Source organism: Intrasporangium sp. Soil_C_50 (assembly GCF_057656595.1).
Genome location: NZ_JBDGKB010000001.1, coordinates 967837 through 1063049, shown reverse-complemented (window position 1 = coordinate 1063049; position 95213 = coordinate 967837). Strand labels below are relative to the sequence as shown.

At 73.0% G+C, this 95213-nt stretch carries 81 protein-coding genes and 3 tRNA genes (1 of these 84 running past the window's edge); 55 read left to right on the top strand and 29 right to left on the bottom strand.

Translation table 11 applies throughout. The features are described 5' to 3' along the window. Nucleotides 1-112: 112 nt before the first annotated feature. The 13 genes from AC3A5R_RS04910 (at nucleotide 113) to AC3A5R_RS04850 (ending at nucleotide 19215) form a co-directional block, all read left to right on the top strand. Entirely contained in the window at nucleotides 113-1408 is a 1296-nt protein-coding gene (locus AC3A5R_RS04910) for a DegT/DnrJ/EryC1/StrS family aminotransferase (protein ID WP_487619608.1), read from the top strand. Continuing rightward, nucleotides 1405-2913, top strand: coding sequence for a polysaccharide biosynthesis protein (locus AC3A5R_RS04905; protein WP_487619607.1), 1509 nt, complete (start codon nucleotides 1405-1407; stop codon nucleotides 2911-2913). The genes AC3A5R_RS04910 and AC3A5R_RS04905 overlap by 4 nt, the downstream gene beginning before the upstream one ends. Nucleotides 2914-3013: 100 nt before the next feature. After that, nucleotides 3014-4516 carry an RtcB family protein gene (locus AC3A5R_RS04900; protein WP_487619606.1) on the top strand — a complete coding sequence of 501 codons (1503 nt, stop codon included), beginning with the start codon at nucleotides 3014-3016 and terminating at the stop codon, nucleotides 4514-4516. Nucleotides 4517-4584: 68 nt separating this feature from the next. Beyond that, nucleotides 4585-9084: a right-handed parallel beta-helix repeat-containing protein gene (locus tag AC3A5R_RS04895; RefSeq protein ID WP_487619605.1), complete on the top strand. Its 4500-nt coding sequence runs from the start codon at nucleotides 4585-4587 to the stop codon at nucleotides 9082-9084. Between the two features lie 337 nt (nucleotides 9085-9421). After that, nucleotides 9422-11020 carry a GumC domain-containing protein gene (locus AC3A5R_RS04890; protein WP_487619604.1) on the top strand — a complete coding sequence of 533 codons (1599 nt, stop codon included), beginning with the start codon at nucleotides 9422-9424 and terminating at the stop codon, nucleotides 11018-11020. After that, nucleotides 11020-12012, top strand: a complete 993-nt coding sequence (locus tag AC3A5R_RS04885; protein WP_487619603.1) for a hypothetical protein — start codon at nucleotides 11020-11022, stop codon at nucleotides 12010-12012. Before AC3A5R_RS04890 ends, AC3A5R_RS04885 begins: the two co-directional genes overlap by 1 nt. Continuing rightward, nucleotides 12012-13208 carry a glycosyltransferase gene (locus AC3A5R_RS04880; RefSeq protein ID WP_487619602.1) on the top strand — a complete coding sequence of 399 codons (1197 nt, stop codon included), beginning with the start codon at nucleotides 12012-12014 and terminating at the stop codon, nucleotides 13206-13208. The genes AC3A5R_RS04885 and AC3A5R_RS04880 overlap by 1 nt, the downstream gene beginning before the upstream one ends. Next, on the top strand, nucleotides 13205-13675 hold the full coding sequence (locus AC3A5R_RS04875) for a hypothetical protein (protein WP_487619601.1): 471 nt from the start codon (nucleotides 13205-13207) through the stop codon (nucleotides 13673-13675). Before AC3A5R_RS04880 ends, AC3A5R_RS04875 begins: the two co-directional genes overlap by 4 nt. Before the next feature lie 5 nt (nucleotides 13676-13680). Further along, nucleotides 13681-14712 carry a phosphotransferase family protein gene (locus AC3A5R_RS04870; protein ID WP_487620122.1) on the top strand — a complete coding sequence of 344 codons (1032 nt, stop codon included), beginning with the start codon at nucleotides 13681-13683 and terminating at the stop codon, nucleotides 14710-14712. A gap of 5 nt (nucleotides 14713-14717) precedes the next feature. After that, on the top strand, nucleotides 14718-16058 hold the full coding sequence (locus AC3A5R_RS04865) for an O-antigen ligase family protein (protein WP_487619600.1): 1341 nt from the start codon (nucleotides 14718-14720) through the stop codon (nucleotides 16056-16058). Continuing rightward, complete coding sequence (locus AC3A5R_RS04860; protein WP_487619599.1) at nucleotides 16055-17338, top strand: oligosaccharide flippase family protein; 1284 nt, start codon at nucleotides 16055-16057, stop codon at nucleotides 17336-17338. Before AC3A5R_RS04865 ends, AC3A5R_RS04860 begins: the two co-directional genes overlap by 4 nt. Then, nucleotides 17335-18432 carry a hypothetical protein gene (locus AC3A5R_RS04855; RefSeq protein ID WP_487619598.1) on the top strand — a complete coding sequence of 366 codons (1098 nt, stop codon included), beginning with the start codon at nucleotides 17335-17337 and terminating at the stop codon, nucleotides 18430-18432. The genes AC3A5R_RS04860 and AC3A5R_RS04855 overlap by 4 nt, the downstream gene beginning before the upstream one ends. A 3-nt stretch (nucleotides 18433-18435) precedes the next feature. Continuing rightward, entirely contained in the window at nucleotides 18436-19215 is a 780-nt protein-coding gene (locus tag AC3A5R_RS04850; RefSeq protein ID WP_487619597.1) for a sugar transferase, read from the top strand. Here the strand turns inward: AC3A5R_RS04850 and AC3A5R_RS04845 are convergent. Next, entirely contained in the window at nucleotides 19178-20818 is a 1641-nt protein-coding gene (locus AC3A5R_RS04845) for a Rieske 2Fe-2S domain-containing protein (protein ID WP_487619596.1), read from the bottom strand. The genes AC3A5R_RS04850 and AC3A5R_RS04845 overlap by 38 nt on opposite strands. A 161-nt stretch (nucleotides 20819-20979) precedes the next feature. On the opposite strand from AC3A5R_RS04845, the gene AC3A5R_RS04840 reads away from it, so the two are divergent. Beyond that, a complete protein-coding gene (locus tag AC3A5R_RS04840; protein ID WP_487619595.1) occupies nucleotides 20980-21765 on the top strand; it encodes a helix-turn-helix transcriptional regulator in 786 nt (261 codons plus the stop codon). Nucleotides 21766-21801: 36 nt separating this feature from the next. On the opposite strand, the gene AC3A5R_RS04835 is transcribed toward AC3A5R_RS04840, so the two are convergent. After that, nucleotides 21802-22857, bottom strand: coding sequence for an NHL repeat-containing protein (locus AC3A5R_RS04835; protein ID WP_487619594.1), 1056 nt, complete (start codon nucleotides 22855-22857; stop codon nucleotides 21802-21804). A 224-nt stretch (nucleotides 22858-23081) separates the two neighbouring features. On the opposite strand from AC3A5R_RS04835, the gene AC3A5R_RS04830 reads away from it, so the two are divergent. The 8 genes from AC3A5R_RS04830 to AC3A5R_RS04795 all read left to right on the top strand — a co-directional run bounded on the left by AC3A5R_RS04830 (nucleotide 23082) and on the right by AC3A5R_RS04795 (nucleotide 31737). Then, entirely contained in the window at nucleotides 23082-24725 is a 1644-nt protein-coding gene (locus tag AC3A5R_RS04830; RefSeq protein WP_487619593.1) for a DEAD/DEAH box helicase, read from the top strand. Between the two features lie 189 nt (nucleotides 24726-24914). Beyond that, nucleotides 24915-25082, top strand: coding sequence for a hypothetical protein (locus tag AC3A5R_RS04825; protein WP_487619592.1), 168 nt, complete (start codon nucleotides 24915-24917; stop codon nucleotides 25080-25082). Between the two features lie 268 nt (nucleotides 25083-25350). Next, a complete protein-coding gene (locus tag AC3A5R_RS04820; protein ID WP_487619591.1) occupies nucleotides 25351-25899 on the top strand; it encodes a hypothetical protein in 549 nt (182 codons plus the stop codon). Nucleotides 25900-25971: 72 nt separating this feature from the next. Beyond that, nucleotides 25972-27870: a potassium transporter Kup gene (locus tag AC3A5R_RS04815; protein WP_487619590.1), complete on the top strand. Its 1899-nt coding sequence runs from the start codon at nucleotides 25972-25974 to the stop codon at nucleotides 27868-27870. Nucleotides 27871-28316: 446 nt separating this feature from the next. Then, nucleotides 28317-29696, top strand: a complete 1380-nt coding sequence (locus tag AC3A5R_RS04810; protein WP_487619589.1) for a rhodanese-like domain-containing protein — start codon at nucleotides 28317-28319, stop codon at nucleotides 29694-29696. Between the two features lie 27 nt (nucleotides 29697-29723). Further along, nucleotides 29724-30536, top strand: coding sequence for a sulfite exporter TauE/SafE family protein (locus tag AC3A5R_RS04805; protein WP_487619588.1), 813 nt, complete (start codon nucleotides 29724-29726; stop codon nucleotides 30534-30536). 76 nt (nucleotides 30537-30612) lie between these two features. Continuing rightward, complete coding sequence (locus AC3A5R_RS04800; protein WP_487619587.1) at nucleotides 30613-31353, top strand: class I SAM-dependent DNA methyltransferase; 741 nt, start codon at nucleotides 30613-30615, stop codon at nucleotides 31351-31353. A 261-nt stretch (nucleotides 31354-31614) separates the two neighbouring features. Next, a complete protein-coding gene (locus tag AC3A5R_RS04795) occupies nucleotides 31615-31737 on the top strand; it encodes a hypothetical protein (protein WP_487619586.1) in 123 nt (40 codons plus the stop codon). A gap of 118 nt (nucleotides 31738-31855) precedes the next feature. On the opposite strand, the gene AC3A5R_RS04790 is transcribed toward AC3A5R_RS04795, so the two are convergent. The 7 genes from AC3A5R_RS04790 to AC3A5R_RS04760 all read right to left on the bottom strand — a co-directional run bounded on the left by AC3A5R_RS04790 (nucleotide 31856) and on the right by AC3A5R_RS04760 (nucleotide 41222). Further along, complete coding sequence (locus tag AC3A5R_RS04790; RefSeq protein WP_487619585.1) at nucleotides 31856-32509, bottom strand: DedA family protein; 654 nt, start codon at nucleotides 32507-32509, stop codon at nucleotides 31856-31858. Nucleotides 32510-32652: 143 nt separating this feature from the next. Further along, nucleotides 32653-33048 (bottom strand): hypothetical protein, encoded by a 396-nt coding sequence (locus AC3A5R_RS04785; protein WP_487619584.1) that lies wholly within the window; start codon nucleotides 33046-33048, stop codon nucleotides 32653-32655. A gap of 48 nt (nucleotides 33049-33096) precedes the next feature. After that, nucleotides 33097-34320 (bottom strand): MFS transporter, encoded by a 1224-nt coding sequence (locus AC3A5R_RS04780; RefSeq protein WP_487619583.1) that lies wholly within the window; start codon nucleotides 34318-34320, stop codon nucleotides 33097-33099. Between the two features lie 47 nt (nucleotides 34321-34367). Next, on the bottom strand, nucleotides 34368-35117 hold the full coding sequence (narI, locus tag AC3A5R_RS04775; RefSeq protein WP_487619582.1) for a respiratory nitrate reductase subunit gamma: 750 nt from the start codon (nucleotides 35115-35117) through the stop codon (nucleotides 34368-34370). After that, nucleotides 35114-35815 carry a nitrate reductase molybdenum cofactor assembly chaperone gene (gene narJ / locus AC3A5R_RS04770; RefSeq protein WP_487619581.1) on the bottom strand — a complete coding sequence of 234 codons (702 nt, stop codon included), beginning with the start codon at nucleotides 35813-35815 and terminating at the stop codon, nucleotides 35114-35116. The genes narI and narJ overlap by 4 nt, the downstream gene beginning before the upstream one ends. Beyond that, nucleotides 35812-37494 (bottom strand): nitrate reductase subunit beta, encoded by a 1683-nt coding sequence (gene narH, locus AC3A5R_RS04765; RefSeq protein WP_487619580.1) that lies wholly within the window; start codon nucleotides 37492-37494, stop codon nucleotides 35812-35814. The genes narJ and narH overlap by 4 nt, the downstream gene beginning before the upstream one ends. Then, the gene (locus AC3A5R_RS04760) at nucleotides 37494-41222 is read right to left on the bottom strand and encodes a nitrate reductase subunit alpha (protein ID WP_487619579.1); all 3729 of its coding nucleotides are present in this window, start codon (nucleotides 41220-41222) and stop codon (nucleotides 37494-37496) included. Before AC3A5R_RS04760 ends, narH begins: the two co-directional genes overlap by 1 nt. A 299-nt stretch (nucleotides 41223-41521) precedes the next feature. On the opposite strand from AC3A5R_RS04760, the gene AC3A5R_RS04755 reads away from it, so the two are divergent. Both AC3A5R_RS04755 and AC3A5R_RS04750 read left to right on the top strand, forming a co-directional pair. Next, nucleotides 41522-42289, top strand: a complete 768-nt coding sequence (locus AC3A5R_RS04755) for a helix-turn-helix transcriptional regulator (RefSeq protein ID WP_487619578.1) — start codon at nucleotides 41522-41524, stop codon at nucleotides 42287-42289. A gap of 58 nt (nucleotides 42290-42347) precedes the next feature. Then, a complete protein-coding gene (locus AC3A5R_RS04750) occupies nucleotides 42348-43139 on the top strand; it encodes a helix-turn-helix transcriptional regulator (RefSeq protein ID WP_487619577.1) in 792 nt (263 codons plus the stop codon). A 31-nt stretch (nucleotides 43140-43170) separates the two neighbouring features. Here AC3A5R_RS04750 and AC3A5R_RS04745 read toward each other — a convergent pair whose 3' ends face one another. Beyond that, the gene (locus AC3A5R_RS04745) at nucleotides 43171-43692 is read right to left on the bottom strand and encodes a YbhB/YbcL family Raf kinase inhibitor-like protein (protein ID WP_487619576.1); all 522 of its coding nucleotides are present in this window, start codon (nucleotides 43690-43692) and stop codon (nucleotides 43171-43173) included. 233 nt (nucleotides 43693-43925) lie between these two features. Here AC3A5R_RS04745 and AC3A5R_RS04740 point away from each other — a divergent pair, with 233 nt between their 5' ends. Further along, nucleotides 43926-46562, top strand: a complete 2637-nt coding sequence (locus AC3A5R_RS04740; RefSeq protein ID WP_487619575.1) for an alkaline phosphatase family protein — start codon at nucleotides 43926-43928, stop codon at nucleotides 46560-46562. Here AC3A5R_RS04740 and AC3A5R_RS04735 read toward each other — a convergent pair. Genes AC3A5R_RS04735 through lysX form a run of 3 tightly spaced genes read right to left on the bottom strand, consistent with a single transcriptional unit; the run spans nucleotide 46540 to nucleotide 51948 of the window. Next, nucleotides 46540-47514: an SGNH/GDSL hydrolase family protein gene (locus AC3A5R_RS04735; RefSeq protein WP_487619574.1), complete on the bottom strand. Its 975-nt coding sequence runs from the start codon at nucleotides 47512-47514 to the stop codon at nucleotides 46540-46542. The genes AC3A5R_RS04740 and AC3A5R_RS04735 overlap by 23 nt on opposite strands. Further along, the gene (locus tag AC3A5R_RS04730; RefSeq protein ID WP_487619573.1) at nucleotides 47507-48619 is read right to left on the bottom strand and encodes an alpha/beta hydrolase; all 1113 of its coding nucleotides are present in this window, start codon (nucleotides 48617-48619) and stop codon (nucleotides 47507-47509) included. Before AC3A5R_RS04730 ends, AC3A5R_RS04735 begins: the two co-directional genes overlap by 8 nt. Beyond that, a complete protein-coding gene (gene lysX, locus AC3A5R_RS04725) occupies nucleotides 48610-51948 on the bottom strand; it encodes a bifunctional lysylphosphatidylglycerol synthetase/lysine--tRNA ligase LysX (RefSeq protein ID WP_487619572.1) in 3339 nt (1112 codons plus the stop codon). Before lysX ends, AC3A5R_RS04730 begins: the two co-directional genes overlap by 10 nt. Nucleotides 51949-52105: 157 nt before the next feature. Between lysX and AC3A5R_RS04720 the strand changes: the two genes are divergently transcribed. The 3 genes from AC3A5R_RS04720 (at nucleotide 52106) to AC3A5R_RS04710 (ending at nucleotide 56384) form a co-directional block, all read left to right on the top strand. After that, nucleotides 52106-53668 (top strand): FMN-binding glutamate synthase family protein, encoded by a 1563-nt coding sequence (locus AC3A5R_RS04720; protein WP_487619571.1) that lies wholly within the window; start codon nucleotides 52106-52108, stop codon nucleotides 53666-53668. 12 nt (nucleotides 53669-53680) lie between these two features. Continuing rightward, nucleotides 53681-55405, top strand: coding sequence for a thiamine pyrophosphate-dependent enzyme (locus tag AC3A5R_RS04715; RefSeq protein ID WP_487619570.1), 1725 nt, complete (start codon nucleotides 53681-53683; stop codon nucleotides 55403-55405). Nucleotides 55406-55526: 121 nt separating this feature from the next. After that, nucleotides 55527-56384, top strand: a complete 858-nt coding sequence (locus tag AC3A5R_RS04710; RefSeq protein WP_487619569.1) for a class II glutamine amidotransferase — start codon at nucleotides 55527-55529, stop codon at nucleotides 56382-56384. Nucleotides 56385-56418: 34 nt separating this feature from the next. On the opposite strand, the gene AC3A5R_RS04705 is transcribed toward AC3A5R_RS04710, so the two are convergent. Further along, nucleotides 56419-57048, bottom strand: a complete 630-nt coding sequence (locus AC3A5R_RS04705; RefSeq protein WP_487619568.1) for a TetR/AcrR family transcriptional regulator — start codon at nucleotides 57046-57048, stop codon at nucleotides 56419-56421. 106 nt (nucleotides 57049-57154) lie between these two features. Between AC3A5R_RS04705 and AC3A5R_RS04700 the strand changes: the two genes are divergently transcribed. The 3 genes from AC3A5R_RS04700 to AC3A5R_RS04690 all read left to right on the top strand — a co-directional run bounded on the left by AC3A5R_RS04700 (nucleotide 57155) and on the right by AC3A5R_RS04690 (nucleotide 59757). Further along, on the top strand, nucleotides 57155-57715 hold the full coding sequence (locus AC3A5R_RS04700; RefSeq protein WP_487619567.1) for an NADPH-dependent FMN reductase: 561 nt from the start codon (nucleotides 57155-57157) through the stop codon (nucleotides 57713-57715). Between the two features lie 254 nt (nucleotides 57716-57969). Next, nucleotides 57970-58284 (top strand): hypothetical protein, encoded by a 315-nt coding sequence (locus tag AC3A5R_RS04695; protein WP_487619566.1) that lies wholly within the window; start codon nucleotides 57970-57972, stop codon nucleotides 58282-58284. Between the two features lie 231 nt (nucleotides 58285-58515). After that, entirely contained in the window at nucleotides 58516-59757 is a 1242-nt protein-coding gene (locus AC3A5R_RS04690) for a D-arabinono-1,4-lactone oxidase (protein ID WP_487619565.1), read from the top strand. A 13-nt stretch (nucleotides 59758-59770) separates the two neighbouring features. Here the strand turns inward: AC3A5R_RS04690 and AC3A5R_RS04685 are convergent, their stop codons facing one another. After that, on the bottom strand, nucleotides 59771-61048 hold the full coding sequence (locus AC3A5R_RS04685) for an AGE family epimerase/isomerase (protein ID WP_487619564.1): 1278 nt from the start codon (nucleotides 61046-61048) through the stop codon (nucleotides 59771-59773). Between the two features lie 24 nt (nucleotides 61049-61072). After that, nucleotides 61073-61597 carry a MarR family winged helix-turn-helix transcriptional regulator gene (locus AC3A5R_RS04680; RefSeq protein ID WP_487619563.1) on the bottom strand — a complete coding sequence of 175 codons (525 nt, stop codon included), beginning with the start codon at nucleotides 61595-61597 and terminating at the stop codon, nucleotides 61073-61075. A gap of 62 nt (nucleotides 61598-61659) precedes the next feature. On the opposite strand from AC3A5R_RS04680, the gene icmF reads away from it, so the two are divergent. Together icmF and AC3A5R_RS04670 are read left to right on the top strand one after the other, a co-directional pair. After that, nucleotides 61660-64902, top strand: a complete 3243-nt coding sequence (gene icmF, locus AC3A5R_RS04675; RefSeq protein WP_487619562.1) for a fused isobutyryl-CoA mutase/GTPase IcmF — start codon at nucleotides 61660-61662, stop codon at nucleotides 64900-64902. Between the two features lie 20 nt (nucleotides 64903-64922). Continuing rightward, entirely contained in the window at nucleotides 64923-65681 is a 759-nt protein-coding gene (locus tag AC3A5R_RS04670; RefSeq protein WP_487619561.1) for a helical backbone metal receptor, read from the top strand. Nucleotides 65682-66137: 456 nt separating this feature from the next. On the opposite strand, the gene AC3A5R_RS04665 is transcribed toward AC3A5R_RS04670, so the two are convergent. The 3 genes from AC3A5R_RS04665 to AC3A5R_RS04655 all read right to left on the bottom strand — a co-directional run bounded on the left by AC3A5R_RS04665 (nucleotide 66138) and on the right by AC3A5R_RS04655 (nucleotide 68549). Further along, nucleotides 66138-67382: a cupin domain-containing protein gene (locus AC3A5R_RS04665; protein ID WP_487619560.1), complete on the bottom strand. Its 1245-nt coding sequence runs from the start codon at nucleotides 67380-67382 to the stop codon at nucleotides 66138-66140. Between the two features lie 28 nt (nucleotides 67383-67410). After that, the gene (locus AC3A5R_RS04660; RefSeq protein WP_487619559.1) at nucleotides 67411-67644 is read right to left on the bottom strand and encodes a BatC protein; all 234 of its coding nucleotides are present in this window, start codon (nucleotides 67642-67644) and stop codon (nucleotides 67411-67413) included. A gap of 83 nt (nucleotides 67645-67727) precedes the next feature. Next, entirely contained in the window at nucleotides 67728-68549 is an 822-nt protein-coding gene (locus tag AC3A5R_RS04655) for an MBL fold metallo-hydrolase (protein WP_487619558.1), read from the bottom strand. Nucleotides 68550-68608: 59 nt separating this feature from the next. Between AC3A5R_RS04655 and AC3A5R_RS04650 the strand changes: the two genes are divergently transcribed. Further along, entirely contained in the window at nucleotides 68609-69484 is an 876-nt protein-coding gene (locus AC3A5R_RS04650) for a hypothetical protein (protein WP_487619557.1), read from the top strand. A 3-nt stretch (nucleotides 69485-69487) separates the two neighbouring features. On the opposite strand, the gene AC3A5R_RS04645 is transcribed toward AC3A5R_RS04650, so the two are convergent. After that, nucleotides 69488-70771: an AI-2E family transporter gene (locus AC3A5R_RS04645; protein WP_487619556.1), complete on the bottom strand. Its 1284-nt coding sequence runs from the start codon at nucleotides 70769-70771 to the stop codon at nucleotides 69488-69490. Nucleotides 70772-70920: 149 nt separating this feature from the next. Here AC3A5R_RS04645 and AC3A5R_RS04640 point away from each other — a divergent pair. From AC3A5R_RS04640 to AC3A5R_RS04615, 6 genes are all read left to right on the top strand, one after another. After that, nucleotides 70921-70993, top strand: a tRNA-Thr gene (locus AC3A5R_RS04640). Between the two features lie 56 nt (nucleotides 70994-71049). Then, nucleotides 71050-71126, top strand: a tRNA-Met gene (locus AC3A5R_RS04635). Between the two features lie 162 nt (nucleotides 71127-71288). After that, nucleotides 71289-71459, top strand: a complete 171-nt coding sequence (rpmG, locus tag AC3A5R_RS04630) for a 50S ribosomal protein L33 (RefSeq protein ID WP_076262121.1) — start codon at nucleotides 71289-71291, stop codon at nucleotides 71457-71459. A gap of 93 nt (nucleotides 71460-71552) precedes the next feature. Continuing rightward, nucleotides 71553-71999 carry an FAS1-like dehydratase domain-containing protein gene (locus tag AC3A5R_RS04625; RefSeq protein ID WP_487619555.1) on the top strand — a complete coding sequence of 149 codons (447 nt, stop codon included), beginning with the start codon at nucleotides 71553-71555 and terminating at the stop codon, nucleotides 71997-71999. Continuing rightward, on the top strand, nucleotides 71999-72442 hold the full coding sequence (locus AC3A5R_RS04620) for a MaoC/PaaZ C-terminal domain-containing protein (RefSeq protein ID WP_487619554.1): 444 nt from the start codon (nucleotides 71999-72001) through the stop codon (nucleotides 72440-72442). The genes AC3A5R_RS04625 and AC3A5R_RS04620 overlap by 1 nt, the downstream gene beginning before the upstream one ends. An 11-nt stretch (nucleotides 72443-72453) precedes the next feature. Then, nucleotides 72454-73527: a UDP-N-acetylmuramate dehydrogenase gene (locus AC3A5R_RS04615; protein ID WP_487619553.1), complete on the top strand. Its 1074-nt coding sequence runs from the start codon at nucleotides 72454-72456 to the stop codon at nucleotides 73525-73527. A 97-nt stretch (nucleotides 73528-73624) separates the two neighbouring features. Here AC3A5R_RS04615 and AC3A5R_RS04610 read toward each other — a convergent pair whose 3' ends face one another. The 4 genes from AC3A5R_RS04610 to AC3A5R_RS04595 form a co-directional block, all read right to left on the bottom strand. Beyond that, nucleotides 73625-74314 (bottom strand): hypothetical protein, encoded by a 690-nt coding sequence (locus AC3A5R_RS04610; RefSeq protein ID WP_487619552.1) that lies wholly within the window; start codon nucleotides 74312-74314, stop codon nucleotides 73625-73627. Between the two features lie 136 nt (nucleotides 74315-74450). Further along, nucleotides 74451-75479: an adenosine deaminase gene (locus AC3A5R_RS04605; RefSeq protein ID WP_487619551.1), complete on the bottom strand. Its 1029-nt coding sequence runs from the start codon at nucleotides 75477-75479 to the stop codon at nucleotides 74451-74453. A 93-nt stretch (nucleotides 75480-75572) separates the two neighbouring features. Then, on the bottom strand, nucleotides 75573-76094 hold the full coding sequence (locus AC3A5R_RS04600; RefSeq protein WP_487619550.1) for a DUF5709 domain-containing protein: 522 nt from the start codon (nucleotides 76092-76094) through the stop codon (nucleotides 75573-75575). Continuing rightward, nucleotides 76091-77455: an aspartate aminotransferase type Ic gene (locus tag AC3A5R_RS04595; RefSeq protein ID WP_487619549.1), complete on the bottom strand. Its 1365-nt coding sequence runs from the start codon at nucleotides 77453-77455 to the stop codon at nucleotides 76091-76093. Before AC3A5R_RS04595 ends, AC3A5R_RS04600 begins: the two co-directional genes overlap by 4 nt. 245 nt (nucleotides 77456-77700) lie before the next feature. Between AC3A5R_RS04595 and AC3A5R_RS04590 the strand changes: the two genes are divergently transcribed. The 7 genes from AC3A5R_RS04590 (at nucleotide 77701) to AC3A5R_RS04560 (ending at nucleotide 82959) form a co-directional block, all read left to right on the top strand. After that, nucleotides 77701-77773 (top strand) — tRNA-Trp (locus AC3A5R_RS04590). A gap of 103 nt (nucleotides 77774-77876) precedes the next feature. Continuing rightward, a complete protein-coding gene (gene secE / locus AC3A5R_RS04585; RefSeq protein WP_076262130.1) occupies nucleotides 77877-78146 on the top strand; it encodes a preprotein translocase subunit SecE in 270 nt (89 codons plus the stop codon). Between the two features lie 101 nt (nucleotides 78147-78247). Continuing rightward, the gene (nusG, locus tag AC3A5R_RS04580; RefSeq protein WP_487619548.1) at nucleotides 78248-79111 is read left to right on the top strand and encodes a transcription termination/antitermination protein NusG; all 864 of its coding nucleotides are present in this window, start codon (nucleotides 78248-78250) and stop codon (nucleotides 79109-79111) included. 116 nt (nucleotides 79112-79227) lie between these two features. Beyond that, nucleotides 79228-79659, top strand: a complete 432-nt coding sequence (gene rplK / locus AC3A5R_RS04575; protein WP_076262133.1) for a 50S ribosomal protein L11 — start codon at nucleotides 79228-79230, stop codon at nucleotides 79657-79659. Nucleotides 79660-79781: 122 nt separating this feature from the next. Then, complete coding sequence (gene rplA / locus AC3A5R_RS04570) at nucleotides 79782-80498, top strand: 50S ribosomal protein L1 (protein ID WP_487619547.1); 717 nt, start codon at nucleotides 79782-79784, stop codon at nucleotides 80496-80498. 109 nt (nucleotides 80499-80607) lie between these two features. Further along, a complete protein-coding gene (gene ggt / locus AC3A5R_RS04565) occupies nucleotides 80608-82488 on the top strand; it encodes a gamma-glutamyltransferase (RefSeq protein WP_487619546.1) in 1881 nt (626 codons plus the stop codon). A gap of 222 nt (nucleotides 82489-82710) precedes the next feature. Next, on the top strand, nucleotides 82711-82959 hold the full coding sequence (locus tag AC3A5R_RS04560; protein ID WP_487619545.1) for a choice-of-anchor P family protein: 249 nt from the start codon (nucleotides 82711-82713) through the stop codon (nucleotides 82957-82959). 43 nt (nucleotides 82960-83002) lie between these two features. Here AC3A5R_RS04560 and AC3A5R_RS04555 read toward each other — a convergent pair whose 3' ends face one another. Beyond that, the gene (locus AC3A5R_RS04555) at nucleotides 83003-83890 is read right to left on the bottom strand and encodes a DUF3152 domain-containing protein (protein WP_487619544.1); all 888 of its coding nucleotides are present in this window, start codon (nucleotides 83888-83890) and stop codon (nucleotides 83003-83005) included. A gap of 311 nt (nucleotides 83891-84201) precedes the next feature. Between AC3A5R_RS04555 and rplJ the strand changes: the two genes are divergently transcribed. Together rplJ and rplL are read left to right on the top strand one after the other, a co-directional pair. Then, nucleotides 84202-84786, top strand: a complete 585-nt coding sequence (gene rplJ, locus AC3A5R_RS04550; RefSeq protein WP_323096457.1) for a 50S ribosomal protein L10 — start codon at nucleotides 84202-84204, stop codon at nucleotides 84784-84786. 63 nt (nucleotides 84787-84849) lie between these two features. Continuing rightward, entirely contained in the window at nucleotides 84850-85239 is a 390-nt protein-coding gene (gene rplL, locus AC3A5R_RS04545) for a 50S ribosomal protein L7/L12 (RefSeq protein ID WP_076262142.1), read from the top strand. A gap of 90 nt (nucleotides 85240-85329) precedes the next feature. On the opposite strand, the gene AC3A5R_RS04540 is transcribed toward rplL, so the two are convergent. From AC3A5R_RS04540 to AC3A5R_RS04530, 3 genes are all read right to left on the bottom strand, one after another. Then, nucleotides 85330-86448: a pyridoxal-phosphate-dependent aminotransferase family protein gene (locus AC3A5R_RS04540; RefSeq protein WP_487620121.1), complete on the bottom strand. Its 1119-nt coding sequence runs from the start codon at nucleotides 86446-86448 to the stop codon at nucleotides 85330-85332. 50 nt (nucleotides 86449-86498) lie between these two features. Then, the gene (locus tag AC3A5R_RS04535; protein WP_487620120.1) at nucleotides 86499-87881 is read right to left on the bottom strand and encodes an FAD-binding oxidoreductase; all 1383 of its coding nucleotides are present in this window, start codon (nucleotides 87879-87881) and stop codon (nucleotides 86499-86501) included. Nucleotides 87882-88039: 158 nt separating this feature from the next. Then, a complete protein-coding gene (locus tag AC3A5R_RS04530) occupies nucleotides 88040-88435 on the bottom strand; it encodes a sigma factor (RefSeq protein WP_487619543.1) in 396 nt (131 codons plus the stop codon). A gap of 121 nt (nucleotides 88436-88556) precedes the next feature. Here AC3A5R_RS04530 and AC3A5R_RS04525 point away from each other — a divergent pair, with 121 nt between their 5' ends. Then, nucleotides 88557-89651, top strand: coding sequence for a hypothetical protein (locus tag AC3A5R_RS04525; RefSeq protein WP_487619542.1), 1095 nt, complete (start codon nucleotides 88557-88559; stop codon nucleotides 89649-89651). A 34-nt stretch (nucleotides 89652-89685) separates the two neighbouring features. Here AC3A5R_RS04525 and AC3A5R_RS04520 read toward each other — a convergent pair whose 3' ends face one another. After that, nucleotides 89686-90159 carry a DUF4178 domain-containing protein gene (locus tag AC3A5R_RS04520; RefSeq protein WP_487619541.1) on the bottom strand — a complete coding sequence of 158 codons (474 nt, stop codon included), beginning with the start codon at nucleotides 90157-90159 and terminating at the stop codon, nucleotides 89686-89688. Nucleotides 90160-90329: 170 nt separating this feature from the next. On the opposite strand from AC3A5R_RS04520, the gene AC3A5R_RS04515 reads away from it, so the two are divergent. The 5 genes in view from AC3A5R_RS04515 to AC3A5R_RS04495 are tightly spaced (at most 7 nt apart) and all read left to right on the top strand, a layout consistent with a single transcriptional unit that may run on beyond the window. Continuing rightward, nucleotides 90330-91370, top strand: a complete 1041-nt coding sequence (locus tag AC3A5R_RS04515; RefSeq protein WP_487619540.1) for an ABC transporter ATP-binding protein — start codon at nucleotides 90330-90332, stop codon at nucleotides 91368-91370. A 1-nt stretch (nucleotide 91371) separates the two neighbouring features. After that, nucleotides 91372-92142 carry an MlaE family ABC transporter permease gene (locus tag AC3A5R_RS04510; RefSeq protein ID WP_487619539.1) on the top strand — a complete coding sequence of 257 codons (771 nt, stop codon included), beginning with the start codon at nucleotides 91372-91374 and terminating at the stop codon, nucleotides 92140-92142. Between the two features lie 7 nt (nucleotides 92143-92149). Then, nucleotides 92150-93064, top strand: coding sequence for an MlaE family ABC transporter permease (locus tag AC3A5R_RS04505; protein WP_487619538.1), 915 nt, complete (start codon nucleotides 92150-92152; stop codon nucleotides 93062-93064). Next, nucleotides 93061-94428 carry an MCE family protein gene (locus tag AC3A5R_RS04500; RefSeq protein ID WP_487619537.1) on the top strand — a complete coding sequence of 456 codons (1368 nt, stop codon included), beginning with the start codon at nucleotides 93061-93063 and terminating at the stop codon, nucleotides 94426-94428. The genes AC3A5R_RS04505 and AC3A5R_RS04500 overlap by 4 nt, the downstream gene beginning before the upstream one ends. Continuing rightward, nucleotides 94425-95213, top strand: the 5' portion of a protein-coding gene (locus AC3A5R_RS04495; protein WP_487619536.1) for an MCE family protein. 243 nt of this gene lie beyond the right edge of the window; the window shows 789 of its 1032 coding nt (coding positions 1-789); it begins with the start codon at nucleotides 94425-94427; its stop codon lies off the right edge, out of view. Before AC3A5R_RS04500 ends, AC3A5R_RS04495 begins: the two co-directional genes overlap by 4 nt.

Sequence of the window (95213 nt, the reverse complement as noted above, 5' to 3'; positions counted from 1 at the left end):
GAGATGACGGGGGAGATGACGGGGGAGATGACGGGGGAGATGACGGGGGAGATGACGGGGGAGATGACGGGGGAGATGACGGGGGAGATGGCGATGAACGAGGTCCAGGTCCATGGTTGAGATCGTCCGGCATCCCGTCGGGCCGACCCGGCGCCGCGCCCGCCACGCCGACCTGACGGCGACGACCCCGGTGGGGACGCCGCTCGTCCCGGAGCCTGCAGCGCCGACGACCGAGGCGTCACCTGCTCCGCACGTCGTGCCCTTCACCCGGACGCGGATCTGTCCCGAGGCGCGTCAGGCCGTCGCCGACGTCCTCGAGTCGGGGTGGGTCACCTCGGGCCAGCAGGTGGTCGAGTTCGAGGCCGAGCTGGCCGCCTACGTCGGCGCCGAGCACGGCATCGCCGTCAGCTCGTGCACCGCCGCGATCGAGCTGGCCCTCCGGGCCATGGACCTGCCGGAGGGCTCGAAGGTCCTCATGTCGACGGTCACCTTCTGCGGCGCGGCCGCCGCCATCCGGCACGCCGGCCACGTGCCCGTGCTCGCCGACGTCGACCCCGTGACCGCCATGCCCTCACCGGCCACCGCCGCCGCCGCGTCGGCCGGCTGCGGCGGCGTCGACGCGCTCGTCGTCGTCCACCTCGCCGGGCTGCCGACCGACGTCCGGGCCCTGGCCGAGGCGGCCGGCCTCGACCTCGACCACGTCGTCGAGGACGCCGCCCACGCCCTCGGCACCCTCGTCGGCGACGAGCCCGTCGGCACCATCTCGCGGGCCACGTGCTTCAGCTTCTACGCGACGAAGAACCTGGCCATCGGCGAGGGCGGCATGGTCACGACCGACGACGCGGACCTCGCCCACCGCATGCGGCGGGCGCGGCTGCACGGGATGTCCGCGGACGCGTGGAGGCGTTACCTGCCGGGCGGCGGCTGGCGCTACGACGTCGCCACCGAGGGCCTCAAGGCGAACATGACCGACGTCCAGGCCGCGATCGGGCGGGCGCAGCTTCGGCGGTTCGACCTCGACCAGGCCCGCCGCGCCGCAGTGGCCGCGCGGTACGACGAGGGGCTCTCCGGGATCCCGGGGCTGCGGCGCCCGCCACGGCCCGTCACCGGCCGGCACGCCTGGCACCTCTACACGGTGCGCGTCGAGCCGGCCTACGGCATGGGGCGCGACGAGCTCATCGACGTGCTGCGGGCCCGGGGCGTGTGCACGTCGGTGCACTTCATCCCGCTGCACCAGCTGACGTGGTTCCGGGACCACTGCATCGTCCCCGCAGAGGGGCTGCCCGGTGCCGACCGGGTCTTCGACCGCATCCTGTCGCTGCCGATGGACGCGGTCATCACGGATGTGGAGGTCGACCAGGTCTGTTCAGCCCTGGCCGACTGCGCACGGAGGGGAGCCAGAGGATGACCACGACACTGAGCTACGGATGGACACCGGAGGACATCGGCTTCGTGCCGACGCTGCAGAAGGGCCTGCGCACCCTGATCGTCGGTGCGGGGGAGGCCGGCCGTGCCCTGGCCCGTGACCTCGAGAGGGTGCGCGACTTCGGCCTGGCGCCGATCGGCTTCCTCGACGACGACACGAACAAGCGCGTCGTGCGCCGGCTGCCGGTCCTCGGTGCCCTGTCCGACCTGCTCTCGGTCGTCACGGTGCAACGCGTCGACGTCGTGCTCCTCGCGATCCCGGGCCTGCCGGCCGAACAGGTGCGCCTGCTGGCGACGACCGCCGCGCGCGTCGGTGCGAGCGTGCGGCACCTGCCCTCGTTCATCTCGATGCTCCAGCGCGACGTCGTCGGAACCGACCTGCGATCGCTCGAGGTCGGGGCGCTCATCGGCCGGCCCGAGATGCACGTCGTCTCACCCGAGGTCCAGGCCACGATCCGCGGTGCCCGGGTGCTCGTCACCGGTGCCGGCGGCTCGATCGGCAGCGAGCTGTGCCGGCAGGTCAACGGGTTCGGGCCCGAGCGGCTCGTCATGCTCGACCACGACGAGTCGAACCTGCACCGCCTCCAGCTCGAGCTGACCGGCGAGGGGCTGCTCGACTCCGACGACGTCGTCGTCGCCGACATCCGCGACGCCGGGCGGATGCGCCAGATCATCGCCGACGTCCGCCCGCACATCGTCTTCCACGCAGCCGCCCTCAAGCACCTGCCGATGCTCGAGCGCCACCCCTGCGAGGGCGTCAAGTCCAACGTCGGCGGCACGCTCAACGTCGTGCGGGCCGCGGTCGAGAACGGTGTCGACCGGTTCATCCTCATCTCGACCGACAAGGCGGCCGACCCGACCTCGGTGCTCGGCGCGACGAAGCAGCTGGCCGAACGCGTCACCCGGCACGCCTCACGCGACTCCGGGGGGACCATCGTGTCGGCGGTGCGCTTCGGCAACGTCCTCGGCAGCCGGGGCTCCCTGCTGCACGTGCTCGCCGAGCAGGTGCGCAACGACGAGCCGTTCACGGTGACCGACCCGGACGTGACCCGGTTCTTCATGACGATCGAGGAGGCGGTCGGCCTCGTCCTCGAGGCGGCCCACCTGGCGCGGGGGGGCGAGACGTTCGTCCTCGACATGGGCCAGCCGGTGCGCATCGTCGACCTCGTGCAGAACTACTCGCGCCAGCTCGGCCTGCAGGAGGTCGACATCCGGTACACCGGCCTGCGGCCGGGGGAGAAGCTGCACGAGGTGCTCTTCTCCGACGCGGAGGACCGCCAGCAGACGGCCCACCCGCGGATCTTCAGCACGTCGAGCGCGACGACGGACCCCGACTTCGACGGTCAGCTCGACACGCTCTTCGAGGCCGCGTCGCGCAACGCCGTCGACGAGGTCAAGGCGGCCCTCGAGCTGATCCTGGGCAACTACCAGCGCGCCCGTGACGACCGGCGTCTCGTCGTCGCCGCGCCCTACCCGGACGACTACTGAGCCGACCCGCCCGGCACCCCGGAGCGGGACACCTCGCACGCACCGCAGCACACCAACGCCTGACCACATTCACGCACACCACGAGGAAGAGGGGACGATCGTGGACCTCACCGTCATCACGGGCACCGGGGCCGAGCACCCGGGACCCGGAACCACCGGAGCGACCCACCCGACGACCATCGTGCCGGGAACGCCCCGGGCACGGACCGCCACCGTCATCGAGGGACCGGGCCTGCTGGCCGACGAGGCGGTGCTGCAGTCGTTCGAGATGGGGGCGGCCGGCCTCGACCTCGCGGCGCCGCCGGTCGTGCTGCCGGACTTCCACCACAAGCGCAAGATGGAGATGCCCTCGAGCATCGCCGTGGCCACGCGCGGCACGATCCGACCGACGTTCACCAGCTCGTCGGTCAACTGCGGCATGGCCCTCATCGCGCTCGGGACCGACAAGCCCGCCGACCACGCGGTCGACGCGTTCTACCGGGCCGTCAAGGAGAAGTACCCCTACCCGACGCGCGGGGCCCGTGAGCTGACGGCCTCCGAGGTCGTCGCGGCCGCCACCGAGGGCGCCCAGTTCGCGGCCGAGCGGTGGGGTGTCGACGCCGAGGAGCTCGAGCGCATCGAGGAGTCCGGACGCGTCGACCTCGAGCCGTGGGGTGGCGGCGCCCGGCTGCGCAAGGAGATCCCCGCGCTGACCTGGCAGCTGGCGCGGCTGCGCTTCGGAACCGTCGGCCCGACGAACCACTTCGTCGAGCTGCAGCAGGTCGAGGAGATCCTCGACCCCGAGGCGGCCGAGCTGCTCGGCATCCGGCAGGGGCAGGTGACGCTCCAGTACCACGCGGGCGGTGGCGTCCTCACCGGCGAGATCGGTCACCTCTTCCAGCGTCGCAAGGACACCGCGCGCGCGATGAAGGCGGTCATGGCGGTGCAGAAGCCGCTCTACCACCTGGCCACGGCGCGGTCGGCGGCCCAGCTGCGCGAGCGGATGCGCCTCTACTTCGCCAAGGGCTGCGCGCCCGTGGACCTCGACAGCGACGAGGGCCAGCGGCTCATGCTCGCCAACGCGTCGGCGATGAACTACGGCTACGCCTTCCGCGTCGCGACCTACGCCGCGCTGCGGCGCCTCGCGCTCGACGCCTTCGGCGGGGAGCCGGGCCGGCTCGTCGTCGACTCGCCGCACAACTCGATCTACGAGGAGAACGTCGGCGGCCAGCGGGCCGTGGTGCACCGGCACAACTCGTGCCGGGCGTTCCCGGCCGACCGGATGCCCGAGGGGTCGGTCTTCGCAACGACGGGCCAGGCCGTGCTCCTGCCCGGCACGCACCGCACGTCCTCCTACCTCGCCGTGGCCGGCGCGCGCAGCAGCGACAGCCTCCACTCGGCCTGCCACGGCGCCGGCACCGTGATCGAGCAGTTCGAGAAGGACGGGCGCTCGACGCTCGACCCGGGCGGCCGCTCGACGCGTCGCTACCGCTACACCGACGAGGCCCCGTCGTCCGCGCCCCACCTCGACGACCACGGCGTCAACGCCGCCATGTCGGTGCTGACCCGGCACGGGATCGTGCGCCCGGTGGCGCGGATGAGGCCGTTCGCCGTCCTGCACTGACCGCATGGCCCGGATCGCGCCGGGTCCCTCCCACACGTCATCGCGCCCGACCCTTCCAGGAGCCGACCATGAAGCCTCGAGCCGTCATCTCAGCTGTGTCCGTGGGTGCCCTCGCTCTCGGATGGCAGCTCGTCGTGGCCCCCGCCGCGTCAGCCGCGACGTCCTGGTTCGTCGACGGCTCGTCGCCGACGTGCAGCGACGCCGGCTCGGGGACGTCGTCGGCGCCGTTCTGCACCATCAGCGGGGCGGCGGCTCGTGCCGTGACTCCTGGCGACACGGTGCGGGTCGCGCCGGGCACCTACCGGGAGCAGGTCACGGTCGGTGCCTCCGGCGCGGCCGGCGTGCCGATCACGTTCACCACCTCGGGGCCGGGTGTCGTCGTGTCGGGCACGCGTGACCTGTCGGCAGCCCCCTGGACCGCGGTGTCGGGCGGGACGTTCAGCACGCCGTACGCGCCCCCGAGCACCACCAAGCAGGTGTTCCTCGACGGCACCCGCCTCGCCGCCGGTACGAGCGCGACGACGCTGACCGCCGGGTCGTTCTTCCACGACCCGATCGCCAAGGTGCTCTACGTCAACCTCGGTGGCTCGGCGCCGACCGGCCGTGCGCTCGAGGCCGGCGCCCAGACGTACGGGTTCAACCTGGCGGGGCGCAGCGACGTCGTCGTCGACGGCTTCACCACGACCGGGCAGAACGGCGTCGGCCTGCGGGTGAGCGCCGGCAGCGCCGTGACGCTGCGCAACGTGACCAGCACCTTCAGCGCCGGCTCCGGCATCCTGCTCGAGGCCTCGAGCACGAACGTCACCGTGGCGAACGCGACGGTCCGCTCGGCCGCCTCGATCGGGATCAAGCTGGCCGCCACGACCGCGTCGACGATCACGGGCGCGAACGTCGCCGGCTCGGGCAACCACGGCATCTCGCTGCAGGGCTCGGTCGGCAACGTCGTCCAGGGCTCCGAGTCGGCCGACAACGTCGTGAGGTCCGGTACGGCCACCGCGGCCGGCATCGACGTCAGCGCGACCTCGACCGACACCGTGCTGCGCGGCAACGTCGTGCACGGCAACCAGGACACCGGAATCCAGGTCTACGGCGGCTCGGCGCGCGCCCTCGTCGTGCGGAACACGAGCTGGGGCAACGGCAACCACGGGTTCGACACGCTCGCCTCCACCGGCGTCACCTACGTGTCGAACACCTCCTACGGCAACCACGACGACGGGATCTCCGTCGAGGGCAGCAGCACCGGCGCCACCCTGCGCAACAACATCTCGGTCGACAACGGTCTGGCCACGGGCCGGCACGACCTCTACGTCGAGCAGGCCTCGATGACCGGCTTCACCGCCGACAGCGACGTGTTCTGGAACAGCCGGTGGGTGCCGGCCGTGCGGATCGGCCTGACCCGCTACCAGACGATGTCCGACTTCGCGGCGGCCACGGGCCTCGAGCCGGCAGGCCTGGGCAGCGACCCCCAGTTCGTCGACACCGCCGCCCACGACTTCAGGCCGGCGGCACAGTCCGCAGCGGTCGACTCGGCCGACGCCGGCGCGCCCGGCTTCGAAGCGAAGGATGCCGCGGGCAACCCGCCGGCCGACGACCCGACGGTCCCCGACCGGGGAGCCGGCGCGCCGACCTTCGCCGACCGCGGCGCCCTCGAGCGGCTGCCGCAGGCCGGCGACGCGACGACGAACGCACCTCACGCGGCCCTCGTGCTGTCGACGACGACCGGGCAGGCGCCCCCCACGGTCACCGTCACGGCCGACGCCCGAGGATCCAGCGACGTCGACGGACAGGGCATCGCCGGCTACACCTTCGACTTCGGCGACGGCACCGTCGTCGGTCCGCAGACCTCGCCGGTGGCGACCCACCCGTTCACCACGGCGGGCACCCACCTCGTCAGCGTCACGGTCTCCGACACCGGTGGGCTCACGGGGCGCGCCCAGGTGCCCCTGACGCTGACGGACCGGGCCACGGTGACCTACCACGTCGACAGCCGCAACGCGTCGTGCTCCGACGCCGCCGACGGCACGACGACGCCGTTCTGCTCGATCAGCCGCGGGGCCGCGGTGGCGGTCGCCGGTGACACCGTCCTCGTCGAGGCCGGCGACTACCGCGAGCAGGTGACGCCGGCCGCCACCGGCCTGCCGACGGCCCCCCTCACCTTCCGCGCCAACGGCGCCGTGCGCGTCCTCGGCTCGACCGACCTCGGCTCGCCCGCGCAATGGGTCGCCACCGGCACCACCGCCTGGAAGGCCACGGTCAGCGCGGCCGCGCCCGTGACCCAGGTGCTGCGTGGCGGGACGCGCCTCGCGGTCGCCCCGAGCGCCACGACGACGACGCCCGGCACGTTCTTCTACGACGCCGCGACGAGCACCCTCTACGTCGACGCCGGCGGGGCGAACCCGGCGTCCGGCACGACGATCGAGGCCTCGACGCGCTCCTACGGGTTCAAGCTGTGGAACGCCCGGTCGGTCGTCGTCGACGGGTTCACCACCCAGGGCCAGAACGGGGTCGGCGTCAGCATCCAGGACTCCGCCGACGTGGTCGTCTCCTCCGCCACGGCGACGCTCGCCTCCAGCTACGGCATCTCCTCCGACCGGTCGAACCGCACCCGGGTGTCCGGGTCGACGGCGAGCGCCAACGGCTCGATCGGCATCCGCATCGCGACGAGCCCCGCCGCCGTCGTGTCGGGCAGCACGAGCGCCTCGAACGGCTACCACGGCATCAGCATCCAGGGCAGCACCGGGGCGACCGTCGCCGACAACGTCACCCACGACAACGCCCAGCCGGTCCAGCGCCTCGCCACCGGCATCGACGTCAGCCTCGGATCCACCGGCGCGGTGATCGAGCGCAACACCTCCTACGCCAACCAGGACTCCGGCATCCAGGTCTACACCGGCTCGGACGACGCGAAGGTGCGCCGCAACATCGCCTACGACAACGGCGACCACGGCGTCGACTGCCTCAGCTCGCTGCGCGACCACGTCGTCGGCAACACCGTCGTCGGGAACGCCACCGCCGGCGTCAACCTCGAGGGCGGCTGCACGAACGCGCTCGTCGCGAACAACGTCAGCATCGACAACGCGGTCGGCAGCACCCGCACGACCGGCGACATCCGGCTGGACGCCAAGTCCTCGGCCGGCTCGACCGTCGACCGCAACCTCGTGTTCATGAGCGCGGGCGGGCCACTGTACGAGTGGAACTCGCTGCGGTACGCCACCGTGGCGGCCTTCCGGACCGCGAGCGCCCAGGGCGCCACCGACCTCGGCGCCGCGCCGCGGTTCGTCGACCAGGCCGCGCGCAACCTCGCGCTGACGATCACCTCGCCCGCGGTCGACAGCGCCGACCTCGGCGTCGCCGGCGCCTCGGTGACCGACCACGACGGCTTCGCCCCGGTCGACGTGCCGACCGTCGCCGACACGGGCGCCGGCACGCCGCCCTACGGCGACCGCGGTGCGCTCGAGTTCCACGACCTGCCCAAGCCGGTGGGCCCCACCGCGGCGCTCTCCGCCAACCCGGCGTCGGGCGCCCGCGCGCCCGCGACCGTGCAGCTGTCCGCGGCGGCCTCGACCGCGGGCGACCACCCGATCGCCACGTACACCTTCGCCTGCGGCGACGGCGCGACGGTCGGTCCGCAGGCCGCCCCGACCGCATCGTGCACCTATGCCGGCGGCGGGACGTACACGGCCTCGGTCAGCGTCGTCGACGCGTCCGGCCTCGCCTCGAGCGCCACCACGAGCGTCGGGGTCCTCGCCGCCTACGTCGCGCCGAGGGCAGCGCTCACGGCCACCCCGCGCTCCGGCGCCGTGCCCTTCCGGGTGGCGCTCAGCGCGACCGGGTCCTCGGATCCCGAGAAGGGCACGCTGACCTACACCTTCGTGTGCGGCACCGGCACGACCGTCGGCCCGCAGGCCGCGCCGACCGCGACGTGCACGTACTCACGGACCGGGACGTTCACGGCCCAGGTGACGGTGCGCAGCAGCGTCAGCGGCCTCTCCGGGAAGGCCACGACGACCATCACGTCCCTGGCCAACCGGCCGCCCACCGCGTCGCTCAGGCTCGTGAGGGGACCGACGACCGTCGCACCGGCGACCGCCATCTTCGACGCCTCGGCCTCGCGTGACCCGGAGCGACGGCCGCTGAAGTACACCTTCACGTGCGGCAACGGCACGCGCGTCGGCCCGCAGCTCTCCGCCCGGGCGACGTGCAGGTACCGGACCGGCGGGACGTTCCGGGCCACCGTCACCGTCACCGACGACGTCGGCCACCGGGTCACCAGTGCTCCCGTGACGGTTCGCGTCCGGATCAACCGCCCGCCGACCGCCCGGCTCATCGTGACCCTGTCGAGGCCGCACGCCCCGACGGTCGCCACACTCCGCGCGTACCGGTCGACCGACCCGGAGCGGCGCCGGCTCACCTACACCTACGCCTGCGGCAACGGGAAGGTCATCGGGCCGACCACGGCCTCGACGGCGACGTGCTCGTACCGCAAGAGTGGTACGTACTACATCAGGCTCACGGTCCGCGACGACGTCGGCCAGCGGTCCTCGGTCACCGTGCGGATCAGGGTCTAGCCCGGTCGCCGGGACGTGCGCAGCACCCCCGGCCCACGAGCGCGACCGGGACACCCACCCCCGACTCCCCCCGGGGAACGGTGTCCCGGCCGCCCAAGGCGCGGCCCGAGCATTCCCCCCGCTCGGGCCGCGTCCGGTGCACCGGCTCCGTCCGTCGCTCGTCGCGAGCACCGCGGGCCGGCCGTTCCTGCCCGACGACCGGTCGCAGGAGTCATGCGTTTGACGTAGGCGCTCGTCCGTTGCGGGAGCGATGTGGGAGCGCACGGCCGCACCTACCGTCGTCAGAGAGTCGGCGGGGCCGCATGCCCCGGCGCGTACCCACGGTCCTGGGGGGATCATGACGATCGACGAGGCATTCGGCCGGGTCATCCGCGGCCACTGGCTGATCATCCTGCTCTGCGTGCTCCTGCCCTTCGGAGCCGCCTGGTACATCGGCCGCAACCAGCCCAACAGCTACGAGGCCGTGGCCCGCGTCCAGATGGGCAGCGAGCTCGCGAACTCCAACGTGCAGGCCGACGCCACCAGCCAGCGCGTGCTCGGCATCGCGACGAGTCCAGGCGTCGTGCGCCAGGCCCTCGACAAGGGCGGCCTGCAGACGGACGTGGCGACCTTCGCCGCCAACAACATCGACGTGCGGCGCGTCGGCGTCTCGCCCGTCATGGAGATCGCCGTCACCGACACCTCGCCCAAGCGGGCCGCGATCATCGCGACCTCGCTGACGCAGGACGTCATCGAGTTCTCCAACGTCGGTGACCAGCCGGCCGTCGCGCAGCGGCGCACCCAGGTGCAGCGCCAGCTCGACTCGATCGCCAAGCAGCGCCAGCAGCTCGTCAGGAGGATGCCGGGCGCCTCGCCGAACGGCGTCCTCGCACTCCAGGCCCAGCTGACGTCGCTGACGACGACCCAGGGTGAGCTCGAGCGCCAGCTGTCCGACCTCGACCTGTCCACGGCGACGACGTCGCGCGCGGTGCTGCTCGACCCGGTGCGTGAGCCGACGATCCCGCTGCCGGCGGCGGTCTACCAGCGCGCCGTGCTCGTCGCCCTCCTCGGCGCGCTCTTCGGCGTGGGCCTCGCGGCCGTCCTCGAGGCGTTCCGGCCGAAGCTGCCGTCCCCGCGAGTCGTCGCCCGCACGTTGGGCGTGCCGCACGTCGGCTACCTGCCGCACCGCGACCTGGCGCCGAGCACGCTCGGGGCCGCCGGCCCGATCGCCGACCGGCTCGCCCTGCTCGCGCGGCGGTACGACGCGACGCAGCTGCTGCTCGTCCTCGTCGACGCGCGCGAGGAGGCGTGGGCCCGGTCCCTGGCGCCGCTGCTCGGACCACAGGGCCAGGAGAACGGGCACCGCCTCGTCGTGCAGGTGCTCGGCCGCGAGTGGGCCGAGCCGGGGGAGCGTCCCGTCGTCGTCGTGCTCTCGCCCGACCAGGTGTCCTCGGCGGCGATCGAGCGGACCCGGGCGCTCCTCGATGCGCTCGGCTGGCCGGTCGTCGGCGTCGTCAGCTACCCGCACGGGCACCGGCACTGGTGGTCGCGACGACGGGCCCGCCGTGCCGAGCGCGAGGCCCTGCGGCCCGTCGCGGCCCACGACGGCGTCGTCGTCGCGCCGCGTGCCGACGGCGCGGCGTCGGGTCAGGCGCGTGGTGGTTCCGGTGACGCCGGGGGCGCATCGCACGACTTCGACCCCGCGGTCTCGGTGTGGGAGTCGCCCTGGGACCGCGAGCCCGCCGGGAGAACGGCCGCAGCGACACCGAGCGCCGACCGCCCGAACGGACGGGCCGCCACGGCGGTCGCGCCGGCGCGGGAGAGCGCGGTCGACACCGATGGTGACGGCCACGTGACCCCCGAGCCCGCCGCACCCGCGGAGGCCGACGGGGCCACGTCCGCGGACCCCTCGCCCGCCTCCGGGACGGACTCCGCCTCGGAGGGGGTGCTGCGCTGATGAGCGTGTGGCTCCGCACGGCGGGACTCGTCGTGCACGTCGACGGCGACGACGCCTGGACCGAGCTCGTCCGTGAGTCCTGCGCCGGGCAGGAGATGTCGGGGCCGGCCGCGACGGCGGACGTCCACGTCACCGTCTCGGGCGACGCGACCGTGTCGGCCCGCGCCGGCCACCGCCTCGTGACGCGGGGCGCGTGGACCGACGGCCGCGAGGTGGTCCTCACCGACGCGTGCTCGAGCGGCCTCGACGTCGTCGTCCGGCCGGGGCGGGGCACGCTCGAGGTCGTGGCCCGGCCGCTGCGGGGCTGGCGCCAGCGGGCCCTGGGCCTGGCCGCACCGGACCGGCAGGTGCTCCTGCAGCGGGCCGTGCTCGTGCAGTACCCGGCCCTGTGGTGGGCCGGCACGAAGGGTCAGGTGCCGATGCACGTGTCCGCGGCGACGGTCGACGGGTACGCCGTCGTGCTCGCCGGGCCCGGCGGGGTCGGCAAGTCGACGCTCGTGGCCACGCTCACCGGACCCGCCGACGCGCCGGTCAGCGACAACCTCTGCACCACCGACGGTCGTATCGTGCACGGTCTGCTGGAACCCACACGGGCAGAGGGTGGCTCGGGACGACGGATGCCGCACGGCCGGCGTGAGTCCGCCTGGTCGCGGCACGTCGACTCCGTCCTACCGGACGCCGTGCTCGTCCTCTCCCGCGGCGACTCCGACGCCGTCGAGGTGAGCGGCACCGACCCCGACGCCGCCGCGCGCGAGCTCGTCGGCGGCACCTACGCGGCGGGCGAGCTCCGGCGCTACTGGGCGTACGCGGCGACGCTCGCCCTCGGCACGGGGCTCGGGCCCGCCCATCCTCCGGTCGCCGACGTCGCCGGCACGCTGGCCGGCAGCGTCCCCGTGCTCGGGGTGCGCCTGCCGCGTACCCCCGGCACGACGCTGGGCGAGATCGTCGAACGGGTCCGAGCACTGGTGCCGGCCGAGGAGGTGGGGTCCTGATGACGAAGCGAGTCGTGCACGTCGTGACCCGCTGCGTCGCGGGTGCGGGCGGCGTCGCCGTGCGTGGGGCCGTGGCCCTCGACCCGAGCCGCTACCAGAGCGTGCTCGTCACCGGCACCCGTGAGGGGGCCCTGCTCGACCGCGCCCGCGCCGCAGGCGTCGAGGTCGTCGTCGTGCCCGAGCTCGTCTCGCCGATCCAGCCGCGTGAGGACGCCACCGCGTTCGGCCGGCTGCTCGACCTCGTGCACGAGTGGCGTCCCGATGTCGTGCACACGCACAGCGCCAAGGCCGGCGCGCTGGGCCGGATGGCCGCCTCCCGGAGCGGCGTGCCACTCATCGTCCACACCCTGCACGGCTTCCCGTTCCACGAGTTCCAGAACCCGGCGCTGCGGGCGGCCTACATCCGCATCGAGCGCCGCCTCTCGCGGGTCACCGACGCCTACCTCGCGGTCGGCACCGGCGTCGCCGTCGAGGCGCTGCGCCGCGGGCTCGCCCGACCCGACCAGCTGCACACCATCGGCCCGGCCGTCGACGAGCCGAGCGTCCGCCTCGACCCGGCGACGCGGGCCCGGGGACGGGCGCTGCTCGGGCTGCCCGACGACGTGCCCGTGCTCGGCACCGTCGGACGCCTCGACTTCCAGAAGGCGCCCGAGGTCATGCTCGAGGCGCTCCGCCGGATGCGCACCCCCGCCGTGCTCGTCTGGGCCGGCGACGGCGAGCTGGCCGAGCGCACCCGCCGCGACGTGCACCGCCTCGGGCTCGACGCCCGGGTGCACCTGCTCGGCAACCGCTCCGACGTCGCGGCCCTGCTGCCGGCGTTCGACGTCTTCGCGATGGCGAGCCGCTACGAGGGCCTGCCGTGCGTCGTCGTCGAGGCCCAGCAGTGCGGGATCCCGGTCGTCGCCACGGCCGTCAACGCGGTGCCCGACGTCGTCATCCCGGGCGAGACCGGCCTGCTCGTACCGCCCGGCCGCGCCGACCTGCTCGCCGCCGCCGTCGACCACGTCTTCGCCCACCCCGAGGAGGCTCGGCTGTGGGCCGCCCACGCGCAGGCCCACCTCGGCGACCGGTACGACCAGACGACCGCCGGTGAGGTGCTCGACCGGGTCTACTCCCAGGGTCCGGCCCAGCCGCGCCGCCAGCTCGTGGGTCTCGGCGGCACCAGCCCGGTCCGTCTCCAGGCGAGGGCGTCATGACGGCCGCGCCGTCCGTGCTGCGGTCGCGGGCCGCGGTGCCCGCCTCGGCATCCGTGCTCGTGCCGTCGGGCGCGCCCGTCGTGTGGCCGTCGGTGCCCGCCGACGCCGAGCGGGCCCTGGGGCTGCCCGCCGGGTCGCCCGTGGCGCTGGCCGACCGCCGCGCGGGTGGGCGGGGGCGGTTGCGTCGGGCCGCGGTGCGGCTCGGCGTCGAGGTGGAGTCGGAGTACGTCGTGCTGCCGACGTGGTCGTCGGCGACGTTCGTGGCCGCCGACGACCGCGACGCCGTCACGTGGCTGCTCTCCACCTTCCTCACGACGCCGCCGCGCGTCGTGCGTGGTCGCCTGGCCCTCGAGGCGGTCCGCCGCCTCGTCGCGGCCGTGACGCGCACGCGCCTCGGCGCCGCGTCGGTCCGTCTCGTCCTCGGCGCGCTCGTGCCCGGGCGACTCGTCGTCGGGGTCCGCCGGTGACCGACATGGTCGCCCCGGACACCGTGCCTGCCGAGGCCGGTGACCTCCTCCGTGCCGCGCTGCGCGAGCACGCCGGGCCGGCGACGCCGCGGCTCGTCGTCGTCGGGCTGTCCAAGGACGAGAATCCCAAGGCGACGATCCTCGTCTTCGACCCGGGTCGCGCCCGGCCGCGCCTCGTCGCGAAGGTCGCCCTGACCGCGGTGGCCGCCGTGTCCGTCGTCGCCGAGGCCACGTCGCTTCAGGCCCTCGGCTCCCTCGACCCCGGGCTCGTCGGCGGGACCGTGCCCCGGCTCGTCGACATCCGGCGCGACCGCGGTGGAGCGGTACTCGTCACCGAGGCCGTGCCCGGGACCCCGATGTCGGTGGACTACCACCGCTGGCGCGGGACGACGCGCCCCGACGCCGTCCGCGCCGACCTCGCCGGCGCCGCGTCGTGGCTGCGCGACCTGTCCCAGGCGGTCGGTGGGCTGCCCGAGTCGAGCTCGCCCGGCGGCTGGCCCGGCATCGCCAAGCGGCTGCGGGCCCGGTGGCCCGCCGACCCGGTGGCCCGCGACGTGGCGGACGCGGTGGCCACGACGATGCCGAGCCTGCGGCTGCCCGCGGACGGCCCGTGGTCGGTCGTGCACGGCGACTTCTGGGCCGGAAACGTGCTGCGCACCGACGGACGCGTCACCGGCGTCGTCGACTGGGAGCACGCCGTCGTCGGCGGCGACCCGCTGCGCGACCTGACCCGCTTCGCCCTGTCCTACGTGCTCTACCTCGACCGGCACACCCGCAGCGGCCGCGAGGTGCGCGGTCACCCCGGGCTCGTCGCCGGTCCGTGGGGCGAGCCGGTGCGCTACCTCGTGGCGGGCGAGGGCTGGCTGCCCGAGCTCGTCCACGGCGTCCTCGCCGAGCACCTCGAGCGGACTGGGCGTGACCCCGGCCGCTGGCGCGACGTCCTCGCCGTCGGCACGGCGGAGGTGGCGGCGCTGTCGGACGAGGCCATCTTCGCGCGCCAGCACCTGCTCCTCGCGGCGGAGCTGTTCCGATGCTGAAGATCATGACGCCGTACGCCGTCGCCGCGCCGCCCAGGGATGCGAGCGACGCTGCGGCGCAAACGGTTCCGGATCGCAGCACGGAGCTGCCGGGCGCTCGCGGACCGCGCCGGGTGGCCGCGGCCCTGACAGTGGCGATCTGCGCGATGCCGCTCCTCGTGCCGAGCGGTCCCGGCAACACGGCCATCGCCGACATCGGCATCCTCGCGGTCGTCATCACCGTCGCGGCCTGGCTGCGCACCAAGGCCGTCCCGGTCTCGATGCCCTACGTGCTTCCGGTCAGCATCCTCATGCTGGCCGGCTCGGTCGCGGCCTACCACTCCGGCGACGCGACCGCCCTGCTGCCCGTCGTGCAGGACCTCTTCCTGCTCGTCTGGTGCGCGTGCATCGCCAGCGCGGTGCGCCAGTACCGCTGGCTGCTCGCCGTCGTCCTGCGGGCCTGGGTGTGGTCGGGCATCGCGTGGGCGGTCGTCCTCTGCGTCGGGCGCCTCGCCCGCATCAGCTGGATGGCAGGACTCAGCTCCAAGGACGGTGGCCGGGCCTCGCTGACCTTCGCCGACCCGAACCTGTGCGCCAACTACTTCCTCATCGTCCTGGCCCTGCTGCTCGCGACCTCGGTGGTGCGACGGCGCTGGATCCGGTTGGCCGGCGTGGGCGTGATCCTGCTCGCCATGGTCTTCACCGGCTCGAACGGGGGCGCCGTCGGGCTCGGCGTCATGCTCGTCGTGGCTCTCGTCGTCGGCCTGGTCCGACGCCGGGGGGCCGTGGTGGCGGCAGCCGTCGCGTGCATCGCCGCCGCCGCCCTCGGGGCGGTCGCGCCCTCGGTCGACATCAACGCCATCGGGCAGCAGGCGAGCGACAGCTTCCAGGTGCTGCGCGACTCGCTCGGGCGCACCGACGAGTCGAGCGGCTCGCGCACCGAGCTCGCGACCGAGACCTTCGGCCTCTACCTCGAGGGTGACCTTCTCGGCGTCGGGCCCGGTCGGACGAAGGCGACGCTGAGCGGGCAGGCCGCGCCGTACATCAAGGAGGCGCACAACGACTACCTCGCGACGCTCGTGGAGCGCGGGGCGGTCGGTGGCATCGGACTCGTCGTGCTCCTCGTCGTCATCGCCTTCCGGCTCGGCCGGGTGGCGTTGTGGCCGCAGGAGCCGGAGGTACGGGCCCTCGTGCCGCGACCGGAATGGCTGCTGGCCCTGTGCTGCGCACTCGTGGTGGCCGGGCTCTTCTACGAGGTGCTGCACTTCCGCCACGTGTGGGCCCTCTTCGGGCTCATCGCCGGTCTCGACCCGGGCTCCCGCGGCGTGCGCCCGTTCGCCCGGGTGCCCGAGGGGAGGTCGTCATGACGTGGGGGCGCGTGCTCGAGCAGGCCAGGCCGCGGCTGCGCGGCACCACGGCACGGTCGGTCATCGGCAACGTCGGAGCGCGGCTCGTCGCCCTCCTGTCGATCGCGCTCGTGACCGTGCTCGTGGCCCGCACCGGCGGTGCCGACGACGTCGGCGTCCTCGCCCTGATGCGAGTGCTCCCCGGCCTCGTCGGCGTCGTCGCCGCGTGCGGGCTGCCCGGCGCCATGGGCTACTTCGTCGCCGGGCCGGAAGCGAGCCACCGCGGCCTGTGGCCCACGGTCCTTGCGACGATGGCCGCCGGCGGCCTGCTCGGCACCGCGGTCTGGGTCGTGCTGACCCCGATCGTGCACGACCACCTCATGAGCACGACGACGACCGCCGTCGTCCTCGCGACGGGAGCGACCGTCGCGACCCAGCTGCCGGTCGCCGTGGGCAAGTCGTGCCTGCAGGCGCTCGGCGACGCGAAGGGGTCGAACATCGTCACCGCGGCCGAGGAGGCCGTCTTCGTGCCGGCGTTCCTGGGCCTGTGGGTCCTCGGGCTGCGCGGCGGATGGCTGCTCGTGGCCTCGCTGCTGCTCGCCGACGTCGTCGTCGCCGTGCACGCGTGGGTGCGGATCGCCAAGCGGGTCCACGAGCGCGGGGGACGCCTCGTGGGCCGGCCCGACCTCGCCCTCGCGCGCCGCATGGCGGCCTTCGGCGGTCGCAGCCAGGTCGGGGGCATCCTCAACCTGCTCAACCTGCGCCTCGACGTCGTCGTCCTCGGCGCGATGACGGGGCCGGCGCAGGTCGGCGTCTACGTCGTCGCGTCGAAGTACGCCGAGCTGCTGCGCCTGCCGGGGCTGGCCCTGACCTGGGTCACCTACCCGCAGTTCGCCGGTCGCGCGGACGGCGCGCGGCACCCGGAGTGGCTCCGGGTGGGTCGCCTCGTAGCGCTCGGGGCCGTCGCGGCCGTCGTCGTCGCGGCCAGCGCCACCGTGGTCCTGCCGGTCCTCTACGGCGAGGCGTTCCGCGACGCCGTGCTCCCGGCGGTCTGGATCTGCCTCGGCCTCGTCGTCGAACCGGCCGCGGGAGTCGCGTCCGGCTACCTGCTCGGGTCTGGCCGACCGGGGCTCAACTCCCTGATACTCGGTGGGGGGTTCATCGTGACCCTCGTGCTCGACCTGCTGCTCATCCCACGCCACGGATCGCTCGGGGCGGCCTGGGCCAGCGCCGTGGCCTACCTCGTCACCGACGTGCTCCTCGTCCGGTCGTGGCGACGCCTCGTGAGGAGGACACCGTGAACCTGTACCCCCGCCGGCGTTCTCCCCGATGCTCTCCCCGACGTTCCTCCCGAAGCTCTTCCCGACTCTCCGCGCTGCCGGCCGCCGCGCTCGGCGCCGTCCTGCTCACGGGCTGCGCCGCGTGCACCTCCGGTTCCGCGGCGGCGCCGACGACCCCGGCCACGGGGCCGGTCACGCTGCGGCCCCAGTACGTCGCGCTCGCCGAGGCCGTCGCGGCCCACGGCGCGCAGGCCTGGGTCGAGGCCGACCTCATCAAGGCCTGGGTCACCGGGCCGGAGCGGTACGCCTCGGCGCTCGACGCCGTGGTGAGGCTGGCCGACCGGAAGGGCGTGGCGGGCGTCAAGATCGCCGACGAGCTCGGCTACCAGGACGGCACCGATGCCGCGACCGTCATGGCCTTCCTCACCGCGACGACCCGCGCCCTGCACGAGCGGCTGCCCGGCCGCAAGGTCGTCGTCGACTTCATCGTGCCCGAGCTCGGCTGCCTCAGCTGGAGCGGTGTGCCCGAGTCGGTGGCCGGTGCCGCGTCGGCTGCCGGACGACGCATGTGCGGTGCCGCCGAGGTGGCGCGCAACCCGGCCGTGGCGCTCAACGCGGTCGACGGCTACATCGCCAAGGGCGGGCTCGACATCGTCGACCTCAGCGCGGGGCTGCGCACCGGGGCCGAGTACGCAGGGTGGGGCACGACGCGCGACGCGGCCATGGCCGCCGCGTGGGACGAGGCGTCGCGGCGGTGGGGCACGGACGTGCGCCTGCAGGCGCGCAAGGCCCTCGCGCACCCCGGCCCGTACGACGGGACGAAGGAGTCGGCCGAGGCCGACGTGCACACCTACGTCGACATCCCGCTGGCGCACGGCGCCCACGCCGTCGACATCTGGACGTGGAGCCAGCCCTACAAGGGCGGCACCTACCTGCTGACCGACCCCGGGCTCGCGCCCAACGACCTGACCCGGGCGCTGCTCGAGCGCCGCCGGCGCGGCGTCGAGCTGTGGACCCACATGACGCCCTCGTCGCTGCAGGTCGGGCTCGAGCAGGACGTCACCTCCGCTACGTCGATCTTCAGCGGCGTGCTCGTCGCGTCAGGAACGGGGTGAGCCATGACGATCCGTGACGCCGTGCCCGAGCCGTCCCCGCCGAGTGCGACCGGTGGGCGCACCGCCGTGCGGTCAGGCGTTGGTGCTCACGCGGGCAGCGCTGCGACTCGACGACGCCCGCGCGTCGGGAGCATCTCCCGGCAGCGCCGCGCGCTCGATGTCGCCGTCGCCGCCACGAGTCTCGTCCTGCTCTCGCCCGTGCTCCTCGTCGTGGCGCTCGCGGTGCGCCTCTCGAGCCCCGGGCCCGTCATCTTCCGGCAGGTCCGGCTGACGCGCGGACGGACGCCGTTCACGCTGTACAAGTTCCGCACGATGCGCGTCGGCGCCGCCGGACCCGAGGTGACGCGTCGGGGCGACCCGCGCGTCACCGCGCCCGGCCGGCTGCTGCGCAAGACGAGCCTCGACGAGCTACCGCAGCTGGTCAACGTGCTGCGCGGGCAGATGACGCTCGTCGGGCCGCGCCCGGAGACCCCTGCCCTCGCGGCGCGCTACCCGGCCGAGGTGGCCTGGGTCCTCGACGAGACCCCGGGGCTCACCGGGCCGGCACAGATCAGCCTGCGCGACGACGTCAGCGTCGTCGCCGTGCCGGGCGTCGGGGAGGCGTCGGTCGCCGACCCCGAGGTCGTGGAGCGCTGGTACGTCGAGCACCTCGTGCCGCTGCGCGTCGCGACCGACCTCACCTACCTGCGGCGTCCGACGCTCTGGGCGACGCTGCGGGTCATCGGGTGGACGGCGCGCTACCTCGTCACGGGGCAACCACCGGTGATCCCACCTGGCGGCTGACGAGCGGGTCGCAGCGGGCGTTGAGGCACTCCCCGGTGCCGAGGTCGAACTCGAAGTTGTGGGCCAGGCAGCGCAGGACGCCGTCGCGGATGACGGCGCCGTGCGCGAGGTCCTCGCCGGCGTGCGGGCAGTAGCGGCTGACCTCCCAGTCGCGCCGGCCGTCCGCGCACCGTTCGGCGAGCGTCACGGTGTCCTCGGGGTCGCGCTCGGTCTCGTAGCGCTCGACCTCGTCGAGGGCCGCGGCGTCGGCGTGCTTGAGCAGCCCGACGAGGTAGTCGTTGTACCGGTCCGGGTCGCGCCAGGCCGAGATGCGCAGCGACAGGAACAGGTCCTCCCACCGGACGCGTCCGGTGAGCACGGCATCGAGCCAGCGGGCCTCGACGGTGATCCGGTAGCCCGGTGCGGGGCTGCTGCCGGTCAGGTCGACGCTGCACCGCGACGGCCCGAGCTCGACGTCCCACGTGCCACCGTCCTCGCCGCCGACGACGAAGCGCACCGTCATCCCGATCCGGTGCAGGAAGTAGTCGGACAGGGCGCCGAGCTGCTCGAAGTGGGCGGCGAACCGCTGGGCGAGGCCGCTGCCCCGGGGCGGGTCCGGGAAGGCCGCGTACACGGCGGCGACGTCCCCGGCGCGCCGCTCGGCGTACGCGGCCAGGTAGGCGTGCAGGTCGTCCGGGAGCCGACCGTCGGCCGCGACGTCGTCGCGGTCGCCGAGGAGGCTGAAGCCCTCCCACTGCGGGTCGGGCTCCACGACGCCGGTGCCGACGTCGATGCGGTCACCGGGCAGCAGGCGCACGACGGCCTGGTCGCGCAGCCTCGAGCGCAGGTGGGCGGCGGCCTGCCCCGTGTCGGGGAAGATCCCGGGTGGCGCGATCCGGTCGTTGTGCTGGGCGAGCGCGGGGTCGAGGAAGCAGGGTGGGCCGGCGTAGGGCATGACGATCTTCGGCGGGGCAGCGCGCAGGAGGCGGCTCACCGACTTGAACTTGCCGATCCGCTTGTCGGCGCTCATCGAGGCGATGACCTCGGGCGGGTACTCGTAGCAGATCGGGTGCCAGGACGCCCCGGACATCTGCACGCCCATGAGGTCGAGCGGGCGGCCCACCTCCTCGACGGCCCGGCGCAGCTGCGCGACCGTGAGACGGGCGTCGTTGGTGTGCAGGATCGCGTGGCCGGCGGCGTACACGAGGACCGCCGAGTCGTGGCACATGGGCGACTGCTCCTGGATGACCGTCACCCAGTCGCCGTGGCGGTTGAGCGCGAGCCGCTCCCAGCGGTCCAGCTCGATGACGACGTTGCGGATCCCGGCGGCCCGGATGCGCGAGATCATCTCCGGCGCCGGGTAGCGCGGGATGACGATGCGCACGTGCTCGGGCAGGATCCGCAGCAGGTCGAGGTCGAGGTGGTCGAGGTGCTCGTGGGAGATCGCGACCCAGTCGGCGTCGAGCACGTCGGGCCGCAGCAGGTGCGAGTTGTCGGGGAACGGGAACCACGACCCGAGGAAGGCGCCCTGCGGCGACATCCACGGGTCGCAGAGCATCGTCAGGTGCGGGGCGTCGATGCGCAGCCCCGCGTGTCCCAGTGAGGTCACGACCGGCGCGTTCATGCCTCGATCGTGCGTCCGCCCGGTCCCGAGGGGCACCGCCGCGCGGACGACCCCGCCCTACAGCAGGTGCAGTAGTGAGAAGGCCGCCGAACCCGGGTGACGCACTCCCGGTCGACAGGGCATGCTGTGGCCCGACGGACGGGGGGATCGAATGGCCCGACATGGAGGGTGAGGCGCGGCCGAGCGAGGCGGCCGACGCGGCGCAGCCGAGGCTGCGTGTCGCGGCTGCGACGCTGCGCGGCCGGGTCGAGCAGCTCGTCCTGGACCGCCGGTTGGCGCGGCCCACGCCCGGGTTCCGGCTGCTCGGCGAGGGCGTCGAACAGATCGACGCGGGGCTCGCGGCGCTCGAGCCGACGGCCCGGTCGAGCGTGTTCACCATGCAGCCGCTGATTTCCTGGGACCCGCAGAACGGCATGCTCGAGCTCGACGACCGGACCCGCCGGCGCGGGCTCGACTTCAGCCTGATCACGGGCGAGCGCAGTGCCCAGATCTTCCCGCTGCTCCGCTCCGAGATGCCGCACGTCCGGTTCGGGCCTGCGCCGGCCCAGTTCATCGTCATCGACGGCGTCACGGCCGTCCTGGGCGGACCTCGCAACGACGACGGGTACCCGACCGCCTGGTTGACGACCCGCGCTGACCTCCTGACGCTGGTCCGCGAGATCTGGGACATCGCCCGGCCGCTGTCCCGCGCGGGCGTCCCGGACGGTGTGGCGGCGCCGTTCACGGCGAGGCAGTGTCTCGTCGCCAGACGGATGGTGCTGGGCGCCAAGGACGCCGCCATCGCCCGTGAGCTCGGGGTGTCGGTGCGGACCGTCGCCGCCGAGGTGGCGGCCCTGCTGCACGGCCTCGGCGTCGCGTCCCGGACCGAGGCGGCCCTCGTGCTGCGTGGCGGCAGCGACCGCGAGGCGCCCGGTCGCCGGCGTCCGGACCCGGGCACCAGGCGCTGAGGCCCCGGGCCCGTCGGCCGGTCGCTGCCGCAGGCGTCAGGCGGGGGAGAGCCGCAGGATGACGTCGGCCTGGTCGTCGGAGACGTAGACGTCGCCCGTCGGGGTGACCAGCAGGCCCTGCGGCTCGACGAGGCCGGAACGGGCCAGCACGGTCGGCGCCCCGCCGGCGGCCGGCCATCGCCGTACGTCGTGGACGACGTGACGCACGTCGGTGACGAGCAGGTCGCCGGCGCCGTCGAACGCCAGGTCGTCGGGCATGCTCGCACGGGCGAATCGGGTGCGGCTCCCACCCGGCCCCAGGCGCCAGACGTCCCCGCCGCACTCGTCCGCGACGTACACGGCACCGTGGGAGTCGACGACGGCACCGACGGGATGCACGAAGCCACGGGCGAGGGGAGTCAGTGAGCCGCCTCGGGGCGCAAGGCGATAGATCGTCCCGGTGACTGGGTCAGGGACGATGAGGGTGAGCGTCCCTGCGTCCCAGGCAATCCCGTCGACGCCACCACGGCAGGTCGCCTTGACCGGACGCCCGGGAAGCGTGGCGAGGACGTGTGGCGACTGCTGCCCGGGCGCGTAGGCAAGCACGCGGTTGGTGTTCTCCTCGGCGACCACGAGGGTGCCGTCGGCGAGCTGGACCAGGCCCTCGGGGCCGTCGAGGCCGCGGTGCACGACGCGCGTCGACCCGTCGGCGGCCAGACGCGTGATGGTGCCGTTGGTGTAGTCGCTGTACAGCAGGGCGCCGGAGGGGTCGAGCGCCAGGTCGTCGGGGTGGTCGGTGCCGTGGTGCACGACGCTCGTGCGGTACCTGCGTGGGGCGCCGGCCGCAGGCGTCGGGGAGCGGCCGGACGTTCCCGACGGCGTCGCCGCCGCCACGCTCGGGCCGGTGGGGACCGTCGAGGTGCCCATGGAGGTGCCCATGGAGGTGCCCGTCGAGGTCCCCGTCGGGGCGCCCGCAGTGGAGGTGGCGGACGCGCCGGTCGGGTGCTGCGGTGTGGCTCCGCTGCAGGAGGCGAGACCGGTGCACGCCACGGCAGCGGCCACGGCCGTGGCCACGGCCCGTGACACCCGCGGGAGGCCGACGCGTCCGCGCACGGACCGAGGCTAGGCGGCGCGCCTGTGCCGGGCCCGTGAGCAGGCTTGGAGTGGTCGGGGCCGGAGGCGGCGCGGGGGATTGTGGGGAGGGCGCGGTCGAGGCACTCGCGCGCAGCCGGTAGACTGGCTGACAGCGACCCGCCCAGTTCTGCCTCGGGTCGCCTCTTCTGCGCCTGGCGCCCCGCGCCGGCCCCGTCGATTCGCTCTTGCGCCGCGACCCCTCGATGACCGAGGCCCCTCGCGCCGGGCAGAACGACCACATCCACTTTTTGGAGTACCCCGCTGTGTCCACTGACACGACCTTTGCCGCCCTCGGCGTGCCCACCTCGCTCGTCGCGGTCCTCGAGGACCTCGGCATCACCACCCCGACCCCGATCCAGGCGGCGACGCTGCCCGACTCCGTCGCCGGGCGCGACGTGCTCGGCCGCGGCCGCACCGGCTCGGGCAAGACCTACGCCTTCCTGCTGCCCCTGCTGACGCGCCTGTCGCAGTCCGGCGCCCGACCGCAGCCGCGTCGACCGCGGGCGCTCGTCCTCGCCCCGACGCGTGAGCTCGCGACCCAGATCGAGGCGGCCATGGCGCCGCTGGCCCGCCCCCTGGGACTGAGCTCGCAGACCGTCTTCGGTGGCGTCGGCCAGAACCCGCAGGTCCAGGGCCTGCGCAAGGGCGTCGACGTCGTGGTGGCCTGCCCCGGCCGCCTCGAGGACCTCATGCAGCAGGGCCACGTGTTCCTCGACGCGGTCGAGATCACGGTCCTCGACGAGGCCGACCACATGGCCGACCTCGGCTTCCTCCCCGGTGTGCGCCGGATCATGGAGAAGACCCCGCGCGACAGCCAGCGCCTGCTCTTCTCGGCCACGCTGGACGGCGCGATCAACGTGCTGGTCAAGCGTTTCCTCTCGAACCCGGTGACGCACCAGGCCGACTCGGCCCAGTCGCCGGTGTCGACGATGAGCCACCACGTGCTGCACGTCGACAACGGTGCGCACCTGCCGGTCATCCTCGACCTCGCCGCGGCCCCCGGTCGCAAGGTCGTCTTCACGCGGACCAAGCACCGCGCCAAGAAGCTCGCCAAGCAGCTGAACGCGTCGGGAGTTCCGGCCGTCGAGCTGCACGGCAACCTGAGCCAGGGCGCGCGAACCCGCAACATGGACGACTTCCACACCGGCCGGGCGCAGACGCTCGTCGCCACCGACATCGCGGCGCGCGGTATCCACGTCGACGACGTGGCCCTCGTCATCCACGCCGACCCGCCGGTCGAGCACAAGGCGTACCTGCACCGTTCCGGTCGCACCGCCCGGGCGGGCAACGCCGGCACGGTCGTCACGATGATGCTCGACGACCAGGTCCGCGACGTGCGCGACCTGACCCGCAAGGCCGGCATCAAGCCGACGACGACGCGCGTCGCGCCGGGTCACCCGCTGCTCGAGGAGCTCGCCCCGGGTGAGCGCTCCTTCGCGGGCGCCCTGGTCCGCGAGGCTCCGGTCGCCCGGGCGGCCGCTGGCTCGGGGGAGACCTCGGGTCGTGGCCGGGGTCGTGGCCGTGGCCGTGGCCATGGCGGCGCCCAGGCAGCCGACGGTGCAGCCACGGGTGGCGCCCGCGGCGCAGGGCGCTCCGGTGGCCGTGGTCGGGGTCGTTCGGGCGCGGCCTCGTCCGAGTCGCGGCCCGACGCGCGCCCCGAGTCCCGGACCGGCGGTCGCCGCTCGGGCGGCCAGGGGGCCCAAGGCCAGAAGCGTCAGGGCGGCCAGGGTGGTCAGGGCGGCTCGGGCCGTCGCGGCGGCTCGACGACCGTCTACTCGACGAGCAGCGGCGGCAGCGCCGCGGCGTTCTCGGCCGGCACCCGGGCCGGGTCGCGCCGCTCCCGCTGACACGACCTGATCCCGGCCGACCGGGCCACTCGACCCTGCCGACGGGTCGAGTGGCCGGATCGAACCCCGGGTTCGACGCCTGGGCGCCGTTTCGTCGGTTCGTTCCGGCCACTCGGCCCGGGGTCGCGGGTCCGCCGGGCGTCGGCCGGGTGCTTGCCCTGAGGCGTCGGTCGGGGTTCCACTGGGAGGGTGGGACGTTCCGCTGCCGTGGCGCTCTATGTGCTGGCGCTCGTGGTCGTCGTCGTGACGGTCGACGTGCTGTTCTTCCGCAACCACTTCTGGGAGCGCCTGGCGGTCAACGTCGGCATCGTCCTCGTCTTCAGCGGGTTCTTCTACCGCTTCATGCGACACACCTGAGGCGCTGGGGTCCGACGCATCCCGTCGTCGGCGGCCCGTAGGCCGTCGCGCCAGGTCGCGTGGAAGGCACGACGGACGGGGCCCTTCGTCGAGCTCGACGCCGCATTGGCGCGGGCGCGGCAGGGCCTCCTCGCGCATGTCGTCGTCATCGGCCGGGTGCACCCACACCGCGCCTTCCTCCACCACCCGGCCGTGCAGCGCGTGGGGGCGTCCAGGACTGGCTGGCGCGCCTGCCCGCAGGCGCCCGCACGCGTGGCACGCTGAGCCCGTGCCCTCGCGACTGCGGTTCGTCCTGAGCCAGCTCGGCTCGAAGCCCGGTGGGAAGGACGCGTTGTCCTCCCTCCTCGACGCCGCGGCGCTGCCCGGCCCGGGCTGGGCCACGCTCGACGAGCGCACGTGGCGCACCGGCCGACAGAAGCCCACCGAGCCGTGGGCGCAGCGGGCGGCGGCAGCCGGCAGCATCACCGCCTGGCGCTCGTACCAGTCCGAGGACCGCACCCTCTGGCTCCAGCGCGTCCCCACCGCGAGCCCGGACGACGCCGGTGCGGCCCTGGCCGCGATCCCCACGGCGCTCCTGGCCAACCTGCGCAGCCAGGTGCGCCTCGACTCCGAGGTCGACGTCGAACCGCCCGCGGTGGCCGGGGCGGACGCCGTCTGGGCGCACGAGCAGCACACCTCCGGACACCCAGCCGCCGGCACCACCCTGCTGCTCTGCTGGACCTCCGGCGACCGGCTCTTCGCCCTCGGTGCGGCGGGCCGTCCGAAGTGGACGTGGCCCGATGTCGTTGCGCTCGCCGAGGCCCAGAACGGGCGGTAGCCAGGCGGCGCGACGCGCCGGCCCGCACACACCCCGGTCCCCTCCCGGGACCCGGTGGAAGGATGGACGCTCGTGGCGCACACCTCTGAACGTTCCCGTGGCGGACTCGCCGCCCTGGCGCTCGGCGCTCTCGGCGTCGTCTTCGGCGACATCGGCACCTCGCCGCTCTACGCGCTGCAGACCGTCTTCTCCGTCGACCACAACACGGTGGCCACGACACCGGGCGACGTCTACGGGGTGATCTCGCTCGTCTTCTGGTCGGTGACGCTCGTCGTCTCGGTCAAGTACGTGGTGTTCATCCTGCGCGCCGACAACGACGGCGAGGGCGGCGTCATGGCCCTGGCCGCGCTGGCGCGGACCGCTGTACGCCCGGGCGGCAGGCGGTACGGCCTCGTCATGCTGCTCGGCGTCCTCGGCGCGTCGCTCTTCTACGGCGACAGCGTCATCACCCCGGCCATCTCGGTCATGTCGGCGATCGAGGGCCTCTCGGTGTCGACACCCGGCGTCGAGCACCTCGTCGTGCCGATCGGTGCGGTGATCATCACGCTGCTCTTCGCCGGCCAGCGCTTCGGCACCGAGATCGTCGGACGGTTCTTCGGGCCGGTCATGGCGCTGTGGTTCGTCGTCCTCGCGGTCCTCGGGGGTGCCCAGGTGGTGCGCGACCCGGCGATCATCACGGGGCTGTCGCCGCACTACGCCGTGCTCTTCGTCGTCGAGCACCCCGGCGTCGCCTTCATCGCCATGGGCGCCGTCGTGCTGTCGATCACCGGCGCCGAGGCGCTCTACGCCGACATGGGCCACTTCGGCCGGGCGCCGATCCGGCGCGCGTGGTTCTTCGTCGTCTTCCCGGCTCTGACGCTGAACTACCTCGGGCAGGGCGCCCTGATCCTGCGCGACCCGGCCACGGCCGCGAGCCCGTTCTTCCACCTGGCCCCCGACGCCCTGGGCCTACCGCTCGTGGTGCTGTCGACCGTCGCGACCATCATCGCCTCCCAGGCGGTCATCTCCGGGGCGTTCTCGGTGTCGCGGCAGGCCGAGCGCCTCGGCTACCTGCCCCGGCTGACGGTGCGGCAGACCTCGCACCGCGAGCGTGGCCAGATCTACGTGCCGGCGGTCAACTGGACGCTCTTCGCCGGCGTCATCGCGCTGCTGCTGCTCTTCCAGTCCTCCGAGCGGCTGGCCACCGCCTACGGCCTCGCCGTCACCGGCACCTTCCTCATCACCACGACGCTCTTCCTCATCCATGCCGAGGCCGCCTGGGGCTGGGACCGTCGCCGCCTGCTGCTGCTCGGGATCCCGCTCGCGGCCCTCGAGCTGACGTACTTCGCCGCCAACCTGACGAAGATCTTCCACGGCGGCTGGCTGCCCCTCGTCATCGCCACGCTCGTCGCGACCGTGATGCTGACGTGGCAGCGCGGGCGCCTGCTCGTCACCGACCGGCGCACCGACATGGAGGGCCCGCTCGAGCCGTTCATCGACTGGCTGCACACCGACCCGGTCTCCAAGGTGCCCGGCACTGCGGTGTTCCTGCACCCGGGCAAGGAGTCGACGCCGCTGGCCCTGCGCGAGAACGCGACCTTCAACCACGTCATCCACGAGCTCGTCCTCATCGTCAGCACGTCGTCGGAGAACGTGCCGTTCGTGCCGGACGACGAACGCGTCGTGCTCGACCACCTCGGCGACCCCTACGACGCGATCACCCACCTGACGCTGCGGTTCGGGTTCCAGGAGGAGCAGGACGTGCCGCGGGCCCTCGCGCTGGCCCGCGACCAGGGCGTCGTCGAGGTCGACCCCGACACCGCGTACTACTTCGTGTCGCGGATCTCGGTGAGCCGTGGCCCCGCACCGACGATGCCTGCATGGCGCAAGCGGCTCTTCCTCGCCCTGGCCCACAACGCGGCCTCGCCGACCGGCTACTTCAACCTGCCGGAGGACCGCACCGTCTCGATGGGCGCGACCGTCACGTTCTGAGGCGCCCGCGGCACCGGCGTCCACGATGACGACCACGACTCGCGGCGCCGTTTCGGCCCCGTGCTCGCCGCACGCGCCGGGGGCGGTTGGTGGTCGTCATCGCGAGCGGTGCACCGAGCAGCCGCTACCGTGCGGCGCCCGGCGCGGGCCCTCCTCGACGCGTACCGGCCGCTTGCGCCCGAGGAGCCGTGCGCGTACTGGCTCGTCATGGACGCCGTGGGCTTCCTGCCCCCGCCGGGTCGGGAGCCGCTGTTCTCCTCGGGCACCGAGCTGGCGCGCCTGGACGGGTGGCTGCACGACCTCGTCGCGGGTGCTCGAGGCCGCCGCCACCCGTATTCGAGGCTGTGTCGCACGCCCCGGGGGCGGGCCCTGAAGCCGTCGGGAACATACCCATGGGGGTATGGGTTAGCATCGGTGGCAGAGATGACGCCCACCCGGAGGAACCCATGATCTTCACCCAGTACTACCTCGACTGCCTGTCGCAGGCGTCCTACCTGATCGGCGACGCGTCGACCGGCCAGGCAGTCGTCGTCGACCCGCGGCGCGACGTCGCCGAGTACCTCGCCGACGCGGAGGCGCAGGGGCTGACGATCGTCGGGGTCCTCAACACCCACTTCCACGCCGACTTCGTCTCGGGGCACCTCGAGCTGGCGCGCGCCACCGGCGCCTGGATCGGCTACGGCGAGGCCGCGGCCACCGACTTCCCGGTGCGTCACCTGGCCGACGGCGAGCGGATCTCCCTCGGCGAGGTCACGCTCGAGGTCATGGCCACCCCGGGTCACACGCCCGAGTCGATCTCGGTGCTCGTCTTCGAGCGCGCCGCCGACGAGGTCGCCTACGGCGTCCTGACCGGTGACGCCCTCTTCATCGGCGACGTCGGCCGTCCCGACCTGCTCGCCTCGGTCGGGGTCACCGCCGAGGACCTCGGCCGGATGCTCTACGACTCGGTCCAGCGCAGGCTCATGGGCCTGCCCGACGCCGTCCGCGTGTTCCCGGCCCATGGCGCCGGCTCGGCGTGCGGCAAGAACCTGTCGACCGAGCGGCAGTCGACGATCGGGGAGCAGCGGGCCTTCAACTACGCCTGCCAGCCGATGACCGAGGAGCAGTTCCTCGAGGTCGTCACCGCCGGGCAGCCCACGGCCCCGGCCTACTTCGTCTACAACGCGACGCTGAACAAGCAGTCGCGCGACGTGCGGGACGTCGACGCCGCCGTGCCGGCTCTCGCGGTCGACGCGGTCGAGGCGGCCCTGGCGCGCGGCGCTCGGGTGCACGACGCCCGCGACGTGCAGGACTTCGCCGCCGGCCACCTGCGGGGGTCGGTCAACGTGCCGGTCGACGGCCGGATGGCCGAGACCGTGGGTATGGTCTTCGCCCCCGACGACGAGATCGTCGTCATCGCCCCCGACGGGCAGGAGCAGGAGGTCGCGACGCGGTTCGCCCGCATCGGCTACGACCACGTGCTGGGCTACGTGGCCGACCCCGAGAGCTACCTGGTGGCGCACGAGAGCGAGGTCGTCCGGGCCAGCCGTCTGGCGGTGGCCGAGGTCGACGCCGCCCGTGAGCGTGAGGACGTCCAGGTCGTCGACATCCGCAACGCCGGCGAGGTCGAGGCCGGCACGTTGCCCGGCGCCCGGCACATCCCACTGGCCGAGCTCGCCCGCCGTTCAGACGAGCTGGACCCGACGCGTCCGGTCCTCGTCTTCTGCGCGGGCGGTTGGCGCAGCTCGGTGGGTGCGAGCCTGCTGCGCGCCCAGGGCTTCGCCGACGTGTCCGACATCCTCGGCGGCTACGGCGCCTGGGACCGCGCCCACGCCACCGTCGCCTGACCCGGGCTCGCGGACCAGGATGCCGTCGTGCTGATCGCCCTCCCCCTCGGGCTCGCCATCGGTCTCGCCCTCGGCGCGCTCGGCGGGGGCGGCTCGATCCTCACCGTCCCGGCTCTCGTCTACGTGCTCGGCCAGGACGCCCGCACCGCCACGACGAGCTCCCTCGTCATCGTCGGGCTCACCTCGCTCATCGCGCTCGTGCCGCACGCCCGGGCCCGACGCGTCCGGTTCGGCCAGGGGCTGCTCTTCGGGGCGCTCGGCACCGCGGGCTCCCTCGCCGGGTCCGCGTTGTCCACGTCGGTGCGCCCGACCACCCTGCTCACTGCCTTCGCCGGGCTCATGCTGCTCGTCGCGACGCTCATGCTGCGCCGCGCCCGCAGCGCGCGCGACGCGCCTCGTGACCTGGCGCTGGACCCCACTGTCGAGCCGATGCTGACGCTTCGCCCGTTCACGTGCGCCTGCCCACGCGTCGCCAAGGTGGTCGTCACCGCGACCGCGGTCGGGCTGCTCACCGGGTTCTTCGGCGTCGGTGGGGGATTCGCCCTCGTGCCCGCGCTCGTCCTCGCGCTCGGCTTCCCGATGCCGGTGGCGGTCGGCACCTCGCTGCTCGTCATCTCCGTCAACAGCGCCACTGCCCTCGCGGCCCGGGTCGGCTCGGGCGCCGGTCACCTCGACTGGGCCCTCATCGGCGTCTTCACCGTGGCGGCCGTAGCCGGAAGCCTCGTCGGCGGGCGGCTCACCGGCCGCGTCGACCCGCGTCACCTGACCACGGCCTTCGCCGCCCTGCTCGTGCTCGTCGCCCTCTACACCGGCGTCCGCTCGCTCGGCGTCGTCGGCTGACCCGACCGAGCGCTCACCCGGGTGCCGCGACAAAACCCGGTCGCGGTCACCGCGGCCACCCCGTGAGACTGACCGCATGACGAGCAGCGACGTGTGGAGCGAGCAGACCGCGGCGACCTACGACGAGGACGCCGCCGAGCAGTTCGCGCCGGAGGTTCTCGGTCCGACCGTCGACCTGCTCGCACGGCTCGCGGGCGACGGGCCGGCGCTCGAGCTCGCCGTCGGCACCGGCCGTGTCGCCCTGGCGCTCGCGGCGCGGGGCGTGTCCGTCACCGGCATCGAGCTGTCCGAACCCATGGCGGGTCGTCTCCGCGTCAAGGACCCCGGCGGACGCGTCCCGGTCCTCGTCGGCGACATGGCCACCACCGTGGCCGCCGGCGCGGGTGGCTTCTCGCTCGTCTACCTCGTCTGGAACAGCATCTCCAACCTGCGCACCCAGGCCGAGCAGGTGCAGTGCTTCCGCAACGCCGCCCGCCACCTGCGCCCTGGCGGCCGGTTCGTCATCGACCTCTGGGTGCCGCCGCTGCAGCGGATGACGCCGGGCACCGAGGTGGTGCGGATGGTGATGGGCGAGGACCACCTCGTCTTCGACACCTACGACCTCGTCACCCAGGAGTGCGCCTCGCACCACGACCGCACGCGTCCGGACGGCACGGTGCACCACGGGGTCGGGAACTTCCGCTACATCTGGCCGATGGAGTGCGACCTCATGGCGCAGCTGGCCGGGCTCGGGCTCGAGTCGCGCTGGGCCGACTGGTCCGGCGCGCCCTTCACCGCCATGAGCGAGGCCCACGTGTCGGTGTGGCGCAAGCCCTGAGCGACGCCGGCGTGTCGGGCCCGGGCCCCGCGGTGGCCGGTCGCTACGCAGCCGCCGACCCCGACGCGCCACGCCCCAGCGGCGCGTGCCAGGCCTGGCTCGGCTGGCGTCGGGGGTTCACGTCGAACATCACCAACCCCAAGGTGCTGGCCTTCTACCTCGCTGTGCTGCCGCAGTTCCTGCCCGTGGGCGGCTCGGCCCTGCAGGCGGTCCCGCTCGCGCTCGTGCACGCCGCGGTCTCGGCGGTGTACCTGGCTCGTCGTGGTCGGGGCCGACCGTGCCCGACGCGTCCTGCAGCGACGCCGCGTCCGCCGTGCGGTCGACGCCGTGACCGGCACGGCGATGCTCGGGTTCGGCCTCCGCCTCGCCACCGAGCACGTCTGACGATCGAGACAGCGACATCCACGAGACGGAGTGCTCCCTCGATCGGTGGGGAGGGTGACGGAGTGCTCTCTCGATCGGTGGGGAGGGTGACGGAGTGCTCTTTCGATTGGGGGGTGGGTCAGGTGGTCTCGACGTCGACGTCGTCCACGTGAGCCTCGCGCTCGGCACGGTGGCGCTTCACCTGCCACACGACGACCGCGACGACCACGAGCGCCGCCACGACGACCGCCGCACCCCGCCCGAGGTAGGCCTCGACCTTGGCGTACGAGCGCCCGGCCACGTAGCCGATCGTCACGACGGTCGCGCCCCAGGCGATGCCGCCGGCGGCGTTCCACGCCAGGAACGTCGGGTAGTGCATCCGCGACATCCCGGCCAGCGCCGGCATGACCGCGCGCAGGAACGCCGTCCAGCGGCCGAGGAACACGGCGATGCCGCCGCGCCGGCCGAGGAACTCCTGGGCGTTGTCGATGCGGCCGCGGTGCCGGTCGAAGGCTCGCAACGCCACCACGCGTCCTCCGAGGTGGCGCCCCACCTCGAAGCCGACGGTGTCTCCGACGATGGCCGCGAGGACGACGACGACGAGCACGGCCGCGTACGGCACGTGCCCGAGCGAGGCGGCCACGCCGCCGAGGATGGCGACGGTCTCGCCCGGGATGACGAAGCCGATGAAAAGGGCGTCCTCTGCGAAGACGACGAGCCCGACGATGATGAGGACGAGCCACAACGGGGCCTGCAGGATCTGCTGCATGGCCGAGTCGAAGAACTGGGTCACGGTTGGGCTCCTCGTGCACTGTGGTCCGCCGGCGATCGGTGCCCCGGGTCTCGAGGGTGTGGCGTGCCTTCAGTCTCGGAAAGGAGTCTGGACGTCCGCTGGGAGGCCCTGAGCCAGGTCCCGCTGCCTCAGGTCCCGCTGCCTCAGGTGCCGAGGACGAAGGCGACCGGGTCGAGGCCGAGCACGAGCATGAGCGCCGACGCCCCGGCGAGCGCCGCCAGCACCCCGGCACCGATCCCGACGAGGGCGGCGCCCCACGTGCGGCCGGGCCCACGCGCGGTGGACCACGCCAGCAGCGGGCCACCGACGAGGGCGATGCCCGTACCGGTCGCGAGCGCCAGGGCGTACCGGTGCTCGTCGGGCGGAGCGACGTCCGACTCCGGTGAGAGCACCAGGAAGCCGCCGTAGCCGATGGCGTGCATGACGAGCAGCGCCCACGCCAGCACGGCCAGGCCTGCCGTGGCGAGCACGCCGAGCCCGAGGGCCCACGCGACCGCGCGGGCGGGGCCGGTCGGCGACCCGGACGCTGAGGAGGACATGCCCAGAGCGTGACAGGCCGGCGCCGACAGCCGCGTCGGTACGCGCACTCAGGCGTGGCGGCCCCGGTCGCGGATGCCGAACTGGGAGAACGCGAAGGCGCCGAGCGCCACGAGCGTCAGCAGGAGGAGCCCGACCCCGTACGCCGGCAGCAGCTTCTCGTACGTCGCGCCGAGGACGAGGGGCGGGAAGTAGCCGCCGAGCCCGCCGGCCGCGCCGACGAGGCCCGTGACACTGCCGACGCGCGCCGGTGGTGCCGCCTGGGCGACCCAGGCGAAGACCCCGCCGGTGCCGAGCCCGAGGAAGAAGGCCATCGCGACGAAGGAGATCCCGGCCGACACCTCGAGCGGGGGTCGGAAGGAAAGGACGACGGCCATGACGGCGGTGCCGGCGAGCGAGATGCCGAGCACCGACCGGGGCCCGATGCGGTCGCTGAGGATGCCGCCGAGGGGTCGGGCGACGACCGCAGCGATCGCGAAGCCCGCCGTGCGCGTGCCGGCGGCCGTGAGGTCGAAGGAGTAGACGTCCTTGAGGTAGGTCGGCAGGTAGGTGGAGAAGGCGACGAACCCGCCGAAGACGACGGCGTAGAGGAACGACATCTGCCACGTGATGGGCAGGCGTGCCGCGGCCGCGAGCTTCGGCACGACCGGGTCGGTGTTCGGCGCCCAGGCCGGGGAGTTGCGCATGCCGAACCAGCAGATGGCCGCGACGACGACGAGCGCGGCGGCGAGGATCACGTGCGTCATCGTGTAGCCGAACCACGTGACGAACCGCGGGGTGAAGAACGCCGAGAGCGCCGTGCCGCCCATGCCCGCCCCGAACACGCCGGTGGCGAAGCCGCGTCGGTCGGCCGTGAACCACGCGTTGACGAAGGGGATGCCCACGGCGAACGTCGTGCCGGCGATGCCGAGGAAGAACCCGAAGAGCAGGAGCAGCCCGTACGACTTGGCGTTGCCGGCGACGGCGACGAGCAGGACGAACGGCACGCTCGCGAGCGTGAGGACCGGGAACATGAGCCGCCCGCCGAAACGGTCGGTCAGCGCCCCCACCGGGATCCGCCCGACGGCGCCGACGAGCACGGGCGTCGCAACGAGCAGGGCCTTCTGGCTGCTCGAGAGACCGAGCTGCGCGGTGTAGCGCACGCCGAGCGGTCCGATGATGTTCCAGGCCCAGAAGGTGATGGTGAAGGCGAGCAGGGCCAGGCCGAGGTTCCGGTTCTGTCCGGAGAGGTCGGGGGCGGTGGACGCCGAGGTCTCCGTAGCCGTGCGGCTCATCGAGGCTCCTTGGGGTGCGGTGGTGCGGGGATCGGGGTCAGGGCCGGTCAATGGCGGCGGTCGCGGTCGGACGTGCCGACGCTGCTCCAGCCGGGTCGGGCCGAGCGGGCGCCGGTCGTCGCGCGGTCGCGGGACCGGTAGACGATGTAGGGCCGGAACAGGTAGTGCAGCGGCGCGGTGAAGGCGTGGACGAGCCGCGTGAAGGGCCACAGCGCGAACAGGAGCATCCCGACGATCGCGTGCACGTGGAACTGGATGGGCGCCCCCTCCATGGCGGCGACGTCGGGACGCAGCAGGAACACCGAGCGGAACCACGGCGAGACGGTCTCGCGGTAGTTGTGCGCCTCGGTGCCGGCCCCGACGCTGACGAGCGTCGTCCAGAGGCCGAGCACGATGGCCGCCACGAGGAAGACGTACATGAGCTTGTCGTTGCGCGTCGTCGCCATGAAGACGGGGCCCGTGCGCCGGCGCCGGTACACGAGGATGAGGATGCCGACGAGCGTGCAGACCCCGGCGAGGCCGCCGAAGAGCAGCGCGTTGAAGTGGTAGAGCCCCTCGCTGACCCCCACGGCCTCGGTCCACGACTCGGGGATGACCAGGCCGCCGACGTGCCCGACGAACACGAGCAGGATGCCGAAGTGGAACAGGGGCGAGCCGATCCGCAGCAGCCGCGACTCGTAGAGCTGCGAGGAGCGCGTCGTCCAGCCGAACTTGTCGTAGCGGTAGCGCCACACGGTGCCGCCGACGAGGCTGGCGATGCAGAGGTAGGGCAGCACGCCCCAGAGGAAGGTGCTCATCGCAGGGCTCCCGTTCGCTCGGGCCGGCTGGAGGAGGAGACCTCCCGGAGGGGGAGGAGACGCGGGTCGTAGGGGTCCAGGCCCACCGCCTCGACGGGGGGCGGGCCGCCCAGGCCGGCCATGGCCATGACGGCGGCACGGTCGCGCGGCGACTCGCCGGGCAGCGTCGCACAGACGGCGACAGCCGCGGCTGCGTACGGGGACTGTCTCTCCTGCAAGGCGATCCGCAGCAGCTCGAGACTGGGTCGGTACTCCTCGAGGATGGCTCGACCGGCCGCCGGGTCGGCCAACGCGGCGAACTCGAGCACCATCGGCAGGTAGTCGGGCAGCTCGCCGTGGGTGTCGACGACGAACCCGCTCGCACGGTACGCGGCCTTGAAGCGTCCGAGCACCTCGCCGCGTCGACGCGTGTCGCCGTCGGTCCAGTACGAGAGGTAGAGGGCGTGCTTGCGGCTGAGGTCGAAGGTGTCGACGTAGGCGCGCTGCAGCGTGTCGAGCGGCGTGTCGGCCAGGTGGGCCACGAGCGGCTCGAGACAACGTGCCGCATGCGAGTCCTGCTGCTCGGCAAGGGCGTCGGCGAACCTCGGTAGCTCGGCGAGCAGGTCCTCGCGTGGGTAGTCGAGGCAGCGCCCGGCGACGAGGTGGACGACCCGGTCGTCCTCGTCGCGGCGCGCCGCGCGGGCCCGTCGGCCGATCACGGTCGGGTCTCCGTCCGAGCCTCCGGCGGGCTGCCCGGGAAGAGGCCGGGCGGAGTGCCGTTGCCGTCCCAGTTGAGGAGGTTGACGCGTCCGCGCAGCTCCTCGTCGGACGCCGCCGAGTCGGTGGTCTGGCGCTGCTTGAGCGCGTTGAAGGTCTCGACGGCCACCGGCGCGGGGCGCCCGCTGGCCTCGCCGAACGGGCCGGACTCGTACATGCCGGGGCCCTCGTCGTAGTCGAGCGAGCAGGCGAGCTCCTCGAGCTCGTGGGCGCGCTCGACGTGCGCCGTCGGGATGACGTAGCGGTCGGCGTACTTCGCGATGGCCATGAGGCGGTACATCTCGTACAGCGACTCCTCGCTCATGCCGACCGACTCGGGGATCGAGGCGTCGCCGTCGCGGCCCAGGGACACGTCGCGCATGTACGCGCGCATCGCCGCGAGCTTGCGGAGCACCCCGGTGACGACGTCGGTGCGCCCGGCCGTGAACAGCTCGGCGAGGTACTCCACGGGGATGCGCAGGGCCTCGATGGCCCCGAAGAGCACGTCGCGCGACTCGGCGTCGTGGCCCTGCGACGACAGCACGTCGACGACCGGCGACAGGGGCGGCACGTACCAGACCATCGGCATCGTGCGGTACTCCGGGTGCAGTGGCAGCGCGACGCGGTAGGTCTTGGCGAGCGCGTACACGGGCGATCGTCGGGCGGCGTCCATCCAGTCGTCCGGGATCCCGTCCCGCCGGGCCGCGGCGACGACCTCGGGGTCGGTGGGGTCGAGGAGGAGGTCGAGCTGCGCCTCGTAGAGGTCACCCTCGTCGGGTGTCGAGGCCGCCTCGGTGACGCGGTCGGCGTCGTAGAGGAAGAGGCCGAGGTAGCGCAGCCGCCCGACGCACGTCTCCGAACAGACGGTCGGCAGGCCGACCTCGATGCGCGGGTAGCAGAACGTGCACTTCTCGGCCTTGCCGCTCTTGTGGTTGAAGTAGATCTTCTTGTACGGGCAGCCGGTGATGCACTGGCGCCAGCCGCGGCAGCGGTCCTGGTCGACGAGGACGATGCCGTCCTCCTCGCGCTTGTAGATCGCCCCGGAGGGGCACGAGGCCATGCACGACGGGTTGAGGCAGTGCTCGCAGATGCGCGGCAGGTAGAACATGAAGGTCTTCTCGAGCTCGAACCGCACCGCATCCTCGGACTGGCGCCTCACCTTCTCGACGATCGGGTCGAGGTGGCCGAGCTGGCTCGTGCCGCCGAGGTTGTCGTCCCAGTTGGCCGACCACGTGATCTTCGTGTTCTCCCCGGTGATGAGCGACTTCGGCCGCGCAACCGGGAAGTCGTCGCCGAGGGGCGCCTCGACGAGTGTCTGGTAGTCGTAGGTCCACGGTTCGTAGTAGTCCGCGAGCTCGGGCTGGACAGGACTCGCGAAGATGCCGAGGAGCTTCTGGACGCGTCCGCCGGCCTTGAGCTTGAGGCTTCCCCGGTGCGTCAGGGTCCAGCCGCCGCGCCACGTCTCCTGGTCCTCGTAGCGGCGCGGGTAGCCCTGCCCGGGACGGGTCTCCACGTTGTTGAACCACACGTACTCGGTGCCGGCGCGGTTGGTCCACGCCTGCTTGCACGTGACCGAGCACGTGTGGCAGCCGATGCACTTGTCGAGGTTCATGACCATGCCCATCTGGGCCATGACGCGCATCAGTACGTCACCTCCTGGGAGCGCTTGCGGACCGTGGAGACCATGTCGCGCTGGTTCCCGGTGGGGCCGAGGTAGTTGAAGGTGTACGACAGCTGCGCGTAGCCGCCGATGAGGTGGGTCGGCTTGACGAGCAGGCGAGTGACCGAGTTGTGGATGCCGCCGCGGCGGCCGGTGGCCTCGGACTTCGGCACGTCGATGGTGCGCTCCTGCGCGTGGTAGACGTACACGACGCCCTCGGGCATCCGATGGCTGACGACGGCGCGCGCGACGAGCACGCCGTTGGCGTTGGTGCACTCGACCCAGTCGTTGTCCTCGACCTCGATCGACGCGGCGTCCTGGGGACTCATCCACACGGTGGGCCCGCCCCTGGAGAGCGAGAGCATGAGCAGGTTGTCCTGGTACTCCGAGTGGATGGACCACTTGGAGTGGGGAGTCAGGTAGCGCACCGTCACCTGCTTGGCGCCGTCGGGCCCGAGCTTCGGCTCGCCGAAGAGGCGGTGCATGTCGAGCGGTGGCCGGTAGACCGGCAGCGCCTCGCCGACGTCCTGCATCCAGTCGTGGTCGAGGTAGAAGTGCATTCGACCGGTCAGGGTGTGAAACGGCTTGAGGCGCTCGATGTTGACGGTGAACGGCGCGTACCTGCGACCTCCGGTCTCGGACCCGGACCACTCCGGCGAGGTGATCACCGGTACCGGCTGGACCTGCGTGTCGGCGAAGGTGATCCGCTTCTCCTCCGCGCCCTCGGCGAGGTCGACGAGCCTCTTGCCGACGCGTTCCTCGAGGGTCCGGAAGCCCTGGACGGCGAGGTGGCCGTTCGTCGTCCCGGAGAAGGTGAGGATCGCCTCGGCGAGCTTGGCGTCGGTGTCGATGGCCGGGCGGCCGTCACCGGCGCCGCCGAGCATGACGCCGTTCTTCTGCGCCAGCCGAGCCGCCTCCTCGGCGACGCGGTAGGTGACGTTCTTGACGGTGAAGCCGAGGGAGTCGGCGAGCGGCCCGACGGTCGCGAGCTTGTCGGCGATCGCGGTGTAGTCGCGCTCGACGACCTGGAAGACCGGCATCGTGCGGCCGGGTGCACCCGGGGCGCCGGAGCCGCGCCAGTCGGTGACGCGTCCGCCGGGCTGGGCGGTCTCGCCGGCGGTGTCGTGCATGAGCGGGACGCTGACGAGGTCTTTGACGGTGCCCAGGTGCGTCTTCGCGAGCTCCGAGAACCGCTGCGCGAGAAGGTGGAACAGGTCGAAGTCGCTCTTGGCCTCCCACGGTGGGTCGATGGCCGGGGTGAACGCGTGGACGAACGGGTGCATGTCGGTCGAGCTGAGGTCGTGCTTCTCGTACCACGTGGCTGCGGGCAGGACGATGTCGGACAGCAACGTCGTCGAGGTCATCCGGAAGTCGGCGGACAGGAGCAGGTCGAGCTTGCCCTGCGGCGCCTCGTCGTGCCATCTCACGTCGGAGGGCCGCGGCGTCTGGGGGTTCTCGCCGCCCATGACGTTGGAGTGCGTGCCGAGCAGGTGCTTGAGGAAGTACTCGTTGCCCTTCGCCGAGCTGCCCATGAGGTTGGAGCGCCAGAGCACGAGGGTGCGCGGCCAGTTCTCGGGGGCGTCGACGTCCTCGACGGACGCCGTGAGCGAGCCGTCGTGCAGGGCGTTCGCGACGTACGCGGCCGGGCTCTCGGCCGTGCCGGCCGCAACGGCGGCCTCGGCGTCCCGGGCCACCTGGAGGGGGTTGGTGGCGAACTGCGGGTAGAAGGGCATCCAGCCGAGGCGGGCCGACTCGGCGATGGTGTCGGCGGTGTGCTTGCCGGCGAGGTGCCCCTTGGCGAGTGGCGAGGCGAGGGAGTCGGCCGAGTAGCCGTCGTTGCGCCACTGGTCGGTGTGCATGTACCAGTAGGACGTGCCCGTCATGGTGCGTGGCGGGCGCGACCAGTCGAGGGCGTTCGCGAGGCTGATCCAGCCCGTGATGGGGCGGCACTTCTCCTGGCCGACGTAGTGCGCCCAGCCGCCGCCGTTGCGGCCCATGCAGCCGGTGAGCAGCAGCAGCGACAGGATGGCCCGGTACGTCGCGTCGCCGTGGAACCACTGGCAGATGCCGGCGCCCATGATGATCATCGAACGGCCTTGGGACTGTTCGGCGTTCGTCGCGAACTCACGGGCGACGCGGATGCACTGGTCGGCCGGTACCGCGGTGACCTCGGCCTGCCAGGCGGGCGTGTACGGCGTCGACACGTCGTCGTAGCCGGCGGCCCACTCGCCGGGCAGGCCGTCGCGGCCGACACCGTACTGGGCGAGCATGAGGTCGTAGACGGTCGTGACGAGGTGCTCGCCGACGTGCCTCGCGGGCACGCCGCGTCGGAGCACCGACCCGCTGCCGTCGGCCTCGACGAACGCCGGCAGGAGCACCTCGACGGCCGTGGCGTCGCCGCCGGCCATCGTGAGGGCCGGGGTGACGCCCTCGAGGTCGAGGTTCCATCGGCCCTTGCCGGAGTCGGCGTAGCGGAACCCCATGGAGCCGTTCGGGACGACCGGACGCCCCGACTGTTCGTCGAGCAGGACGGTCTTCCAGGCGCTCTCGGCGGCCGACGCGTCGGCGCCACCGAGGTCGGTGGCCGTGAGGAACTTGCCGGGCACCATGGCGCCGGCCGGTTGGTCGGCGCCGGCCGCGTCGAGCCGGACGAGGAAGGGCAGGTCGGTGTAGGTGCGCACGTAGTCGGTGAAGAACGGCACCTCGCGGTCGACGAAGAACTCCTTGAGCAGCACGTGGCCCATGGCCATCGCCAGGGCGGCGTCGGTGCCGGCCTGCGCGGGCATCCACTCGTCGGCGAACTTCGTGTTGTCGGCGTAGTCGGGGCTGACGGTGACGACCTTGGTGCCGCGGTAACGCACCTCAGCCATCCAGTGCGCGTCGGGGGTGCGGGTGACGGGCACGTTCGAGCCCCACATCATGAGGTAGGTCGAGTCCCACCAGTCGCCCGACTCGGGCACGTCGGTCTGGTCGCCGAAGACCTGCGGGCTCGCGACGGGCAGGTCGGCGTACCAGTCGTAGAAGCTCGTCATGACGCCGCCGAGCAGCTGGACGAACCGGGTGCCGACGCAGTGCGACACCATCGACATCGCCGGGATGGGCGAGAACCCGGCGACGCGGTCGGGCCCGTACTCCTTGATCGTGTGCACGTGGGCGGCGGCCGCGATCTCGACGGCCTCGCCCCACGACGCGCGCACGAGGCCGCCCTTGCCGCGCGCGCTCTGGTAGCGGCGACGCTTGTCCGGGTCGGTCGTGATCTCGTGCCACGCCGCGACGGGGTCGCCGAGTCGGCCCCTGGCCTCGCGGTACATCTCGAGCAGGACGCCTCGCACGTAGGGGTAGCGCACCCGTGTGGGGGAGTAGGTGTACCAGGAGAAGGCGGCGCCGCGCGGACATCCGCGCGGCTCGTACTCCGGCCGGTCGGGGCCCACCGACGGGTAGTCGGTCTGCTGGGTCTCCCACGTGATGATGCCGTCCTTGACGTACACCTTCCACGAGCACGACCCGGTGCAGTTGACGCCGTGCGTCGAGCGGACGACCTTGTCGTGGCTCCAGCGGTCGCGGTAGAAGACGTCTCCCGCCCGACCGCCCTCCCTGAAGACGGCGCGGCCGTCGGCCGACTCGTCCCAGCGCGTGAAGAAGCGGCCTGCCCGCAGCAGGGCCGCCGATGCCGGTCCGTCGATCTCGGGTGTCGGTCGGGCTGGCGTCACTGCTGCACCTCTCGTCCTCCAAACGAACCGGCGGCGTCCTCCAAACGGCGCAAGACGGCGTCGCCCACGAGGAAGGCCCTCGCCGGTCACGCTACTGCGGCACCTGCTCGATCGGGGGGATATGGCGCGATGATCAAGCGAATTTACCGGAAATTGGACAAGACGACCGAGGCGAACGGCTATCCTCCAAATCCACGAAAAGGAGGTCGCGTGCACGCGAATCCAGCACCGAGCCCTGCACCGAGCCCTGCGCCGCGCCCTGCGCCGAGCCCGCAGTCGGCACCACACCGCGGCGCCCGATGAGCCCGAACCCCGTCGGAGCCACCGAGGCGGGGGCCACCGACACGCGCGGCGCCGTTCTCGCACTGCTGTCGGCTCCGCCGACCGACCCCCGACTTCCCGCCACGGAGCTCACCGCCGCTGCGGTCGGGGATGCACTCGGCATCCACGTCACGACGGCGCGCTTCCACCTCGAACGGCTCGTGGCGGACGGCAGCCTCGTCACCGCGCGACGGCGCGGAGGGGTCGGTCGGCCACGCAAGGTCTACGCCCGCTCCGGCGACCGGGGTCCGGGCCTGGCGGGCCGGGAGGCCCTCGCCTCCTTCACCGAGCTGCTCGCCGCCACGTGGTCGCAGGCGCGCGAAGGCGTGCTGATGGAGCCCGAGGAAGCCGGCGAGCGGTGGGTCGCCGGCCGCACCGCGACCGACGCGCCACCACCACCTGCAGCCACCACTCCGGGCGCCTGGCTCGGCAAGGTGGGCCTGGCCGTCGACCTGCTCGACGAGTGGGGCTACCAGCCCGAGGTGCGCACGACCGACCGCGGCCGCACCGTGGAGCTGACCCTGAACGACTGCCCGTTCCTGGCGATGGCGCGCCAGCACCCCGACGTCGTCTGCGGCATCCACCGCGGGCTCGTCCGCGGCACGCTCGTGGCCGTCGGCGAGGCCGACACGGACGTCGAGCTCCGGCCGTTCGTCACGGAGCGCTCGTGCGTCGCGCGCCTCACGAGCGCGGCCGTGCCGGACACCACTGCCCGGCGCGGCCGCGACCCGCGCCGGGAGGCCTGACCGCCGCGGCACCTCGAGGTGCGGCATCCTTGGAGCCGCACAGGACAGGGGCTCGAGGATGGACGACGCGGACAGGACGCCGCAGCAGGGCAGGGTCGCACCCGACGACACGGCCGCGGTCGCCGTGCCCGCGGCGGAGCTCGGGATGCTCGTGGCGAGCCTGGCCGCCGACTGGCTCGCCGGACGCCCGACCCCGGGGTTCCGGCGCCTCGGCGTCGGGCTCGGCCAGATCGAGGAGGGCTTCGCCGCGATCGAGCCGACGGTCCGGGAGGAGGTCGCCTCGATGCAGCCGCGGATGGGGTACGAACCGCACAGCCGCGCCGTGGAGCTCGACGAGCAGTCGCGTCGTCGTGGCCTCGAGATGCGGTACATCACGACCGAGCGCAGCCTCGCGCTCTACCCGCTCATCACCTCGGAGATGCCGCACGTGCACTTCGGCCCGGTGCCGTGCCAGCTGATGGTCATCGACGACCGGACCGTCGTCATCGCCGGCCCCCAGAGCGAGACCGGCCAGCCCACGGCGTGGCTCGCCACCCGGGCCGACGTGCTCGAGCGCTCCCGGTCGATCTTCGAGGCGACGTGGAGCCGGTCGCGACCGGGGGTCCCCGAGGGCATGGACCCACCGTTCACGCGCCGCCAGTGCGAGGTGGCCCGACGCGTCGTCCTCGGCGCCAAGGACTCGGGCATCGGGCGCGAGCTCGGCATCTCGGTCCGCACCGTGGCGGCGGAGGTCGCGCTGCTCATGCAGGGCGTCGGGGCGGCCTCCCGGGCCGAGCTCGCGATGGTCCTGCTCGGCGGCACCGACCTGCCGCGCTCGCCGAGCCCCCGGCCACGGACCGGGAACGGCTGAGCGCCGGGCGCCGGCCCGCGGATTGCGGGGTTCAGTGCTGGTAGGTGCCGTGCAGGACGGCCCGGGCCAGCGTCTTGAACGCGAGGTTGAACGACACGACGGCCGGCGTCACGGAGTCATCGACGCCGAGCGTCGGCTCGGAGACGGCGTGCACGACGAAGAAGTAGCGGTGCGGCTGGTCGCCCTCGGGTGGCGCCGCGCCCATGAAGCCCGCTTCGCCGGCGTCGTTGCGCACGTGGAAGGCCGAGCCGGGCAGCGCGGCCGAGGCGGCGCCGGTGGGCAGCGACGTGACGTCGGCGGGCAGGTCGACGAGGACCCAGTGCCAGAAGCCGGAGGGCGTCGGCGCGTCGGGGTCGAAGCAGGTGACGACGTAGCTGCGGGTGCCCTCGGGGGCGCCGCTCCACGACAGCTGGGGGGAGGTGTTGCCGCCGGCGGCCACCTGCGCGTCGGACAGGGGCTCGCCGTCGGTGACGTCGGAGCTCGTGACGGTGAACGACGCGACGGCGGGCAGCAGCTCGTACGGGTTCGGGGTGACCGGGCGGTCGAGGCTCATGCGGGGCTCCTCGGGTCGAGGTGACGGCGTGCGCAGGCGGCACTCCGTGATGGGTCCTGCGGGGCGGGCGACGGTGCCGGCCCTCGTCCCGACCCTAGACCGGCCGCCCGGACGTCGGCGGTTTGCGGGGTACGTCCCGCGAACCGGTGGTGGGCCCGCGCACCCGCGGCTACATTCGAGGCACGCGACGGGTCTCGGCGCCGGGAGGTGCGCATGGTCGAGGAGCGCGGGACGTGAGTGGCGCGGCGGAGGCCGAGGCGGTGGGCCGGCGGCCGCCCGGGGTCACTGCGGTCGTCGTGCTGACGGCGCTCGCGGCGCTGCTCGACCTCGCGGTGGGCGTGCTGGTCCTCGTCTCGGGCCGTCTGCCGGAGGCGCCTGCACCCGACCTGCGCGACGCGCTCGCCGGGCTCGACGTGCCGGTCGCTGCCGTCGGATGGGTCTTCCTCGTGCTGGGGGTGGCACAGGCCGTGCTCGTCGTGCTGCTCCTGCGCGGTGCGAACACGGCGCGCCTCGTGCTCACCCTCGTGCTCATCGTGCGCCAGGCGTACGCCTGGGCCCTCGTCGGGGAGTCCGCCGGCGGCACGCTCCTGGCGGTCGTGACCCTCGTCGGCAGCCTCGTCGTGCTGGCGCTGCTGTGGTCGCGGCCGGCCACCGGCTTCTTCGAGCGGCACGACGAGCGCGCCGTGTCCGACACGGTGGCCGGCCTGTCGCCCGGGGCCCGCGCGGCGGACGCCGGTACCCGGCTGCTCGACTTCTTCTCGCGCCTCACCGTCCTGGGCCTCACGGTGTTCCTGACGCCGGGGGTCGCGGTCGACAACGGCATCGTCCTCGTGCTGGCCGTCGTCGCCATCACCTTGGCCGGCTGGCTCCTCGTTCCGGTGTTCGTCCGGGTGGCGGCCCTGTTCGGGTGGGCGGGCGCGATCGCGCTCGCCCTCTTCGCCAACGCGGCGGTCATCGGGCTCGGGCTCTGGCTGACGCCCGGGGTGTCCGTCGACAGCGTCGGTGCCGTCGTCGTCGCCTCGTGGGTCTACGGCGCCGTCATGGCCCTGCTGACGTGGGTCTTCTCGATCAGCACCCGCGACTACCTCACGGTGCACGCGGTGCGCATGTCGCGAGCGGCGGGGCAGGGGCGCGTCGAGGACCCGGACGTGCCGGGAGTCGTGTTCGTGCAGCTCGACGGTGTACCGGCCCCCCTGCTGGAGAACGAGATCCGGTCGGGCAACCTGCCGACCATCAGCCGCTGGGTGCGCTCCGGCACCCACACGTGGACCGAGTGGAGGGCCAGGGTGCCCTCGACCACCCCGGTGAGCCAGGCGGGCCTGCTCCACGGCTCGAACGACGGCATCCCGGCCTTTCGCTGGTTCGACCGCGCCGAGGGGCGGCTCGTCGTGGCCAACCGCCCCGAGGACGCCGCCCTCATCGAGCGACGGATCTCCGACGGCCGCGGGCTGCTCGCCGACGACGGCGTCAGCATCTCCAACCTCTTCTCGGGCGACGCCCCGACCTCGCTGCTGTCGATGAGCGGCCTGCGCGACAAGGACGTCCGGCTCGGCCCGTCGAGCTCGTACGCCGCGTTCTTCACCCACCCCGCCGGCTTCGTGCGGGCCGTCGTCATGTCGGTCGGCGAGATGGTGAAAGAGGTGTTCCAGGCGCGACGCCAGGAGCGGCGCGACCTCCGCCCGCGCATCCACCGCGGTGGGTCCTACGTCGCGCTGCGGGCCGTGACGAACGTCCTGCTGCGCGACCTCAACGTCGCCCTCGTCGTCGAGGCGATGATGCGCGGATCCCGATCGGTGTACGTCGACTTCGTCGACTACGACGAGATCGCCCACCACGCCGGGGTCACGCGACCCGAGTCGCTCGCCGCGCTCTACGGCCTCGACGAGGTGCTGCGGACCCTCGAGACCGTCGCGCTCTCGGGGGCGACGCCGCGCCGCTACCACTTCGTGCTCCTGTCCGACCACGGCCAGAGCCAGGGCGCGACCTTCCGCCAGCGCTACGGCCAGTCCCTCGAGGACCTCGTCGCCGCCCACCTCGCGACCGGCGCCGGCGTCATCGCCTCGACCCACGAGGTCGAGTCGTGGGGGCCGGTCAACGTGCTCCTGGCGCAGCTGTCGGCACAGAAGAGCGTCACCGGGCAGCTGACGCGACGGGCACTGGGGGACAAGGGCCCCCACGTCGGGCCGGAGGTTGCGACTCGGACGCCAACCACCACCGTCACGGATGCGACCACGACCGACGCCGTCACCACGACCGGCGCCGGCGCCGTCGCGTCCGGCCGCCCCGAGACGGTCGTCGTCGGCTCTGGCAACCTCGGCGGCGTGTGGTTCGCCCGAAGCCCCGGGCGACTGCGCCTCGAGGATCTCGAGGCGCAGCACCCCGGTCTCGTGGAAGCCCTCGCCACCCACCCGGGCATCGCGTTCGTCGTCGTCGACAGCGGCGCCGGACCGGTGGCGATCGGCGCCCACGGGTCGCGCGTGCTCGAGACCGGGCTCGTCGAGGGGGTCGACCCGCTCGAGGCGTTCGGAGCCGACGCGGCCGCCGACTACCTGCGCGTCGCGCGGTTCGACAACGCGCCCGACCTCTACGTGAACTCCCTGCACGAACCCGTCCTCGACGAGGTGGCCGCGTTCGAGGAGCTCGTCGGCTGCCACGGCGGCGTCGGCGGCTGGCAGACCCGCCCGCTGCTCGTGCACCCCGCCGAATGGGCCGTCGACGCCGACCTGCTCGAGCGCGACGGGCTCGTCCACGGCGCCGACCGGGTACACGTGCAGCTCGTGCGGTGGCTCGAGCGCCTCGGCCACCGGCAGCACCTCCCGGCGCCGGGCGACGCCGTCGCCGAGGCCGTCAGCCCGACGACCACCGGCTGACGGCCCCGGCGTCCTCGAGGGCGTCGTAGACCGCCTCCATGAGGAGGGCATGGCCGCTCGCGTTCGGGTGGTCGCCGTCCTCGAGGAGGTCGTTCGTCGGATCGCGGTCGCCGGCCTCGCCCTTGAGGGGTGTGTACGCGTCGACGTAGACGGCGCCGGTGGACGCGGCGACCTGGTCGACGATGCTGTTGACGACCTTGGTCAGTGCGTCGCTGCCGGTGACGAAGGCGTTGCCCTGGGCGCGGCCCACGGCGCCGTCGACCGTGACGTTCCAGTACCCGACAACCGCGACGCGCAGATTCGGGTTGGTGTCTTCGGCCTTGATCTCGTCGACGATCCGGGTCAGGCCGTCGTGCAGGCCCTTGAGGGTGTCGGTCCAGCACGGCGAGCTCGCGGCGGGCAGGCAGGTCGGGTCGTCCACGCGGTTGAGGTCGAAGTCGTTGGCGCCGACCTCGACGACGACGAGGTCGGCGTGGGCGATGTCGCGATGCGTCGAGGCGGAGCCGAGGTCGCGCTCGACGTCGCTCGTCGTCCAGCCGCCGACGGCGTCGTTGTGCACGACGGGCGCCCGGCCGGTGGCGGTGCCGAGGCGCGTGCCGAGCTGTTCGACGTAGCCGGTGCAGCCGCACGTCCCGGCCGACGGAACCGAGTCACCGAGGCCGACGACGACGAGGGGGCCCGCGGGGGGCGACGACGTGCCGGCCGTCGGCGTACCGCTGCGTGCCGTCCCGGCGGCGCTCGGCGTCGCTGCCCCGGCCACGGCGCGCACGAGCGTGCCCGGGCCGACGCCGGCGGCGACGGCGACCGCCACGAGGGCGGCCGTGCACGCCGCGACGACGAGCCCGATGACGACGTGGTGCGCGCGCACCCCGAGGTGCGAGTGCTGCCGGGGGGAGGCCGGGCCCCGGCCGCCGGGTCCCGGCACCGGGCGGTGGCGGCCGGCGTCAGCCACGGAACCCCGGCAAGGTCTGCCCCAACCAGGAGAGAGCCTGCGGCACGTACGGCTCCCAGACCTGGTCGCGGTGGCCACCCGTCGAGAGCACGACCCCGTTGACGTCGAGCGGTGGTTTGGCCACGCTCAGGAACTTCGACGTCGACGGGTAGGAGAGCTGGTCCTGTCGCGACGTGAGCACGTACATGGCGAGGGGTGGGGGAGCCGAGCGGGCGATGCGGATGAGGTCGTAGGCCTCGGTGCCGATCGAGGTCAGCGGGTCGTAGGCCGCACTGAAGTCGGGGCGGAAGTATCCCTGGAGCACGATCGAGGCGCCGAACACGTCGGGGTGCCGCATCGACAGCGAGGCCGCGCACCACGCCCCGTAGGAGTAGCCCATGACGGCCCACGAGAGGCGGTCGCGTCGGGTGTGCAGGTGGTTCACGACCCACGACGGCAGGTCACGCGAGAGCCACGTGTCGGTCTGCGGTGTCCCCGGGGGGCCGTTGACGCACTCGGTGTCGAGGGTTGCCGGCGTGTCGATGCGCGGCATCACGAAGATGACCGGCCCGAGGCGGTGCTCGGCCGTGAGCAGGTCGGCGGTCGGCAGGAAGTTCAGGTGGGTGAAGCGCGTCGGGCTGCTCGGGAAGCCGTGGAGGCCGACGATGACCGGGTAGGTGCGCTTGGACGCCGGGTTGTAGCCGGCAGGGAGGTACACCAGCACCTGGCCGGAGGCACCGGACCGGGGGTCGGTCACCGAGTAGGTCTGCAGCCGTGAACCCGGTTGCGGCAGCGCGTAGTTCGGGTGGCCGGTGACTCTCTGCAGGCCCGGCCCGATGACCTTGGCCTCGACGACCTGCTTGACGCCACCGCCGTGGTGCAGCTGCACCTCGGAGGACCGCGAGCCGAGCAGGTCCGACCAGCTGGAGTAGAAGAGGTACTGGTCGTTGAGGGCGGCGCCGGCCAGGGCGACGACGATGACGTTGAGGAGCAGCACCTGGCCGCCTCGGACGGCACCGCGGGTGAGACGGCCACCCCAGCGGGGCCAGCCGATGACGACGAGGGCGAAGAGCCCCAGGGCCACGACGACGAGCAGGACGATGAGGCCGGGGTCGGTCAGCTCCACGACGGGGTCTCCCGCTTCTCGCGGGGCCGCGCAGGCTCGGGGCGGACGAACGGGAAGGTGAGGACCGACCGGATCGCGGTGTTCGTCAGCAGCATGACGAGCCGGTCGACCCCGAGACCGAGGCCGCCGGTCGGTGGCATGCCCAGCTCGAGCGCGTGGAGGAAGTCCTCGTCGACCTCCATCGCCTCGGGGTCGCCGGCAGCGGCCTTGAGCGACTGCTCGGTGAGCCGTCGACGCTGGTCGACCGGGTCGGTCAGCTCGCTGTAGGCCGTGCCCACTTCCATCCCGGCGACGACGAGGTCCCACCGTTCGACGAGCCCGCGCTCGGTCCGGTGCGGGTGCACCAGGGGCGAGGTCTCGACGGGGAAGTCGGTGTAGAAGGTGGGCAGCACCGTGGTCGGCTCGACGAGCTCGGCGTAGAGCTCCTCGACGACCGCGCCCCACCCGGCCCCCTCGGGCACGGCGACGCCGTGCCGGGCCGCGACCTCGAGGAGCACGTCGAGGTCGGTGTCCGGCCCGACGCGCAGGCCGACGGCGTCGCTCACGGCGTCGAGCACGCGGACCACGGGAAAGGGGGCGCCGACGTCGACGAGCTCCACCCCGTCGAGCCCGGCGCGGACCCGGTCGGGCGTCGGCAGCGGGATGACGGGACGCCCGTGGACGGCGACCGCGGCCTCGCGCACGAGGCGCTCGGCGAGGTGGCGCATCGTCACGTAGTCGGCGTGCGGCTCGTACACCTCGAGGGAGGTGAACTCGGGGTTGTGGGTGGCGTCGGCGCCCTCGTTGCGGAAGCTGCGGCCGAGCTCGAAGACCGGCCCGATGCCGCCGACGAGGAGCCGCTTGAGGTAGAGCTCGGGGGCGATGCGCAGCGACAGGTCGGTGCCGTAGGCGTTGATGTGCGTGCGGAACGGCCGGGCGGTCGCACCCCCGTGGGTCACGTGCAGCATCGGGGTCTCGACCTCGAGGAAGCCGCGGTCGGCGAGGGTGCGGCGCAGGGCCGCCACGACGCTCGAGCGGCGACGCAGCAGCTCGAGCTCGCCCGGGTGCGTGAGCAGGTCGGTCGACCGCCGGCGGACCCGCGTCTCGGGGTCGGCCAGGCCCCGCCACGGCACGGGGTGCAGCGCCTTGGCCTCGAGCCGCCAGTCCTCGACGAGCAGGGTCGGCGTGCCGGTGCGCGAGCGGCCGGTCTCGCCGGCGAGCCGCACGAGGTCGCCGGTGTCGACGTCGGCCGCGAACCGGTCGACGGACCGGCGTCCGGTGCGGGAGGACTCGAGCAGCGCCTGGACGCGCGCCCCGGCGTCCTCGAGGGTCACGAAGACGACGGCGCCGTGGTCGCGCAGCTCCCGGACGCGGGCCACGACCTCCACGGCGTCGCCCTCGCTCCACGCACCGCAGCGGACGCCGGGCAGGAGCGCGAGCGGCATGGCGGTGCCGCCACCGACGGGATAGGGGTCGAGGCCGGACGCCCGGAGCCGGTCGAGCGTGGCGAGCCGGTGCCGCGACTCCTCGCTGCGCCGCGGCGCGAACCGTCCCGCGTCGACGGCGGGACCGGTGGCCTCGATCGCGGCCACCTCGGCGAGGTGATCTGCGTCGAGGACCGCGCTCGTCGAACGGTGCCGCGCCGGCCAGGGCACGAAGCCCTCGAGGGCCGCGGCGGCGAGGGCGATCTGCGGCAGCGACAGCCCGTCGTCGTAGCAGAGGAAGCGCGGGGTCCACTCGGGGTCGTACTTGTCGGTGGCCCGGTAGAGCCGCTCGAGCTGCCAGAACCGGTCGAACAACCCGAGCACCGACGCGTTGAGCCGGGTCAGCCTGCCCGACCCGATCCGCGCGGAGTCGGCGAAGACGCCGCGGAACATGCAGAAGTTGAGGGAGACGCGGCTGACGCCGAGCTCGTCGGCCCGGGCGAGCACGTCGGTGACCATGAGCTCGGTCGTGCCGTTCGGGGCGTCGGGGGAGCGGCGCATGAGGTCGAGGGAGACGCCGCCGCGGCCCCACGGCACGAAGGTGAGCAGGCCGACCTCGGCCCCGTCCGGGCCCGCCGCGACGACGTGCAGGACGTGCCCGTCGGCCGGGTCCGCGGTGCGGCCGAGCGCCATGGAGAACCCGCGCTCGGTGTCGCTCGAGCGCCACTGCCGCGCGAGGGTCTCGGCGCGGTCGCGCTCCTCCGGCGACAGGTCGGCCTGGCGCCGGACGCGGACGGTGACGCCGGCCCGCCGGGCCCGGGTCGCGGCCTGCCGCACGCGCGTCAGGCGGGCGCTGTCGAGGTCGATGCGGCGCGGGTCGAGGACGGCCTCGTCGCCGAGCGCGACGACACGCATGCCGCGCGAGGCGTAGGCGCGGGCGCCCTCCTCGCTCGCCGCGATGACCGCGGGAAGCCAGCCGTACTCGCTCGCCTCGGCGCGCCAGGCGTCGATGGCAGGCAGCCAGGCATCGCGGGGTCCGATCGGGTCGGCGGAGGCAAGCGAGACGCCGGCGGCGACGGCGTACGTCACCGCGGCGCGCCCGTCGGCATCGAAGACCGACGCCTTGTCGCGGCGGGTGGCGAAGTAGCCGAGGGAGTCGGCGGGGTGGCGGCCGAGCAGGCGTCGCAGGGACACCTCGCGATCGGGCGACCAGCGGTTGACCGGCCGGGCCGAGGCGAGGAAGAGCCCCAGGGTCACGAGGATCGTCACCCCGAGGCAGAGGGCCACGGTGTCGAGGACCCAGTCGGGGATGAGGCCGCCGGGGCGGGTCGTCACGCCGCCGAGCACCGCGAAGACGGTGCCGACGACCGCACGGGCCTGCGAGCGAGGCACGCCCACCGCCCCGAGCAGCACCCAGGCGACGGCGAGGGTGGCACCGGACCCGACGACGAGGGCCGCCGCGGCCAACCAGCCCGAACCGCGCTGGAGGCGCCCGGTGAACTGGCCGCGCAGGCGCCACAGCCACCAGCCGGCGGCGAGGGCCACGGCGATGGCGGCGATGTCGACGACCCGGCCGAGGTCGCCGCGGGTCTGCCACATCCACACGAACGGCCGGTGCGTCGGCGGCAGGACCGCGACGAGGCCGATGAGCACGCCGAGGGCCTGGAAGGCACCCACGGCCCAGAGCCCGATGCGCTTGCGGCCGAGAAGGGCGCGCGTCACGATCGCGAGCACGACGACCGACACGATCGTCGGGGCGACCGGGAGGTTGAGCAACCCGAAGACGACCTCGGTCGTGGACGGGCCGGGCCGGTGCGGATGGGACAGCACGAGCAGAGCGGCCGCCACGGTGGCGACGGCGTAGGTTCCGGTGAGGACGCGCGCTGCGCGGGGCGAGCCCGGGTCGACCGGTCGGCGAGTGGCCATGTCATGACGATGGACCGCGGCGCTGGACGTTCGCTGGACGTCTCCTGTGGGCCACGTGACGCGCAGGGAACTCTCAGGTAGTCGCCGTGTCGTGCCGGGTATCGCCATGGGGCAGGCAGAGGTGGCCGGGTGGGCCGCCGCGACCGGAGGAGTGGCCATGGCTGGTGCTGGACGGACGGGACGGGTGGGGCGGGCCGGTGCCCTGCTGGGCGGCGTCGGTGCGGGCGTCGCGGCGCTCGCGACGTGGGACCTCTTGCAGCGCAAGCACACGATCCTGCGCCGGTACCCGGTGATCGGGCACATGAGGTATCTCCTCGAGGACATCCGGCCCGAGCTGCAGCAGTACTTCATCGAGCGCGACTGGGACGGCCGCCCCTACGACCGCGACACGCGCTCGGTCGTCTACGAGCGGGCCAAGGGCATCCACGGCGAGCGGCCGTTCGGCACCGAGCTCGACGTCAACGAGGTCGGCTACGAGTACCTCGTGCACTCGATGGCACCGACCGACCCGCCCAAGCAGCCGGCGCGCGTCACGGTCGGCGGTCCCGACTGCACCAAGCCCTACTCCATGGCCCTGCTCAACGTGTCGGCGATGAGCTTCGGAGCCCTGTCGGCCAACGCGATCCGGGCCCTGAACAAGGGCGCGGCGATGGGCGGCTTCGCCCACGACACCGGCGAGGGAGGTCTCTCGCCCTACCACCTCGAGAACGGCGGCGACATCGTCTGGGAGATCGGCACCGGCTACTTCGGGGCCCGCACCAAGGACGGCGACTTCGACCCGGACTCCTTCCGCGACAAGGCCGCTCACGACGCCGTGAAGTGCGTGTCGCTCAAGCTGAGCCAGGGGGCCAAACCCGGCATCGGCGGCGTCCTGCCCGGCGCGAAGGTGACGAAGGAGATCGCCGACATCCGCCAGGTGCCCCAGGGTGAGAAGTGCGTCAGCCCGTCCTCGCACCGGGTCTTCCACACACCGGTCGAGCTCGTGGAGTTCATCGGCCGGATGCGCGAGCTCGCCGGCGGAAAGCCGACCGGGTTCAAGCTCTGCGTCGGCTCGCGGGTCGACGTGCTCTCGCTCTGCAAGGCCATGCTCGAGGTCGGCACGACACCCGACTTCATCGTCGTCGACGGCTCGGAGGGCGGCACCGGTGCGGCCCCGCTCGAGTTCGAGGACCACGTCGGCATGCCGCTGACCCACGGCCTCATGACGCTGCACAACGCGCTGGTGGGCGTCGGCCTGCGCGACCGCATCCGGATCGGCGCCAGCGGAAAGGTCGCCGCCGGCAACGACATCGTCAAGCGGCTCGTCCAGGGCGCCGACTACACCAACGCCGCCCGCGCCATGATGATGGCCGCCGGCTGCATCCAGGCGCAGCGCTGCCACACCGACAAGTGCCCGAGCGGCGTCGCCACCCAGAACGCCCGCCGCGCGCGGGCCCTCGACGTCGGCGACAAGAGCGTGCGCGTCAAGCAGTACCAGGAGGCCACGGTCGAGTCGGCCATGAAGATCATGGCCGCCATGGGCGTCACCGACCCCGCGCAGCTGAACCCGCACCACCTGCGCCGCAACGTCACCGCGACGACGACGCACTCCTACGCCGAGCTCTACGAGTGGCTCGAGCCGGGTCAGCTGCTCGCCGAGCCGCCCGAGGCCTGGGCCGCGGACTGGGGCGTCGCCACGCCCGACCGGTTCGCGCCGCACGCCTCGCCCCGCCACCTCTGAGGAAGGACCGACATGACCACCGTCGCCGAGCACGTCGTCACGGCGCTCGCGGAGGCCGGCGTCACGCAGGTGTGGGGCGTCGTGGGTGACGCGCTCAACCCGCTGACCGACGCCATCCGCACCGAGGAGCGCATCGAGTGGGTCGGGGTGCGCCACGAGGAGGTCGCGGCCTTCGCCGTGAGCGCCCAGGCCCAGCTGACCGGCACCATCGGCGTGTGCATGGGCACCGTCGGGCCGGGCTCGATCCACCTGCTCAACGGCCTCTACGACGCGAAGAAGTCGCACGCGCCGGTCCTCGCGATCTGCGGCCAGGTGCCCAGCGAGGAGATCGGTACCGACTTCTTCCAGGAGGTCGACAACGACACGCTCTTCGCCGACGTGTCGGTGTGGGCGCACACCCTGACCTCGCCGAGCCAGCTCCCGCACCTGCTCGAGCAGGCCGTCAACGCCGCCTACGCGCACCGCGGGGTGGCCGTGCTGACGCTGCCCGGCGACATCGGCGGCCTCGACGTGCCCAAGGGCGTCGCGCCCGCGTCGTTCGCCCCGGCGGGCGTCCCCGCGCCGGCGCCCGAGGACCAGCTGCGCGCCGTCGCGCAGGTGCTCGACGGCGACGCGGCCGTGACGCTGCTCGTCGGCTGCGGCGCCCGGGAAGCACGCGACGAGGTGCTCGCGCTCGCCGACGCGCTCGGCGCACCGATGGTGCTGACGCTCAAGGCCAAGGAGGGGCTCGAGCACGACAACCCGTTCGAGGTCGGCCAGTCCGGCCTCATCGGCAACCCGGCCGCCGCCAAGGCCATGGACTCGTGCGACGTCCTGCTCCTCGTCGGGACCGACTTCCCCTACCGCGACTGGTACCCGGCGGGCAAGACCGTCGTGCAGCTCGACGCCCGGGGTGAGCACATCGGCCGGCGCACGCGCGTCGACCACGCCCTCGTCGGTGACGCCCGTTCCACCCTGCAGGCGCTGCTGCCACGGCTCGCGCGACGTGAGGACCGCAGCCACCTCGAGGCGGCGACCGACGCCTACCGCGCCTGGCACGAGCGTCAGGCGGCGCTGCTCGACCCGAGCCACGACGAGTCGCTCCTCGGGCGCGCCCGCGCCGTCTTCGACAACCCCGACGAGCGCATCCGGCCCGAGGCCGTCGCCGCGGCCGTCGACCGGCACGCGCCCGACACGACGATCTTCACGAGCGACACCGGCATGTCGACGGCATGGCTCGCGCGGCACGTGCGGATGGCCGGCACCCGCCGGCTCGTCGGCTCCTACAACCTCGGCTCGATGGCCAACGCGATGCCGATGGCCCTCGGTGCGCAGGCCCTCGACCGCAGCCGCCCGGTGGTGGCGTTCGCCGGCGACGGCGGGCTCATGATGCTCCTCGGCGACCTGCGCACCGCCGTCACCTACCGGCTGCCGGTCCGCGTCGTCGTCTTCGACAACGGCCGCCTCGGCATGGTCAAGCTCGAGCAGGAGCAGGGCGGCCTGCCGGAGTTCGGCACGCAGCTGGACAACCCCGACCTCGCCGCGGTCGCCTCGGCCATGGGCCTCTCGGCCCGACGCGTCACCGACGCCGCCGACCTCGACGACGCCGTCCGCTGGGCCTTCGAGGCCGAGGGGCCGGTGCTGCTCGACGTGGTGACGAACCCGGACGAGGTGGCGGTGCCGCCGAAGCCGACCCTCGCGCAGGGCTGGGGCTTCGCCATCGCGAAGTCCAAGGAGGTCCTCGAGAGCCGTCGATGAGGGCAGGATCAGGGTGAGGCGCCGGTGCCCGCGCCCGCCGCGCCCGCCGTGCCAGCCACGTCCGACACGTCCGACACGTCCGCGAGGTCCGAGGCGCCGCGACGTCATCGAGGAGGTCACCGTGTGTCGACTGTTCGGCCTGACCGCCGGAAGCACCCGCGTCCGGGCGACGTTCTGGCTCCTCGAGGCCCCTGACAGCCTCGCCGAGCAGTCGCATGCCAACCCCGACGGCACCGGCCTCGGCACGTTCGACGCCGACGGCCGGCCCGTCGTCGAGAAGCAGCCGCTGGCCGCCTTCGACGACGCCGCTTTCGCGAGCGAGGCGCGTGAGCGCGTCAGCGCGACGTTCGTGGCGCACGTACGCCACTCGTCCGGCGCGGCTGTCCGGCCGGAGAACACCCACCCCTTCGAGCAGGACGGGCGGCTCTTCGCCCACAACGGCGTCGTCGAGGGGATGGACGTCCTCGACCGCCACCTCGGCGAGGACCTCCGCCTCGTGCACGGCCAGACCGACTCCGAGCGGCTCTTCGCGCTCGTGACGCGCGAGACCGCCCGCGCCGGTGGCGACGTCGGCGCCGGGATCACGGCAGCGCTGCGCTGGGTCGCCGACGAGCTCCCCGTCTTCGCCGCCAACCTCGTGCTGACGACGGCCACCGATGTGTGGGCGGCGCGCTATCCGGACACCCACGCCCTGTGGGTCCTCGAGCGGCACCGGCCACGAGGCCGGCTGCACCACCGGTCGCGGGCCGGCACCCGCGTTCTGTCCGACGAGCTGTCCGACACCCCGAGTGTCGTCGTGGCGAGCGAGCGCCTCGATGACGACCCGTGGCGGATGCTCGAGCCCGGCGTCCTGCTCCACGTCGACGAGCGCCTGCGGGTGACCGAGGAGGTCGTCGTCGACCACGAGCCGCGGCACCGGCTCACCCTCGAGGACCTCGGGGCTGCGGCCGCGTCGCAGCGCCCGACGGGACACGCCTGAGGCGCCGCCGGGGCCCCAGGCGCGGCGGGACGGCTCAGCCGCGGACGACGCGTCGGGCGAGGTCGGTCCAGCCGGCGAGGATGCGGTCGCGGTCGATGCCGAGGTCGAGCTGCTGTCGCAGCAGCGGCACCTCGAGAGGGGCCAGGAGCGCGGTGGCGAGCACGGGCAGGTCGCCCTCGACGCCCGCCGACGCGAGGAGCACGCGCACGTGCGCCGTGTGGAAGGCGGCGGCCGGCAGGGACCGGCCGTAGCGCCCGACGGCGGCCACGACGAGGTCGCCGTGCAGGAGATTGCGGTCGAGGCGTGACTCGCCGAAGGCGAGCAGGCGGGTCAGCGGCGGGGCGCCCGGCCCGAGCGGCGGCGGCCCGGAGATCACCTGCTGCTGCCAGATCGTCTCGCTGTGGTCGAGCAGGGCGGCCATGAGCCCGGCCCGGCTGCCGAACCGGCGGAAGACCGTGCCCTTGCCGACGTGCGCGGCAGCCGCGACGGCGTCCATGGTCACCGCGTCGACGCCGCACGACTCGACGAGGTGGTGCGCCGCGTCCAGGAGGGCCACCCGGTTGCGCGCGGCATCGGCCCGCTCCGCGCGCTCGGGTCTCAGCCCGAGGTCGACGGGCTGCCCCGGGCGGCGTCCGGCGGCGACGGGCGGACGGGTCGGTGGCACCCGCTGATCGTAGGGGGAGCGGCGGGCGGCGTCCGCCGGTTTTCGGTTCGACCGATCCTCCGGACGGTCCGGGAATAGAAGCGGACCAAGGTCCGTTTGGCCCGTCATGACCAACGCTGCCACCCCCCGCACCCGTGTCGCCGTCCTCGTCGGGAGCCTGCGCACCGACTCGGTGAACCGCCGCATCGCCGAGGCCCTGCGCGACCGGGCGCCCGAAGGCGTCGCACTCGAGATCGTCGACGGACTCGGGGCGCTCCCGTTCTACAACGAGGACGTCGACGGTACCGACGTGCCCCCGGTCGTCGCCGACCTGCGCCGCGTCGTCGGCTCGGCCGACCGCGTCCTCGCCGTGACGCCCGAGTACAACGGCACCATGCCGGCCGTCCTCAACAACGCGATCGACTGGCTCTCGCGGCCCTTCGGACAGGGCGCCATCAAGGGCAAGCCCTTCGCCGTCGTCGGCGCCACGCCGACCCCCTACGGTGGCAAGTGGGCCCACGAGGACACCCGTCGCTCGGCCAAGATCGCCGGCGCGCACGTCGTCGCCGACGTCGAGGTGTCACAGACGACGATCGACACCGACGTCCTCGGTGACCCGGCCGTCTTCGCCCGGCTCACCGACGCGCTCGCGACGCTCGTCGCGGCCGACACCTCCGTGGCCGCCTGAGGCTCCCGCACGGACGCGTCACGCCCGACGCGTCCTGACCCACCCCACACCCGACGCACCCGAGGCCGGGCCGGCACTGCCGGCCCGGCCTCGGGCGCGTCCCGGTTCCTCTGCGCGGGAGGCCCTGCGGCGTAGACTCGGAGCGGCGCACGATCGCCAGGGCGACGCGGCCCCGACACACGCGGCACGACCTCTCCCGACCCGATCGGGAGCGTCGGGGCGCCTCACCCGTGACCAACGGACCAGGAGGTGCCATGGGTGACAACATCGGACTGTGGGTGCTGCTCGGCGTCGTCGTCATCATCGTCGCGGGTGCCGCGATGATGCAGAGCCGACGCGGCGGGACCAACGACACGCTCAACCACCACGGTGACGACACCGTCGTCGAGCGCGACCACCACCCCGAGGGAGCCGAGCGCTCCCACCTCGTCGGCAACCCGCCCATCGACACCATCACGACGCAGGGCTGGGGCGTCGCCCAGGCCGGCGAGGGCGCCGAGCCCGAGGAGCTGCCCGAGGACGTCCACCCCGAGTTCCACGAGGACCCGCGCCACCGCCGCAAGCACTGAGCCGCCACCGAGCAGCCACTGAGAAGCAGCCGCTCCGTCGCACCGGGGGCCGCGTCCCACACGCCGGGACGCGGCCCTCGCGCGTGACGACGGCCCCGGCACCGCACACCCCTTTCCCGGTCGAGAGAGCACCCGGCCCCATCCCTCCCCATCCGTCCCACCGCCGGGTGAGCCGGGGCTCGAGCGCCCACTCGAGGGGGCAACGGGGCAGGGCGGGGCAGACTGGGCGGCATGGCGAGCGTCGAGACGAACTGGGCCGGCAACCACACCTACGCGGGACGCGTCGAGCGCCCCGGCAGCATCGAGGAGCTCCAGGAGGTCGTCGCCCGCGAGCCCCGCGTCCGTCCGCTCGGGTCGCGGCACTCGTTCACCGACGTCACGGACAGCGACGGCGTCCTCGTCTCGCTCGAGGCCCTGCCGACGAGCGTCGAGGTCGACCCGGAGTCGCACACGGCGACGGTCCGGGGCCGGGCACTCTACGGCGACGTCGCTCGGGCCCTCGAGCGGCACGGCTGGGCCCTGGGCAACCTCGCGTCGCTGCCGCACATCTCGGTGGCCGGTGCCGTGGCCACCGGCACGCACGGGTCGGGCGACGCCAACGGCTCGCTCGCGGCGGCGGTCCGAGGCCTCGAGGTCGTCGGCCCCGACGGCGCGATCCGCACGCTGGCCCGTGGCGACGCAGACCTTCCCGGCAGCGTCGTGGCACTCGGCGCCCTCGGTGTCGTCACCGGCCTGACCCTCGGGCTCGAGCCCACCTACCCGGTGCGTCAGGACGTCTACACCGGCCTGACCTGGGAGCGCCTGACCACCGACTTCGACGCCATCACCGCCGACGCGTACAGCGTCAGCCTCTTCACGCGGTGGGACGACGCCGGCATCTACCAGGCGTGGCGCAAGAGCCGCGAGGGGGCGGCACCCGACACGTTCTTCGGGGCGGCGCGCGCCGACCGCACCATGCACATGCTCGACGGCGGCCCCACCGAGTCGGTCACCCGCCAGCAGGGCGAGGCCGGCCCGTGGCTCGACCGGCTGCCGCACTTCCGGATGGAGTTCACACCGAGCCGCGGCGCGGAGCTGCAGAGCGAGTACCTCGTGCCGCGCACCGCCGCACTGGCGGCGATCGAGGGCCTGCGCGCCCTCCACGACCGGACGGCACCGGTGCTCCAGACGTGCGAGCTGCGCACGGTCGCCGCCGACGACCTCTGGCTCAGCAGCTCCTACGGCCACGACGCCGTCGGCATCCACTTCACGTGGGTGCGCGACGTGCCGGCCGTGTACGCCGTGCTCCCGGCGCTGGAGGCGCTGCTCCTACCGCTCGGCGGTCGGCCGCACTGGGGCAAGTGCTTCGTCGCCACGGCGGCCGAGCTCGAGCCGCTCTACCCGCGCCTGAATGCCTTCCGCGCCCTCCGCGACCGCGTCGACCCCGACCGTGTCTTCGGCAACGCCTTCCTGGAGCGGGTCATCGGCGCCTGAGCCCCGAGCCGGGTCAGGCCAGGGGCGCCTCGCCGACCGTCGGCAGCAGTCCGTCGCGCAGGGCGCCAGCGAAGGAGGTGACCGCGGGCAGCGCGCCGAGGAGGCACAGCTGGTAGGCGTGGTACACGTCCGGCTTGCCCTCCCACACGGTGCTCGCGGGCCGGAGCACCGGGGACAGCTCGTGACGCCACGAGCCGAGCCGGTCGTCGACGAAGTGGTCGCGGGCGTGGGCCCACCAGGTGTCGTACCACGTGCCGTACGTCGGGTCGCCCGTCGCGAGCTGGAGCGTGCGGGCGGCCGCGATGCCCTCGGCGACGACCCAGTGGAGGCGGTCGCGCACGACCGGGGTGCCCTCGAAGTCGGTCGTGTAGACGAACCCGTCCGCACCGTCGACCGACCACCCCTCGTGGACGGCGACGTCGAAGAGGGAGCGGGCGTCGTCGAGCAGCCATGCGGGCGCGGCGCCGTCGAGCCCGTGGCGCAGGTGCAGGCACAGCCGCGACCACTCGAGCAGGTGTCCGGTGGTGACGCCGTAGGGCCGGAACGGGTCGCCGGGCCGGTCGCGGTTGTAGCCGGGGTCGGGCACCCAGTCGGGGCTGAAGTGCTCGGGCAGCCGGAAGCCCCAGTCGCGGGCGAAGGCGTGCACGATGCGCTCGACGATGCTGCGGGCGTGGTCGAGCCAGCGCGGGTCGCGCGTCACGTCCCACGCCGCGAGCATCGCCTCGACCGTGTGCATGTTCGCGTTGGCGCCGCGGTACGGCTCGAGCTCGGACCAGCCGCGGTCCCAGACGTCGACGACGAGCCCGTCGGCGTCGCGCCAGAAACGGCGGTCGAGCACGTCGAGGGCGGCGTCGAGCAGCTCGTCGCCGTCCGGGTGCCGGGCCGCCGAGGCGGTGGCGGCGGCGAGGACGACGAAGGCGTGGTCGTACGCGCGCTTCTCGGTGACCTCGGGCCGCCCGGACGCGTCGGCCGACGCGTACCAGCCGCCCGCGTCGTCGTCGGCGAGCACGCCGCCGGGGGCGAACGCGGCGACGCCGTGGTCGAGCAGGTCACGGCAGCCGTGGTCGCCCTCGAGGAGGGCGAGGCCCGCCACGTGCGTCATCCGGGCGGTGATCCACGTCTCGACCGCGCTGCCCTCCACGAGGCGGCCGGCGTCGTCGAGACGGCCGAAGCCGCCGGCGGGGTGCAGGGCGCCCCGGGCGAAGGCGCGGAGGCCACGTCGCTGCTCGGCGAGCCACGCGAGGTGCTCGGTGGGTTCCGGCCCGGCCGGGGACGTCTCGGGTGCGGTCATGCCGCCAGTCTGCCGAGGGTCGGCTCAGAAGTCGCCGGCGTGGCTGCGAAGGCGGGTCAGCGTGTCGACCAGGTCGCGGACGTCGTCAGGCCCGAGGCCGGGCTGCTCGAAGACCTCGGCGTTGAGCGCCTTGGTGGCCCGCTCGGCCAGCTCGCGGCCGCTCGGCGTCAGGGCGACGAGCATGGCGCGGCGGTCCTCGGGGTGGGTCGAACGGACGACGAGGCCGGCGTCCTCGAGCCGGTCCACGGCGTTGGTGACGCTCGTCGGGTGCACCTGCAGGCGGCTGCCGATGACCTTCATGGGCAGCGACCCCCGGCGGCTGAACCAGAGGAGCATGAGCACCTCGTACCGGGCGAAGGTGACGCCGAGCGGCTTGAGGGTGGCCTCGACGCGCGCCAGGACGATCTGGTGCGCGCGCATGAGGGAGGTGATCGCGGCCATGCCGTCGGCGGCGGTGTCCCAGCCCTGCTCGTGCCACTGCTCGCGGGCCCGCGAGATGGGGTCGAAGCCGAGGCCGGAGCCGGCCGGCGCGCTCGTCTCCGCAGTCATGCGCTCATCGTAGGGGGGTGACGCGTTGACGTCCATTATTTGGAAGTCCTAGTATTTTCGCCATGTCCGACGCAGCGCAGCGCGAGCTCCACCAGCCGTCCCACCATGTCCGCCTCGTCACCGCCTCGAGCCTGTTCGACGGCCACGACGCGTCGATCAACATCATGCGGCGGATCATGCAGAGCCAGGGGGCCGAGGTCATCCACCTCGGCCACAACCGCTCGGTCCAGGAGGTCGTCGACGCCGCGATCGAGGAGGACGCCCAGGGCGTGGCGGTCAGCTCCTACCAGGGCGGCCACGTCGAGTACTTCGAGTACCTCGTGCAGCTGCTCCGCGAGAACGGCGCCGGGCACGTGCGCGTCGTCGGCGGCGGCGGTGGCGTCATCGTCCCCGAGGAGATCGCCCGCCTGCGCGAGTCCGGCGTCACGATCTTCAGCCCCGAGGACGGCCAGCGCCTCGGCCTCGTCGGCATGGTCAACGGCGTCGTCGCCGACTGTGACTTCGACCCCTGGGGCGTCTCGGTCCCGACGCTCGAGGCCGTCCTCGCCGGCGACCGCGCCGCCGTCGCCCGCGCCGTCACCGGCGCCCAGGAGGGCCAGCTCGACGAGGAGCTGCTCGCCGGCGTCCGCGAGGCCGCCTCGCGCCGGCACGTCCCGGTCCTCGGCATCACCGGCACGGGCGGTTCCGGCAAGTCCAGCCTCACCGACGAGCTCGTACGCCGCCTGCGCCTGGACCAGCAGGACAAGCTGCGCGTCGCCGTCCTCGCCGTCGACCCCACCCGCAGCCGCGGGGGCGGCGCCCTCCTCGGCGACCGCATCCGGATGAGCGCCCTCGACGGCGACCGCGTCTTCTTCCGCAGCCTCGCCACCCGCGGCAAGAGCCAGGTACCGGCCCGCCTCGACGACATCCTCGCCGTGGTCAAGGCCGCCGGGTTCGACCTCGTCGTCCTCGAGACCCCCGGCATCGGCCAGGGCGATGCCGCGATCGTCGAGCACTCCGACGTCTCCCTCTACGTCATGACGCCGGAGTTCGGCGCGAGCAGCCAGCTCGAGAAGATCGACATGCTCGACATGGCCGACGTCGTGGCGATCAACAAGTTCGAGCGCCGCGGCGCCGAGGACGCCCTGCGCGACGTCGGCCGCCAGATGGTCCGCAACCGCGAGGCCTTCGGCAAGGGCCCGGCCGACATGCCGGTCTACGGCACGAGCGCCGCAACCTTCAACGACGACGGCGTCACCGCGCTCTACCAGGAGCTGCGGAACCTGCTGTCCGGCAAGGGGATGCCTGTGCAGGAGGGCGTCCTGCCGCACGTGTCCACCAAGCAGTCGACGCGCATCGCCACCGTCGTGCCCGCCGCCCGGGTCCGCTACCTCGCCGAGATCAGCGAGACGGTCCGCCGCTACCACGCCGACACCGCGCGGTTCGCGGGCGCCGCGTCGCGCGTCCAGCGCCTCGACCTCGTGCGGGGCGAGCTCGCCGACGCCGGGTCCGACGCGTCCGGTGTCGACGGCCTGCTCGATGCGGCGCGCACCGACGTGCCGCAGCCGGTCGCCGACGCGCTCGCCGCCTGGCCCGCCGTCGTCGAGTCCTACTCCGGCGACGAGCAGGTGGTGAAGGTGCGCGACCGCGAGCTCGTCACCAAGCTGACCCGGGAGTCGTTGTCCGGCAACACGATCCGACGGGTGTCCCTGCCGCGGTACACCGACCACGGCGAGCTCGTGTCGTTCCTGCGCCGCGAGAACCTGCCCGGCTTCTTCCCCTTCACCGCCGGCGTCTTCCCGTTCAAGCGCGACAACGAGGACCCCGCCCGCATGTTCGCCGGCGAGGGCGACCCGTTCCGCACCAACCGCCGCTTCAAGCTGCTGTCGGAGGGGCAGCCCGCCACCCGCCTGTCCACGGCCTTCGACTCGGTCACGCTCTACGGCCGCGACCCCGACCCGCGCCCCGACGTCTACGGCAAGGTCGGCACGTCCGGCGTCTCGGTGGCCACGCTCGATGACATGAAGGTCCTCTACGGCGGGTTCGACCTGGTCTCGCCGACCACCTCGGTGTCGATGACCATCAACGGTCCCGCGCCGACGATCCTCGCCTTCTTCCTCAACACGGCCATCGACCAGCAGGTCGACGCGTTCCGCGAGCGCGAGGGCCGCGAGCCGTCCGCCGACGAGCGGGCCGAGCTCGAGGCGTACGCGCTGGCGAACGTCCGCGGCACGGTGCAGGCGGACATCCTCAAGGAGGACCAGGGCCAGAACACCTGCATCTTCAGCACCGAGTTCAGCCTGAAGATGATGGCCGACATCCAGGAGTGGTTCATCGAGAAGAAGGTGCGCAACTTCTACTCGGTCAGCATCTCGGGCTACCACATCGCCGAGGCCGGGGCGAACCCCATCAGCCAGCTCGCCTTCACGCTCGCCAACGGGTTCACCTACGTCGAGAGCTACCTCGCGCGCGGCATGGCCATCGACGACTTCGCGCCCAACCTGTCCTTCTTCTTCAGCAACGGCATGGACCCCGAGTACTCGGTGCTCGGCCGCGTCGCCCGACGCATCTGGGCCGTGGCGATGAAGGAGAAGTACGGCGCCGGCGAGCGCAGCCAGAAGCTGAAGTACCACGTCCAGACGTCGGGCCGCAGCCTGCACGCGCAGGAGATGGACTTCAACGACATCCGCACGACGCTCCAAGCGCTCATCGCCATCTACGACAACGCCAACAGCCTGCACACCAACGCCTACGACGAGGCCGTCACGACGCCCTCGGAGGAGTCGGTGCGCCGCGCGCTCGCGATCCAGCTCATCATCAACCGCGAGTGGGGCCTGGCGATGAACGAGAACCCGCTCCAGGGCTCGTTCGTCATCGACGAGCTCACCGACCTCGTCGAGGCGGCGGTCCTCAAGGAGTTCGACCGCATCACCGAGCGTGGCGGTGTCCTCGGCGCCATGGAGACCGGCTACCAGCGCGGCCGCATCCAGGACGAGTCGATGCTCTACGAGCACCGCAAGCACGACGGCAGCCTGCCGATCATCGGGGTCAACACCTTCCGCAACCCGCACGAGGGGGAGAAGCCCCGCGAGGTCGTCCTCGCGCGTGGCACGGAGGAGGAGAAGCAGGGCCAGCTGGCTCGGGTCCGAGCGTTCCGCTCCGAGCACGAGGAGGAGGCTCGGGCCGCGCTCGAGGAGCTGCGACGCGTCGCCATCGAGGGCGGCAACGTGTTCGACGTCCTGATGCGCGCGGCGCGGGTGTGCTCGCTGCAGCAGGTCACCGAGGCGTTCTTCGAGGTCGGCGGCCAGTACCGCCGCAACGTCTGACCTCGTCGAAGGGCCCTGACGTGTCGCTCGTCGACGACCTCGGCGCGCCGGTTCCGCTCGCGGGCCCGGCGCGCCGCGTCGTGTCGCTGGTGCCCTCGATCACCGAGGCGATCGCGGCCACCCTGCCCGAGGTGCTCGTCGGTGCCACCGACTGGTGCACCCATCCGGAAGGCCTTGCGGTGCAACGGGTCCGGGGCACGAAGAACCCCGACCTGCGCGCCGTCGCAGGCCTCGCGCCCGACCTCGTCGTCGCCAACAAGGAGGAGAACCGCGAGCTCGACGTCCGGCGCCTGCGCGAGGCCGGCGTCGCGGTGTGGGTCACCGACATCGAGACGGTCCCGGGCGCGCTCGACTCCCTGCAGCGGCTCTTCCTCGAGGGCCTCGGGGCGGCGACGCCCGACTGGCTGGGCGCGGCGCGCGAGGAGTGGGGCGCACCCGTGGCCGAACCGACGCGCGAGGTCGCTGTCGCGATCTGGCGCGACCCGTGGATGGCCGTGGGGCGCGACACGTTCACTGGCGACGTCGTGGCCAGGCTCGGCTGGCGCAACGTCCTGGCCGGTGACCCCGAGCGCTACCCGCACATCGACCTCATCGCCCTCGACCGCGATGGCGTCACCGTCCTGCTGCCCGACGAGCCCTACGTCTTCACCCCGGACGACGGCCCGGAGGCCTTCGCCCACGCGAGCACTGCCCTCGTGAGCGGGCGCCTCCTCACGTGGTACGGCCCGTCGCTCGTCGGCGCCCGCTCGGCGCTGCTCGACGCCGTCGCCGCCGGATGAGGAGCACGGCCGCCGGAGCGCGCGTCCCTCGCGTACTGCTCCCGCCCCGGGAGAAGCTGGTGAGGCTGCGGTGCGGGCACCCCGCAAGCAGAGGTGCGCTGTCACACCCTCACGCACTGCTCCCACCACGGGAGCAGCTGGTGAGGCTGCGGTGCGGGCACCCCGCAAGGAGAGGTGCGCTGTCACACCCTCACGCACTGCTCCCACCACGGGAGCAGCTGGTGAGGCTGCGGTGCGGGCACCCCGGAAGGAGAGGTGCGCTGTCACGCCCTCACGCACTGCTCCCACCATGGGAGCAGCTGGTGAGGCTGCGGTGTGGGCACCCCGGAAGCAGAGGTGCGCTGTCACACCCTCACGCACTGCTCCCACCACGGGAGCAGTGCGCCAGGAACCGCGGAGCAGGGTGACGCCGCGACGGCCCGGCGTCGGTGGCCGGCAACCGCGGACGCGGCAGCCTCAGTCCTCGAGGACGACGAGACCGGCGAGGAGCAGTCGGCGGGTCAGGTCGAGACCGACCATGTCGGCGCGCAGCACGCCGTCGTCGACGAGCGCGATGAGGGCGCCGACGTCGTGCTCCTCGACCGTGAGGTCGGGCAGCCGGCTCGTCAGGCGCGCGCCGCCGCCCGGCTCACCGCCGAGGCGGGCGCCGAGGTGCGGTCGCAGCCGCACGCACGAGTGGCCGTCGACGCCCTCGGCTGCAGTCACCTGGGCGAGGGGTCCGACCGGCGCTGCCCGCTGGGTGTCGCGCCACCTGCGCTGCAGGGCGTCGACGACCTCGCGCGCCGGCACGGCGCGCAACGCCTCGACCAGGGCCTCGCGGGCCACCTCGACGTCGTCGACGAGGGAGGCGGTGCGGGGTCCGCCGGGTGAGAGCGGCAGCGTTCCGCGTATCCGCTCGGCACGGCTCGCGGCCTCGACCGCGAGCGTCGTGAGCTCGTCGGCCAGGTGTCGCCGCGTCCACACGTGGACGCCGATGGTGACGTGCGTGCTGACGCCGCCGAGGGCGGTCGCCGAGTGGATCCAGCCGCGGGGCAGGTAGAGCACGTCGCCGGGGCGCAGCGTGAACTCGTGCAGCGGGTCGTGCCGGGCAGCCTCCTCGACGTCGAAGCGGTGGTCGGTCCACGGGTCGTCGCGCAGGGGAGCGGGCCGTACCGGGGGCCGCAGGCGCCACCGCTTCTCGCCGGACGTCTGCACGACGAAGACGTCGTGCACGTCGTAGTGGTCGTCGAAGCCGCGGCTCTGCCGCGGGGTCACGTAGGCGTTGGCCTGGACGGGGTGGCCCAGCTCCTCGGCCAGCTGCTGGGTGAAGTCGATGAGGGGGCCCCACGTGCGGTGCAGGCCCTGCAGGACCACTGTCGCGCCGGCGGCGAAGTGGCCGAGCAGCTTGTCGTCGCTGACCTGGTCGGCGATCCCGGCCCCGACGCCCCCGCCGGCCGTGAACTCGCGATCGCCGAGCGTGCGCCCGTCACGGGCCACCCGCAGGAACGGGGTGCGCAGCCCCCGGCGCGACACGAGCTCGTCGACGTCGTCCCGGCCGAGCAGGTCGGCCGCGCCGGCGAGCAGCTCGTCAGCCCGGGAGAAGAGGGGCTGGCGGCCCCAGTGCTCGCTCGCGAAGCCGGACTGGGACAGGGGGACGAGGCGCGCGAGAGCCGAGTGCCCGTGCGCACGCACGGGCACCCGGCTCGTCGTGTCGGCAGTCATCGTGACGCGGTCGATCTCGCTCGCGCGCTCAGACGGCGCCGCCGTCGGCCCCACCGTCGTGGGAGCCGGTGTCGGCCCCGCCGTCGGCAGGACCTTCCGCGCCGCCGTCGGCACCGCCGTCGTGCGTGGCCGTGTCCGCGCCGCCGTCGGCCGGACCCTCAGCACCGCCGTCGGCACCGCCGTCGTGGGAGCTGGTGTCGGCCCCGCCGTCGGCCGGGCCCTCGGTGGTCGGGTCCTCGGACGAGAGTGGCGTGTCGGTCATGGCGTCCTCCTCCACTGGGGTGGGCGGCGTCGATCGACACCGTCGCTCCGCCACCTACCCGTTCGGCCGCCGGGTCACACGGGTCACGTCAGGTGGTCGAAGTCACCGCGGGTCCAGGCGGCGTGCCGGTCGGCGGACACCCGCAGGACGTCCTTGGCCCCTGCGCCGACGACAGCGCCGAAGTTGTTGTACAGCCGGTCGAAGTGCAGTCCCTCGAGCTGGGTGGCGATCCGCTGGACCACGTTGCCCGACAACGGGATCCGGTTCGGGTAGCTGCGCATGAAGCTGACCGAGCGTCCGTCGGGGTTGGGGAACACGGCATCGCCGGCGAGCAGGACTCCCCTCCCGTCGTTGCCGGTGGACCACTCGACCACGGCCTGGCCGCGGAAGTGCCCGCCGACGCGGTGCAGCGTCAGTCCGGGCGCCACCGGACGACTCTGCCCCCACAGCTCGAGGAGGGGGTCGCGGCGGCGGACCCACTCGGCGTCGCGCTCGTTGACGAGCACGGGCACGTCACCCAGGGCCCGGGCCCACTCGGTCTGCACGCCGTACATGTGGGGGTGGCTCGCGGCGACGGCGAGGACCGGGCCGAGCGAGCGCACCTGGTCGAGTGCCGCGTCGTCGACGTAGCCGACGCAGTCGAACAGCAGCAGGCCCTCGGCGGTCTGCACGACCATCGTCTGCTGGCCGATGCCGACCTCCGGCTTTGCGCGCAGGCCCCACAGGCCGGGTTCCACCTGCCTGACGGTGATCCTCGTGCCGGCCTCGCGCAGCTGCTCGAGCGTCGTCCAGCGCTGGCCGTCGGCCGGCACCCACTGGCGCTCGTCCTCGCAGATGGCACACGCCTCGGGCGGCTCGGGAAGGTCGTCGGTCTCGACGGCACAGGTCGCGCAGATCCACGTCACGGCACCACCCTGCCGCCTCGTGCCCGGCGTGGCCACCCTGTTTGCGGGAGGATGCACGGGTGATCCTGCACCTGCGCGCCGCCGTCGAGGAGCTCTACGCCGAGAGCCCGTCGCGGTTCACGGCCCGCCGCTCCGAGCTCGCCGCCCAGGCCAAGGAGGCCGGCGACAAGCAGCTCGCCGCCGCCGTCACCGCCCTGCGCAAGCCGACCGTGGCCGCCTGGGCGATGAACCACTTCGTGCGCACGTGTCGCGACGAGGTCGACGAGCTGCGCTCCTTCGCAGAGCTGCTCCGCGAGGCCCAGCGCACCCTCGACGCCGACCAGCTGCGGCTGCTCGGGCGCGAACGGTCCCGGCGGGTCGACGCCGTCGCCGACCGCGTCGCGGAGGAGGCGACCTCGGCCGGCCAGCGCGTCGGGCCGGGGGTGGCGGTCGAGGTGCGCGACACCCTGACGGCGCTCATCGCCGACGAGGACGCCGAGGCCTCCGTCCTCACCGGTGCGCTCGTCAAGGCGCTCAGCTACTCGGGCTTCGGCTCCGTCGACCTCGAGGACGCCCTCGCGCTCGAGGACCTCCCGCGCGGCGAGGAGGCCAGGCGTCCGTCGCTCTCGCTGCTCGACGGGGGTGGTGGCGACGCCATCGACCTCGAGGAGCGGCGTCGCGCCCGTCGCACCGCCGAGCGCACCCGACTCGTCTCGGCGCTCGAGGGCGCACGCGAGGCGCTGCGCTCGGCGGACCGGCACGTCGCCGTGCTGACGGCCCGCGAGGAGGAGGTCACCGAGGGCATCGCCGACCTCGAGCGCCGCCTGGCCGCCGCGCGTGAGCGGCTCGCCAAGGTCGGCGTCGAGCTGGCCGGGGCGACGAGCGAGCGGGACGCCCACGAGGCGCACGAGGCGAAGGCCCGTCGTGCTCTCGAGGACCACGACGCCTCCGAGTGAGCCTCAGCCGTGCCGCGCCCGGCGGCGCAGCCGGCCCAGCCATGCCCGCACCGGGGCGTCGTCGTGGTGCTCGGCCCCCGCGACCGCCTCGTTCCCTCCGGGCGCGGCCACCTCCTCGGCGTCGGGCGCGTCCGGGGGCTCGGGCGGCCGCTCTCCCGGCTGCTGCCGGGCCAGCTCGGGCAGCAGCTCGTAGGTGCGGGTGTAGATGTCGACGAGCGCCAGCACGAGCGCCGCGACGGGCACGGCGACGAACGCACCGCTGACGCCGAAGAGCGCGGCCCCGAACATGACCGACGCGAACGAGACCGCGGGGTGCACGTCGACGGCCCCGGCCGAGATGTGCGGCTCGAGGGTGAGGTTCTCGATCTGCTGGTAGACGAGCGCGAAGGCGAGCATCGCCACGCCCTGCCACGGCTGCTCGCCCACGAGGCCCACGAAGACCGGCAGCGCGATCGCGATGTAGGTGCCGATGGTGGGGACGAACTGGGCCACGAGCCCGGTCCAGATGCCGAGTGCGAGCCAGTACGGCATGCCGATGATGAACATGAACAGCGCCGACAGGCCACCGCAGATCGCGGCGAGGACGAGCCGCGCCGACACGTAGCCGCCGGCCTTGATGACGGCCAGCTCCCAGGCCGTGCTCATGACCTCCTGCTGCCGTGGCGGCACGAGCCGGGCCACCCAGCGGCGCATTCGCGGCTGGTCGGCCGAGAAGTAGAAGGTGAAGAAGGCGAACGTGAGGCTGCTGAACGCCGCCCCGACGACCGTGGCGACCGCGCCGACGATGCCTCCGGCGAGGCCCTGGGCCACCGTCGCCAGCGTGGACGTGCCGCTGCTGAGCTCGGCGAGCACGGCCTGCGCGTCGAGGTGCGTGTCGAGGTGCTCGTTCGCCCAGGTCGTGGCCCGCTCGACGATCGAGGGGATCGAGCGCACGAGCGTCGCGAGCTGCTCGGCGAGCAGCTGCCCGAAGGCGAGGAGGAAGACGACGATCGCCAGCAGCGTCGCGCCCATGACGACCCCCGTGGCGGCGCCCCGTCGCATCCGGCGCGACAGGCGTGCGACCGCAGGCTCCATGGCGATGGCGGCGAGCATCGACATGACGAGCGTGAAGATGACGCTCCCACCGTCCTCGATGACCCACCGCCCGAAGGCTGCGAAGGCGGCGACGGCGACGAGCACCCAGCCGGCCCGCCAGACGTTGCGCCGGTCGAGCTGCACCACGACGTGCGGCGCCTCGCCAGGGGGTGGCGACGGCGTCTGGAGTGGTGGGTCCACATGACCCGGCATGCCTAGATCGTCTCAGGAACCGGCCCTTTGTACTGCCTGTCCGTGGTGGGTCGTGCCGATTTCGTATCCGCGCCCGGGACCGTGTAGTCTCACCGACGCACAGCAGGTCGAACATGGCCCCGCGACGCGGGTCCCGAGGGTTCGGCCGTGCCCCAATAGCTCAGTCGGCAGAGCGTTTCCATGGTAAGGAAAAGGTCTAGGGTTCGATTCCCTATTGGGGCTCTGGTCGGTCGGTTTCCGGCAGCCCGCGCGAGCGGCTTCCGGTGCCGGCAGCCCATGGCGGGGTAGCTCAGCTGGTTAGAGCGCACGACTCATAATCGTGAGGTCGCGGGATCGAGCCCCGCTCCCGCTACCACAGGAGCGCGGCGGTCCACGGATTTCTCGATTCGGTGGCCCGTCGCGTAACCTTTAGCGTCGCGTCCGGTGCCGACGCGCGGGTCACCGCCGGGCACGCACGCGACACCCGTCGCAAGACGAGCCGATACATCCCAGCACGTTCCCGAAAGAGCAGGTTGCCGTGGCCAGCAAGAGCAGCGACGTCCGTCCGAAGATCACGATGGCGTGTGTGGACTGCAAGGACCGCAACTACATCACGAAGAAGAACCGTCGGAACAACCCCGACCGCCTCTCCTTCAACAAGTTCTGCCCGAAGTGCGGCAAGCACACGGAGCACCGCGAGACCCGCTGACGCGGACCCGCTCTTCGCGCGTCACCTCACGACCGCTCCCTCGGCCCCGGGCCGGGGGAGCGGTCGTCGTGTACCGGTCGATAGGCTGCCCGCATGCCGGTGAACGCAGACTTCCAGGGCCGGGTGTACCCGCCCACCGAGACCTACCGCGTCAGCGCGGCCAAGATCCGCGAGTTCGCCGAGGCGGTCGGCTCGGCCGACCCCGTCCACGTCGACGCCGACGTCGCCCGATCCCGGGGCTACGCCGACGTCATCGCGCCGCCGACCTTCGCGGTCCTCATCGCCCAGCAGTGCGACGCCCAGCTGATCCGCGACCCGGAGGCCGGCATCGACTTCTCCCGCGTCGTCCACGGTGAGCAGCGCTTCACCCACCACCGGCCGCTCACGGCCGGCGACGCCGTCGTCGGCACGCTCCACGTCGACACCGTCCGCGAGGCCGGCGGCCACGCGATGGTGACCACCCGCACCGAGCTGGCCACCGAGAGCGGCGAGGCCGTCTGCACGGCCACCTCCACCATCGTCATCCGAGGAGCCGAGTGATGAGCAACGACACCACGGCCGGAGTCCGCAGCCTGTCCTCCGTGTCGGTCGGGGACGCCCTGCCTTCGCGCACGGTGCACATCGACCGGGCCCGCCTCGTCCAGTACGCGGGCGCCTCTCTCGACCGCAACCGGATCCACTGGGACGAGCGGTTCGCCAAGGAGGTCGGCCTGCCCGACGTCATCGCCCACGGCATGTTCACCATGGGTTCGGCCGTCACGGTCGTCACCGACTGGGTGGGCGACGCCGGCCGCGTCGTGGAGTACGGCGTCCGCTTCACCAGGCCCGTCGTCGTGCCCTACGAGTCCGGCGCCGACGTCGAGGTGGCCGGTGTCGTCAAGGCCGTCGACACCGAGACCGGCCGCGTCACGGTCGAGCTGACGGCCACGTGCGGCGGCGAGAAGGTCCTCGGCCGGGCCGTCGCCGTCGCGCGCCTCGACTGAGCAGGTCCACGGTGCGCGAGGAGCACGAGGTCCCGCTGTCCGGGCTGACGACCATGCGCGTCGGTGGGCCCGCGGCGCGTCTGGTCACCGTCACGACCACCGACGAGCTCGTCGACGCCGTCCGCGAGGTCGACGACGCCGACGAGCCGCTCCTGCTGCTGTCCGGTGGCTCCAACCTCGTCGTGGCCGACGCGGGCTTCGCGGGCACCGTGGTGCGGGTCGCGACCTCCGGCATCACGCCTGAGTCGGCCGACTGGTGCGGCGGCGCCGTCGTGCGCGTCGCGGCGGGTGAGGGCTGGGACGACGTCGTCGACCGCTTCGTCGGTGAGGGCTGGGCCGGCGTGGAGGCCCTGAGCGGCATCCCCGGCCTCACCGGCGCCACACCGGTGCAGAACGTCGGTGCGTACGGCCAGGACGTCTCCCAGACGATCTTCCAGGTGCGCACGTGGGACCGACGCGACCAGGTCGTGCGCACCTTCGCCAACGCCGACTGCGCCTTCACCTACCGGCACTCCCTCTTCAAGGGCACCGACCGCTACGTCGTGCTCGACGTCGTCTTCCAGCTCGAGGTCGCCGACCTCGCCCGGCCGGTCGCCTACGCGGCGCTCGCCGAGGGCCTCGGCGTCGAGCTCGGCACCCGCGTGCCGCTCGCCGACGCGCGGGCTGCGGTCCTCGAGCAGCGCCGGCGTCGCGGCATGGTCCTCGACGTCGACGACCCCGACACGTACTCGTGCGGGTCGTTCTTCACCAACCCGGTCCTGAGCCGTCACGAGTTCGACGACCTCGTCGAGCGCGTCGGCGAGCGGCTCGGCTACGAGGGCCCGACGCCACCGCGGTTCGGCGAGCCGGACGGACGGGTCAAGACCAGCGCCGCCTGGCTCATCGACCATGCCGGCTTCGCCAAGGGATTCGGGCTGCCCGGTCCGGCGTCGCTGTCGACCAAGCACACCCTGGCGGTGACCAACCGGGGCGGTGCGACCGCCACCGAGGTGCTCGACCTCGCCCGACGCGTCCGCGACGGTGTGCGCGACGCCTTCGGCGTCACGCTCGTCAACGAGCCGGTGCTCGTCGGCGAGCGGCTCTAGGGCCGGCCGTCAGTCCCTGGGTGCGCGAACGACCCCGGATCCCAAGGGATTCCGGGGCCGTCGGCGTCGGCGTCGGGGCCGGTGGCCGCGAGCTGGCTCAGCGGGTCAGCTGCACCCAGAACGTGTGGGGGTCGATCTTCTTGTCGGTGGTGCTCACCTGATAGGCCGGCCGGTTGAAGGCCAGCCGCAGGGAGGTGGTCGTGCCGCGGTTCACCTTGAAGAAGACCCAGCCCGACGCGGTGGCCCCCCGGTCGACCTTCTTCAGCGGCGCAGCCTGCCACCGCTCCGAGAACTCCGAGGTGGGCGAGACCGTCTGGCTCGGGCTCGTCGCGACGAGGGTCAGCATCGACGGGTCGACCGAGGCGGAGTACCGGTCGCCGGCCTGCACCTTCACCCGGACGCCGACGATCTCGAACTCCTGCGAGGCGACGGGGTTCCCCGAGGGCCACGTGAGGTTGCGGGCCACGCGGGTCGCCGTGATGACGTGGCCGAGCGTCGGGTCCTTGATGGCGGTGTTGACGTTCGTGTAGGTCGTCCGCGCCGGAACGGTGCTCGTCGCCGGGCCGCTCGAGGTCGAGGTGTCGCTCGAGGTGGCCGACGAGGTCGGAGGCGTCGTGCCGACGGCCGCGCTCGCGGTCGGGTCTGCCGTCACGGGGGCCTCGCTGCTGCAGGCGCCGAGGGCGGTGAGGGCCAGGACTGGGGCGGCCAGACCCACGACGGCGAGGCGTCGCAGCCGGGCGCCCGAGGTGGGCTGGGGGCGTGCGGGGGCGGGGGTCTGCGTCTTCATCTCACCGACAGCATGACTGCGCGGGACAGCCCCGAGCAAACTCGCGACGCTCGGCGGGCCCCCGCGGCCGGCAACCGGAGGCGTGTTCGGGGGCGCGGAGCGTCCGGGTCTGTGCTGGTCTGGGGTGTGGCGGGCCTCACTCCGGCGTGTCGAGCCAGGCCGTGACGTCATCGAGCGCCTGCTTGCGCACCCGCTCGGGCGCCAGGCTTCCCTCGATCGAGCCCCGAGCGAGGTCGGCGAGGCCGGCGTCGTCGAAACCGAGCTCGCGGGCGGCCGCGTACTGGGCGGCGAGCCGGGAGCCGAAGAGGAGCGGGTCGTCGGCGCCGAGGGCCACCCGCACCCCGGCGTCGACGATCTGCCGCAGGGGCACGTCGCCCGGGTCCGCGTAGACGCCGAGGGCCACGTTGCTGCCCGGGCACACCTCGAGCGTCACACCGGCCTCGGCGACGGCGTCGAGCACCTGGGGGTCCTCGACGCAGCGCACGCCGTGGCCGATGCGATCGGGGGCCAGCGACTCGAGGGTCTCCATGACGGCCTGCGCACCGAGCAGCTCGCCGCCGTGGGGCACGAGCGCCAGACCGGCCCGACGGGCGATCTCGAAGGCGTGCGCGAACTCCGGGGTGCTCCCGCGCCGCTCGTCGTTGCTCAGGCCGAAGCCGACGACGTCGCCGGCCTCGTCGCCGGCGTGGCGCGCCGCGAGCCGTGCCAGGGTGCGGGCCTCGAGCGGGTGGCGCATCCGGCTCGCGGCGACGACGACGCCGACCCCGATGCGGCCCTGCGCCGACACCGTCCGCGCCTCGTCGAGCACGATCTCCAGGGCCGGGGTGATGCCGCCGACGAACGGCGCGTACGACGTCGGGTCGACCTGGATCTCGAGCCAGCGCGACCCCTCGTCCGCGTCGTCCTCGGCCGCCTCGCGCACGATCCGGCGCATGTCCTCCTCGCCGCGCACGCAGCTGCGGGCGGCGTCGTAGAGGCGCTGGAAGCGGAACCAGCCGCGCTCGTCGGTGGCGCGGGCGAGGCGGGGTGGCCAGTGGCCGACGAGGGCATCGGGCAGGCGCATCCCGTGCCGCTCGGCGAGGTCACGAACGGTGGCGACGCGCATCGACCCGGTGAAGTGCAGGTGCAGGTGTGCCTTGGGAAGGGCCAGCACGTCGCGCGTCATGGCCGACAGCATCCCACCTGGTGCCGGACGCGGGCGGCACCGCTTCGGGCCGCCTGCGCCCGCACGGGGCGCAGGCGGGTCAGCGCGAGCGCGTCAGCGGTTCTCGGGCTCTTCGGCGATCTCGTCGACGACGTGCATGGCGGCCTCCTCGGCCGACGCGCCGGCGCCGTCGACACCGACGTCACGACCCCAGGCCTGCTTCTCGTCGTCCTCGTGGGCGCCCTCGTCGTCGGCCACGAGCCGGCCGGCGCGCTCGTCGCCGACCTCGTTGTCGCCGAGCCAGTCGTCCTCGGCGGCGATGGAGTCGGGGTCATCGCCCCCGATCCGGTCCTCGTCGAGCCCGCTCTCGTTGTCGGGACGCCCGTACGCCGAGTTCGGGTCGGGCACCTCCTGGCGGATCCGCTCCTCGATCGTCTCGTCCTCGCCCTCCTCGCGCGGCGTCGTGCCGTGCGCGGTGACGCCCTGCGGGCGGTCGTTGGGGGAGTAGCCGCGGTCGAGGACGTCCTCGAGGTCGCCGTCCTCGAGGGTGTCCTCGGGCTGCAGCTGGTCCTCGTCGTCGACGCTGTAGCTCGTCAGGTCGTCCTCGATGTTCTCGTTCGGCTCGATGCCGCTCATCGTGCTGCTCCTTCGGGGTGCTCGGCCGCGGCGCCACCGGAGGCGCCCTCGCCCCGTGCCCCTACCCCGCGGGCCCGGTCGCGCGTCAGCGACTCGGCCGCGGCAACGGCCACACAGGTCGCGACGCCGGCCATCGCGGTGCGGACGTCCTCGAGGGTCGGGAAGGTCGGGGCGAGACGGATGTTGCGGTCCCGCGGGTCGCGGCCGTGCGGGAAGGAGGCCCCGGCGGGCGTCAGGGCGATTCCGGCGGCCTTGGCGAGCTCGACGACCCGCGAGGCGGTGCCGTCGAGCACGTCGAGGTTGACGAAGTAGCCGCCGGTGGGGTGGCTCCACGTCGCCACCTCGAGGCCGGCCAGGCCCGCCGTCAGGGCCTCGTCGACGGCGGCGAACTTCGGGGCGATGATCTCGCGGTGCCGGCGCATGTGCGCCCGGACGCCCTCGGCGTCGCCGAAGAACTCGACGTGGCGCAGGTGGTTCACCTTGTCCGGGCCGATCGAGGCCATCGACAGGTGCTTGAGGTACCAGGCGACGTTGGCCCGGCTCGCGGCGAGGACGGACACCCCGGCACCGGCGTAGGTGATCTTCGAGGTCGAGGCGAACATGATCGGACGGTTCGGGTTCCCCGACGCGGCGGCGAGGGTGAGGATGTCGGCGCTCTTGGCCTCGTGCTCGGTCAGGTGGTGGAACGCGTACGCGTTGTCCCAGAAGATGGTGAAGTCGGGCGCCGCCGTCGGCATGGCCGCGAGGCGTGCGGCGATCTCCTGCGACACGACGGCACCGGTCGGGTTGGCGTAGGTGGGCACGATCCAGATGCCCTTGACGCTCGGGTCGTCCCTGACGAGCGCCTCGACGGCGCCCATGTCGGGCCCGTCGTCGTGCATGTCGACGGTCACCATCTCGATGCCGAGCTCGGCGAGCATCGAGAAGTGTCGGTCGTAGCCGGGCACCGGGCAGACGAACTTCACGGCCGGCTCCTGCGACCACGGACGCGGAGAGTCGACGCCGCCGAAGAGGAGGAGGTCGACGACGGTCGTGTACATCATCGTCAGGCTGGAGTTGCCCCCGGCGACGACCTGGGCCGGCTCGACGCCGAGCAGCTCGGCGAAGAGCTCGCGCAGCTCGGCCAGGCCCTCGAGGCCGCCGTAGTTGCGGACGTCGACGCCGGCGCGGTCCTTGGTGGTCGTCGGCAGGCGCAGCAGCTCGTCGGACAGGTCGAGCTGCGCGCTCGAGGGCTTGCCGCGCGTCAGGTCGAGCGTGAGGGAACGGCCCTTGAGGGCCGTGTACGCCGACTGCTGCTCCGTGAGGAAGGCGGCGAGGTCGTCGTCGGACAGGGACGCGAGAGGGCTGCGCGGGTTCGTCACGTCCTCGATCCTGCCACCGCGCCGCCTCGTCGGGCAGGGCGGTCCGCATGCCGGTGGGGCCGTCAGCGTGCGTCCCGGGTGTGCTCGCTGGTGTCGCGACCGTCGACCTGCGAGGATGGCGGACGGCGCTCGTGACGGCCGGTTCGCATCGGGCGGATCCGTCCCGTATGATCGTCGCTCGGACGGCTGACGCTGGCCATGCTGACGCATGCCGTCCCGCCGCGGTCACCCAACGACCGTGGCGAAGGGCAATAGCTCAATTGGTAGAGCACTGGTCTCCAAAACCAGCGGTTGGGGGTTCGAGTCCCTCTTGCCCTGCGCATCCCAGTGATGTGGTCGTCGTGCAAGGCGGCACGCGGCTCCTGTCCCGGACACCCCGGGGCCTGTCGCGGGCCGGTTCCCCAGGCAGAAAGTAGGAATCGTGACGGAGACGAGCGCCAAGCGCGGGTCCGGCCGGGCCGACAAGGCCCGTGGCGGCAACCCGGTGTCGCGGTTCTTCTCCGCGCTGAGCCTCTTCGTCCGGCAGATCCTCGACGAGCTGCGCAAGGTCGTGCGGCCCACGGGCCCCGAGCTCGTGCGCTACACGACGGTCGTCGTGGTGTTCGTCGTGGTCATGATGGCCCTGGTGTCGGCGCTCGACTTCGGTCTGAGCAAGCTGATCTCGTGGGTCCTCACCGGTTCGACGACCTAGGTCGGCCGCCGGGGCAGGAGCGCGAGTCGCGCCCGGCCCCGCCACCGGGAGTCACCGCCAGCCGCTCCGGCTGGTCCACGAGCAAGGAAGCAGGTCAGAGCGTGTCCGAGCAGTTCGCCCCGCAGGGCGCCCCGAACGGCGAGACCACCGAGAACGACGTCGTCGACCCGGTGGTCGAGGCGTCCGACGCCTCGGTCGACGCCGCGGGTGAGGACACCACCGACGTGACCGTCGACGAGACGACCGGCGAGGTCGTCGACGCCGAGGCCACCGACACCGTGGACGCCGCCGACGTGGCCGAGGGTGACGAGGCCGGCACCGACGAGGCCGCCGAGGGCGTCGATGCCGTCGAGAGCGCCGACCCGGTCGCCGACTTCAAGCGTGACCTGCGCATGAAGGACGGCGACTGGTACGTCGTGCACTCGTACGCGGGCTACGAGAACCGCGTCAAGGCCAACCTCGAGACGCGCATCCAGACCCTCAACATGGAGGACTTCATCTTCGAGATCGAGGTCCCCATGGAGGAGGTCACCGAGATCAAGAACGGGCAGAAGAAGCAGGTCCGCCGCGTCCGGATGCCCGGGTACGTCCTCGTCCGCATGGACCTCACCGACGAGAGCTGGGGCGCCGTGCGCCACACGCCGGGGGTGACCGGCTTCGTCGGCAACGCCCACCAGCCCGTGCCGCTCTCGCTCGACGAGGTCTTCACGATGCTCGCCCCGACCTTCGAGACCGCCGCCACCTCGGGTGCCGCCGCCTCGGGCGCCGCGAGCGCCCCGAAGGACGTCCGCGTCGTCGACTTCGAGGTCGGCGAGTCGGTCACGGTCATGGAGGGCCCGTTCGAGACCCTCCCCGCCACGATCTCCGAGATCAACGCCGATACCCAGAAGCTCAAGGTGCTGGTCTCGATCTTCGGCCGGGAGACCCCGGTCGAGCTGTCCTTCGGTCAGGTCGCCAAGATCTGATCGAACCGGTCCGCGCCCGTCGCGGTCCACACCGTCCGTCCCCGCGGCACACCGCGGAGGCATGCAACCGGGTCATCGCCCACGGCGTCGGCCCACAACGCAGAAGGTAGGCACCCATGCCCCCCAAGAAGAAGGTCTCCGGCTTCATCAAGCTGCAGATCCAGGCCGGGCAGGCCACCCCGGCCCCGCCCGTCGGCCCGGCTCTCGGTCAGCACGGCGTCAACATCATGGAGTTCGTCAAGGCGTACAACGCCGCGACGGAGGCCCAGCGCGGCAACGTCATCCCGGTCGAGATCACGGTCTACGAGGACCGCTCGTTCACCTTCGTGACGAAGACGCCGCCGGCTGCCGAGCTCATCAAGAAGGCCGCCGGTGTGGCCAAGGGTTCGGGCGAGCCCCACAAGACGAAGGTCGCCAAGCTCTCTCGCGAGCAGGTCCTCGAGATCGCCCGCCAGAAGATGGAGGACCTCAACGCCAACGACGAGGAGATGGCGGCGCGCATCATCGCCGGCACCGCTCGTTCGATGGGCATCGACACCGAGCTCTGAGCCCCGCTCGGAGCCAGGCGTCACCCCCGGCCGGACGGCACACGGACCGTGTGCCGTCGGCCACGTGGGAGGACCAGCGCTGGTCCGCACCACGACTCCACCACCACGCAAGGAGCAGTTCCATGAAGCGCAGCAAGAACTACCGCGCGGCCGCCGAGCTCATCACGCCCGGCAAGGTCTACGCCCCGCTCGAGGCCGTCCGCGTCGCCAAGCAGACCGCCAAGGCCAAGTACGACGAGACCGTCGAGGTGGCCTTCCGCCTCGGTGTCGACCCGCGCAAGGCCGACCAGGCCGTCCGCGGCACCGTCAACCTCCCGCACGGCACGGGCAAGACAGCCCGCGTCCTCGTGTTCGCCAACGCCGACAAGGCCGAGGCCGCGCGTGAGGCCGGCGCCGACTACGTCGGTTCCGACGACATGCTCGAGAAGGTCCAGGGCGGCTGGCTCGACTTCGACGCCGTCGTCGCGACGCCCGACATGATGGGCAAGGTCGGTCGTCTCGGCAAGGTCCTCGGTCCGCGCGGCCTCATGCCGAACCCGAAGACCGGCACCGTGACGATGGACGTCGCCAAGGCCGTCACCGACATCAAGGGCGGCAAGATCGAGTTCCGCGTCGACAAGCACGCGAACCTCCACTTCATCATCGGCAAGGCGTCCTTCGACGAGTCCAAGCTCGTCGAGAACTACGCCACTGCCCTCGAGGAGATCCTGCGTCTCAAGCCGGCCAGCTCCAAGGGCCGCTACATCGAGAAGGCCACGATCTCCACGACGATGGGCCCGGGCATCCCGCTCGACTTCAGCAAGACGCGCAACCTCCTCGTCGAGGAGGAGCAGGCCTGAGCGCCTGACCCGCCCGTAGCGATATCGAGAGCCCGTCACCCCGGCAGGGGGTGGCGGGCTCTCGCGTTCTCGACGAGAGGGCTGGGCCGATGCTGGGTACGGTCGGCAGATGAGCCGACAGACACGCAGCACCAGACGTTGGGTCGTGGCGGGCGTCAGCGCGGGCCTCCCGCTCGCCCTGCTGGCACCCCAGGCCGGGGCGCAGCCCTCGGCACCGACGGCCGCCCCCGGCCACTCCACCTCCACCGACCGCGGCTGGCACGGCCGGCCCACCCCGATGCCGAAGGTCGCCGTCATGACGGGCTCGGGCGGCGCGGTCAGCTCGGTCGACCGCGACGCCTCGCAGGTCGGCATCGACGTGCTCGCCCGGGGCGGCAACGCGGCCGACGCCGCCGTCGCCACCGCGGCGGCGCTCGGCGTCACCGAGCCCTACAGCGCCGGCATCGGCGGTGGCGGCTTCCTCGTCTACTACGACGCGCACGAGAAGCAGGTCAGCACGATCGACGGCCGCGAGACGGCCCCGGCGACCTTCACCGAGAACACCTTCCGCAAACCTGACGGCTCGGCCATGGACTTCAACACGGTCGTCAACTCCGGCCTGTCGGTCGGAGTCCCGGGCACCCCGGCCCTGTGGGCCAAGGCCCTGCGCGACCACGGCACCCTGAGCTTCAACGCCGCGCTCAAGCCGGCGGAGCGGCTCGCCGCCAAGGGCTTCGTCGTCGACCAGACCTTCCATGACCAGACGGCGCAGAACGCGGCCCGGTTCTCGAGGTTCCCGGCCACGGCGAAGGTGTTCCTCCCCGGTGGCCAGCCGCCCGCCGTGGGGTCGACGTTCGCCAACCCCGACATGGCCAAGGCCTACCGGACGCTGCGCACCCAAGGCGTCGACGTGCTCTACCGCGGCCGCCTCGGCGAGGCGATCGTGCGCGAGTCCAACGCTCCGCACACCACGCCGGGCCACGGCGTCATGGGCGGGCGGATGACGCTGCGCGACCTCGCTGCCTACCGAGCGCTGACGAAGGCGCCGATCCACTCGCGCTACGAGGGGCTCGACGTCTACGGCATGCCGGTGCCGAGCTCGGGCGGCATCGCCGTCGCCGAGATCCTGGGCCTCATGAAGGCCTACGAGGACCGCACCGGCACGAAGACCTCCGAGCTGTCCGACGTCGACTACCTGCACCGGTTCTCCGAGGCGTCGGCCACGGCGTTCGCCGACCGCAACCGCTACGTCGGCGACGTGCCGAAGGTGCCGGTGTCCGAGCTGGTCAGCCCGGCGTTCGCGGCGGAGCGCGCCTGCCTCTTCGACCCGGCCAAGGCCCAGCGCCGTCCGATCCCGTTCGGCTCGCCCGACGGCTCCTACACCTCCTGCAGCCCGGGCTCGACGGCGCAGAAGGAGCCCTACGAGGGCCAGAGCACGACCCACCTGACCGCCACCGACCGCTGGGGCAACGTCGCCTCCTACACGCTGACGATCGAGCAGACCGGCGGCTCGGGCATCACGGTCCCCGGCTGGGGGTTCCTGCTCAACAACGAGCTGACCGACTTCAACTTCACCCCGCTGACCGACGGCGTCCCGGACCCGAACCTGCCCGGCCCGGGCAAGCGGCCGCGCTCGTCGATGAGCCCGACCATCCTCATGAAGGACGGCGCGCCGTTCCTCGCGGTCGGCTCGCCCGGTGGCGCGACGATCATCACGTCGGTCTCGCAGACGGTCCTCGGCTACCTCGACCGCGACCTCTCGCTCGTCGACGCGATCGCGGCGCCGCGTCTCTCGTCGCGCAACAGCGCGTCGGGCGAGGGCGCCGAGCCGGCCTTCCTGGCCGGACCGGCCGCGGCAGGGCTCCGTGCGCTCGGACACACGCTCACCGACGCCGGTGAGATCGGCGCCGTGACGGCGATCCGCAGCCTCGGCCACGGGCAGTTCGAGGCGGCCGCCGAACCGACGCGTCGTGGCGGCGGCTCGGCCATGGTGGTGCACCCGGCCCCCTGACACGACCCGCTCAGACGCTCGCCACCTGCTCCCACCACGGGAGCAGGTGGCGAGCGCCGTCCCGGCCCGGCTCGCGCCGCCGGTCTGGACGCCGCACGCACCTGCCGCACAGGCGACGACGCGCCGGCGAGATGCTTGACATTTGGGACAGAAGGGTCGTGACGCGCCTGGTTACTGGCTCGTTAACCAGATGCATCGGTCACAGGGGATCGGTGGCATGCGGTGGCCCTGGCCGACCGCAGCTCCTTCGTCGGGTTGGGCATCAAGGGCCTGCCGGGCATCACCGGGGCGGTCCCGCCCAACACCGTCGTCACCGTGCCCGGCCTCGGCAGGGTGACGCTCCACAAGGTCACCCGCACCGCGAAGTCCATCGAGGTCGTCATGGTCGAGGTCGTCACCGACCGCGTCATGGGATCGCTGCCGACCGGCTCGGTCGTCCGCGTCGGCTACAGCTACAGCGCCGTCGTCTGACGGGGCGCCCTGGGGTGCCGGGTCGAGCAGTCGGCCCGGCGCCTCAGGCGCGCTTCGGGCTCGGCCAGTTCCAGGCCGTGCAGCCCTTGAGGCCGTAGGTCTGCTGCATCATGACCGGTGCGACCTTGCCCGCGCCGCCGCAGTACGCGTGCGCGTGGCCGATGCCGTGCCCGACCTCGTGGTTGACGAGGTAGGTGCGGTAGGCGGCGACGTCCGTGCCGTACGCCTCGGCGCCGAGCACCCAGCGCCGCAGGTTGAGCGCGACCCGGCCGGCGTTGTGGCAGCTGACCTGGCCGCGGGTCTCGAGGGGGGCGCAGAGCCGGTCGATCGTGTCGGGGCTGGCCAGGGTGATGCGCAGGTCAGGGCGGGCACCGTCGTCGACCTGTGCCGGCGACAGTCCGACGAAGCGCACGTGGTCGACGTCCTGCCAGCCGCGCGCGTCGGTCAGCGTCGACACGACCGTCCGGGCGTACTCGTCGCGGTCGATGCCGAGCCCGCCCTCGATCTCGAGGGTGAAGCGCACGACGCGCCCGCTCGTGGCGTGCTCGCGCACGGCGTCGGTCGGGATCTTCAGGAGCGTGAAGCGTCCGTCGCCCTTCTCGACGACCTTCGCCGACGTCGGTCCCGGCGTGGTGGGGGACGACGCACGTCGGCCGTCGCCCGTGGCGTCGGACCCGGGCAGCAGCGGCGAGGAGGGCACCGTCTCGACGGCGTCGAGGTGCACGAGGGGGCCGGTCCCGGCGGCGAGCGCCACACCGGACACGACCGACAGGGCGCTGGGCGTCTGCGGCTCTCGAGCACCTGCCCACGTCACCGACCAGACGTCGGCGGCGACGCAGGCCACCACCGCCGCGCCGGCCCAGAGCCGTCGGCGTCGGATGGCCCGCGCCCGGGTGTGCTCGGCCCGGCGCCCTCGCCCGCCAGTCACCATGGGGGTCACGCTAGGTGCTCGCGCGCGCGAATGCGAGGATGCCGGGGCGGACCCGCCGCATCGACCCGTCTCGATTTGGTCGTTCGAGCCCGAACCCGTAATCTGGTCCGCGACCAATGACCGCCGGTTGGAGACGTGGCCACCACGACTCCCGAAGGTTCCGCACGATGCGGGCAACCAGCGCAGGCTGATCGAGCGAGAACGGCACCACCGTGTGCCCGTCCGAGCCCCGAGCGCCCTGCGCCGGGGCTCTTTTCGTGCAGGCCCTACGGACTCCGACCGGCGTCACCACGCAAGGGAAGGAGGCCCAGATGGCAAACGCCGAGAAGACGGCAGCCATCGCCGAGATCACGGACCGGTTCCGTGAGTCCGGCGCGGCCGTTCTCACCGAGTACCGCGGTCTGACCGTGAAGCAGCTCTCGCAGCTGCGCAACTCGATCCGAGAGCACGCCACCTACGCCGTGGTCAAGAACACGCTGACGGAGATCGCCGCCAAGGAGGCCGGGATCACGGCCTTCGACGGCCACCTCCAGGGTCCGACCGCGATCGCCTTCGTCACCGGTGACCCGGTCGAGGCCGCCAAGGGCCTGCGTGACTTCGCCAAGGCAAACCCGCTCCTCGTGATCAAGGCTGGCGTCCTCGACGGCAAGCCGCTGAGCGCCGAGGACATCACGAAGCTCGCGGACCTCGAGTCCCGCGAGGTTCTCCTGGCCAAGCTGGCGGGCGCCATGAAGGGCTCGCTCAACAAGGCCGCCTACCTGTTCGTCGCTCCTCTGTCGCAGACGGCCCGCGTGGTCGACGCCCTGCGCCAGAAGGTCGAGGCTCAGGGCCCCGCCGCGCCGGCTGCCGCCGACGAGGCCACGACCGACGTCGCCGAGGGTGGCGACGAGAGCTGACGCGCCACGCGTCGCTCATCCACCAAATCGCCACTCACGGCAAGAAACAGGAAGGAAGCCATCATGGCTAAGCTCAGCACCGACGAGCTCCTTGACGCCTTCAAGGAGATGACCCTCATCGAGCTCTCCGAGTTCGTGAAGCAGTTCGAGGAGACCTTCGAGGTCACCGCCGCCGCCCCCGTCGCCGTTGCGGCCGCGGGCGCTGCCGGTGGCGGCGCCGCCGCCGCCGAGGAGGAGGAGAAGGACTCGTTCGACGTCGTCCTGACCGCCGCCGGCGACAAGAAGATCCAGGTCATCAAGGAGGTCCGCGCGCTCACGAGCCTCGGCCTCAAGGAGGCCAAGGACCTCGTCGACGGCGCCCCCAAGCCCGTCCTCGAGAACGTCGACAAGGCTGCGGCCGAGAAGGCCAAGGAGCAGCTCGAGGGCGCCGGCGCCACCGTCGAGCTCAAGTGAGCCGTCCCGGCTAGTCCGGGGCTCCGAGCTTCACCGCGAAGGCGGGTCCGACCACCGAGGTCGGGCCCGCCTTCCGCTGTCTCGGTGGTCTCACGCGTTGGCGAGGGCGTCCTCCAGCGCGGCGAGGACGAGGGCGACGCGGTCGGGGCGGGCGTTGTGGCCCATGAGGCCGATGCGCCACACCGTCGCGGCGAACTGGCCTGCCCCGGCGCCGATCTCGACGTCGTGCCGGTCGAGCAGGTAGCGGCGAACCGCTGCCGAGTCGACGCCGTCGGGTACGCGCACCGTCGTCAGCTCGGGCAGGCGCGAGCCCTCCTGGGCGAACAGCGTCAGGCCCATGGCCTCGAGGCCGCCCTGGAGGAGACGCCCTGCCTCGGCGTGCCGGTCCCAGACCGCCTCGAGGCCCTCGTCGGCGATGCGGCGCAGCCCGGCGTGCAGGCTCGCGACCATCGCGGTGGGTGCCGTGTGGTGGTAGGTGCGCTGGCCCTTGCCCTCGGCCTCGCCGACGTAGCCGCCGAGCAGCCCGAGGTCGAGGTACCACGACGACGGCTTCTCGACGCGTCGGGCGAAGGCGCGCTCGCTGATGGTGAAGGGTGCGAGGCCGGGAGCGACGCCGAGGCACTTCTGGGTGCCGGCGTAGCCGATGTCGATGCCCCATGCGTCGGTGCGCAGCTCGATGCCGCCGATGCTGGTGACGGCATCGACGAGCAGGAGTGCGTCGCCCTTGCCGGCACCGAGGGCCGCGATGTCCGACCGGACGCCGGTGGAGGTCTCGGCGTGCACGGCGGCGATGATCGCGGGGGAGGGGTGTGCACCGAGGACACGCTCGACGTCGACCGGGGCGCCCCACTCGTGGTCGACGCGCACGACCTCGGCGCCGTGGCGTCCGGCGACGTCGACCATGCGCTCGCCGAAGAGCCCGTTGACGGCCACGACGACGACGTCGCCGGGGTGCACGGTGTTGACGAACGCGGCCTCCATCCCGGCCGAGCCGGTAGCCGACAGCGGAAGGGTGCGCCGGTTGGCGGTGCCCCAGACGTAGCGCAGCAGGTCGCACGTCTCGTCCATGGCGGCGAGGAAGTCGGGGTCGAGGTGTCCGAGCAGGGGAGCGGCGAGGGCGAGCGTGGCCTCTGGGTAGGGGTTGCACGGCCCGGGGCCGAACAGGTGGCGCTCGGCGATGGGCCGGCTCGTCGTGGTCGGCGCGGTCATGGGCGCGGTCCCGGTCGAAGCGGTGTTGGCGGTGGTCTGGTCGGTCGTCATCAGAATCCGGCTCCCGGGTTGAGGATGCCCTGCGGGTCGAGGGCGGTCTTGATGCGGTGGGTCAGGGCCATGACGTCGGGGCCCAGCTGCTCGGGCAGGGCGGCGCGCTTGAGCCGTCCGACGCCGTGCTCGCCGGTGATGGTGCCGCCGAGTCCGATGGCGAGGGTCATGACCTCGCGGAACGCGATGGCAGCGCGCTCGCGGGCGGCCTCGTCGCCGGGCGGGTGGACGATGACCGGGTGGGTGTTGCCGTCGCCGGCGTGCGCGACGACGGGGATCTCCACGTCGCGGTGCCGGGCGATCTCGGCGATGCCGGTGAGCAGCTCGGGCAGGCGCGGCACCGGCACGCCGACGTCCTCGAGCATCAAGGTGCCCCGGCGCTCGATGGCGACGATCGCGGCCCGGCGTGCGGCGACGAAGAGCTCGCCCTCGTCGGGGTCGGTCGTCGTGAAGCACTCGCGTGACCCGTTCGCCGTGCACAGCTGCTCCATGAGCGCGATCTCCGCACCGCGGGCCTCGCCGGGGGCATCGGACTGCGCCACGAGCAGGGCCCCGGCGTCGCGGTCCAGGCCCATGGCGCGGTGGTCCTCGACGGCGTTGATCGACGCGTGGTCCATCAGCTCCATCATCGAGGCGCGCATCCGGCCGCCGATGGCCACGACCGCCCGGGCGGCGTCGGCGACGTCGTCGAAGGTGGCCACGAGCGTCGCCGGCGGGGCCTGTGCCGGCACGAGCCGCAGGGTCGCCCGGGTGACGACGCCGAGCGTGCCCTCGCTGCCCACGAAGAGCTTGACCAGGGACAGTCCCGCCGTGTCCTTGATGCGCTCGCCCCCGAGGCGCACGAGCGTGCCGTCGGCGAGGACAACGTCGAGGCCGAGCACGTAGTCGGTGGTGACGCCGTACTTGACGCAGCACAGGCCGCCGGCGTTCGTGGCGACGTTGCCGCCGATCGAGCAGATCTCGAACGAGGACGGGTCGGGCGGGTACCAGAGGCCGTGCTCGGCGGCGGCGCGCTTGACCTCGACGTTGAGGGCGCCGGGCTCGACGACGGCGGTGCGCGTGGCCGGGTCGACCTCGATGGCCCGCATCCGCTCGAGGCTCAGCACGACGCACCCGTCGACGGCGTTCGAGCCACCGGACAGCCCACTACCGGCGCCGCGCGGAACGAGTGGGACGCCCTGATCGGACGCCCACCGGACCGTGGCCTGCACGTCGGCGGCGCTCGTGGCCCGGACCACCGCGAGGGGAGTGCCGGCGTCGGGGTCGGCGGTGTAGTCGAAGCGGTAGGCCGCGACGCTGTCGGCCCCGGTGAGCACCGCACCCGGTGGGAGCGCGTCGGTGAGGCCCGCAAGGTCGTGCAGGTCGGGAGCGTCCTTGCTCACTGTCGTCACGGACCCACCGTAACCACCGGCGCCCGCGCCCGCCGGGCGCGCCGAGGGACCGACGGTCCGGTGACGGTCTCGCCGGCCGGCCCCCGGGGGGACGCCGGTGACGACGTTGCTCGTCAGGGTGCCGTTGCTCGTGAACAGGACCGTCGTGGTCATGACGTCCGGGACCCGCGAAAGGTCGGTCGACGCGAGCGCAGCACGAGCACGACGCCTTGGCGTCGGGGGAGACCGCCGATGACCGAACGCGCGAGTTCACGGTCGGCGACGGCATCCGCGGGGCCCGCCACCGACCGGTCCGGCACCGTGACCGGCCGCAGCTCGCGGCTGGCGAGCCGACGCCGCCAGCTGAGGTACTCGTTCGTCACCGCGCGTCGGGTGCAGGCGAACGGCCCGGCGAGGTCGACCGAGCGGCCCCAGCGACGGTGCACCTTGACGAGCGCGTCCTGTACGAGGTCCTCGGCCCGGGCGCCGCCGCCGCACAGCAGGTGCGCGTACCGCAGCAGGACCGGCCCGCGCGTGCGCACGAACTCCTCGAACGACGCCTCCACGCTCCACCTCTCGCCCGGGGCGCGGCCGAGTGCCGCTGCCGACACTCTGACGCGTCGACAGACGTGATCTGTTGCACGACGTGCTGGCCGGGTGGCGCACCCCTGCGGGTAGGTTGACCGCATGGGATGGCTGTCGCGCGCCAACGGGTCCACCGACGACGCGGCCGACGCGGCCGGCGCGGGCGCCGCGCCGGCGCCCGGTGCACCGGCGCCGTCATCGACGCCGCCCTCGACGCCCATCGGGGCGCCCGGTGCCGGCGGGCCGGACGCGCCCGTTCCCGCCCCCCCGACGACTCAGGCTCAGGCGGCGACGGGGCCGTCGGCGGCCTCGCCGACCGGTCGCTACGGGCCGCTCGTCAGCGTCACCGGCTTCGACGTCGCTCCGCCCGAGCTCGAGTGGCAGCTGCCGCTCAACGGCGAGCTCTACCGCCTGATGCCCGGTTCGGACCGCCCGGACTACTCGCTGCTCGTCCTCGAGCGGCCGGTCCACTTCTACCCCAAGGACGGCTTCGACCTCGGCCGCGTCGAGCCCGAGCAGCGCGTCCAGGACCGCCGTGGCCGGCAGATGGTGCGGGTCCACGCGCTCCTGCTCTGCGCCCGGTTCGTCGGCCAGCAGCTCCACCCGGGGATGAAAGACCTCGCCGTCAACCTCGCCTACGTCATCGACAACTCGCTCGCGCGCGACGCCGTCGTCGACTTCGGCAAGATCGAGTACGCCGCCGTGGGCTTCCTCAGCGAGGGCCACCAGCCGCGCCCGGCCGACGTCGCAACCCCCGACACCCCCGACACCCCCGACGCCGACGCCGACGCCGACGCCCACAGGCCTCCCACCGACGCCCCCGCAGCGGGCGCGTCGGCCCCGGCCGTCGGGACGGCGGACGACCCCGCGTCACCCGGACCTGACGACGCCGCCGAGCGCGTCGGGGCGGTGCTCGACGGCGTGGCCCGCACGCTGCACGCCGGTGTCGTGGCGGCCCGCGGCGCCGACGTCGAACGCCTCGCCGCGACGATCACCGTCGGGCCCGACCACCGGTTGACGGGCCTGTCGGGCAACGCCGACGGCCAGGCTCCGGTGCCGACCCCCGAGACGTTCGAGCAGGTCAACGCGGCCCTCGCGGGCCTGGCCGGCCTCGGTCCGGCCGGACGCGTCGCGTCGGTGTCGCTGCGGGTCGAGGGCGAGGCCGCCAGCCACGAGGTCACCGCGACGCACGACTGACGTCGCCGCGAGGCCTGAGGTCGGCGCGCCAGGGTCAGCCCGGGACGTCGTGGTAGGCGACGACGGCATCGGGGTCGACGCGTCGGCCGGTGCTCAGCTCCCACACGCCACCGTCGAAGCTCTCGAACACGAGCACGGCGTCCGAGCCGCTCGTGTACTCGACGAAGTCGCACGTGCCCTCGGGGCCGGTGCCCGTGTCGCCGGTGGCCGTGTAGGTCGCCGTGCCGGCCTCGTCGAGGATCCAGTCGCGCCCGTCGAGGGTGACGCCGTCGAGGTCGGGCTCGGCGACGAGGTCGGCGCGCGTCGTCCACTCCACGACGGTCTCGCGCAGGCGCGGCCGGATCGCGACCCACTCGCGGGTGCCGGCGCGCGCGCCCTCGACGCAGTGCTCCTCCCAGCGGCGCCCCTCGCTGGTGAAGCGCAGGGTGCCGAGCACGAGGCGCGGCCGGCCCTGCACCTCCACGAACGCGCCGGGCGTGACCTGCGAGGACCGCAGTCGTGCCCGCATCCGGCCTCCTGGTCGCGCCCCGAGTGCGACGAGCGCCACACAGCGTCCCCCAAGGTTAGGGCCCCAGGCGGCGCAATGGCGGGCTGACACCAACTGGCGCGTAACTTCGCCCCGGACCACTCGTTTCCCAGTCAACCGAGTCGAGACGGTCGAGAACGAGTAGGTGCCACATGGGTGTGGAGATCGCAGTCAGCGGTCTGACGAAGACCTTCGGGTCCCAGACGATCTGGAAGGACGTGACGCTGACGCTCCCCGCGGGGGAGATCTCGGTGATGCTGGGCCCCTCCGGCACCGGGAAGTCGGTGTTCCTCAAGACGCTCGTCGGGCTGCTCAAGCCCGACGCCGGGTCGATCGTCATCAACGGCCAGGACCTCACGCGGCTGCGCGAGCACGACCTCTACGAGGTCCGCAAGCTCTTCGGCGTCCTCTTCCAGGACGGCGCGCTGTTCGGGTCGATGAACCTCTACGACAACGTCGCCTTCCCGCTGCGCGAGCACACGAAGAAGAGCGAGTCGGACATCCGCCGGATCGTCACCGAGAAGATGGACCTCGTCGGCCTCTCCGGCGCCGAGGGCAAGCTCCCCGGTGAGATCTCCGGCGGCATGCGCAAGCGCGCCGGGCTGGCCCGGGCGCTCGTGCTCGACCCCGAGATCCTCCTCATCGACGAGCCCGACTCGGGCCTGGACCCGGTGCGCACGTCGTACATCAACCAGCTCTTCATCGACCTCAACGCGCAGATCGACGCGACGTTCCTCATCGTCACGCACGACATCAACACCGCGCGCACCGTGCCCGACAACATCGGCCTGCTCTACCACCGGCACCTGGCGATGTTCGGCCCGCGCGAGATGCTCCTGTCCTCGGAGGAGCCGGTCGTGCGCCAGTTCCTCAACGCCCAGACCGTGGGCCCGATCGGCATGTCGGAGGAGAAGGACGCCGACGAGCTGGCCGCGGAGTCCGGTCAGGAGCTGCCCCCGCTGCCACCCATCGCGCTCCAGCTGGGCACGAGCGACGGCTCGCCCCGGCGTGCAGAGCGCCCTGCGGGCGAGTGGTGCCGGGCCAACGCCGTCACCCCTCCGCCCGGGTCGTTCGAGTCCCACCGGGCGGGCGTGCCCGGGGTCCGCACCGCGGCGCCGTCCGTCCCCTCGGCGTCGAGCGCCCCGACCGCGGCGCAGCCGACCCCCGCTGCTGCCCTGGACGGGGTGGGTTGAGATGGCCGCACCCCTCACCGGCGCCCTCCGCCAGTCGGGCTCGCTCTTCGCGCTCGCCCTCGACGTCTTCCGCGCCCTGCCGCGTCGCCCCTTCCAGGTCAAGGAGTTCATCCAGCAGGCGTGGTTCATCGCCAGCGTGACGATCCTGCCGACGGCCCTCGTGTCGATCCCGTTCGGGGCCGTCATCGCTCTCCAGCTCGGCACCCTGACCCGCCAGCTCGGCGCGCAGTCCTACACCGGTGCCGCGAGCGTCCTCGCCGTGCTGCGCGAGGCGAGCCCGATCGTCACCGCGCTGCTCATCGCCGGAGCCGGCGGCTCGGCCATCTGCGCCGACCTCGGCTCGCGCAAGATCCGCGAGGAGATCGACGCGATGGAGGTGCTGGGGATCAGCCCGATCCAGCGCCTCGTCGTGCCGCGCGTACTGGCCTCGATGCTCGTGGCGCTGCTGCTCAACGGGCTCGTGTCCGTCGTCGGCGTCGTCGGCGGCTACGTCTTCAACGTCATCGTCCAGGGCGGCACGCCGGGCGCCTACATCGCGAGCTTCACCGCGCTCGCGCAGCTGCCCGACCTCTGGACCGCCGAGATCAAGGCGCTGATCTTCGGGGCCATCGCCGCGATCGTGGCCGCCTTCAAGGGGCTCAACGCCGGGGGCGGTCCCAAGGGCGTCGGCGACGCCGTCAACCAGAGCGTCGTCATCACCTTCATGCTCCTGTTCGTCGTCAACTTCGTCATCACGGCCGTGTACTTCCAGGTCGTCCCGCAGAAGATCTGAGACCACGATGACCACGACGACGAACTCCACCCCGACGCCGTCCGGCCGCCCTCCGCGGTCCCGGGCCGAGCGCCGCGGGCCCGTCGGCCCCGCCGCCGCCAGGGCCCTGCGTCTCGCGAGCGCCCCGGCGCGCTCGCTCGACTCGCTCGGCGAGCAGATGCGTTTCTACGTCCGCTCGCTCGCGTGGAGCGGTCGCACGCTGCGCCGCTACAAGAAGGAGGTCGTGCGCCTCCTCGCCGAGGTCTCACTCGGCACCGGAGCGCTGTCGGTCATCGGCGGCACGGTCGGCGTCATCGCCTTCCTCGCCTTCTTCACCGGTACCGAGGTCGGCCTGCAGGGCTACTCCTCGCTCGACCAGCTCGGCACCGGCGCCTTCACCGGCTTCTTCTCCGCCTACCTCAACACCCGCGAGATCGCCCCGCTCGTGGCCGGCCTGGCGCTCGCGGCCACGGTCGGGTGCGGCTTCACCGCCCAGCTCGGCGCGATGCGCATCTCCGAGGAGGTCGACGCTCTCGAGGTCATGGGCATCCCGTCGCTGCCGTTCCTCGTGACGACGCGCATGATCGCCGGGTTCGTGGCCGTCGTCCCGCTCTACGTCCTCGGCCTGCTCAGCTCCTACGCAGCGACACGGTTCATCTCGACGTCGTACTTCGGCCAGAGCGAGGGCACCTACGACCACTACTTCCACCTGTTCCTGCCACCGGGTGACGTCTTCTGGTCCTTCGGCAAGGTCATGGTGTTCGCGGTCGTCATCATCCTCATCCACTGTTACTACGGCTACACGGCCTCCGGCGGCCCGGCCGGCGTCGGCGTCGCCGTCGGCAAGGCGGTGCGCACCTCGATCGTCGCCATCAACATCGTCGACTTCTTCCTGTCCCTCGCCATCTGGGGCGCGACGACGAGCGTGAGGATCGCCGGATGACCGCCACCGTGCCCCAGCCCGTCACCGACGTCAGCACCGACTCGACGCCGGGGCCGCTCACCCAGCACACGCGAAAGCGACTGGGTCAGAAGGCCTACGGCATCGTCTTCCTCCTCGTGGTGGCGCTGCTCGTCGCCCTGTCGGTGGCCACCTTCCAGAAGCGGTTCACCCCGGTCGTCATGGTCACCCTCGAGACCAACCGGCTCGGCAGCCAGCTGCAGGAGAGCAGCGACGTCAAGCTGCGCGGTCTGCTCGTCGGCGAGGTCCGCAGCGTCTCGGCCACCCCCGACGGCGCCCGGCTCGAGCTGGCCCTGCAGCCCGACCAGATCGACAAGATCCCGGAGAACGTCAACGCCCGCCTCCTGCAGAAGACCCTCTTCGGCGAGCGCTACGTCGACCTCGTCACCGTCGCGGCGCCGAGCGTGAAGCACCTGCAGGCCGGCGACGTCATCAGCCAGGACCGCAGCACGGTCGGCATCGAGCTCGAGAGCGTCCTCGACGACCTCTACCCGCTGCTGCGCACCGTCCAGCCGGCCAAGCTCGCCACCACCCTCAACGCCCTGTCGACGACGCTCGACGGCCGCGGCGAGCGCATCGGCAACAACCTCCAGCTGCTCGACCGCTACCTCAAGGCGATCAACCCGCAGATGCCCGTCATCAAGGACGACATCAGCCTGCTCGCCGACGTCAGCAACCTCTACGCCGACGTCAGCCCCGACCTCTTCCGGCTCACCGAGTCGCTGCGGGTCACCAACCGCACCATCGTCGAGAAGGACCAGCAGCTGGCCGCCTTCCTCGTCGGCACGGCCGGGTTCGCCAACACGACCGCGGGCTTCCTGCGCGACAACGGCGACCGCATCATCCAGGTCGGACGCGTGTCCCGCCCGACGCTGCAGCTGCTGTCGGAGTACGCGCCGATCTACCCCTGCATGGCCTCGGGGCTCGTCAACTGGCTGCCGCGGGTCAACCAGGCCTTCTCCGGCGGCGTCTTCCACATCACGCTCGAGGTCGTCCCGCCGCGCGACGCCTACAAGCCGGGCGAGGAGCCGCGGTGGCAGGAGAAGCGCGGCCCGAACTGCTTCGGCCTGCCCAACCCCGCGAACACGCAGGCGAACCCGTTCAAGGGCCACCACTTCGACGACGGCACGCAGCCCGCGGGCAGCGGCACCCCCTTCAGCGCGATCCCGCAGGCGCTGCTCGGCGGGGCCGACGCGTCCGACTCGGGGTCGGCAGGCACGACCGACGAGCAGCGGCTCGTCGCGGCGCTGCTCGCCCGTGACGACTCCGGCGACACGAGCCCCAGCGGCATCCAGACGCTGCTCGCCGGACCCCTCATGCGCGGAACGGTGGTGAGCACCCGATGAAGTGGAAGGGTTCGCTCGTCAAGCTCGTCGTCTTCGCTCTCGTGACGCTCGCCGCCACCGGCGTCCTCGCCATGACGATCGCCAACATCCAGTTCGGCTCCAAGGCCTCCTACACCGCCATGGTCACCGACGCGACGGGGGTCGTCGAGGGGCAGGACGTGCGCATCGCCGGCGTGCGCGTCGGGGAGGTCTCCGGCGTCCACGTGGCGAAGGCCCCAGGAACGGGCCGGTCGGTCGCGCAGATCGACTTCACGGTGCTCAAGAGCTCGGTGCTGACCCAGGGCACCGAGGTCACCGTCAAGTACCGCAACCTCGTCGGCCAGCGCTACCTCGCGCTGACCCAGGGCACCGGCTCACCGGCCCCGCTCGCCGACGGTGCGACGATCCCGCTCGCCCGCACCCACCCGGCGCTCGACCTCACGGTGCTCTTCAACGGCTTCAAGCCGCTCTTCGCGGCGCTGTCGCCCAAGGACGTCAACGAGCTGTCGGGCCTCCTCGTCGACACCCTCCAGGGGGAGGGCGGCAACGTCAACGCGCTGCTGGCCAAGACCGCGAGCCTCACCTCGACGCTCGCCGACCGCGACGCCGTCATCGGGCGCACCATCGACAACCTCAACGCCGTCCTCGGCACCGTCGACGCCCACGACCAGCAGCTGCTCGACCTCATCGACCAGCTCCAGCGGTTCACCAGCGGCCTGGCCGCCGACCGCGAGACGATCGGGCGCACCCTGAGCGGCATCAACGACCTGTCCGCCGAGACGGCCGACCTGCTCGTCACGACCCGT

What these genes read in the sequence shown, in the direction of transcription:
- AC3A5R_RS04910 (WP_487619608.1), top strand. Translation starts at nt 113, where the DNA reads ATGGTTGAGATCGTCCGGCATCCCGTCGGGCCGACCCGGCGCCGCGCC.
- AC3A5R_RS04905 (WP_487619607.1), top strand. Translation starts at nt 1,405, where the DNA reads ATGACCACGACACTGAGCTACGGATGGACACCGGAGGACATCGGCTTC.
- AC3A5R_RS04895 (WP_487619605.1), top strand. Translation starts at nt 4,585, where the DNA reads ATGAAGCCTCGAGCCGTCATCTCAGCTGTGTCCGTGGGTGCCCTCGCT.
- AC3A5R_RS04890 (WP_487619604.1), top strand. Translation starts at nt 9,422, where the DNA reads ATGACGATCGACGAGGCATTCGGCCGGGTCATCCGCGGCCACTGGCTG.
- AC3A5R_RS04885 (WP_487619603.1), top strand. Translation starts at nt 11,020, where the DNA reads ATGAGCGTGTGGCTCCGCACGGCGGGACTCGTCGTGCACGTCGACGGC.
- AC3A5R_RS04880 (WP_487619602.1), top strand. Translation starts at nt 12,012, where the DNA reads ATGACGAAGCGAGTCGTGCACGTCGTGACCCGCTGCGTCGCGGGTGCG.
- AC3A5R_RS04875 (WP_487619601.1), top strand. Translation starts at nt 13,205, where the DNA reads ATGACGGCCGCGCCGTCCGTGCTGCGGTCGCGGGCCGCGGTGCCCGCC.
- AC3A5R_RS04870 (WP_487620122.1), top strand. Translation starts at nt 13,681, where the DNA reads ATGGTCGCCCCGGACACCGTGCCTGCCGAGGCCGGTGACCTCCTCCGT.
- AC3A5R_RS04865 (WP_487619600.1), top strand. Translation starts at nt 14,718, where the DNA reads ATGACGCCGTACGCCGTCGCCGCGCCGCCCAGGGATGCGAGCGACGCT.
- AC3A5R_RS04860 (WP_487619599.1), top strand. Translation starts at nt 16,055, where the DNA reads ATGACGTGGGGGCGCGTGCTCGAGCAGGCCAGGCCGCGGCTGCGCGGC.
- AC3A5R_RS04850 (WP_487619597.1), top strand. Translation starts at nt 18,436, where the DNA reads ATGACGATCCGTGACGCCGTGCCCGAGCCGTCCCCGCCGAGTGCGACC.
- AC3A5R_RS04845 (WP_487619596.1), bottom strand. Translation starts at nt 20,818, where the DNA reads ATGAACGCGCCGGTCGTGACCTCACTGGGACACGCGGGGCTGCGCATC.
- AC3A5R_RS04840 (WP_487619595.1), top strand. Translation starts at nt 20,980, where the DNA reads ATGGAGGGTGAGGCGCGGCCGAGCGAGGCGGCCGACGCGGCGCAGCCG.
- AC3A5R_RS04830 (WP_487619593.1), top strand. Translation starts at nt 23,082, where the DNA reads ATGACCGAGGCCCCTCGCGCCGGGCAGAACGACCACATCCACTTTTTG.
- AC3A5R_RS04810 (WP_487619589.1), top strand. Translation starts at nt 28,317, where the DNA reads ATGATCTTCACCCAGTACTACCTCGACTGCCTGTCGCAGGCGTCCTAC.
- AC3A5R_RS04800 (WP_487619587.1), top strand. Translation starts at nt 30,613, where the DNA reads ATGACGAGCAGCGACGTGTGGAGCGAGCAGACCGCGGCGACCTACGAC.
- AC3A5R_RS04785 (WP_487619584.1), bottom strand. Translation starts at nt 33,048, where the DNA reads ATGTCCTCCTCAGCGTCCGGGTCGCCGACCGGCCCCGCCCGCGCGGTC.
- AC3A5R_RS04780 (WP_487619583.1), bottom strand. Translation starts at nt 34,320, where the DNA reads ATGAGCCGCACGGCTACGGAGACCTCGGCGTCCACCGCCCCCGACCTC.
- narI (WP_487619582.1), bottom strand. Translation starts at nt 35,117, where the DNA reads ATGAGCACCTTCCTCTGGGGCGTGCTGCCCTACCTCTGCATCGCCAGC.
- narH (WP_487619580.1), bottom strand. Translation starts at nt 37,494, where the DNA reads ATGCGCGTCATGGCCCAGATGGGCATGGTCATGAACCTCGACAAGTGC.
- AC3A5R_RS04755 (WP_487619578.1), top strand. Translation starts at nt 41,522, where the DNA reads ATGAGCCCGAACCCCGTCGGAGCCACCGAGGCGGGGGCCACCGACACG.
- AC3A5R_RS04750 (WP_487619577.1), top strand. Translation starts at nt 42,348, where the DNA reads ATGGACGACGCGGACAGGACGCCGCAGCAGGGCAGGGTCGCACCCGAC.
- AC3A5R_RS04745 (WP_487619576.1), bottom strand. Translation starts at nt 43,692, where the DNA reads ATGAGCCTCGACCGCCCGGTCACCCCGAACCCGTACGAGCTGCTGCCC.
- lysX (WP_487619572.1), bottom strand. Translation starts at nt 51,948, where the DNA reads ATGGCCACTCGCCGACCGGTCGACCCGGGCTCGCCCCGCGCAGCGCGC.
- AC3A5R_RS04720 (WP_487619571.1), top strand. Translation starts at nt 52,106, where the DNA reads ATGGCTGGTGCTGGACGGACGGGACGGGTGGGGCGGGCCGGTGCCCTG.
- AC3A5R_RS04715 (WP_487619570.1), top strand. Translation starts at nt 53,681, where the DNA reads ATGACCACCGTCGCCGAGCACGTCGTCACGGCGCTCGCGGAGGCCGGC.
- AC3A5R_RS04700 (WP_487619567.1), top strand. Translation starts at nt 57,155, where the DNA reads ATGACCAACGCTGCCACCCCCCGCACCCGTGTCGCCGTCCTCGTCGGG.
- AC3A5R_RS04695 (WP_487619566.1), top strand. Translation starts at nt 57,970, where the DNA reads ATGGGTGACAACATCGGACTGTGGGTGCTGCTCGGCGTCGTCGTCATC.
- AC3A5R_RS04690 (WP_487619565.1), top strand. Translation starts at nt 58,516, where the DNA reads ATGGCGAGCGTCGAGACGAACTGGGCCGGCAACCACACCTACGCGGGA.
- AC3A5R_RS04685 (WP_487619564.1), bottom strand. Translation starts at nt 61,048, where the DNA reads ATGACCGCACCCGAGACGTCCCCGGCCGGGCCGGAACCCACCGAGCAC.
- AC3A5R_RS04680 (WP_487619563.1), bottom strand. Translation starts at nt 61,597, where the DNA reads ATGACTGCGGAGACGAGCGCGCCGGCCGGCTCCGGCCTCGGCTTCGAC.
- icmF (WP_487619562.1), top strand. Translation starts at nt 61,660, where the DNA reads ATGTCCGACGCAGCGCAGCGCGAGCTCCACCAGCCGTCCCACCATGTC.
- AC3A5R_RS04665 (WP_487619560.1), bottom strand. Translation starts at nt 67,382, where the DNA reads ATGACTGCCGACACGACGAGCCGGGTGCCCGTGCGTGCGCACGGGCAC.
- AC3A5R_RS04660 (WP_487619559.1), bottom strand. Translation starts at nt 67,644, where the DNA reads ATGACCGACACGCCACTCTCGTCCGAGGACCCGACCACCGAGGGCCCG.
- AC3A5R_RS04645 (WP_487619556.1), bottom strand. Translation starts at nt 70,771, where the DNA reads ATGCCGGGTCATGTGGACCCACCACTCCAGACGCCGTCGCCACCCCCT.
- AC3A5R_RS04625 (WP_487619555.1), top strand. Translation starts at nt 71,553, where the DNA reads ATGCCGGTGAACGCAGACTTCCAGGGCCGGGTGTACCCGCCCACCGAG.
- AC3A5R_RS04620 (WP_487619554.1), top strand. Translation starts at nt 71,999, where the DNA reads ATGAGCAACGACACCACGGCCGGAGTCCGCAGCCTGTCCTCCGTGTCG.
- AC3A5R_RS04610 (WP_487619552.1), bottom strand. Translation starts at nt 74,314, where the DNA reads ATGAAGACGCAGACCCCCGCCCCCGCACGCCCCCAGCCCACCTCGGGC.
- AC3A5R_RS04605 (WP_487619551.1), bottom strand. Translation starts at nt 75,479, where the DNA reads ATGACGCGCGACGTGCTGGCCCTTCCCAAGGCACACCTGCACCTGCAC.
- AC3A5R_RS04600 (WP_487619550.1), bottom strand. Translation starts at nt 76,094, where the DNA reads ATGAGCGGCATCGAGCCGAACGAGAACATCGAGGACGACCTGACGAGC.
- rplK (WP_076262133.1), top strand. Translation starts at nt 79,228, where the DNA reads ATGCCCCCCAAGAAGAAGGTCTCCGGCTTCATCAAGCTGCAGATCCAG.
- rplA (WP_487619547.1), top strand. Translation starts at nt 79,782, where the DNA reads ATGAAGCGCAGCAAGAACTACCGCGCGGCCGCCGAGCTCATCACGCCC.
- ggt (WP_487619546.1), top strand. Translation starts at nt 80,608, where the DNA reads ATGAGCCGACAGACACGCAGCACCAGACGTTGGGTCGTGGCGGGCGTC.
- AC3A5R_RS04555 (WP_487619544.1), bottom strand. Translation starts at nt 83,890, where the DNA reads ATGGTGACTGGCGGGCGAGGGCGCCGGGCCGAGCACACCCGGGCGCGG.
- rplJ (WP_323096457.1), top strand. Translation starts at nt 84,202, where the DNA reads ATGGCAAACGCCGAGAAGACGGCAGCCATCGCCGAGATCACGGACCGG.
- rplL (WP_076262142.1), top strand. Translation starts at nt 84,850, where the DNA reads ATGGCTAAGCTCAGCACCGACGAGCTCCTTGACGCCTTCAAGGAGATG.
- AC3A5R_RS04540 (WP_487620121.1), bottom strand. Translation starts at nt 86,448, where the DNA reads ATGACCGCGCCGACCACGACGAGCCGGCCCATCGCCGAGCGCCACCTG.
- AC3A5R_RS04525 (WP_487619542.1), top strand. Translation starts at nt 88,557, where the DNA reads ATGGGATGGCTGTCGCGCGCCAACGGGTCCACCGACGACGCGGCCGAC.
- AC3A5R_RS04520 (WP_487619541.1), bottom strand. Translation starts at nt 90,159, where the DNA reads ATGCGGGCACGACTGCGGTCCTCGCAGGTCACGCCCGGCGCGTTCGTG.
- AC3A5R_RS04515 (WP_487619540.1), top strand. Translation starts at nt 90,330, where the DNA reads ATGGGTGTGGAGATCGCAGTCAGCGGTCTGACGAAGACCTTCGGGTCC.
- AC3A5R_RS04510 (WP_487619539.1), top strand. Translation starts at nt 91,372, where the DNA reads ATGGCCGCACCCCTCACCGGCGCCCTCCGCCAGTCGGGCTCGCTCTTC.
- AC3A5R_RS04505 (WP_487619538.1), top strand. Translation starts at nt 92,150, where the DNA reads ATGACCACGACGACGAACTCCACCCCGACGCCGTCCGGCCGCCCTCCG.
- AC3A5R_RS04500 (WP_487619537.1), top strand. Translation starts at nt 93,061, where the DNA reads ATGACCGCCACCGTGCCCCAGCCCGTCACCGACGTCAGCACCGACTCG.